We start from the raw sequence: 111416 nt of genomic DNA, 5'->3' as shown, positions 1-111416 counted from the left end.
CCACACTCCCACGGGTCCCACCCACCGTTCGTCCTCAACTCGGGCTTGATCACCAACGCCAGCGGCGGAACCACACACCTGGTCACCGACGTGCTGGGCTACTTCGCCTGACCCCCCCAACCATGGCTTTCAAGGCAGTCCCTAGGCGGGGACGGCGGGGGTGGCCAGCGCGCCGCGCAGCCGCTCCAAGTGCTCCGGCGGCGACTCCAGCAGGGGCAGCCGCACGGCGGGGTGGTCGATCACGCCGAGTTCGGCCAGCGCTGCCTTCGCCATGATCGCCCCGGACGAGGTGCGCATCAGCGCCGCCACGAGCGGGATCAGGTCGTTGTGCAGCGAGCGGGCGGCGGTGAGGTCGTGCGCGCGCACCGCGGCGATCAGCGCGGCCGTCCGCTCGGCGGACACGTTGCCGACCACGCTGACGACCCCGGTGGCGCCGCAGGCCAGGTACGGCAGGTTCAGCTCGTCGATGCCGCAGTAGTACGCCAGGCCCGTCTCCGCCATCACCGACGTCGCCTCGAACAGGTCGCCCTTGGCGTCCTTGACGGCCAGCACGCGCGGGTGCCCGGCCAGCTCGACCAGCGTCGCCCGCGCCATGGCCAGGCCGGTCCTGGCGGGCACGTCGTAGAGCATCACCGGCAGCGCCGTGGCGTCCGCGACCGCCAGGCAGTGCGCGACGACACCCGCCTGGGTCGGCCGGGAGTAGTACGGGCACACCAGCAGCACCGCGTCCGCGCCCGCCGCCTCGGCCGCCCGGGCCCGCCGGACGCTCGTCGCCGTGTCGTAGCTGCCGACGCCCGCGGTGACCCGCGCCCGCCCGGCCACCCCGGTCACGACCGCGCGCAGAAGGCGGGTCGTCTCCTCGTCGGTCAGCGTGGGCGCCTCGCCGGTCGTGCCCGCGACGACGACGCCGTCGCAGCCGGTGGCCAGCAGGTGCTCGACCAGGGCGTCGATCCCGGCCTCGTCCAGCGCGCCGTCGGGGAGCATGGGCGTCACCATGGCCACGAGGTTGGTGCCGAAGAGCTGCGCAGCGGTCATGCACCCGATCTTCGAGGCCGCGACTGCCCCGGTCCAGCGATGCTTTCTTCGCGATACCGGACAGCGCTGCTTCACGGTCGGGCGGTTACCCTGCCCTGGTGATCGAGGTGGGCGCGCTGCGGGCGCTGCGAGCGGTGGCCGCGCTGGGCACGCTGGCCCGCGCCGCCGATGAGCTGGGGTTCACCGCCTCGGCGGTCTCCCAGCAGATCAAGCGGTTGGAGCGGCAGGTGGGCGTGCCCGTGCTCGCCCCTGCCGGGCGCGGCGTGGTGCTCACCCCCGCGGGCCGGGCCATCGTCGACGCGGCCCCCGAGGTGTTCCAGGCGCTGGAGCGCTGCGCGGAGGCCGCGCAGTCGGCGTCCACCGGGCTGCCGCGCGGGGTGCTGCGCGTCGTCGCCTTCTCCACCGGCATCCGCGGGCTGCTCGCCCCGGCGGTGGCGCGGCTGGCCGAGCGCCACCCCGACCTGCGCGTGGACATCACCGAGCAGGACCCCGACCAGGCGCTGCACAGCGTCGACGCGGGCACCGCCGACCTCGCCCTGGTGCACGACGCCGACGGCCTCCCGGTCGCCGTGGCGCCCACCTCGACCCGGCGCCACGTGCACACCGACACCGGCGACGTGGTGGTGCGCCACGACCACCCCCTCGCCCACCTCGACCGCCCGCTCACCGGCGCCGACCTGGCGGGCCACGCGTGGGTCACCAGCCCGCCGGGCACCGTGTGCCACCAGTGGTTCCGCCGGTTGTTCGCCGACGCGCCGCAGGCCCCGGACGTGCGCCACCTGATCGACGACTTCGCCACCCAGCTGTCCCTGGTGGACTCCGGCCAGGTCATCGCGCTCATCCCGCGCCTGGCCCGCCCGCCGCTGCACGACGGCCTGCGCGCGCGCCCGCTGAGCCGCCCGCCCCGGCGCGAGGTGCACGCCGCCTGGCGCCGCAGTGCCGACGCCAGCCCCGCCATCCGTGCCGTCCTGGCCGCCCTCGCCGAAGCTTGAGGACTGCTGGGCCACCCATCGTGGCTGGTCACGCCCAGCGGTGAGCCGCGATGGCAGCGAAATGGCACCACGTGTGCCACCAAGGCTTGTTGTGGTGCCACGTGTGTGCCATAGTGGTGCCATGGACCTGACGACGTACGTGAGCACCCTCGGCCGCGAGTTCGCCACCCTCGCCGAGGCCGGTGGCGACGAGGCCCGCGAGCTGGTCGAGCGCCTCACCGGGTCGCTCGAGTCCGCGATCCGGATGACCCTGCTGGAGGCGCTGTCGGCCGCGGCGGACGAGATCACCCGGGACCTGGCGCCGGGGTCGGTGGAGCTGCGCCTGCGCGGGCGCGACCCCGGCTTCGTCGTCACCCCGGCCGCGCCCGCGCCGTTCGACGCGGCGGAGGAGCACCCCTGGCCCGCCGTCGAGGCGGACGAGGTCGCGCCGATCCCCGAGGACGGGCCCGCCGCGCGCATCAACGTGCGGCTGCCCGAGCAGCTCAAGGCCGCCGTCGAGGAGGCGGCGGCCAAGGAGGGCCGCTCGGTCAACGCCTGGTTGGTGCGGGCCGCGGTCACCGCCCTGCAACGCCCCGAACCGCGCCCTGAGCCGCGCGCCGCCAAGCGCTCCCGCCAGCGCCTCACCGGCTGGGTCCGCTAGGCCGTGTTCCACACATCCCGCCACCGGCCCCCGCGTCCCCACCCGGCACCGTCCCCCACCTGACGCCACGGCCGCCTGTCCCGCCCGAGGCAAGCAGGCACAACGACGAACAACCTGACGCCGCGCCTCCGGGGGAAACAGGCCCCAGCAGGGACCGCGTCCGGCCGCACAGGCGGCCACCACACCACACCGCACCGCGCGCCCGCCGCGCGGCTCCCACCCGTGCCCGCGACCAGCGGCGACGGGGGTCCACCACCAGAGGGGAACAGCCATGCCCACGTTCGACACACCCGACCCGATCACCCTCGACCTCGAACTGGGGGTCGGTGACGTGCTCATCACCGCGGGCGACCGCGCCGACACCACCGTCGAGGTCCGCCCGAGCGACGCCGCCGAGGAGTCCGACGTGGACGCCGCGCGCCGCGTCCGGGTCGACCTCGCGGGCGGGGTGCTGCGGGTCAGCGGCCCCAAGATCCGCGCGTTCGACTTCTCCCGCAAGAGCCGCTCGGTGGAGGTGGTGGTGGAGCTGCCCAGCGGGTCCACCGTCGCCGCCGAGGCGCAGATGGCCAACATCCGCGCCACCGGGCGCCTCGGGCAGTGCCGGGTCAAGACGTCCATGGGCAACGTCGCGCTGGAGCGCACCGGCGCCCTGCGCCTGGACACGTCCACCGGGCACGTCACCGTCGGCGCCGTCGCGGGCGACGCCGAGGTCGCCACCGGTTCCGGCGCGGTCCGCATCGGCTCGGTCGACGGCGCGGTCGTGGTGCGCAACTCCAACGGCGGCACCGAGATCGGCACCGCGGCGGGCGACGTGCGGGTGCGCTCGGCCAACGGCGACATCCGCGTCGAGCGGGCGCGCGCCGCCGTGGACGCCAAGTCCTCCAACGGCTCGGTGCGCGTGGCGGAGGTCGCCCGCGGCTCGGTGGTGCTGGAGACGGCGATGGGCGACCTGGAGGTCGGCATCGCCGCGGGCACCGCCGCCTGGCTCCAGGTCGACACCGGGTTCGGCCAGGTGCGCAACCTCATGGACGACGCGGACCGGCCCGCGGCGTCCGACGAGACCGTCGAGGTGCGCGGGCGCACCTCCTACGGCGACATCACCATCCGCCGCGCCTGACCCCACCCGGACCCGAGGAGGGCCCCGTGACCACCAGCCAGACCCCCGCCGCCATCGCCGTGAGCGGGTTGCGCAAGTCCTACGGCGAGCAGGTCGTGCTCGACGGCGTCGACCTGACCGTCCCCCAGGGCACGGTGTTCTCCCTGCTCGGCGCCAACGGCGCGGGCAAGACCACCACCGTGCGCATCCTGTCCACGCTCGCCCGCGCCGACGGCGGCACCGCCCGCGTCGCCGGGCACGACGTGGCCGCCGAGCCCGACGCGGTGCGCGGCGCCATCGGCGTCACCGGCCAGTTCTCCGCGGTGGACACCCTGCTCACCGGCGAGGAGAACCTGTTGCTCGTGGCCGACCTGCTGCACTTGCCGAAGGCGCGCGGGCGGGCCAAGGCGGCCGAGCTGCTGCGCCGGTTCGACCTCACCGACGCCGCGGCCAAGCCCGCCGCCACCTACTCCGGCGGCATGCGCCGCAGGCTCGACCTCGCCATGACCCTCGTCGGGGACCCGCAGGTGATCTTCCTCGACGAGCCGACGACCGGCCTGGACCCGCGCAGCAGGCGCACCGCGTGGGCCACCGTCCGCGAACTCGTCGCCGACGGCGTGACCGTCTTCCTCACCACGCAGTACCTCGACGAGGCCGACGAGCTGGCCGACCGCATCGCCGTCCTCGACCGCGGCCGGGTGGTGGCCGAGGGCACCGCCGCCGAGCTCAAGCGCCGCATCCCCGGCGGGCACGTCCGGCTGCGCCTGGCCGACCAGGCCGCGGTGGACGCCGCGCTGGCCGCGCTGGGCGACGCCGCGCCCGACCGCGACGCGCTCACCCTGCGCGTGCCCAGCGACGGCGGCCTGCGCTCGCTCAAGGCCCTCGTCGACCGCCTCGACGACCGCGCCATCGCGGTGGCGGAGCTGTCCGTGCACACCCCCGACCTCGACGACGTCTTCCTGGCCCTCACCGACACCGAAGGGGTGGCCTCCCGATGAGCACCCTCGCCCCCGCGGCGCCGCTCGCCCGGCAGCCGCGCCCCCGCCCGCTGCGCGACTCCGCCACGATGCTGCGCCGCAACCTCAAGCGCATGCTGCGCTACCCGTCCATGACGATCACGCTGGTCGCGATGCCGGTGGTGTTCCTGCTGCTGTTCGTCTACGTCTTCGGCGGCGCGCTGGGCGCGGGCATCGCCGGTCAGGCGGGTGGTCGCGCCGAGTACGCCAACTACGTCGCGCCCGCGATCATCCTCATGACGATCACCTCCACCGTCCAGGGCACCGCCATCTCGGTCGCGATGGACATGGCCGAGGGCATCATCACCCGGTTCCGCACCATGCGCATCGCCCGCGCGTCGGTGCTCACCGGGCACGTGCTGGGCAGCGTCGTGCAGGCGGTGATCAGCCTGGCGTTCGTCATCGGCGTCGCGCTGCTGGTCGGCTTCCGGCCCGCCGCGGGACCCCTCGGGTGGCTGGCGGTGGTCGGCTTCCTGCTCGCGGTGACCTTCGCGCTGGTGTGGCTGGCGGTCGCGCTGGGGCAGGTCAGCGACAGCGTCGAGACGGCGAGCAACCTGCCGATGCCGCTGGTGCTGCTGCCGTTCCTGGGCAGCGGGTTCGTCCCCACCGACTCCATGCCCACCGCCCTGCGCTGGTTCGCCGAGAACCAGCCGTTCACCCCGATCATCGAGACCCTGCGCGCGCTGCTCGCGGGCACGCCCGCGGGCCCGCGGGGCTGGGTCGCCCTGGGGTGGTGCGCCGTGATCGCCCTCGGCGGCTACCTGTGGTCCAAGCGCCTCTACGCCCGCGAGTCCACCCGATGACGGCCCGGCGCTGACCGGACCGACCGACGCTGACCAGACCGAGGGGGAACCACACCATGCCGAACACGGGGACGACCGTCCTCCCAGGACTGCCGCTGGCCCGGCCCGCGGCCACCCGTTCGACCCGCCCGCCGAGCTGGCCGCAATCCGCGAGCGGCACCCGCTGGTGCGCATGGCCTACCCGGACGGGCACGTGGGCTGGCTGGTCACCGGCCATGCCCAGGCCCGCGCCGTGCTGGCCGACCCGCGCTTCAGCTCCCGCTACGAACTGCTGCACTTCCCGCTGCCCGGCTTCGAGGAGCTGGGCGCGCTGCCCCCCGCCCCGGTGGGGGACATGAGCGGGGTGGACGCGCCCGAGCACACCCGGTACCGCAGGCTGCTGGCGGGCAAGTTCACCGTCCGGCGGATGCGCCTGCTCACCGAGCGCACCGAGCGGATCGCCGCCGACCACCTCGACGCCCTGCGCCGCGGCGGCCCGACCGCCGACCTGGTCCGCGACTACGCCCAGCCCGTGCCCGCGGTCGTCATCTGCGAACTGCTCGGCGTCCCCTACGCCGACCGCGACTCCTTCGCGGGCCACGCGGTGACGGTCACCGACGTGGAGGCCCCGCTGGCCGACCGGGGCGCGGCGTACACGGCCCTGCAGGAGTACGTGGCGGGGCTCGTGCGGACCAAGCGCGCCGCGCCCACCGACGACGTGCTCAGCGACCTCACCGGCACCGACCTCACCGACGAGGAGTTGGCGGGCGTCGGCACCTTCCTGCTCGGGGCCGGGCTCGACACCACGGCGAACATGATCGCCCTGGGCACCTTCGCCCTGCTGCGCCACCCCGACCAGCTCGACGTCCTGCGCACCGACCCGTCCTCGGTGGACAGCGCGGTCGAGGAGTTGATGCGGTACCTGAGCATCCCGCACACCGGCGTCCGCTCGGCGCTGGTGGACGTCGAACTGGACGGGCGGCTCATCGCGGCGGGGGAGACGGTCACCCTCTCGCTCCAGGCCGCCAACCGCGACCCGCTGCGCTTCCCCGACCCCGACGCGCTCGACCTGCGCCGCAACGCCGCCGGGCACCTGTCGTTCGGCCACGGCGCGCACCAGTGCCTCGGCCAGCAGCTCGCCAGGGTGGAGATGCGGGTCGCCTTCCCCGCCCTGCTGCGCGGCTTGCCGTCCCTGCGCCTGGCCGTCCCCGCCGAGGACGTCCCGCTGCGCCCGGACCACCAGGGCATCCACGGCGTGCGGCGGCTCCCGGTCTCCTGGGACGAGCCGTGATCGGACCGCCGCCGCGCCCACCCGCGGACTCGGGCGGCGGGATCGCGAAGCACCACCTACTGTGACTGAGGTCACGGTTGGGGGCGCGTGACGAAGGCTCCGCCCGGGGGTCCTAACGGGGTCACAGGACGACCGATCAACGAGGAGACCGGGCATGGTGGCCGGCGCGGTGGGTCTGGACGACGCGCAGGAGGCCGGTGGGACCGGCGAGCTGGACGACGTGACGCTCGTCAGCCGGGCCCGCGACGGCGACGCGCACGCCTACGAGCAGCTGGTGCTGCGCCACCAGGGGCCGATCTTCCGGCTGGCCGTGCGGATGCTGGGCTCGCGCGCCGACGCCGAGGACGTCACCCAGGAGGTGTTCGTGGGCGTGTGGCAGCGGCTGGGGCAGCTGCGCGACGACGCCGCGTTCACCGGGTGGCTCTACCGGGCCGCCACCAACCGGTGCCTCAACACCCTGCGCTCCCGCAGGCCCGTCGCCGACGACGAGGCCGACCAGCTGCCCGACCGCGGACCGGTGGGCAAGCCGGAGCGGGAGGCCGAGACCAGCGCGCAACTGGCCGCGCTGCGCTCGGCGCTGCGGGGGCTCACCCCGCAGCAGCGGGCCTGCTGGCTGCTGCGGGAGGTGCACGGTCGCTCCTACGAGGAGATCGCGCGCGCGTTGGGCGTCACCAGCGCCACCGTGCGCGGACGGATCGCGCGGGCACGCGCACAACTGGCTGAGGTGATGTCGCCATGGCGATGAACGCGAGCACGCGGGGCCACCCCCTGCCCTGCGGTCGGGACCTGGAGGGGGTGTGGGAGCACCTCGACGCCCCCGACGGGCACGAGCGGGGCTGCCCGGACTGCCGGGCGGCGCGGGCGGACCTGCTGGTCCTGCGCACCGCCACCGCCGAACTGGTCGAGGAGGACCTGCGCCCACCGCCCGGGCTCACCGGGCGGATCATGGGCGCGGTGCGCGCCGACCTGCGTCGCCGGGACCTGGTGGCGCTGCCCGCCACCGCCCCGGACACCGCTCGGATCAGCACCCGGGCCGCAGCGGCGGTGCTGCGCTCGGCGGTCGACGCCGTCGACGGCGTCCGCGCCCGGCACTGCGGGGTGGCCGAGCGCGCGGACGGCGTCGTCGAGGTCGACCTGCACGTGGCGGTGTCGCCCGGGCACCTCTCACCCGCCGCGCTCGACGCGGCGCGCGACCGGGTGGTGGCCGCCGCCGGCGCGCGCATCGGCTGGGCAGCGGTCAAGCTTGACCTGACCGTGGTGGACCTGCTCGACCCCTGAGCGGGAGCGGGGCCGCCACCGCGACCCCTGTGGAGGAGAACGCGTGTTGACCGTGCGAGTTCCGCGGCGGGGCGCCGCTGACCCCCGGTGCTCCTGGTCGGTGGCGACCCCCGTGGTGGCCGCGGTGGCCGCCGACGCGGCCGCCGGGGTCGCGGGGGTGGCCCGGCTGGAGACCGGCGTGGTGGGCCTGATCGGGTCGGCGGTGCACCAGACCCGGCAGCGGCTGGCGGGCACCACGCCCGCCGACGTCGACGGCGTGCGGGTGCGCGTCGAGCCCGGGGCCGCTGGCGCCCCAGTGAACCCCGCAGACCCCGCGGACCCCGAGGACGCCGTGGGCGCTGGGGATGCTGAAGACCGCGAGGACGTCGTGGACGTGGAGGTCGACATCGCCCTCGACGGGTTCGACCAGGCGGCCGCGGTGACGAGCGCGGTGCGGCGCGCGGTGCGCGACCGGGTGGCCGCGGCCACCGGTATCCGGCTCCGCAGCGTGTGCGTCACCGTCCTCGACGTCTCCGTCGACGACGCGGTCGCCGGGGGCCGGGCGTGACCCCGCGGACGGAGGCCGTCGACGCCGTCCTGGCCGCCCTCGACCTCGTCGACGGCGTGCGCCCCGCCGCCCCGGTGGCTCCCGGCCTGCTGCCGTGGGACGTCAACGCCCTCGCCGTCGACCTGCTCGACGACACCGCCGTGGTGCACCTGGTCGCGCTCAGCTTCCCCCTCGCCCCCGTGCTCGACTCCGCCTCGGCGGCGGTCCGCGCGGCCCTGGCGGGCACCCGGTGGGGTGCCGCGGAGGTCCGGCTCGTCGTGACCGGTGTGGACGCCGCGGCGTTCACGGGCACCGCGCCCCGTCGAGACCTGGATCACCCGATCGGGTCGTGACATCCCCCCTCCCGCCGTGTCTTACCGGTGTGGGCGCAGCGGCGCCCGGAACCGAGGACGGACCGGAGGACGAGATGACCACCGCCACCAAGCAGTCCACTGAGGACAAGGCCGGGCAGGCCGGGGGCACCGGCGCGCTGGTGACCGAGCACGGCACCACCACCGTTGCCGACACCGTCGTGCAGAAGATCGCGGGCCTGGCCGCCCGCGAGGTGGCGGGCGTGCACGCGCTCGGCGGCGGCGCGGCCCGCGCGTTCAACGCGCTGCGCGAGCGCATCCCCGGCGCGACGGCCTCGGCCGGGCAGGGCGTGTCGGTGGAGGTCGGGGAGAAGCAGGCCGCGGTGGACCTGCAGCTGCTGGTCGAGTACGGCGTCTCCATCGCCGACCTCGCCCGCTCGGTGCGCCGCAACGTCATCACCGCCATCGAGCGGATGACCGGCCTGGAGGTCGTCGAGGTGAACATCAACGTCACCGACATCCACCTGCCCGAGGACGACTCCGACGAGCAGCCCCAGCCCGCCCGCGTCCAGTAGCACCCCCACCCACTGACCCCCATCCACCACGCCCCCGTGGTGCGCCGCGACCCGCCCGCCCCGCGCGGCGGGCGCGGCGGCACCGCCCGAGGAGGACACCGCCATGACCACAACCCAAACCGGTCTGCTGACCGGGCTGCTGCTCGGCCTGGCCGCCGCGTTCGGCGGCTTCGGCGCCTTCGTCGTCGTGCTCGTGCTGGGTGCGCTCGGCCTGCTCGCGGGCCGCGTGCTCGACGGCAAGCTCGACCTGGCCCAGCTCGTCGGCCGCGACCGGGGGTAGGGCCGTGGGCACCGCACCCGCGGCGGCGCGCCAGGCGCCGGAGGACCGCGGCCGCACCACCATCTCCGACCGCGTGGCCGAGCGCGTCGCCGCCGCGGCGCTGACCGAGGTCGACGGCGTCGGCGGGGTCGCCAAGCGCGTGCTCGGTGTCGCCCTCTCCGGCGACACCGCTGACCGGGCCGCCCGCGTCGACGCCACCGTCAGCGGCGACCGCACCACCCTGGAGGTGCACCTGTCCGTGGACTACCCGACCCCGGTGGCCACCACCACCCGCAAGGCGCGCGAACACCTCGTCGAGCGGGTGGGGGAGCTGACCGGGCTGGCCGTGGACCGCGTGGACATCACCGTGACCGCCCTGCGCCCCGACGCCTCGGAGCGGAAGAGGAGAGTGCGATGAAGCGCCGCCCCCGCCGCAGCACCCCGGCCGTCCTGGTCGCCCTTGTGCTGCTGGCCGCCAGCGTGCTGGTGGGCGTGAGCGCCGTGCAGCAGCTGCTGGGCGAGCCCACCTGGATCAGCTACGACAGCGCCGCCCGCGCGCTGAACGGCCTGCGGTGGAACGACACCGCCGTGCTGATCGCCGCGGGGGCGGTCGGCCTGGTCGGCGCGGTGCTGCTGCTCAGCGCCGTCACGCCCGGCCGCCCCACCGTGCTGCCCCTCGCGGAGGGCGCGGGCGGCATCGACTCGGGGGTGTCGCGGCGCAGCTACCGCAGCACCCTGCGCCGGGCCGCGGCGTCCGTGGACGGCGTCACCGGCGCCGCGGTGTCGGTGACGGCGCGCGCGGTCAAGGCCGTCGTGACCACCAACCGCGTCGACACCACCGGCCTGTCCGAGGCCGTCCGCGCGGCCGTGCAGGACCGGGTCGACGCGATCGGCCCGCAGCGGCCGCCGACGGTGAAGATCAAGGTCAAGGCACCGAGGAGCACCCCATGACCAGCCTCAACCGGCCCGCCCGGCTCAACCGCGTGCTGCTGCTCATGACCGGCCTGGTGATGCTGGCCGCGACCGCGTTCGTCACCGGCGTGTGCCTGCAGATCGTCACCGCGGTGGCCCCGGGCTCGGCGCTCGTGCCCGGCACGCAGCTGCCGCCGCCCTGGGTGCTCTACGTCGTGGCGGGTGCCGCCGTCGTCGTGGCCGGGCTGGCCGCCCGTTGGCTGCTGGCCCAGCTCGCCCGTGCCCCCAAGTCGACCACCTGGCACTTCGGGGACGACACCGGGCAGACCTCGCTGGACCCGGGCGCGGCCGTGGCGCCGCTGCTCGACGAGGTGAAGGACCTGCCCGGCGTCGCCGACGCCCGGGGAACCCTCGCGGGCAAGCAGGGCAGCCCGACCCTGGCCCTGGTGATCACCGCGGACCAGGAGGGCAACCCCACCGAGATCCGCAGGCACCTCGCGGAGACGGCCCTGCCGCGGTTGCGCCAGGCCCTCGACATCGCGGACCTGCCCACCACCGTCGAGTTCCGCTTCGCCGCCCGCGCGCCGGAGCGGGTGCGCTGACCCCGAGGCGCTCGGCGTGCCTCAGTGGTAGTCGGCGTAGAGGGCGGGCAGGAACGAGGCCAGGTGGTTCATCTCCCGGCCGCAGTGCTCCATCAGGCTGCGCCCGAACTCGGCGGTGAACGGCAGCGGCTGGGCCAAGGCGGGGCCCTCGCCCCGGTTGTGCGCGGCGAGGGCCGCCAGGGCGTCCACCGAGGTCAGGCCCGGGATGTTGAGGTAGAACCGCGAGCGCATCTCCGCCCCGCCCGCCACCGGGCGCACCTGGTGGGCGAGGTAGCCCAGGGCGATCGGCAGCTGCGCGCTGGCGACCCGCCCGTAGACGACGGTGGTGGTGTCCGAGGTGCGCAGCCCGGCGCCCGCGGGGTCGAGGAAGCTGATCGCGAGCTGTTCGAGCTGACCGCCGATGAACTCGTCGACGTAGCTGGTGTTGCCGATGTAGCGCTGCCGGTCGGTGAGCCCGGGTGCGGTGGTGGTGTCGCGCAGCAGCCCGGCGTAGGCGTGGGCGTCGGGGTGCCACAGGCGGTAGCGGGCGGACTCGCCGGAGTGCCAGCCGAACCACCAGTCCCACATCGCCGCGGTCACCCCCGGCATCCGCGTCAGCGCCGCCGCCCACACCGTCCGCCCGTCCGGCAGGGTCCCGTACCCGGTCTCCACCGGCGAGTGGTCGGCGCGGTTGAGGTCGGCGGCCAGCCGGTCGAAGGTGGGGATGCGGTCGCTCGGGACGGGGTCGCCGAAGTAGGCGTCAACCACCTGCTGCTGGGCGGGCAGGGTCGAGGACCGCATGTACTTGGCGTAGGGCTTCGCCAGGTCGGCGGGCTTGTACCCCAGGTACCGCGGCTCGTCGAGGTCGATGGTCGAGGGCAACCCGCCCGCCCGGGCCGTGGGCGCCGCCTCGGCGCCGCCCACCGCGGAGGTCACCCCCACCGCCGTCCCCGCCCCCGCGGCCAGCGCCCCCGCGGAGGAGGCGCGCAGCAGGGTCCGTCGGGAGATCGCCATGCCGACCCCATTCCTCTACATCTGTAGTGACGTGGGTGGTCAGCGTCGCTCGGACCGCTGCCGATGTCAAGCAGGCCCTAGGATCGGCGGGTGGCCGGACGACCCAATGCCGAGCGCCGGGCGGCGATCGGGGACGCGACGCTGCGGGTGCTGGCCCGCGGTGGCGGGCGGGCGCTCACCCACCGGGCGGTGGACGCCGAGGCGGGCCTGGCCGCCGGGTCGGTGTCCTACTACGCGCGCAGCAGGCAGGCGCTCGTGGGCATCGCGGTGGAGGCGCTGTTCGCGCAGGACGCGGCGGTGGCGGAGTCCGCGCTGCGGCGGGCCGTGGTGCCCGACGCGCCCGCGACCGCGCGGCGGGTCGCGGCGGACCTGGCCGAGTTCGTGGGCGTCATGACCGCGCCGGAGCACCGCTACCGCGTCGTCGCGCGGTACGAGCTGCTCGCGGAGGCGGCGCGTGAGGACGGTTTGGCGGCGCAGTTCCGCGTGCAGCGCAACGCCTTCGTCGAGTTCGCGCGGCAGGTCCTCGCGCGCTTGGGCGCGCCGGACGACGACACGGCGTGTGACGTGCTGGTCACGACCCTCGACGGCCTGCTCCACCGGCAGGTGCTCGCCGCCGCGGAACCCCTGCCGCCGCGGGCGGTCGAGGAGGCGCTGCGGCGGGCGCTGGCTGCTTGGTCCTGAGTGTCCGGCCGGTCCTCAAGGGACACAGCGTGGGCCGGGTCCGTGCGGACCCGGCCCACGCGTGCGCGTCGACCGCTACTTCTTGATGGTCAGGTCGATGTCGATGGTGTTGCCGGAGCTGGCGACGAAGGGCCCGATGAAGGCGCCCAGCGGGCCGCAGTCGGCGGTCTGGGCGAGGTTGTAGGTGCCCGCGACCTTGCCGCCCTTGAGCACGTCGAAGGTGCCGGTGGACTTGAGCTTGATCGCGGTGGGGGTGGGCGACTTGCAGGTGTCGCCCTGGTAGATCGGGATGCCGAAGAGCTTGATGCTGGTCAGCACCACGTCCAGCTTGCCGTCGAAGGTGATCGAGCCGGTGGTCACCGTGCCGGAGGCCTGGCCGACGGGCTTGAAGGCGATGCTCGACTCGACCGGCAGGAAGCCCAGGACCTTGAACTGGCCGCTGGTGTCGTCCAGCGCGAGGTCACCGGTGTAGGTGCCCTTGGCCAGGTCGGCCACGGCGTTGAACGAGCCGCCGAGGGCCACCGTGCCGTTGAGCGACTTGAGCACCGAGGTGCCCTTGATCGCGTAGTTCACCTTCACCCCGTTGCTCGGCGGGGTCGTGGGCGGCGTGGTGGGCGGGGTCGTCGGGGGAGTCGTGGGCGGCGTGGTCGGGGGAGTGGTCGGCGGGGTGGTGGGGGGAGTCGTGGGCGGGGTGGTGGGGGGCGTGCTGCCACCGCCGCTGGTGATGGTGAAGGTGTGCAGGGTGGTGTTCTGCCCCGGCGCCAGGGTGCAGGCGGAGTCGAAGGTGCCCAGGCCGGTCTCGGCGCCGTCGGCCGTGCGCGGGGTCAGCGCGAGCGTCAGGTTGCCCACGTCGATCTTGGCCTGGCCGGGCTGGGAGAAGGTCAGCGACGGCGCCGAGCCCTCGGCGGGCACGTCGAACGCGCCGGAGGCGGGCACCGGCGTCTTGGCCACGGTGATCGGCACGTTCACCGGCAGCGTCAGGCCGGGCGCGGTGACGGTGGAGGCCGCCTTCGCGGTGCCCTCCACGGTGGTCGCGCCCACCAGGGTCAGGCCCTGGGTGGCGGTCTCCGGCACGGTGGTGATCGCCTTGATCTTGATGGCGCCACTGGCCTGGCCCACCGCGATGGACTTCGGCAGGTCGGTGGAGATCACCGTCTTGATCTGCTGGTTGCCGATCAGGGGGAACGGGCAGCTGTAGTCCAGGGTGAGCGAGACCGGCTCGGCCGAGCTGCTGCCGCCGCCCGCCAGCAGGCCCGCGGCCACCAGGCCCGCCGCGGCGGCCGCGGTGATGCCCGCGACGACTGTGTTGCGAGGTTTCACGGTATTCCCTTTCAGGGCACAATGCGCAGAGGAATTGTCGACAACCTGGCTCGAACTGCTCGCCACCGCTTGTCGGCTCGGCCAGTCAACACTTTTCCGGCACCCCGCACAACAGCACTACCTGCGGTTTCCTGAATTTGTCAGCATCCGATACCGGGATTTTCCGGCGTTCCTCACGGGTCAACGAGCGCGGCCGCGCTCACCCGCCCGCGGCGACCCACGCGGCCACCTGGGCGCGGGTGCGCACGCCGAGCTTCGCGCGCACGTTCGCCACGTGCGCCTCGGCCGTGCGCGGCGCGATGACCAGCCGCGCGGCGATCTCCCGGTCGGTCAGCCCCTGCGCGACCAGCCCCGCGACCTCCGCCTCGCGCGCGGTGAGCCCCACCGCCGGACCGCGCGCCGGGGCCTGGGCGGACTCGCCCAGCGCGAACGCCACCGCGGCGTCGATGCCCGTGGCCAGCCCCGCGGCGAACTCCTCACCCGCGGCCTGCGCGCCGATGGCCTCGATCACCGCGGCGGTGTCGCGCTGCTTGTGCCCGGCGAAGGCGGTGTTGTCGGTGAGCGCCGTGCCCAGCGCGCGGGCCGCCGCGGTGGCGGCGCCGAGCAGGCGCGCGGCCCGCCGGTGCTCGCCCAGGTGGGTCGCGGCGCCCGCGAGCGTGGTCAGCGTCAGGGTGACCACGGTGCGCCCGTCGACCCGGCGTTGCAGGCGCATGACCTCAAGCCCGGCCTCCCGCGCCGCCGCGGGCTCGCCCGCCAGGTACTCCAGCGCGCTGAGCGCCCACAGCGCCCACGCCCGCCAGCACACCTCGCCGATGGCCTGGCACTGGGCGATCGCCCCCACCAGCACCTGTCTGCCCGCCGCCGGGTCGCCCGCGCGCGCCAGGGCGAGCCCGAGGGTGCAGGTCGCCCAGACCTGCCCGCCGCGGTCGCCCGCCGCTCCCAGCGCGTCCACCGCCTCCTGGAACAGCAGGGCGGCGCGCTCGTCGTCGGCGTCGACCAGCGCCAGGTAGCCGCGGGTCAGCGTGCGGTACGCCGAGGCCAGCGGGTCGGTGTCGGGGACGGCGTCGAGGGCCGCGCGGCAGGCGTCCCGGTCGCCCTGCATGAACGCCAGGAACCCCAGCAGCCACAGCGCCCGGCCCCGGGCCGGGGCGTCCGGCGGGGCGGCCGCGAGCAGCCTGCCCAGCCACAGCCTGCCCTCGGCGGTGAGGCCGTGGGCCATCCAGAACTCCTTGGCCGCCGCCGCCACCCGCAGCCCCTCGGCGGCCTCGGCCGGGTCGCCCGCGCAGAAGTCCAGCGCCCGCCGCAGGTCGGCGTGCGCGCGGCGCACCCGGCGGATCCAGTCGACCTGCCCGGGGCCGAACCACCCGGCGGCGAAGCCGTCCACCAGCGCCGCCACCCGGTCGCGGTGGCGGGCGCGCACCGCGGCCTCGCCGCCGGAGCCGCGCAGCCGCTGCTCGCCGTGCTGGCGCACCATCTCCAGCATCCGGTAGCGCACCAGGCCGCGGTGCTCCTCGCGCTGGAGCACCGACTTGTCGATCAGCCCGGTGACCGCGTCGAGCACGTCGGCCGCGGCCAGCCCGCCGCCCGCGCACACCTGCTCGGCGGCGTCGAGGTCGAACGCGCCGGGGAACACCGACGCGCGCGCCCACAGCAGCCGCTCGCCGGGGGTGCACAGGTCGTGGCTCCACTCGATGAGCGCGTGGATGGTCGAGTGCCGCGCGGGCCCCACCGCCCGACCCCGGTCGAGCAGGCTGAACCGGTCCGCGAGCCGGTCGGCCAGCTGCCCCACCGACAGCGACCGCAACCGCACCGCCGCCAGCTCCACCGCCAGCGGCAGCCCGTCGAGCGCCGCGCACAGCCGCACCACGTCCTCGGCGTTGCGCTCGGTGACGGCGAAACCGGGCACCACCGCGGTGGCCCGGTCCACCAGCAGCCGCACCACCGGGGCCGCCGCCAGCTCCGCGAGCGGGGTGCCCGGGGCGGGAACCGGCAGTGGGGCCAGCGGCACCAGCCACTCACCGGGGACACCCAGCGACTGCCTGCTCGTGGCCAGCACCCGCACGCCGGGGCAGCCCGCGATGAGCGCCGAGACCAGCTCGGCGCACGCGTCGACGAGGTGCTCGCAGTTGTCCAGGACGATCAGCGCGGTCCGCTGCCCGAGGTGGTCGACCAGCATGTCCACCGGGGTGCGCGTGGTCTGGTCGCCCAGCCCCAGCCGCTCCGCCAGCGCGGCGGCGACCAGCTCCGGCTCGCGCAGCTCGGCCAGCGCCACGGCCACCGCGTCCGGGGCCACCGCGGCCGCCAACCGGGTCTTGCCGACCCCGCCGGGGCCGGTGATCGTGACCAGCGGGTGCGCGCCCAGCAGCGCGACCACCTCCGCCGCCTGCGCGGAGCGGCCGACGAAGCTGGTCACGCTGACCGGGATCGACGCACCCACACGGGGGATTATGGTCCCCCGGGCCGCCGAGCGCGGGTGCGGCCGGTCAGCGGCGGTGCCGAAGCCGCGCGCGCACGGCCAGCTCCAGCTCGAACCGGCGACGGGGATCCTCCAGCCGGTCGCCGAACAGCTCGGTGAGCCGGGTGAGCCGGTAGCGCACGGTCTGCTGGTGCACCCCCAACCGGTCGGCCATCTCCGCGACCCGCCCCCGGGTGGCGAACCACTGGTCGAGCGTGGCCAGGTACCGGTTGCGCTGGTAGGCGCGCAGCGGTGCGAGCGGGGCCAGCAGGTCCTCGGCCAGCGCCTCGATCAGGAACTCGTCGGTGAACAGCGCCAGCGGCAGCAGGTGGTCCTCGCAGTCGAGCACCGGGTCCTGCGGCAACCTGCCCCGCGCGACCAGGTCCAGGGCCCGCACCGCGGTCCGCAGGCCCCGGGCGGCGTGCCCGGTCGCCACCGCGGGGCTGATGGCCGCCCGCCAGCCCGGCAGCGCCGCGGCGAGCGCGGCCCGGTGGCAGCGGGTCGCGGGCACGACCGCGCACGGGTGCGGGCCGTCGAGGTCGAGCAGCGCCTCGGGCCCGAGGTCGGCGTGCCCGCGCCGGTCCTCGTCCGGGACCCGGCGCAGCGCCACCACCCGGACCTGCTCGGGCACCTCCCACCCCGCCTCCGCCGCGACCTCGGCCACCTGGGCCCGGCCCGCGGGTGGGTCGGCGAGCAGCAGGCCCATCAGCCGCTGCCTGGCCACGGCCCGCGACACCGCGGGCGACCCGCACTCACCCGCCGCGGCCAGGTAGGTGAACAGCACCTCGGTGGCGCGCAGGACGTCCTCGGCCGGGGCGCCCCCGCGCTGGGCGACCTCGGTCGCCACCCGCCACGCCACCCGGGCCCCCACCCGGTAGGCGCGGGCGGTGTCGTCGCCGTCCGGCAGCGTGGCCCAGCGGGCCCGGAACAGGGCGGACCACTCCTCGGCGTCCCACTCGTCGGGGTGCGCGATGGCCTGCACGCACCCGGCGACGGCCGTGCGCACGACCTCCACGAGCGGGTCGAGCAGCGCCGGGGCGGGGGTCCCCGGCCGCAGCGCCTCGACCACCTCCGCCCGCAGCGCCGCCTGCCGGTCGAGGATGGCGGTCATCGGCGGCTCCGTCCGTCGCGGGGTGTTTTCCGCAACGGTGCTGCACGAATGCCGGAATGCCCATCCGGGGAATTACGGATATCGCCGCGGGAACGGGTACCTACGTAGTCCGTGTAGTCCGTGTAGTCCGCGCATCAGCGCCCGAGGGTCGAGAAGAAGTGCTCCAGGGAATGCCCGTCCGACGGCACGGCGTCGACGGTGACGCGTGCCCGGCCGAATGCGGAGATGACGTCGTCCGGGGTGAACCGGTGCCGCCACCGCTCGACTCGCCCCAGGCACCGGCTGCTCGTCAGGGTCGCCACCACGTCCCCGTCCGCCACCAGGTCGACCGCGCCCAGGTCGTCGCGGACCAGGACCGCCATCGCGGCCTCCACCGCGCCGCGCGCCAGCGGTGCGGACACGACGAGCCGGGCCCGGCAGCGCCGCCGCTGGTCGTCGCTCCACCCCCGCGTCCACACCGCCGCCCCGTACAGCTCCCGGACCGCGGGGTCGACGTCCGCGGGCAGGCGCACCCGCAGGTCGCCGGAGGTCTGGGCGAGCAGGGAGTGGGTGGTGCGGACGACGTCGGCGCCGGGGGCCAGGTCGACCAGCACGTCGGGCAGGTCGGCGGGCAACGGGGCGCCCCTGGTCAGCGGCTCGGGGATCAGCGCGGCCAACCGCAGGGTCTGCGCGTCGAGCGAGTCGCCCGCCGCGCTGCGCCCGGCCCAGTCCGGGCCGTCGTGCCAGGCCACCGCCGCGCTCTCCCGCACCAGCACGGCCCCGCGGTTCCACGCGCGGTAGGCCAGGTCCCAGTCCTCGCCGCCGTAGCCGACGAACCGCTCGTCGAACCCGCCCAGCTCGGTGAACAGCGCGGCCCGGCAGGCCAGCACGGCGCTGATCACGAACCGGAAGCTGCGCCCGTCGGCGTCGAGCAGGTCGCGCGAGCCCGCGTACGCCTCGGCCAACCACCGCGGCGGCGGCAGGCGGCGGGCCGTGCGCGGGTCGGCGTCCACGGCGACACCGGAGAAGTCGGCGTGCTCGCGCCTGCCGACCGCCAGCGCGTCCGGGCAGCGGGCGACCGTGCGCACCAGCGCGGCGAGGAAACCCGGTTCCGGCACGGTGTCCGCGTCCAGGAACACCAGCACCTCGCCGGTGGTGTGCCGGGCCCCGAGGTTGCGCGCCGCCGCCGCGCGGAAGCCCAGGTCCTCCTGGCGCACGACGCGGATGTCGAGCCCGCAGCGCGGGGGCCGCGGGGGAGTGGCCGAGCCGTCGTCGGCGATCACCACCTCCAGCGGTGCCAGCGTCTGCCGGGCCAAGGCGGAACACGTCCGCTCCAGTTCGGCTTGCTGTTCGTAGTGGACGATCACCACGCTGACCGTCGGCACCGGTTCGGGGTAGGGCTCCAGCAGGTCCCAGCGGTTGTGCGGGACGAAGACGTCGGTCAGCACCCGTCGACCACCGACTGGTACAGCTCCACGTGCCGCTTGCCCACGTCCTCCCAGCGGGGCGGAGACGCCGTCCGAGTGTGCGCGCCGTCCCGCAGCGCCCGCGAGAGCAGGTGGTCCAGCGCGTCCCGGTCGTCGGCCTCGTAGAGGTGCACCGCCCGGGGGTTGCGCTCGACGACCTCGCGGGAGAACTCGTTGGCCGCCACCAAGGGCCTGCGGCTGCCCGCCAACCAGCTCATCAGCGACCCGCTCGCGCTCACCTGCCGGGCGGGGACGAGCGGGGCCGTCACCGCGGCCAGCGCCGTGGACATCTCCGCCTCGCCCAGCGGACCCGTCACGGTGAACCGGACACCCAGGCTGCCCGCCAGCCCGTGCAGCTTGACCACCAGGTCGCGGTGGTCGCGCGTGGCCGAGCCCAGCGCGACCACCCGCGGCCGCGTCGGTTGCCGCGCCGCGGCCCTGATCGCCTCCTCGTGCCCCTTGCCCGGGTAGATGAACCCGGCGACACCCACCGACGGCTCCGCGAACAGCGCGGGCGGCGGGCTCGGCGGAGCGGACCTGGGCAGCGGCAACGGGATCACGTGCGGGCGCTCACCCGTCAGCGCCTCGACCTTGTCCGCCTCGTGCCGCGCCGACACCACCACGGTGACACCGCTGGTCAGCACCCGGCGGTACGCCGCGGAGCGACGCGAGTCCCTGGCCGGGTCGGGATCGTTGCCGGGGAGGTCGTGCACGGTGAGCACGACGGGCTCGGGCACGTCGGCCAACCACTGCGTGAACGCGTCCGCCGCGGCGGAGGCATCCCCCGGGTAGAGGCTGTCGGAGAACTGGACGTGCACCACGTCCGGGTCCGAGGCCGCGATGCGCACGCCCTCGTCGGCCAGCAGCCGGGCCAGGTGCCGCGCGTGCCGGGCGACCCCGTGGTGGGCAGGCCCGGGGCAGTGCATGCGGACCCTCATCCGGCACGGCCCGCCAGTCCGAGCACCGCGCCCGTCGAGGCGATCACGTCCCGGTACACCCGCTCGTGCGTCGCGGCGACGATGTCGCGCTGCCGCAGTCGATCCGCCGCCGTCGCCCGCCAGCGGGGTGGGCTCTCCCACGCCGAGCGCAGCGCCGAGCGGACCGAGTCCGCGTCACCGGGTGCCGCGTCCCACCGGTAGACGAGGCAGGGCGCCTGCTGCGCGTAGTGGCCGCACGAAGGCACGAGCGCTGTCGTCCCCAGGTCGTAGCACGCCTCCAACCAGCCCGAGTGCGTGCCGAACCGGTACGGCAGCACCGACACGTCCAGCGCCGACAGGTACTCCCACAGCTCGTCGTCGCTGAACCTCGGGTGCACGCGCAGGTCGACGTCCTGGCCCGCCAGCGCGCGGGCCACGGCACGACCTTGCGGGTCGTCGTGCGCGTCGACGCGGATCGTCACGCCGGGCAGGTCGCGGGCCGCGCCCCGCAGCTGCTCGACCACGCCCAGCGGATCGGAGTTGGCGCGCAAGCTCTTGGCGTGCACGCCGACGACGAAGCCCGAGTGCGCGCGCCTGGGCTTGTCCAGCCACGGCACCGGCACCACGTGCGGGTGCGGGACGACGACCGCCGCGCGCCCCCAACGCGACGCGATCTCCGCCGCCGCCCCGGGGGTCAGGGTCATCACCGCGGCCGCGGCCGGGACGAGCACGTCCAGCGCCGCCGAGTGGGCGCGCTGGTCGGTGAAGTGCGGGTTGTGCAGGTCGTGCACGGTCATCACCAGCGGACGGCGCACCGAGCGCAGCGCGGCCACCAGCGCCGCCAACCCCTCCGGCGAGCTGTCGTCGAAGCCGAAGTGGACGTGCAGCACGTCGAAGTCGTCCGCGTGGGCCAGCACCCACTCCGGGCGCAGCATCCCCGGCGGCCACCACTGCCCCGGCGCGGCGCCCGGCACCGGCACGTCGGCCAGCCTGCGCACCGAACCGCCCCCTGTGGCGGGCGACAGGTGGTGCACGTACGGGTGGTCGCCGGGCACGGAGGCGACGCGCAGCGGTCGGGCACTGGTGGGCACGAGCCGCGAGTCCCCCGAGCGCGCCCCCGGCAAACCCGAACCCGGCGAAGTGACCGGACAGGGTGGACGATGGCCCCGTGGACCCGGGACGACGAGCGCACTACGGCGACTTCTACCAGTATGGCGACTTCTACCAGCACGAGCGCACCGGCGAACCGGTCGGCGTCGTCTACGGCAACTGCCAGGCGGAGTCGGTGCGCGTCGCGCTGTCGACCTCACCGACGTTCCCGGTGCGGCTGGTGCGGATCCCCCCGGTGCACGAGCTGACCGCGGACGACCTGCCGCACCTGACCTCCCTGCTGCGCGACGCGGTGGTGCTCGCGGCCCAACCGGTGCGCGACGACTACCGCGACCTGCCGCTGGGCACCGCCCAGGTCAGCGCCCTGCTGCCGCCGGGAGCACGGGTCGTGCGCTGGCCGGTCGTCCGCCACCACGGCCTGCACCCGTTCAACGCCATCGTCCGCCACCCCTCCGACCGCTCGCTGGACCCGCCCTTGGTGCCATACCACGACGTGCGCACCCTCGCCGAGGCCGCGGGGCTGGACTGGAAACCGGACCTGAGCCCCCGCAACCTGCGGCGGGTCGCCCGGCAGTCGGTGGACGACCTGGCCGCGCGGGAAACCGCCGCCGGGGTGGACGTGCGCGTGTCCGACCTGCTGCTGCCCGCCGGTGCGGCGGCCGCGCACACGATCAACCACCCGGGAAACGAGATCCTCGTCGCACTCGCGCTGCGCCTGCAGGAAGCCCTCGGCGTGCCAACGGATGCGCGCGATCCCGGTCGCACGCTGCTCGACAGCGTGCACGCACCGCTGCTGCCCGAGGTGGTCGACGCGCTCGACCTCGACGCGCCGCCGCGCGCGCACTGGCTTGTCGGGGGCCGGGAACTCGACGACGAGGTGGTCCGGCGCGCCCAGCTCGACTGGTACCGCGAGCACCCGCTGTGGGTCGAGGCGGGCACGGCCCGGCTGGCGCAGCGGTTGCGCCTGCTCGCCGCGGTGCGCTGAAGATCAATTTGTGGGGGCGCCCCCGCGGGCAGAAGATGGGCCGGGATCGTCAAGAAGCGGCGGTACCACCCTGTCGCCGCCGCGCGCCCCGGGTCCCGCAGCTCCAGCGCGGAGGGGAGCGCAGGCAGTCGGCACAGGGCCATCACCTTCCCCTCACCGGAGAGCGATGATCCCCCTTGCCCCTGCGCCGAACCAGGACCGCGACGACCAGCGCCACCGCACCGGCGAGCGCGCCCGCAGACCGCTGCGGTTGGCGCTGATCGCCTCACTGCGCTACGCCATCCGCCAACCCTTCGCGGGCGGGTTGGAGGCGCACACCTGGCAACTGGCAACGGGATTGGCCGCGCGGGGGCACGAGGTGCACGTGTACGCGGGCGCGGGGTCCGACCCCCGGCTGGACGTGCGCGGGGTGCGCCCGCTCCCACCGCTGTCGGAGTCGGCCCGCCAGGACGTCAGCATGCCCGCCGACCACTTCCTCGCCGAGCACCACTCCTACCTCCAGCTCATGCTCGGCCTGGCCGCTGACACCACCTACGACCTGGTGCACAACAACTCCTTGCACTACTTGCCCGTCGCGATGGCGGACGCGTTGCCCGCCCCCGTGCTCACGACCCTGCACACCCCGCCGACGCCCTGGCTGGAGTCCGCTCTGGACATCAACCGCACCAGTGGGCAGCACTTCGCCGCCGTCAGCGACCACACCGCGCGCATGTGGGAGCACTGCGTGCCCGCCCCGCACGTCATCCGCAACGGCGTCGACCTCTCGCTGTGGCGCCCGGGACCCGGCGGCGGGCCACCGGTGTGGTCGGGCCGGGTCGTTCCGGAGAAGGGCCCGGTGCCCGCGATCCTGGCGGCGCGGGCGGCGGGCACCGGCCTGCGGCTGGTGGGCCCCTGCCCCGACCGCGACTACTTCCGCACCGAGGTCGAACCGCTGCTCGGCGGCGCCGTCGAGTACGTCGGCCACCTCGACCACACCGCGCTCGCCGCCCTCGTCGGCTCGGCGTCGGTGGCCGTGGTGACCCCGTGCTGGGACGAGCCCTACGGGCTGGTCGTGGCCGAGGCGCTGGCCTGCGGCACCCCCGTCGCCGGGTTCGCCCGCGGCGCGCTGCCCGAGATCGTCGACGACACCTGCGGCGTGCTCGTCGAACCCGGCGACGTCAGCGGGCTCGCGGACGCGATCCGCGCCGCCGCCCGCCTCGACCGCGGCGCCGTGCGCCTGCGCGCGGAGACGACCTGCGCCGTGGAGCGCATGGTCGACGGCTACGAGGGGCTGTACCGGTCGGTGGTGTCGTGATCGCCTACTACGCCCACCACCACGGCAGCGGGCACCGGCACCGCGCGACCGCCATCGCCCGCTGCGCAGGCGTGCCCGTCATCGGGCTCTCCAGCGGCCCCGAGCCGCAGGACTGGCCGGGCGCGTGGGTCGCGCTGCCCGACGACGCGGCGGACGTCGACCCCGCGCGCGACGACGTCACCGCCCGCGGGCACCTGCACTGGGTACCGGTGGACAACCCGGGGCACCGCGCCCGCATGCACGCCATCGGCTCCGTGCTGGCCTCCGGCGAGGTGGCGCTGCTCGTCAGCGACGTCTCGGTCGAGGTGTCGCTGCTGGCCCGGTTGCACGGCGTCCCGGTCGTCGCCGTGGCGCAGCCGGGCGACCGCCGCGACCCGGCGCACCTGCTCGGCTACGGGATCGCCTCGGCGCTGCTGGCGCCCTGGCCGCGCAGGTCCGCGCCGGGCTGGCCGCGCGACTGGCAGGACAAGGCCCTGCACGTCGGCGGGTTCTCCCGGTTCGACGGCCGGCCGCGCACGGCCCCGTCGGGTGGGCGCAGCGTGCTGCTGCTGTGGGGGTCCGGCGGCATCGACGTCGACCCGGACGGCATCCGTGCGGCGGCCGCTGCCACGCCCGGGTGGCGGTGGCGGGTCGCGGGCCCGCGGGTGCCCGCCACCGAGGGCGACCCGGCGAACCTGACGTGGCTCGGGTGGGTGGCCGACCCGTGGCGCGAACTGGTCGACGCCGCCGTGGTCGTGACCCACGCGGGTCAGAACGCGGTCGCGGAGGTCGCCGCGGCCCGGCGCCCCGCCGTCGTCATCCCCCAGCGCAGGCCGTTCGACGAGCAGCACGCCACCGCGGGCGCGCTGGCCGCCGCCCGCCTGTGCGCCGTCGCGCCCGCGTGGCCCGCCGCCGCGGACTGGGCGGGCGCGCTCGACGAGGCCGAGCGCGTGGGCGGCGACGGCTGGTCGGCCTGGTCGGACGGGCAGGGCGCCCAGCGCGCCGCCGCCGAGCTCACCGCCCTGGCCCGCCGGTGACGCCGCGCACCGCCGTCGTGACCATCACCCACGGGCGCCACGACCACCTGCGCAACCAGTGCCTCGGCCTGGCGCTCGACCCGCCCGACCAGCACGTCGTCGTGCTGATGGGCGACGACCCCGAACCCGACCTGCCGCGGTCGGGACCGCGCACCCTGGTGCGGGTGCCCGCGGTCCCCGACACCGGGCTGCCGCTGGCGGCCGCGCGCAACCTCGGCGCGCGCACGGCCCTCGACGCGGGCGCCGACGTGCTCGTCTTCCTCGACGTCGACTGCGTCCCGGGCGCCGACCTCACCACCCGCTACCGCACCGCCGTCGCCGGGCTGGCCGAACCGGCGCTGGTGTGCGGACCCGTCACCTACCTGCCGCCGCCCCCGCCGGGCGGCTACCCCGTGACCCGGCTCGCCGGGTGGACCGACCCGCACCCCGCCCGCCCCGCGCCCCCGGACGGGCAGGTGGTGGCGGAGCAGCGGTGGGAGTTGTTCTGGTCGCTGTCCTTCGCGCTCAGCGCGGACACCTGGTGGCGCGTGGGCGGGTTCAGCGAGCTGTACACCGGCTACGGCGCCGAGGACACCGACTTCGCGCTCTCCGCGCACGCCGTGGACGTCCGCCTGCTGTGGTTGGGCGGCGCCCACGCCTACCACCAGCACCACCCGCCCACGCGGCACCGACCCGGCGTGGTCGAGCAGATGGTGCGCAACGCCCACACCTTCCACAGCCGCTGGCACCGGTGGCCGATGGTCGGCTGGTTCGAGGACCTGGCCGCCCGCCGGGTCGTCGACTTCGACCCGGCGGCGGGCACGCTGCGCGTCCGCCGCTGACCCCGCCGGGATTCACTGGATCGTGCGATACCGCCCCGGGCCTGTCGCGACCGGCCCGGCGTCGTGTTCGCGCCCGCCCCTCACTCGGGCACATCCCATGACGGCGAAGCAGTCATCTGGCGAATCCGCTGCGCCCTGTGGTTCCCTTGTCCGCAGTGGGTGCTGGTGGTGGTTCCGGTTGGGGCGCAACCACCACCCTCCGATGATCACAGTGGACGGTTAACGGCCCGCCCTCGGGCACCGATGCCCGCAGTGCTCGCACGAGGCCGACGCGAAGGGACCCGCGTGACGACCAACCAGGACGACCCCGCGGCGGACCCGGACCCCGCCGCGGTCGAGCGGGCCGCCGCCGTCGCCGTCCTCTACGCCGAGCACCGCCGCAGCGTCCACCGCTACCTGCGCTCCCGCGTCCGCGACGACGGCCTGGCCGACGACCTGGCCAGCGAGGTGTTCGTGCGCGCCCTGCGCCGCCGGACCGCGGTCCCGCCCGCGGACGAGGCCCTGCCGTGGCTGTTCACCATCGCCAAGAACCTCGTCGTCGACCACTACCGGTCCGCCAGGCACCGCCGCGAGGTCACCACCGCCGCCTTCGACGACGTGGTGGGCGATGCCGCGGGCCCGGAGCAGCAGCTGCTGCGCCGCGATGCCCGGGACTCCCTGCTGCGCTGGGTCGCGGGCCTGGGGGCCGAGCAGCGCCGGTGCGTGGAGATGCGGTTCCTGCTGGGCATGTCCGTCGACGAGACCGCCGCCGCGATGTGCCGCGGCACCGGGGCGGTGAAGTCGTTGCAGAGCCGAGCGCTGGTCAGCCTGGCGCGGTTGTCCAGGCTGGACGAACGCGGTTGAGCGCCGCGCGGGCGGGGCACCCCGACCCCATGGCCCATAGCGCAGACACCCGCAAGGCAGACACCCAGAAGATCGACGACCTGCTCTCCGACGTGCGGATCGGCATGCTCGCCACCACCGGGCCGGACGGGGCCGTGGTCAGCAGGCCCATGGCCCACCAGGAGTCCGACGGGGCGACCGTGTGGTTCTTCGCCCACCGCGCCTCGCGCAAGGTCGAGCACGTGCTGCGCGAGCCGTCGGTGCTGCTCACCTACTCCGCCACCGGCACCTGGCTGTCGCTGCGCGGGCGCGCCTCGGTGGTCTCCGACGCCGACCGCCTGCGCGAGCTGTGGACCACCGCGGCGGAGGCGTGGCTGCCCGAGGGCCCGGACTCCCCGGAGTCGGTGCTGCTGCGCGTCGACCTGGAGAGCGCGGAGTACTGGGACACCCCGGGCAGCAAGATCGCCACCACGATCGCCTACGCCAAGTCCAAGCTCACCGGCGAGCGCCCCGACCTCGGCGAGCACGACAAGGTCGACCTGACCTGACCCGGGTGGGGTGGGGGCCAGGCCCCCACCCCACCACCGGTCAGACCGCTGGGCCGACGGGCGTCAGCGGGTTGCCCGCCGGGATGGAACCGCAGGTCGACGGCGCCTGCTTGCCCGCGAACCGGTCGTTGAGCCAGGGCAGCGAATCCAGCACCCACGGCGCGACCCCGCCGACGTGGCTCAGCAGGTCGAATTGCTTGTACTGCACCCGCGTGCCCGCCGCGCAGTACTGCCGGGCCAGGGTGCGCACGTCACCGGTCACCATCACGCCGTCGCCGGCGCCGATGCCCGGCTTCAGCCCCGAGGTGCCCTCCAGGAAGCCCGCCGCGCCCTGCGCGATGTAGAGCGGCACGGTGGGGGAGGGGCGCTGGCCGAGGTTCAGCTTGTTCACCAGGTCCACGTAGACCGGGACGCTGGTGGGGTCGGCGTACTCGGGCTTGACCAGGTCGCGCCACGTCAGACCCGGGTAGGCCAGCAGGATGTTCGCCAACGACTGGTCCGCCATCTTCGCGAACACCGCGCGCCCGCGGTCGTTGAGGTAGGGGTCGATGTCCACCCCGTACCCGCGCGCCGCCCCGATGACCGCCGCCGCGAGCACCCCGGCCCACACCGTCGAGCCGCTGACGTAGTCGAGGTTGCGCGCCGGGTTCACCAGCAGACCGCCCTCGGCGACACCGACGAGGCGCTGGTTCACCTCCGGGGCGTAGGACGGGGCGAGCGCGGCGGCCCAGTTGCTGCCGATCGCGCCACCGGAGTAGCCGAGCAGGCCCACCCGGGTGGTGGCGTCGAGCCCGGTGCCGGGGGCGGTGGCCGACGCGCGGATCGAGTCCAGCGTGGTGGTGCCGTACACCGGGCCCGTGGCGAAGTCCGCCGTCGGACCCTCGGTGTCGGGCACCAGGACGGTGTAGCCCTGGGCCAGCAGCGGCACCAGCAGCGCGGTCTCGACGTTGACCAGCACCCCGCCGGGGAAGCGCTGGTCGCCCGCGATCACCCGCGACGGGCTGTCCGCCGGGCTGAGCGAGTCGTAGGCCGACTGGTAGGAGACGGCCTTGGCCTTCGCGGGCCGCTGGGGCGGCAGCACGATGGAGGTGGCGTTGGCGATCGCCCGCCCGCGCGCGTCGGTGGTCCGGTAGAGCACCTGCACGACCTTGACCGGCAGCGCGAGCCCGAACAGGTGGTAGTCGATGGTCCGCGACTTGAGCACCGTGCCCGGGGCCAGGTCGCCCAGCGGTCGCGGACCGGAGTAGGAGAAGAAGGAATCCGCGGCGTGCGCGGCCGGGGCCACCACCCCGCCCAGCAGCACCAGGGAGAGGACCGCCGCCAGGGCTGCCCGCAACTGCCTGCGTTTCATGGTTCACCTCGTTGTGAAAGGACGCGGGGTGTTCCCGTGCGAGCAGTCTGCTACCGCGGTCGGGGTTGCGTTAGGCACCAGGACAACACGCGGGCCCGGGATTTGGTCCCGGGAGGACAAACCTCAGCTCCGGCTCAACCGCGACCGCAGCGCGGCCTCCAGCTCCCACCGCAGTTCGGGGTCGTCGAGGTCGTCGCCGAACAGCTCCTCCAGCCTGCGCATGCGATAGCGGATCGTCTGCGGGTGCACGTTGAGCAACCGCCCAGCGGCCGCGGTGTTGCCCCCGCACTGCAACCACGCCAGCAGCGTCTGGGCCAGGCGCAGGCCCGCCGCGTCGTCCACCGCGTCCAGCGGGGTCAGCCGGACGCGCTCGATCGCTTCGGACAGCTCGGGATCGCGCAGCACCATCAGCGCGGCCAGGTTGTCCTCCACCCGCGCGCAGTCCGCGTCAGCGACGCCCGCGCGCATCAACCGCGCCAGGTCGCGGGCTTGGCGCAGCGAGGCCGACGCCCGCTCCGGCGCCACGGCCGACCCCACGGCCACCCGCCACGACGGCACCAGGTGGCGGGTCAACCGCTCCAGGCGGGCGCCCGGGTCCGGCACCACGAGGAGCGCCTCGGACCGCAGCGCCCGCACCAGCACGTCGTCGGGCAACCCCACCGGGGCGTCCCCGGCGCTCGGGCCGCGCGGGGTCAGGTGCACCGCGACGAGGGCGGTCGGCACCCGCCACCCGGCCTCGGCCGCCGCCTCCGCCAGCTCCACCGGGGTCGGCGCGCGGTGCAGCAGCAGGTCCACCAGCCGGTCGCGCGCGGGGTTGCCCACCGGGCCCGCCGTCGCGCTGTGGAAGCCCTCGGCCAGGGCGTCGGTGATGTCGCCGTGGCTCATCAGCAGGGCCTCGGCCAACCGGCCCAGGTCGTCGCCGTCGGCGCCGGTGCGCGCGGCCACCGCGCGCAGCGCCGCCCGCGCGGAGCGGCGCATGGTCAACCGCAGGGTGCGCAGGTCCCACGACTCCAGCGCCGCCCGGCGCCCCGACTCGCGCAGCGCCGCCAGCGCCCGCTGCCGGGCCGCGCGGTCGCCCGCCGTGGCGAGCAGCAGCTCGACCCGCTGGCTCAGCTCGGTCTGCAACCGCCCGTCCGGCCGCTCGCGGGGGGAGTGCACCGGCGTCACCACCTCGGTCTCGGTGGCAGCGCGGGGCCCGGGACCGCTGCCGACCACTTGTAAGGTAGCGGCGGCCCGGTCAAGTGACAATGCTGTTTTCAGATCAGGCGGCTGTGGTCGGGGCAAGCGCGAGGAGGAGCCGTGGGCGGATCGACCGGTGGCGCGACCGGGCGCACCTACCGCAGCCGGTCCGCCGCCGAGCGCAGCGCCGACCGCAGGGAGCGGCTGCTCGCCGCCGCGCTGGAGCTGTTCGGCACCCGCGGCCGCGCCGCGACCTCCGTCAGCGACCTGTGCGAGCACGCGGGCCTGTCCAGCAGGCAGCTCTACCAGGAGTTCGCCAACCGCGAGGCCCTGCTGTTCGCCCTCTACGACCGCATCAACGACGAGGCCGCCCGCGCGGTGGCCGCCGAGCTGGCCGGGTCCGCCGCCGACCCCGCCCCGCAGCGCATCAGGGCCGCCATCACCGCCTACCTGCGCAGCACCGCCGCCGACACCCGCCGGGCCCGCGTGGCGTTCCTGGAGGTCGTCGGCGTCAGCGACGAGGTCGAGCGGGAGCGGCGGGAGCGGCGGTTGCGCTGGGCCAGGATGCTCTCGGTGGAGGTCGCCGCCGTCATCGAGTCGGGCGCGCTGCCGCCGCAGGACCCGATGCCGATGCTGGTCGCGTTCATCGGCGCGCTCAACGGCCTGGCGCACGAGTGGTGCCTGGACGACCACCGGCAACCGGTCGAGGACGTGGCCGAGACCCTGGTGCGGCTGCTCGTCGGCGGGCTCACCGCGCCGCCGGTTCCGCGTGGACCGGCTCCCGTGCGGCCGCCACAGTGAGCTTGGTCTGCCTGTCCAAGGCGGGATCGCCGAAGGAATCCAGACGGCGAACGTCGCCATCGACCCCAGCACCAGCATTGCCAATCACCCCAACAGCATTACTCCCCCTGACCGCGCTGGAAACACGACGGTAACGCGTGTCGCGCTGACCACTTCGGACCGCGCTCGGCTCGCCTTTTCCTGGCCCGGTCGAGACCTGGTCGAGCGGGGGTCGTTGCCCGGTGGTGATCGACTCGAAGGATTCCCCCCGGGGTGGTGGGTGTGGACAGTCGCGTGACGCGGTTGCCGGTGATCGCGGCGCCCGGCACACGACGGTGGCGTTGTCCACTGGGTGATGCCCCTGTGGATGGGCGTTTGCAGGGATTCGGGCGTGCGGCTTTACTCGGTCCCGTCAGGCGCCACCTGGGCGCGAACCGTTGCGGGAGTGGGAAGAATGGTCACCAGCATGCTGCGCCGCGCCACCGCGGTCGTGTGCCTCGTCCTCGCCGCGGCCGCGGTGGTCGCCGGGTCGTCCGCCGCGCAGACGACCGGGCCACCCGTCCTCGCGTGGGCGGCCTGCCCGGGTGACGCCGCGCCCGAGGCCCAGTGCGCCACCCTCACCGTGCCACTGGACCACGCCCACCCCGGCGGGGCCACGATCGACCTCGCGCTGGCGCGGATCCCGGCCACCGATCCGAGCAGGCGCATCGGGTCGGTGGTGCTGAACTTCGGCGGACCGGGTGCCTCCGGCGTCGACGGGATCGCCTACGGGCCCTCGCTGTCGGACAGCCCCGAGCTGGGCGTGCTGCACGAGCGGTTCGACCTGGTGAGCTTCGACCCGCGCGGCATCGGGCGCAGCGCGCCCGTCCGCTGCCCCTCGCCGCTGCGCGACCCGGCGGTCAGCACCTTCCCCTCGACCCCGGCCGAGTACGCCGCGCTGACGCGGGTCAACACCGCGGCGGGGGAGCGGTGCCGGGCCGCGACCGGGCCGGTCATCGACCACGTCGACACCGCCTCCGTCGTCGCCGACGTCGAGCGGATCCGGGCCGCGCTCGGGGAGCGGCGCATCTCCTGGGTCGGCATGTCCTACGGCACCGAGATCGGCCAGCGCTACGCCGAGGCCTACCCCCACCGGGTGCGGGCGATGGTGCTCGACGGCCTGTTCGACCACAGCCGCTCCACCCACCAGGCCGCCCTCGACGAGGCCCGCGCCACCGAGGACGCCCTGCACCGCTTCGCGTCCTGGTGCACCGCCGACCCCGGCTGCGCCCTGCACGGCCAGGACGTCGTCGCCCGCTACGACGCCGTCCTGGCCGCCGCCGAGCGCGGCGAACTCGTCGCCCCCGAACTCGGCAGGCCCCTCACCGCCGTCGAGGCCGCGGAAGGCGTCTTCGGCCACCTCATCGCCCGCTACGCCTGGACCGACCTGGGCACCGCGCTGGCCACCGCCGACGCCTCAGCCCTGGCCACCCACGCCGCCTCCCTCGACCAGGGCTACCCCGCCTACCGCACCGTCGGCTGCCACGACTTTCCCCCGGACCTGCGCGGCTGGACCGACCTCGCCGCCCGGGCCGCGGAAGTCCGCCTGGCCGCCCCCCACACCTGGCGCCACACCGAGTTCTGGGACTGGACCAGCGGCTGCGCGGGCTGGCCCATCCCACCCCAGAACCCGCCCCACCCCCTGCGCGTCACCGGCGCCCCGCCCATCCTCCTGCTGAGCACCACCCACGACGCCTCCACGCCCCTGGTGTGGGCCCAGTCGGTCCAGCGCGCGATCGAGGGCAGCCGGTTGCTCGTCGCGGACCAGGACGGCCACACCACCGTCCTCCACTCCTCCTGCGCCCGCACCGCCATCGCCGCCTACCTCACCGAAGGAGCCCTCCCCGCCCCAGGCGCCACCTGCCCCTCGGAAGGCTGACCAACCCCACGCCCACCGCCCTGCCCCCGGGTGCGCGTCGACGACGCGCGCTCGGGTTCAGTGGTCGTCGTAGTGGTCGTCGTGGGTGGCGTGGCGGTGGCCGTCGTGGATGTAGTCCACGTGGTCGCCGTGCGGGACCGCGACGTGGCCGCACCCCTCGCCGTGCGTGTGGTCGGCGTGCTCGTGCGGGGTGTGCTCGGCCGCCTCGCACTCGTCCCAGTGACCGTCGTGCCCGCGGTGCAGGTGCCCGTCGTGGGAGTAGTCCACGTGGTCGCCGTGCGGGACCGCGACGTGGCCGCACCCCTCGCCGTGGTGGTGGGCGTGGGCCGGGTGCTCGGTGTGGGCGGTGGTCATCGCCGTGCTCCTTCGCTGTGATCAGTCAACGCATAAAAACATGGCGATGTATTCATCGCAAACCGAGGAGGCGATGTCACCGCAGGTCACGGCGGGTGTGCAATGGGTGGGCGAAGGGTGCTCGGTGGGTGCGCGCAGGCCGTTTGAGGTCAGTCCGCGACCTGCTGGCGCACCAACTCGGCAAGCGATCTGGCCAACGGGCCATCGGCGATCCGATAGGTGACCACCCGCCCCGAACGACTGGCCGTCACCAACCCCGCAGAGCGCAGCACTCCGAGGTGGTGCGACGTCAACGGCTGGGAGATGCCCAAGTCCGCGACCAACTCCGACACCGTGGCAGCCCCCCGGGCCAAACGCCGCAACACCTCGATCCGCACCGGCGACCCCGCGGCCCGCAACGCCTCGGCCACGTCCTGCGCCGCGGAGTTGATCATGACTTACCAAAGCATCGCGATGTGCGCATGTCAACGGCTGGAGGTGTTCGCCGCCAACCCCGAGGGGATCTTCCACCGCTGGCAGACCAGCGGCACACCTGCTCCGCCTGGACGCCGACGGGTGGGGCGGGATGGGCGACCCCGCTGGCGACCCGTTCCCGACGTGGAACCTCCTGCCCCCGCCCGCCCGGGTGGTCTTCCGGGACGCTCGGTGCCGACGACGCCCTGTAGTTGCGCGGCAGGTCCCGGACGCTTTCGCAGGCGTTGATCGCCCAGCCGTGCTACCGAACCAGCAAGCCGGCGAGGGCGACCAACGCCCGCCACGTGATCCGCGCCGTCCTTGACGAGACCTGCGGTCAGCGGCCCTGCGCAGCGTCCGGGCCGTGAGCAGGCTCAGAGGATCCGGTGGTGGACCTCACCGATGCCGTCCAGGGTGAGGGTGAGGTCGTCGCCCGGGGAGAGCCAGTGGCCGGTCTCCATGCCGCTGCCGCCGGGGAGGGTGCCGGTGGCGATCAGCTCGCCGGGGTGGAGGTGTTCGTCGCGGGACAGGTGGGCGAGGACTTCCCCCGGTGACCACCGCATGCCCGCGCTCGACACCCGGCTGACGGTCTCGCCGTTGATCCGGACCGAGCCGGTGAGGCCGTCGACGCGGGGCAGCACCTCCTCGGCGGTGACGGCGGTCTCGGACATCGAGTTGGCGAAGTGCTTGGCCTTCTGCGGGCCGAACAGGCTCGTCATCTCCGCCCGCTGGACGTCGCGCGCGGAGAAGTCGTTGACCAGGACGAACGCGCCGATGGCCGCCTCGGCCTCCGCCGCGGTGGCGTTGTGCAGGGGCCGGGCGAGCACGAAGCCGAGCTCCAGCTCGAAGTCCAGCGCCGTCGAGTAGGACGGGGTGGCCACCGGGGTCCCGGAAGGCACGAACGCCAGGTGGTTGGCCATGTAGTACACCGGCTGCCGGTAGAACAGCGGGCGCGGCTTGAAGGCGGGGAAGGGCCTGCGCGTGACCTTCTCCACCACCGAGGTGAGCCGGTGCACGCCGGGGTGGAAGCGGCGCAGGAGCCCGCGCGAGGCGTCGATGTTGTGCTGCTCGTAGAGCATCGCGTCGCGGAAGGACAGCGGCTGGAACGGCAGCAGCGCCGTGCCCTGCGACTCCGCGCGGCTCATCCAGCCGGGGGCGAAGGGTTCGCCGCCGAGCGGTGTGGCGTCGTCGTGCGGCACCCACTCGCCGTCGTCGAACCGGTGCAGCGCGGGCCCCTGGGGCGTGGGGAGCCTGCGCAGCTTCACGGCGCTGTCCGCGGGGGGACGTGGGTGGTGAGGAACCGGAGCTGGTCCGCCACGACCGCCTCGAAGGGCTCGCCGGTGTAGATGTCGAAGTGCCCGGCGGGGTAGCGGATCACCTCACCCCGCGGTGCCTTGGCCGCGTGGCGGAGGGTGGCGCGGGGCGGGGCGACGGTGTCGCCGTCGCACACCGAGAACAGGATCGGGCAGCGGACGCGGCTCGCGGCGCGGCCCGGCCTGTGCAGGGGGATCTCCAGGGCGACCCGGGCGGGCACCTCGTCGGGGTACTCGTCCTCGGTGAGGTCGGAGGCCTTGAGCAGCTCGTGGATGCCGTCGAGCGCGTCGGGCGCGTTCATCAGCGCGACCTCGCCGGGGCGCCCGGCCACCTTGACCCGCACCGGCGGGCGGCGCAGCAGCCGCGCGAGGTGGTCCGCGAAGGCCGCGAACCCCACGCGCACCGTGGCCAGCGGCGAGATGGTGCGCGCCGAGGCGAAGCCGTCGGTGAACGGGCACTGGGCGATCGCCGCCACCACGTCGGCGTCCTCGGCGGCGGTGGTGATCGCGTGCCCACCCGCGAACGAGGTCCCCCACACCACCACCCGGTCGCCGTCGACCTCGGGCAGCGAGCGGGCGAAGGCGACCGCGGCGTGCCAGTCCTCGCGCTGGCGGCGGATGCTCAACAGCTCGCGCGGCTGGCCCTCGCTGTCGCCGAAGTGCCGGTAGTCGAAGACGAGGCAGGCGTAGCCCGCGGCCTGGAACCGCTCGGCGAACGCCGCGAGCCGCAGCGCCTTGACGCCCCCGAGCCCGTGCGCCATCACCACCACCGGCGGCGCGCCCGCGTCGGGGGCGGGGGTGGGGGTGGGCAGGTAGAGCCAGGCGTGGCAGCGGTCGGCGCCGGAGGTGAAGCGCACGTCGCTGCGCGGGGGAGCGTCGCTCATCGGTGACCCTTCTTGATTGCTGTTCAAGAGGAGGTTGGCGGCATCCGGAACACCTGTCAAGATGGGGTGTGCCCCGAAACCGCGTGCTTGTGCCGAAGGAACAAAAACGGGATGAGCTGCTGGTGGCAGCCGCACTGTTGTTGGTGCGCGACGGCTACGAGGCGACCTCGATGAGCAAGCTGGCACAGCACGCCGGTGTGGCCCCGAACACCCTCTACTGGTACTTCCAGGACAAGGACGACCTGCTCGTCGCGGTGGCCGACCGCTACCTGCACACCCTGCTGGCGGAGCTGGGGACGGTCACGGCCGAGCCGCTGGCCGAGCAGTTCCACTGGCTCGTCGACCGCCTGCGCCCGGTCAAGCACCTCGTCGCCACGGTGCACAACCGCCTCGCCGTCTCCCCGGTCATCGACGAGTGGCACACCGGCTTCCACCGCACCCTGGAGCAGGTCTTCGCCGCCAACCTGCCGCACCCCATCCCCGCCGACCGCCGCGTCGCCGAGGTCGCCGCCGCCACCTTCACCCTTGAGGGCGCCATCACCCACGCCGTCGACGCCGACACCACCCGCGGCCTCTGCGCCATCGCCGCGGACCGCCTCATGACCGCCGCCACCGCGCACGGGTAGGCCGTGACCGGTCCGAGGGGCCTGCCCGGCGCCTCACTCCGGCAGGCTCGCGCGCGCCCAGTCGGCGAAGCTGGTGAGCGGGATGCCGAGCGCCCGCGCGAACTCCGGCAGGGCCGGTTGCCCCTGCCGGTTCATCCACTCGTGCGAGGCCCCCATGCCGGGCATCCCGGCCGCCAACGCCTCCGCCTCGGTCATCTCCGGCGCGCGCAGCGGGGTGCCCAGCGCCTCCGACAGCACCTCCGCGATCCGGGACATGGGCAGCCGGTCCGACGCCAGTTCCAGTTCGACGCCGTGGAAGCGGTCCGGGTCGAGCAGCGCCGCGGCCGCGGCGGCCCCGATGTCCGCGGTGGCCACGAGGGCGACCTGGGTCGAGGGCTTCAGCACGCTCACGATCCCGCCCTCGACCCCGCGCGGGAACAGGAAGCCCATGGCGGGGCGGAAGTTGTCCATGAAGAACGCGGGCTTGATGATCGTCCAGCGGTCGAAGCCCGCGGCGCGCACGCGGTCCTGGATCTCGGCCTTGGCGTTCAGCGACGGCGCGACCGGGGACGTGCGCCCCCAGTCCCAGGCGGGGGAGTCGGCGTGCTGGCCCGCCCCGGACACCGACGTGTGCACGAACCGGGTGACGCCCGCGGCCCCGGCGCCCGCGATGAGGGTGCTCGCCTGCGCCACCTCGGCGTCGAAGTCGAACCGGCCGTCGGCGAAGGGCGCCATCTGCACCGAGAACACCGCCGCGGCGCCGCGCGCGGCCCTGGTCACCGAGTCGAGGTCGAGCAGGTCGCCGGGCACGACCTCGACGCCGAGGTCGCGCAGCGGCCCGGCCTTGGCCTGGTCGCGGACGAGGGCGCGCACGGGGGCGCCCGCGGCCAGCAGGGCGCGGGCGACCGCGCCGCCCTGCCTGCCGGTGGCGCCGGTGACGAGCACGGGAGCGGGGGGCATGGTTCCTCCGGGGAGCTAAGTGGCGGGGTCCGCCGTTTTGCTGTCCGGTACGATATGGCGGACCCCGCCACTTGGCAAGGAGGGAGGTCCGGCCATCGCCGACCGCCTGCGCGCCGACGCCCGGCGCAACCACGCGCTGATCCTCGCCGTCGCGGAGGACGAGGTCGCCCGGCGCGGCGCCGAGGCCTCCCTGGAGCAGATCGCCCGCACCGCGGGCGTCGGCTCCGCGACCGTGCGCCGCCACTTCCCGACCCGCCACGCCCTGCTGGAAGCCGTGTCGGGCAAGCGCATCGCGGCCCTGTGCGCCCGCGCGGCGGACCTCGCCGCCCACGACGACAGCCGGGCCGCCCTGATGGAGTGGCTGTCGGAGGTCGTCACCTACTGCGTCACCGCCCGCGGCCTCGCCGTCGCCCTCGCGTACCGGGAGTCCGACCCGCTGGGAGACAACACCTGCGCGGCCACGCTCGCCCAAGCGGGCACGCCGTTGCTGGAGCGCGCGGTGGCCGACGGGGGAGTGGCTGGCGGCGTGAGCGTGCTCGACCTGATCGCCTTGGCCGTCGGGGTGACGCTGGCGACCGAGCACGGGCCCGACCCGCTGCCGCGCGCGCATCGGCTGTTCGAGATCGCCATGGCGGGCGTGGGTGGACCTGCCCCCGTCTGAGCTGCCCCCGCCTGACCTGGTCGAGATCGCGTCCCGCCACGGCTGCTCGGGGCTCGTGCCCGTGGGCAGCGGCTTGGAGTTCGCTGTCTTCCGCGCCACGGCCGCCGACGGGTCGGGGGTCGTCCTGCGCACCCCGGTCGGCGGGCGTTTCCAGGGCAACGCCAACGATCCCGTCGTCGACACCCGCGCCCTGCTGCGGTGGGAAAACGCGGTCACGAAGCACGTCGCGGGTTTCGGGATCCCGGTGGCGACCCCGCGCGCGCTCGTGCTGGGTGACCGCGACGTGCTGATCAGCGACTACCTCCCGGACGACGGCACCGGCGCCGGCCAGGCCGGGCTGGGCGCGCTCCTGCGCCGCTTGCACGACATCCCGCCGCCCACCGCGGCACCGCCGCACCCGGCGAAGATGTCTACAGTGGACTTCCTGGTGCGGCGGATCACGCAGCGCTGGGCCGGGCTGCGCGCCATCGTGCCCGACCTGCCCGCCGCGCCCGCCGTTCCGGCGCTGCGCGCGACCCTCGCCGGTGCCCGTGTGACCAGCCTCGTCCACCTCGACGTCCGCGCCGCCAACCTCCGCTGCGTCGGCGGCACCGTCCGCGGTCTGCTGGACTGGTCGAACGCCCTCATCTCCGAACCGCTGCTGGAACTGGCGAGGGTGGCCGAGTTCGCCCTCCTGCCCGCCAACGGCATCGACTTCCACCGCGTCCTCGCCGCCTACGGCACCCCTGAACCGACCGGCGCTCGTTACTGGCTCTACCGGTTGGACGCCGCGCTGATGCTCGCCCTCGTCTTCACGTCCGAGGCCCCCGACCCCGTCGCGGGCGCCCGCGCCGTCGACCGCCTCGTGGACGTCCGGGCGCGCTTGCTCCGCCACTGGGACAGGTGACCGACCGGGCGGCGGTCACCGCTCGCGCAGGCGTCGGCGGACGTCGAGGCCGGCCAGGACCGCGGCGGCCTTGTCCGGGGAGAGCAGGCGCAGACCCATGAAGTTGTCGCCCGGGTTGAAGCCCGGCAGCGCCCACACCTGCTCGTAGGGGATCCGGGTGTGCCGCAGGGCGCGGAAGCTGTAGACGTTGCTCCACAGGCACCGCGTCGGGTCGGGGCGCCACAGGCGGCGGGCGAACTCGTGGTTGCGGAAGCAGTGCCCGACCTCCCCGATGGCCAGGACGTGCTTCTGCCCGGTGAGCAGCACGACGTCCCCGGCGGTCAACAGGTCCGCCCGCTTGTCGTGCTTGTCCGAGGCTCCCCAGAACCACGCCGACCCCGCGGGGTGCTGCTCGTCGAGCGCCGCGCGCTGCTGCTCGGTCAGCGCGCCCGCGAGGCGTGGCGCGTGGAAGTCCACGCAGGTGTCGAGGGTGTCCGCCCAGTGCCTGCGTGCGTGCCGGTTCCCGAACGACGGCTGGATGACCACCCGAGCCCCGTCCACACCCGCTGCCGAGATCGGCACACCCACTCCTCCCCGAACCAGGCAAGCCTAGTCCGGCCGCGCGCCCTTCCTCTCGCCTGATCCCTTGAAGGGAGACCACCCCTTCGCCACGACGACCCCGACGGACACGGCGGTCACCAACCCCGCGACGACGGGCGACAGCGCCCTGCTGAACCCCAGCAACCCCAGGGTGACGTTGATCGCCACCCCGACCAACGCGACGACGACGAGCACCCACCAACCGGTTCGACGGGACATCGTGGTGACCCCCAGTAGTCAACCGCGCTGACATCCCGTCCATCATGCCCGCGCCTGCCGCCTCACGCAGTCCCGGCAGGGGCCTCACGTTCGCGGGGTCGGGGCCGATGAGGTTCACGACGGCTGCCCGCGACGGGTGGCGCTGAGCACGGAGAGGGACACCGGTGGAACCCGACTTCTGGTTCGACTCCTGGCGCGAGGGCGGCACCAAGACCAGCTTCCACCTGCCCAAGGTGCACCCGCACGCGCGGTGGCTGGCCGAGACCGGCCTGCTCCGCGACGCGCGGGTGCTGGTGCCGCTGTGCGGCAAGAGCGTCGACCTGCTGTTCTTCGCCGAGCACGCCCGCGAGGTGGTCGGGGTGGAGCTGGTGGCGGACGCCGTCGACCAGTTCTTCAGCGAGAACGGGCTGGACCCCGTGCGGGAGGCGCCCGGGGTGCTGCGCGCGGGCAACGTCGTGATGCGCAACCAGGACCTGTTCGAGCTGACCGCCGAGGAGGTCGGGCAGGCGGACGTGGTGTTCGACCGGGCGTCGCTGATCGCGTTCCCCGCGGACATGCGGGAGCGCTACGTCGAGTCCGTCGCGCGCCTGCTGCGGCCGGGGGCGGCGTGGTTCCTCAACACCCTGGAGTACGCGCCGCTGCTGCCCACGCCGCCGTTCTCCGTGGGGCTGGCCGAGGTGCGCGAGCGGTTCGGCGCGTCCTTCGCCGTCGAGCAGGTGTTCGCCGAGCCGAAGCCGGAGCACCGGATGGTGGAGAAGTTCGGGCTGACCTCCTTCCAGGAGAACGGCTACCTGCTGCGCCACCAACCCCAGGACGCCTGGGTCGTGCCCGAGTTGGACCGCGTCAGCGCATAGGGCGTGGTCACCCGGTGTTGCGGGCGCGGGCCTGCTCGGTGACCGGGGTGAAGAGGTTGACCAGTGCGCCGTCGGGGTCGCGGAAGAGCAGGGAGCGGTTGCCCCACGGCATCGTCGTGGGGTGCTGCACCACGTCGGTCAGCAGGCCCTGGGCGCTGAGGCGGGCGTGCTCCCTGTCGACGTCGTCGACGAGGAATTCGAGGATGGCGCTGCGGTTGCTCGCGGGGGTCGCGGCGCCCGCGCCGAACAGGGCGACGGTGGCGGTGGCGCCGATGGCCAGGGTGCAGGAGGGCAGCAGCAGCTCGGCGAACTGGTCGGTGAGCCAGCGGGCGCCGGTGCCGGTGACCTGCTCGTAGAAGGTGACGAGCCGGGTGGGGTCGTCGGTGATGACGCGGATCGAGGCGAAGCGCACGGTGGGGCCTTCCCGGGTGGTCGTACGGGGTCACCGGAGACGCTAGGGGCGATACCGGGCAGGTTCCGCCCGGTATGGGAGCGTGCACCCGTGACCCGACCCACCGCCCGGGTGCTGGCCCTGCTGGCGATCCTGCAGAACGGCGGCACCCGCACCGTCGCCGACCTCGCCCGGCGCCTGGAGGTCGACGAGCGCACGGTGCGCCGCTACGTCGAGCACCTGGTGGACCTCGACGTCCCGGTCCGGTCGGTGCGCGGGCGCCACGGCGGGTACCGGTTGGCGCCGGGGTACCGGATGCCCCCGCTGATGCTGACCGACGACGAGGCCCTGGCCGTGCTGCTCGGGCTGGTCGCGAGCCGTCGCGCCGGGCTGCTCAGCACGTCGGCGTCGGCGGCCGAGGGGGCGGCGGCCAAGGTGCGGCGGGTGCTGCCCGAAGCGCTCGGTGCCCGGCTCGACGCGCTGCTGGAGGTCGCCGCCTTCACCGCGCCCGCCCGCCCGGGCCTCACCGCCGAGACCGAGGTGCTGCTCACCCTGGCCCGGGCCGCGCGCGACCGGCACCCCGTGGCGCTGACCTACACCGCGGGGCACGGTCGCACCAGCGAACGGGTGGTGCACCCCTACGGCGTGGTCGCCCACTCCGGGCGCTGGTACGTCACCGGCCACGACTCCGCCAGCTCCGACCTGCGCACCTTCCGCGTCGACCGGATCAGCGCGGTCCAGGTGCGCGCCGGGGCCTTCACCGCGCCCGAGGACTTCGACGCCGGTGAGCACCTGGTCTCCGCCCTCGCCGCCGCGCCCCACCGGCACCGCGTGGTCGTGCGCGTCAACGCGACCCCGGAGCGGGTCCGGGCGGTGTTCCCGCCCACCGTCGCCACCCTGGAGCCCGTGACAGGCGAGGGGTCGTGGCTGCGCGCCCGGTTCCAGGTGGAGAGCCTGGACTGGGTGCCCGCCGCCCTGGCCGCGCTCGACCGCCCGTTCGCCGTCGAGGAGCCCGCCGAGCTGCGCGACCGCGTGCGCGGGTTCGCCGCCCGGCTCACCGCGTGGGCGGGGGAGGGTTAGTCGGGCGGGAATCAAACGGCGGGCCCGGGCGCTTGCACGGGTGTGAAGAAGATTGGTTTCCTCTCGTTCGGGCACTGGTCGCCGGAAGGGCACTCCGGGACCCGGTCGGCCGCCGACTTCCTGCACCAGTCGATCGACCTCGCGGTCGCGGCCGAGGAGCTGGGCGTCGACGGGGCCTACTTCCGGGTGCACCACTTCGCCCGCCAGGCCGGGAGCCCGTTCCCGCTGCTGTCGGCGATCGGGGCGCGCACCTCGACCATCGAGCTGGGCACCGGCGTGATCGACATGCGCTACGAGAACCCGCTGTACATGGCCGAGGAGGCCGGGGCGGCGGACCTCATCTCCGGCGGCCGGTTGCAGCTGGGCATCAGCCGGGGGTCACCCGAGCAGGTCATCGACGGGTGGCGCTACTTCGGCTACGCCCCCGCCGAGGGCCAGACCGACGCCGACATGGCCCGCGCGCACGCCGAGGTGTTCCTCAAGGTGATCGAGGGCGAGGGGTTCGCCGAGCCCAACCCGCGCCCGATGTTCGCCAACCCGCCCGGCCTGCTGCGCGTCGAGCCGCACTCCGAGGGCCTGCGCGAGCGGATCTGGTGGGGGTCGAGCTCCAACGCCACCGGGGTGTGGGCGGCCGAGCTGGGCATGAACCTGCAGAGCTCCACGCTGAAGACCGACGAGTCCGGCGAGCCGCTGCACGTCCAGCAGCGCAAGCAGATCGAGGCCTACCGCGAGGCGTGGAAGGCGGCCGGGCACGCCCGCGAGCCGCGCGTGTCGGTCAGCCGGAGCATCTTCCCGATCACCACCGACCTCGACCGCGCCTACTTCGGCCGCGACCGCCACTCCCGCGACCAGGTCGGCATGATCGACGAGAGCACCCGGGCCATCTTCGGCCGCTCCTACGCGGGCGAGCCGGAGGAGCTGGTGCGCGCGCTCAAGGAGGACGAGGCGGTCGAGGCCGCGGACACGCTGCTGCTGACCATCCCCAACCAGCTCGGCGTGGAGTACAACGCGCACGTGCTGGCCGACGTCCTCACCCACGTCGCCCCGGCCCTCGGCTGGCGCTGACGACCACGACGCCGTGGCGGACCTCGCCACGGCGTCGCCGCGCCCGGGTCCGCCGAAATGCGGTGGCCCGCGCCTGCCCCGGTGGCTACGGTCGGCTCCTGACCGCCGGAGGGGAGGTGCGCGGGATGGCTTGCGTGCTGCGCGCGCTGTGCGTCGACGCCCATGACCCCGCGGGTCTTGCCCGGTTCTGGGCAGCGCTGCTCGGGTGGGAGACCACCGGGCGCGGTGAGCTGACCCCCACCGACGACACCGGGTTCGGCCTGCGGTTCACCCGGGCGCGTGACCCCAAGGCCACCAAGAACCGCATGCACTTCGACCTCACCAGCGCCACCCCGGACGACCAGCGGGCCACGGTCGAGAAGGCGATCGCGCTCGGCGGTGGGCACGTCGACATCGGCCAGCGCCCGGACGAGCAGCACGTGGTGCTCGCGGACCCCGAGGGCAACGAGTTCTGCGTCATCGAGGCGGGCAACCAGTTCCTCGCCGACTGCGGCCCCGTGGGCGCGCTCGCCTGCGACGGCACCCGCGCGGTCGGCCTGTTCTGGCAGGCCGCGCTGGACTGGCCGCTGGTGTGGGACCAGGGCGAGGAGACCGCCATCCGCTCCCCGCGCGGCGGCACCAAGATCACCTGGGGTGGCCCGCCGCTGGACCCCCGGGTGGGCCGCGACCGGGTCCGCTTCGACCTCGCCCCGCTCGACACCGACCTCCCCACCGAACTCGCCCGGCTCGTCGCCCTCGGCGCCACCGCCCGCACCGAGGAGGCGGGCGCCGCCACCCTGGTGGACCCGGACGGCAACGAGTTCCACCTGCGCTGAGCCCGGCGACCGCCGGGAGCGGTCAGAGGAACTGGGCGGCCAGGCGCGGGTAGCGGCGGCGCATCTCGGGCTCGTCGTCGAAGTCCCACTCCTCGCCCAGGTCCGGGTCCGGCAGGGGTTCGGTGAAGGTGATGTGGTCGCCGGTGCGATCCTCGTGGACGGTGTCGGCGGCGCCCAGGAGTGCTTCGTCCTCCATCCAGTCCTCGGGATCTCCGGCGTCCCCCGAGCCCGCGACGAGGTCGGCCAGGGAATCGGGGTCGGCCACGACGCGGTGGAAGGCGTCCTCGCCGCGGCCGACCAGCCAGGCGCGGAAGTAGTCGAAGCTGTCGTCCGAGCAGCCGCCCATCGCCACGTACGCCGCGCCCCAGACCTCCCAGGTGTAGGCGCGGGCGGCGACGCGGTGGTAGGTCTGCTCGAAGGAGACCAGGTCCGCGGTGCCCACGTCCCGCAGCACCACTTCCAAGGCCTCCCCGACCTCGTCGGGATCGGACTGCCGGGCGCGGTCGACCAGCGACCAGAAGGTGTTCTCGTCCACACCGGAACCGTAGCGGCGCCCACCGACAGGAACCGCTGTCATGGCTCGGGCAGCAGGCGCGCCTGCCCGGTGGTCGTCCACTCCAGCATCAGCAGGGTCGCGTCGTCCTGGAGTTTGCCGTGCTGGTGGTCGAGGACGGCGCGCATGACGCGGCGCAGTGTCTCCGGCGCGGGCAGGCCCGCGCGCTCGTGGTGCTCGATCAGCTCCGCGAGCCGGTCGAGGCCGAACTCGACGCCGTGCGGGTCGCGGGCCTCGGTGACGCCGTCGGTGTAGAACAGCACCCGGTCGCCGGGTTCGAGCCGGGTGGTGCTCGTGCTGGTCGGGGGACCCGAGGGCGGGCCCATCCCGAGCGGGGTCCGGCCGCCGCCCTCCAGCATGCGCACCACCCGGCCGTCGCGCACCACCGCGGGCGGCGGGTGCCCGGCGCTGAGGTGTTCCAGCTCCCCGGTCTCCAGGTCCAACCGGGCCAGGAACGCGGTGGCGAACGGCATCAGCGCGCCCTGGCGGTGCCCGGCGATGTTCCTGTCGGCCAGGTCCGCCGCGGCGAGCAGGCCCGCCCCCGAGCGGCGGGCGTTGCGGGTGGCGGCCAGCGCGATCGAGGTGGTCAGCCCGGCGGGCAGGTCGTGGCCCATCGCGTCGAACACCGCGACGTAGGCGTGGTCGTCGTCGACGGCGTAGTCGTAGCCGTCACCGCCCACCTGGTCGTAGGGCTCCATCAGCGCGGCGACCACGGCCCGGTCGCAGGCGAACACCGCGGGCGGCAGCAACTGCCACAGCAGCTCGGAGGCCACCGACAGCGGCTTCGCGCGCCGCACCCGGTGGAACCGGTCGCCGTAGTGCTGCTTGCTCACCACCAGGTGCGCGATGAGGCTGGCCAGCGTCCAGCCGTGCCTGCGCACGTCCGGGTCCGCCGGGTCGGTCCCCGCGGGCAGGGCCACCCGCGCCACCCCCAGCCGCTCGGTGCCGTCGAGCACGGGCACCCACAGCGCGGCCCGGTCGCCGTCGCGCACCGCGGTGATCTCGACCCGGGTGAAGGCGTGCCCGCCGGGGGAGCCCTCCGCGTCCAGCGGTGCCCCGCCCAGGTCGCGCACCGGTCGCAGTTCGCGCTGCCCCAGGTCGGTCAGGTAGACCTCGACGGCCACCCCCAGCGACGCTGCGGCGTCGTCGACCAGCGCGACCACCTGCTCCGGGGTCGCCAGGTGCGCGCGGTCCAGCGCCTCGGAGAAGACCGCCTGCCACGAGGGCCGCTCAGCGCTCATCCCTGGAGCCTAGAGGCACCCGGCGCACCCGCGCGCCGGCGACGCGCGCCCGCGCGGGTGCGGGCCCGATCCCCCTTCCGGGCGGGGGATCGGGCCCGCGCCTGCCGCTGCCCGGGGTGGTCCGGACCGGCTAGCGGTTGTCGCCCTTGAGGTCGATGGAGATGGTGTTGTCCTTGCCGACGACGAGCAGGTTGATGATCTCGGTGTCGACGAAGCAGTCCGCGAAGCGGGGCAGCTTGTAGGTGCCGGTCAGGGTGCCGCCGGTGCTGGGGTTGAAGCCCGCCCCGGACTTGAGCGCGATGGTGACCGGCTCGGTGGTCTTGCAGTTCTGCAGGGGGATGCCGATGTCGAAGTGGCCGACCTCGGTGATCTGCACCTGGAACTGACCGCTGACGTCCACGACACCGGCCTTGATGGTGCCGGTGAGCGGGGTGGTGGGGGTGACCTTCACCTTCGCGTGGGTGTCGAGGAAGCCGCCGAGCAGGAACTTCGTCCTGCTCTCGGGCAGGTCCACCGACCCGGTGATGGCGCCCTGCTGCAGGTCGCCCTCGACCGTGGCGGTGCCCGGCCCGAGCGGCAGCGTGGCCCCCAGGCCGGTCAGGGCGGTGGACCCCGTGGCGGCGTAGCTCAGCCGCACGGTCGCCGCGGTGGACGGGGCGGCGGTGGCGAACAGCGCCCCGACGGCGGCCGCTCCGGCGACGGCGACGACGGCCGCCCGCTTGTTCCGAGCACGCATTCGTGAAACTCCTTCTCCTTGGGAACATCGGTGTTCCTAGAGCTGGAGCGAAGCACGCGCGGGGCGTTCCGGGCAATTGTCCGGCGCGAACTTGTCCGAACGGGAAATGTGCGTGAGGGGCGGCTGTCGAAGGGTGACAACGGGCTGATCGCCCCTCGCCCGCGCGGTCGGCACCTGACGGGAGGCGGCGTGACCGGTCCCTGCGGCACCTCGTCCCGGGGGGTGTCCGTCCTCACACCTGGTGCGGCTGTGGTGGAGGATTCCCCGTCTGGTCGGCGGATCCGCGCCCGGTCGGCGCGGGTGATCGCCAACAGGGTGATGTCGAATCTTCAACTGTTCTGCCGGTCGTCCGTCCAGTGGGGATTCGCCGCGGGACCGCCCGTCCCGCAGGCACCCACCACGCAGGCGGTTCTCGCCGTCCGCCCTCGGGAACCGCGGTCTGGGAACGCTTGCACCCGGGGTCGTGCACCGCGCAGAATTGTCACCGACAACTCGGATACCGGTGGTAGGTGCGCCATGCGTGATGAAGTCGTGGCAGTGGGTACCAGGCTCGTGGTGGGCGTCACCGGTGATGTGGACATGGCGACCGCACCCCGCTGGCGGGCCGTGCTGCTCGGGGCGGTGGACCGGATCGGGGAGCCGATCGGCGCCCCCGCGGTGTCGCTGACCCGCGGCCGCGACCCCCTGCGCGCCGACCCCGCCGACGGCGTGCTGTGGCCGTGGCGGCGGATCACCTCCCTGGTGGTGGACCTGACCGGGGCGGGCTTCTTCGGCGTCGCCGGGGTGAACCTGCTGCTGGCGGTGCGCTCGGCGGCGGTGGAGGCGGGCGGCTGGGCGCTGGTGGTGGCGCCCGCGGGCGGGTCGGCGCGGCGGGCCATCGACGCCTGCGGTGCCGTCGAGCGCGTGCTCGCCCTGCCCGACCTCGACGCCGCGCTGGACCAGTTCGACCGCGCGCGCTGACCGGGCCTAGGACAGGCCCCGGGGCGGGCGCGCGGGTCAGGACGGGCGCAGCATCCGCACGGCCAGGTTGGCGTAGCTGTCGGCCAGGTCGGCGGGGCCGTAGTCGTCGGTCGGCACGAACCAGTAGGGCGCCCGGACCCCCATGCTGGCGATCGCCGCGGCGGTGACCACCGCGTCGGTCGGGGCGAACAGGCCCGCCGCCACCCCCCTGGCCCCGGCCCCGGTGGCCATGACCTCCGAGCGCCGCCGCAGCTCCAGCGCCTCCGCCGCCAGTTCGGGGGACAGGTGGTGCATCTCGTCGTTGGTGACGATCGCCAGCAGCGGGTGCGTCACGTGCGTCAGCACGTGCGTCCTGGTCAGCTCGCGCACCTGCGCCACCGGGTCGTCCGGGTCGCACGCGGACAGGGTCCGCTCGAACGCGGCGTGCAGGTCGCGGTGCCCGATCAGCACGAGCCGGGCGAGGATGTGCTCCTTGGACGGGAAGTGCTCGTAGATGCTCGGGGCCCGGATGCCCACCGCCGCCGCGATCTGCCGGGTGCTGGTGGCCGGGTAGCCCTGGTGGGCGAACAGCCGCAGCGACTCCAGCAGGATGCGCAGCTCGGTGCCGGTGCCGTTGCCCGGGGGCAGCACGGGCTCCACCGCGCGGACCCTGGCCAGCGCGGTGAAGTCCCGCGAGCGCCCGTCAGCCCCCGGCGAGGGCGTTGCGGTCGACCTCGGTCCACCCCGGGGAGGTGCAGAGCCCGCACGGGGTGGTGAACTCGGCCGCGGCTTGCTGGTCACCCGACAAGTTGTACCGGAACCACGCCGTGATGACGCCGCGGAAGCCCCCGCCGTCGGGCAGCGGGGTGAAGTGGTCGGCCCCGGCCAGTTCCGCGTAGACCGCCGGGACCTGCGTCGTCCGCGCGTAGAGGGGCTTCACCAGCAGGTCCGGGTTGACGATGGTGTCCTCCGAGCCCGCCAGGTACAGCGCGGGCCCGTGCAGCTTCGCCGGGTCGGCCAGCGGGCCCGGCTCCAGCGCCACGGTGGTGTCCACCAGCGGGTCGGCGCCCGCGACGATGGCCCCGGCGCCGCCCTGGGAGTGCCCCGCCGCGCCCACGTGCTCGATGTCGACGTGGCCGTAGTAGGCGCTGCCGCGCCGGGAGTCCTCCGCGCGCAGCCACGCCGCGCCCGCCAGCATCTCGAGCCCGGAGTTCGACATCGGGGTGTTGGCCGCGGCGACGATGAACCCGTGCGAGGCCAGGTGCCGCAGCAGGCCGGTGTAGACGCCGGGGATCCCGCCGGTGCCGTTGCCCCAGATGATGACCGGGTGCCTGCCCTGCATGCGCGCGGGCCGGTAGACGGTGGTGACCAGGCCGATCTCGACGGTCACGGCGTAGGGGCCGGGGGCCGACCACGACGGGGCGACCGCCTGGGCCGGGGGTGTGGTGGCGACCAGGGCCGCGGCCATCGTCGCGGTGGCCAGCAGCAGGGCGCGGAGTTTCATCGGTGAAATCCTCCCTAACACTCGTTAGGCTGACGAGCATGGGGGCTGGTGGGGCGGATGTCAACCGATCGGGAGGCCATGTGGGCACCATCGACCAGGAGCGGGTCGCCGCGGAGCTGGAGCTGCTGCGGCGGCTGGGGCCGCGGCTGAGCGGGTCGGCCGAGCACGCCGCGCTCGTCGAGCACATCGCCGCCGACCTGCGCGGCGCCGGGCTGGTGGTGGCCGAGGACCGGCACCGGTTCACCCGCTGGGACCCGCCCGCCGCGCCGCGGCTCACCGCTGGCGGGCGCGCCGTGCCCATCGCCTCGGTGTTCCCGTACTCGGGCGCGGGCCGGGTGCGCGGGCCGCTCGTGCGGGTGCGGCGCGGGCGCTGGTCGGCGGCGCGCGACGCGATCGCCGTGGTGCACGTGCGCAACCGCGAGCTGCCCTTGGACGCCATCGTGCCGGTGTGGAAGGGCAGCGCCCCCTGGGGCGCGCTGGCCCACCCGCTCATCGCCGCGACCCTGGCCGGGTTGGGCCTGGGCCGCGCCAAGCGCGCGGGCGTGCGGGGGGTGGTGTTCGTGTGGAAGGGGCTCACAGAGGACGCGGCGCGTGGCCAGTACGTGCCGTTCACCCTGCCCTACCAGGACATCCCCGCCGTGTTCGTCACCGAGGACGTCGCCGGTGACGGCGAGCTGGACGTGCCCGCCGACCTGGTGGACGCGGAGATGAAGACGGTGTGGACGGTCGTCGAGGGCACCAGCGCGCCGCGGGAGACCGTGCTCGTGGTGACGCACACCGACGGCACGAACGAGGTGGAGGAGAACGGGCACATCGCGATGCTGGCCATGGCGCGCGACCTGGTGCGCACCCCGCCCCGCCGCACCGTCGTGCTCGCCTTCGTCGCCGGGCACCTGCGCATCCCGGCGGTGAGCGACCACGGCCAGGCCGCGAGCCGGTGGCTGGCCGACCACCCCGAGCTGTGGCGCGGCCGCGCGGTCGCCGGGCTCGGCGTCGAGCACCTCGGCGCGGTGGCCCCCGACCTGCTCTACGCCTCCACCGCCGCGATGCGCGACCTGGTCGCCGCGCACTGGAGCGGCACGACCCCGCTGCGGGTGTCCAAGCCGGGCCCGCTCATCCAGTTCGGCGAGGGCGAACCCCTGCACCAGGCGGGGATCCCGACCATCTCCCTGGTCAGCTCCCCGGTGGGGCTGCTGTCCACCGAGCCGCAACCGGTCGACCTCGACCTGCTGCACCGCCACGTCGACAGCTTCCGCGCCCTGCTGCGCCGCTGCGACGAGGCCGACGACCTCGGCGTCGTCGAACCGGCCGGTGCGTGGGACAAGGCCAAGGCGGTGGGCCGCATCGCGGTGAAGCTCCCGGGAGCCCTGCGGTGATCGCCGCGTTGTCAGCGCGCGGCGGGCTGTCCGGCGAGCGGTCCTGAATGGACGACGGTGTCCTGGTGCGGGCGGGCGGGCGCTCACGGGGGTGAGTGCCCCCGCCCGCTCGACGCGAACGCGGGTGCGCGTCGGCGCCACGACGCCTTCCCGGTGCCGCGCGGCCCGCATACCGTCCCGATCACCGATCCCGCTTGGCCTAGTCGAGGGAGTTCACGTGCGCAGTGTTGCGAAGAGAACCGGGATGGCGCTCGCCGCCGTGGCCACCGCGGGGGCGGTCGCGTTCCTGGGGCCCCAGGCGATCGCGGGGCAGACCGCCACCCCCGCCGCGGTCCAGGTCAGCTCGACGGTCAAGGGCCCGGACCCCACCGAGGAGTCGGTGCGCGCCCAACGCGGCCCCTTCGCCGTCAAGCAGGTCGCCGTGGCGGCCAAGGCGGGGCGCGGGTTCAACAAGGGCACGATCTACTACCCCGACGACACCTCCCAGGGCACCTTCGGCGCCGTCGCGGTGATCCCCGGCTTCCTGGAGAACCAGAGCGCGATCTCCTGGTACGGCCCCACCCTGGCCTCGCACGGGTTCGTCGTGATCACCCTGCAGCCCAACGCCGTGACCGACTTCCCCGAGCCCCGGTCCGACCAGCTGCTCGCCGCGGTGCGGTGGGTCGCGACGCAGTCCCCGGTCAAGGACCGCGTCGACCCCGCGCGCCTGGCGGTGATGGGGCACTCCATGGGTGGTGGCGGCACGCTGATCGCCGCGTCGAAGGACCCCTCGCTCAAGGCGGCGATCCCGCTCGCGCCGTGGAGCCTCTACGCCGACTTCTCCGACGTCACCGTGCCGACGATGATCATCGGTGCGGACCGGGACGCGATCGCGCCGGTGGCCAACCACGCCGACCCGATGTACGCCTCGCTCAAGGCCAAGCCGGACGAGGCCTACCTCAAGCTCAAGGGCGCCGACCACTTCACCACCAACCGCTACACCGCCACCACCACCCGGTTCACCGTGTCGTGGCTCAAGCGCTACGTCGACGGCGACAGCCGCTACAGCGCGTTCCTGTGCCCGACCCCGCAGCCGGACGGCACCTTCGTCCGCTTCCAGCTGACCTGCCCGGTGTGAACGCGCCGCTGAGCGCCGCGCGGGCCGAGGTGGTCCGCGCGGCGCTCGACGCGGTGGGGCCGCTGCCCAGGGCGGCGGCCACGACCGCGGCCGTGCTCGCCGAGGCGGGGTTCGCCGCGGTCGTGCAGCCGGGCGCGGCGCAGGACTCCGGGTGGCGGCGGCTCGCGGCGGGCTTCGGCATGGCCGAGCGCCGGGCGGGGCGCCCCGTCGACGACGTGCACGTGGTGGTGGGCCGGGCCGCGCGCGCCGGGTGGCACCGCCTCACCGCGCTGGCGGCGGCGTCCGGGACCCCACCCGAGGACCTGCTGCCGATGGCCGACCGGGTGTTCGAGTTCACCGAGGCCCTGCTGCGGGCGATCACCGCGGGCCACGTCCTGAGCGCCGACCGGGTCAGCGAGCGCGCCGCACTGCTGCGCGACTTGGCGCACGGCGTGCCCGCCGGCGACATGCCGCGGCGCGCCGCCGCCGCGGGCTGGTCGCTGCCGGACCGGGTCGTCGCCGTCGTCCCGGCGCACCCGGTCTACGTCGACGCCGGGGACCTCGACGAGCGCGTGCTGGTGGACACGACGCGCCCCTGCTCCTGCGCGCTGCTCCCGCCGGAGGCCGTCGCGGCGGCGGTCACCGCGCTCGCGGCCGGCGCGCCGGTTGGCGTCGGCCTGCCCGTGCCCGTCCACCTGGCGCACCGCTCGGCGCACTACGCCAGGCAGGTGGTCGAGCTCGCGCGCGCCGCGGGCAGCCCGCCGCCGGTCGTGCACGCCGCTGACCACCTGGGCGCGCTCGTGGCCAGGTCCGACCGCGACCTGGCGCGGCTGGTGCTCCGCGAGGACCTGGGGCCGCTCGCGGCGCAGTCGCCCGCGCGCAGGGACCGGCTGGTGCGGACCCTCGCGGCGTGGCTGGACCTGCACGGTGACGTCCGCGCGGTCGCCGACCACCTCGACCTGCACACCGAGACCGTCCGCAGCAGGCTCCGCCACCTCGACGGGCTCGTCGGCCCCGCCGCCCGCTCCCCGGACACCGCACTGGTCTGGCGCCTGGCCCTCAACAGCGGGCTGGTCGACGGGCGCTGAGTCACCGGCCCCCGGCGTCCCCGCGCGAGAGGGCGCGCAGCCGCAGGGCCATCTCCACCGCCAGGCGGGAGTCCGGGTCCTTGAGCTGGTCGCCCAGCACCTCGTCGAGCCTGCGCAGCCGGGTGCGCGCGGTCTGCGGGTGGATGCCCAGCCGCTCGGCCACCTCCGGCGCCGTCCGCCCCCACGAGCCCAGCAGCGCGTCCAGCGTCTCCACCATGCGCAGCGCGCTCGACCCGCCCAGGGCGTCCACGCGCGCGAGCACCGACCCCGCCAGCAGCCCGCCCAGCGCCGGGGCCGTGACCAGCAGGACGTCGGCCAGGTGCTCCTCGGCCAGCACGACCTCGTGGCCGCGCGCCTCGATCGCGCCCTCGCGCACCAGGCGGGCCACCGACCGCGCGCACGCCAGCGACAACCACCCCTGGTCGAGCGGCACCGCGGGCCCGACCACGGCCGAGCGGTCGCGGACCGCGTCGACGAGCACGTCCGGGGCGGCGATCAGCACGTGGTCGTGCCCCTGGGCCACCACCAGCACGCCGGGGTGGTCCACCGCCCGGGCGACGACGGCGCAGGCGAGCCTGCGCGGCAGCGGCCAGCGGGCGGCGGCCGCCGCGGCCGGGCTCGGGGCGGGGGCGTGCCGGTCGAGCAGCTGCTCGCCCAGGGCCCGGCGCGCGGCCGCCTGCCGGTCCGGCTCGTCGCGGTCGCGCTCCTGGGCGTAGCCCTCCGCCGACGCCCCGGCCAGCGCGTCGATGTGCACCAGCACGGCCTCGCCCAGCACGACCACGGCGTCGGCGGGCAGGTCGGACTCCCGCGCCAGGGTGGTGTAGGCCCGGCACGCCACCCGCGCGCCCACCCGGTAGGCGGCCTGCAGGCTGTCGAGGACGCGGCCGTTGCGGTACTCGGCGCGCCCGAGCCCGGCGAAGAACGGGTCCGGTGGCACCAGGGCCGGGTGCGGGCTCGACACCAGGTCGGCGAACTGGTGCAGCGCCCGGGTGCACGCGACGACCAGGTCGCGGCCCAGGGGCGAGCCCAGCGGCTGGCGGTAGTCGGGGACCTCGCGGCGCACCGCGTCCACCATCTCGGCGGCGATCCGGTCGACGCGCCCGCGCAGCTCCACCGCGAACCGGACGGGGATGCTGTCCCAGATCGTCCGGCCGGCCTGCACGTCCACCCGCACGGCGGCACCTCCCTAACGGTCGTTAGGTGACGGTCGCAGCCGCCGCCCCGGGTGTCAAGCCGCCCGCGGGCCGGGCAGGATGGTGGCCCCGAGGGGGAGTGCGACGCCGGAGGAGGTCGACGTGGAGGGTGAGGCCCTGCACCGGTGCGCGCGGTCCCGCGCAGAGCAGTTGCCCGCGGCGGTGGCCGAGCAGCCGTTCGGCCCCGGCTCGCAGGTCTACAAGGTCAAAGGCAAGGTGTTCGTCCTGCTGACCGAGCTGGCGGGCAGGCCGATCGTCAACGTCAAGTGCGCTCCCGAGGACGGCGTGGCCCTGCGCGGCGCCCACGCGGACATCGTCCCGGGCTACCACATGAACAAGCGCCACTGGATCACCCTCAACCCGGGCGGCACGCTCACGGAGGACCTAGTGGAAGACCTGGTGACCGACTCCTACCTGCTGGTGGTCCGCACGTTGCCGAAGGCCCAGCGCCCGATCGACCCCGACGCCGAGCAGTCCTACTCCCGCTGACGGGTCCGCGAGGGAAATTTGCACTGCGTCTAAACTTGCACGGAGTCCAAGTTCGACCTACGCTTGTGCCGTGGTCGACGGCGAACGGGACGGGCTGCGCGAGCGGAAGAAGAGGCGGACCTGGCACGCCATCAGGGACGCCGCCATCCGCCTGATCGACGAACGCGGGTTCGACGCGGTGAGCGTGGACGAGATCGCCGCGGCGGCCGGGGTCTCGCGCAGCACGCTGTTCAACTACTTCGCGAGCAAGGAAGCGGTCGTCCTCGACCCGGACCCGGACGAGCCCGAGGTGTGGCGCGCCCTCATGCGCGCCCGACCCGCGGGCGAACCGCTGTGGGACGCGCTGCGCGCCGTGCAGCTCGGGTACCTGGAAGCCGTGGGCGACCGGCTCCCGGTGCAGAAGCGGCTCAAGGCGTCCTCGCCCAAGCTCGCGGAGTCCACCCGGGAGCTGAGCGAGCAGTTCGCCGGGGAGCTGCTCGACTTCGCCGTCAGCCGCGTCCCCGACGGCGTGGAAGCCCTGCTGACGTACAACGTCGTCCGCGCGACCGTCGGCACGGCGTACTCGACGTGGTCGATCGACGACGGCATCGACCGGCTGCTGGAGATCGCCCGGGACTGCTTCGACCGCGCCGGGCGCGGTTTCGCCCCCGACTGACCACAACGGACACCGACCACAACGGACACATCAGCACACCACCCAGCGCCGCGAATCCGCGGCGCGGTAAGGACACGCCCCCATGAGCAAGACGTGGTTCATCACCGGCACCTCCCGGGGCTTCGGCCGCAGCTGGACCAAGGCCGCGCTGGAGCGCGGCGACAAGGTGGCCGCCACCGCGCGCGACACCGACTCCCTCAAGGATCTCGCGGAGCAGTTCGGCGACGCCCTGCTGCCGATCGCCCTCGACGTCACCGACCGCGACGCCGCCTTCGCCGCCGTGCAGCGGGCGCACGAGCACTTCGGCCGCCTCGACGTGGTGGTCAACAACGCGGGCTACGGGCACTTCGGCTTCATCGAGGAGCTGACCGAGGCCGAGGTCCGCGCGCAGCTGGAGACCAACGTCCTGGGCGCGCTGTGGGTGACCCAGGCCGCCATCCCGCTGTTGCGCGAGCAGGGCTCGGGGCACGTCGTGCAGATCTCCAGCATCGGCGGGGTCGGCGCCTTCGCGGGCCTGGGCGCCTACCACGCCTCGAAGTGGGCGCTGGAGGGCTTCTCCGAGGCGTTGTCGCACGAGGTCGCGCCGTTCGGCGTCAAGGTCACCCTGGTCGAGCCGGGCGGCTACGCGACCGACTGGAGCACCGACTCCGCCGTGCACTCCGAGCCGAACCCGGCGTACCAGCAGCTGCGCGAAGCCCGCGCCGCCCAGCGCGGGTCCTACGTGACGCCGGGTCCCGACGCCACGGTCGCCGCCGTGTTCGCCGCCGTCGACGCGGAGAACCCGCCGCTGCGGCTGCTGCTGTCCGGTCGCGCCTACGACATCGCCCAGAACCTCTATGCCGAGCGCTTGAAGACCTGGGCCGAGTGGGAGGACGCCACCCGCTCCGCCGACCACGGCTGAACGACCCCCTCCGGGCGGTCGGGGGTGCGCCCCCGGCCGCCCGAACCCGTCTTCTACCAGCGCAGTTGCACGTAGAACGTAATTACGTAATAGTGGACTCGTGGACGACGACGTGCAGCGGCGGCTCGACGACCTCGCCGAGCGCATCGCCCGGTTGGAGGGCGGTGGGCAAGCCCGTCCCGCCGCCCCCGCGCTGGACCCCGAGGTGTTTTGGGCGCTCAACGGCCTGCGGGAGCGGGTCACCGACCCCGCGGGTGCCGTGCTGTTCACGGGCGCGGTGCGGCTGCCCACCGGGGAGCACTACGAGTGGCAGCAGGGCGCCTCGACCGGTGGGCTCCTCGGCCTGGACTGGGCGTCGGCCGCCGAGGTCTTCGGCGCGCTGGGGCACCCGGTCCGGCTGCGCCTGCTCCGCGCGGTGCTGGGCGGCACCGGGACCACCGCCGCCCTACAGGAACTGGACGACGTGGGCACCACCGGGCAGCTGTACCACCACCTGAAACCGCTGGTGGCGGCTGGGTGGTTGCAGAACGCCGGGCGCGGGCGCTACCGCGTGCCGGGCGACCGGGTCGTCCCGCTGCTGGCCGTGCTCGCCGCCGCGCTCCCGCCGTCCGCGGACTGAGGTCGACACCATGGGCACCCACGCCAAAGGGATCGCCACCGAGGGAATCAACACCGAGGGAATCCACACCGAGGGAGGGGCACGATGACCAGCCGACGAACCGTCCTCAAGACCGCCCTGGGCGGTGCCGCACTGGCACTGCTGCCGACACCGGCCGCGGCCCAGGGCAGCAAGCTTCCCGCGATCGTCGCAGACCACCTGCGGCGGTTGGCCGACGCGGGCGCGCCCGGGGCCGTCATCGGCGCCATCGGCCGCGGCGGGCAGCACATCGCCGGTATCGGCAGCCTCGGGCCGCAGGACAAGCGCACGCCCGACGCGCGGACGGTGTTCCAGATCGGTTCCGTCACCAAGACCTTCACCGCGCTGCTGCTCGCCCGTGCCGTGCAGGGGGGTCGGGTGGCGCTCGACGCGCCGCTCCAGCGCTACCTCCCGCCCGACCTCGTCCTGCCGCGCGCGGACATCACGGTCGAGCAGGCGGCGACGCACAGTTCCGGCCTGCCCGCCCTGCCCCCCAACCTCGCCACCGCGCCGGGGTTCGACCCGGCCAACCCGTACGCCCACTACACGCGGCAGGACCTCGCCGCGGGCCTGCCCGCCACCGTGCCGGTTTCCGAGCCCGGAACGTCTTACCTGTACTCCAACCTGGCCATGGGCCTGCTGGGGCAAGCGCTGTCCAACGTGTACCGCGCGGACTACCCGACCGCCGTGCAGCGCCACATCACCCACCCGCTCGGCCTCCGGGACATCACGACCACGCTCACCCGCGACCAGTCCGGGCGCAAGGCCACCGGCCACGACGGGACGGGCAAGCCCGTTCCCGACTGGGAGATCCCCACCCTCGCCGGAGCGGGCGCGCTCTACGGCACAGCTCAGGACGTGCTGCGCTACCTGCGCGACCACCTCGACGCCACCCCGGGTTCGCTGCGCCCGGCCCTGCGCCTGGTGCAGCAGCCCCGGTTCAGCCCGCCCGAGATCCCCGGCCTGCGGCTCGGGCTCGCCTGGCACCTGCTGCCGCTGCCCACCACCGGCAACACGATGGTGTGGCACAACGGCGAGACCGGCGGGTTCCGCAGCTTCGCCGGGTTCAGCCCGTCCACGCGCACCGCTGTGGTCGTCCTGGCGAGCGGGACCGGGGTCGACACCGACAGCGCGGGCTCGGGTCTGCTGGACACCCTCGACCGCGCGTAGCCGGACCCCGCTCGCCTCGACGAACACCCTCCACAATGGCCGGTCGGGTCGATCGCGCCGCGCGAATAGTCGGTATTGTCCAGAAGTCGGGCAGGCAACAGGGGTGTGAGCGCGCTCGCGGTCCAGTGGGTGGGACGGCGAGGTGAATCGTGGGAGGCGCGCTGGTGGCCGGATAGCATCCCTCGTCGCGGGGCGTCGGGTGGAGCGGGCCGCGGCCGGGGCAGGGCCGTGGTCCGCGCTTCGGTGAGGGGGGAGCGATGCGCTTGCTGCTGGTGGACGCCGATCCCACCGCCGCGGGGGCCGTGGCGGGCGGCCTGCGCGACCGGGGTTTCGCCGTCGAGCTGGCAGGCACCGGCGCCGCGCTGCTCGACGGCCCGGTGCGCGCCGACCTGGTGCTGCTCGGGTTGGACCTGCCCGACCTCGACGGCCTGGAGGTGTGCCGCAGGCTGCGGGCCCGCAGCCGGGTGCCGGTGATCGCGCTGTCCGCGCGGGACTCCGAGCTCGACCGGGTGCTGGGCTTCCAGGCCGGGCTCGACGACTACGTGGGCACGCCGGTGCCGGTGGCCGAGCTGGTCGCGCGCATCCACGCGGTGATGCGGCGGGTGCGCGGCGCGCCCGCCGAGGAGCCCGCGCCCCCGGCCGAGGTCGTCGTGCGCGGCGACCTGCGGGTCAACACCCGGGCCAGGGAGGTGCACCTCGGCGATCGGCGGATAGCGCTTACGCCGAAGGAATTCGACCTGCTCGCCCTCTTGGCGGCCGAACCGGGAACGGTGTTCACCCGGGGCCGGATCATGGCCGAGGTCTGGGACGATTCCAGCGGCCAGTCCACCAGGACAATCGACACCCACGTCGGTGCGCTGCGCGCGAAATTGGGTGCCCGGTCATGGGTCGTCACCGTCCACGGAACCGGTTTCAAGCTGGGCCGCGCTTAGGTTTTGCACCAATTTCGGACTTGTCTGCAATCATTTTGGGAGCGGTTGATGCCCGCGCGCCCGTCCGCCACGATCGACCCGATCGCGGCGCTGCGGTCACCCCCTTGTTCGACGGTGGCTGGAGGACGGATGGCGAGGGTGCTGGTGGCCGACGGCGACGCGGTCGAGGCGCTGGTGGTGGCGGGCGCGCTGCGCAGGCACGGCTACGAGGTCGAGGTGGTCTCCTGCGCCGTCGACGCCGTCGCCCGCGGCACCGAGGCCGACCTGGTGGTGCTCGACCTGCGCTTACCCGGGGCGCCCGGGCTGGACGTGTGCGCGGCGCTGCACGCGGTGGGGCCGGTGCCGGTGATCGGCACCGCGCCCCGCGACTGCGGCATCGACCTGGTCACCGGTCTGCGCGCGGGCCTGGACGCCTACCTGGTGCGACCGGTGGGGGTGCGCGAGCTGGTGGCGCGCGCCGACGCCATCCTGCGCCGCACCCTCGACGGCGGGCAGGGCTGGGACGTGATCTCCTGCGGCCCGCTGCGCATCGACCCGCGCACCCGCGAGGTCTTCCGCTGCACCGAGCTGGTGCCGCTGACCCGCAAGGAGTTCGACCTGCTGCGGCTGCTGGCCGCCGAGCCCGGCGAGGTCTTCGCCCGCCGCGACATCATGGCCAGGGTGTGGGGCGATGAGTGGGCGCGCTCCGACCGCACCATCGACACGCACGTCAGCAGCATCCGCGGCAAGGTCGGCGACCCCGCGGTGATCGCCACCGTGCGCGGCGTCGGATTCCGCCTGGGATACCCGGCCGGGGTCGGCGCGCGCGCCTCCGCAGGCTCTTGAAGTTCTCTGACACAGACTTGCCGCAATCTTGGAATGGGCGCCGTTGACCCCGGGTGGGTGCCTCGGTTGAATAGATAGCAGAGCGCGCCGCGGTAATCGGTCCGGCATTTGGAGCCGGGAATCGACCGATCCGCGTGGAATGCGCGGCGAACACCCCACCGAGCACGCCGGAGGAAACATGGCGTTCATTTCCGCGGCCGACGACCGCCTGACGGTGCTGAACCTGTTCGGCGCCACGTCGCAGGCGGCCCAGCAGCGGCTGCTGACCACGATGACCGGGATCATCGACTCCGCCGACTTCCCCGGCTGGATCTCCTCGACGCTGTTCGGCGGGGTCGGCGGCCCCGGCACCGCGAACTACATCCAGTGGCGCAGCGCCGAGGACCTGCAGAACCGCTACCACGGCGAGAAGTTCCAGAAGGAGATCGTCCCGCTGTTCGACGAGCTGGCCACCCAGGTCCGGCTCATCCAGACGGAGGTGGTCTACACCAGGACGCACCCGTCGGTGGGCGCCATCGAGATCGGCCCGCAGAACGACACCCTGACCGTCATCGCGGTGATGGGCGTGCAGCAGCAGGACCAGGCCGAGCTGGTGGACCTGTTCTCCCAGGACGACGAGTGGCTGGAGGGGTTCCCGGGGTTCCGCTCCAACAGCATCCTGCGCGCCACCGACGGCTCCGCGGTCGTCAACTTCGCGCAGTGGGAGAGCGAGGCCGCCTACGACCACTTCCACACCCTGCCCGAGGTCGAGCGCCCCGAGGGCGTGCGCCGGATGCGCGAGCGCGCCCGCTCCCTGCTGACCTCGCACGACTACAACACCTACCGGCCCGTGCACACGCGGTCGGCCGAGCCCGCACCCGCGCAGCCGTGAGCCGCCCGGTCATCGTGGTGGGCGCGGGCCCGGTGGGCCTGCTGCTCGCGGGCGAGCTGCGCCTCGGCGGCGCCGACGTGCTCGTGCTGGAGCGCGCGCCGCGACCCAGCGGCGAGTCGCGCGGGCTGGGCTTCACCGCCCGCGCCGCGGAGGTGTTCGCCCAGCGCGGGCTGCTGCGCCGCTTCGGCGACGTGGAGACCAGCCCGCAGGGGCACTTCGGCGGCATCCCCATGGACTACAGCGTCCTGGAGGGGTCGCACTTCGGCGTGCGCGGCATCCCGCAGGACCGCACGGAACGGCTGCTGGAGCGGTGGGCGGTCGAGCTGGGCGCCCGGGTGCTGCGCGGGCACGAGGTCGTCGGCCTGCACCAGGACGCCGACGGCGTGGTCGCCGCCGTGGCCGGGCCGGACGGCCGGGTGGAGTTCGAGGGCTCCCACCTCGTCGCCGCCGACGGCGGTCGCAGCACCGTGCGCGGCCTCGCCGGGTTCGACTTCCCCGGCACCCCGGCCAGCCGGGAGATGTACCTGGCCGACGTCGTGGGCCGGGGCATCAAGCCCCGGTTCATCGGGGAGCGGGTGCCCGGCGGCATGGTCATGTCCGCGCCGCTGGGCGGGGGAGTGGACCGCATCATCGTCTGCGAGCGCGGCACCCCGCACCGGGAGCGGCGCACCGCCCCCGGGTGGTCGGAGGTCGCCGACGCCTGGCAGCGGCTGACCGGGGAGAGCCTGCACGACGCCGAGGTCCGCTGGGTCAGCGCCTTCACCGACGCCACCCGGCAGGTCACCGAGTACCGGCGCGGGCGCGTGCTCATCGCGGGCGACGCCGCGCACACCCACCTGCCCGCGGGCGGGCAGGGCCTGAGCCTGGGCGTGCAGGACGCGGCCAACCTGGGCTGGAAGCTCGCCGCGGTGGTGCGCGGCTGGGCCCCGCCGGACCTGCTCGACACCTACCACGCCGAGCGGCACCCGGTGGGCGCGCGCGTGCTGCGCAACACCCGGGCCCAGGGCCACCTCTACCTCAGCGGTGAGGAGGTCGAGCCGCTGCGGTCGGTGGTGGCCGAGCTGATCGAGATCCCCGAGGTCGGCAGGCACCTGTCCGGCATGGTCAGTGGCCTGGACGTGCGCTACGACGTCGGCCCCGGCGACCACCCGCTGCTGGGCCGCCGGTTGCCCGGGGCCGACCTGCCCACCGCCCGCGGCCTGGCCACCGGGGTGCCCGCGGGCGCCGTCGCGGGCTGGGCGGACCGGGTCGACCACCGCCCCGGCGGCCCGCCGCTGCTGGTGCGCCCCGACGGCTACGTGGCCTGGGCCGGGGACGGCGCCGCCGACGGCCTGGACACCGCGTTGCGCCGCTGGTTCGGCGCGCCCGCCCCCACCCCCGCCGCCGCACCCACCGAGACCGAGAGGCAACCAGCGTGAGCTACAGCACCCTGATCGTGGCCAGGATGGACCCCGGCTCGCACGCCGAGGTGGCCGAGCTGTTCGACGAGTTCGACCGCAGCGAGCTGCCGCAGCTGATGGGCACCCGCAGGCGCGAGCTGTTCCACTACCGCGGCCTGTACTTCCACCTCCAGGACTTCGACGGCGAGCACGGCAGCGACGCCATCCAGCAGACCCGCGAGCACCCGCGGTTCGTGCGGATCTCCGACGACCTCAAGCCGTTCATCGAGGCCTACGACCCGGTCACCTGGCGCTCGCCCAAGGACGCCATGGCGACCCGCTTCTACCACTGGGAGGACAAGTGAGCCGCCGGGTGGTGATCACCGGGGTCGGCGTCATCGCCCCCGGCGGCAACGGCACCAAGGCGTTCTGGGACCTGCTCACGGCCGGGCGCACCGCCACCCGGGGCATCAGCTTCTTCGACCCGGCGCCGTTCCGCTCCCGGGTGGCGGCCGAGGCCGACTTCGACCCCGAACTGGCCGGGCTGACCCCGCAGGAGATCCGGCGGATGGACCGGGCCGCGCAGTTCGCCGTGGTCGCCGCCCGCGAGGCCGTCGCCGACAGCGGCCTGGCCTTCGACGACCTCGACCCGGGCAGGCTGGGCGTCACCATCGGCACCGCCGTGGGCGCCACCACCGGCCTGGAGCAGGAGTACCGGGTCGTCAGCGACGACGGGCGCCTGCACGAGGTCGACCACCGCTACGGCGCCCCGCACCTGTACAACTTCCTGGTCCCCAGCTCCTTCGCCACCGAGGTGGCGTGGGCGGTGGGCGCCGAGGGCCCGGCCTCGGTGGTCTCGGCCGGGTGCACGTCCGGGTTGGACTCCCTCGGCTACGCCGCCGAACTGGTGCGCGAGGGCGCGGTCGACGTCGTGGTCGCCGGGGCCACCGACGCGCCGATCTCCCCGATCACCCTGGCCTGCTTCGACGCGATCAAGGCCACCACCCCGCGCAACGACGACCCCGAGCACGCCTCCCGGCCCTTCGACGCCACCCGCAACGGGTTCGTCCTGGGTGAGGGCGCCGCGGTGTTCGTCCTGGAGGACCTGGAGCGGGCCCGCGCCCGCGGTGCGCGCGTCTACGCCGAGGTCGCCGGGTTCGCCTCGCGCTGCAACGCCTACCACATGACCGGGCTGCGCCCCGACGGCGCCGAGATGGCCGAGGCCATCACCCGCGCGCTCGACGAGGCCCGGCTCGACCCCACCGAGGTCGACTACGTCAACGCGCACGGCTCGGGCACCAAGCAGAACGACCGGCACGAGACCGCCGCCTTCAAGCTCTCGCTCGGGCACCACGCCCACGACGTACCGGTCAGCTCCATCAAATCGATGATCGGCCACTCCCTCGGCGCCATCGGCTCGCTGGAGGTCGCCGCGTCGGTCCTGGCCATCCAGCACGACGTGGTGCCGCCCACGGCGAACCTGCACACCCCCGACCCCGAGTGCGACCTGGACTACGTGCCGCTGACCGCCCGGGAGTGGCCGGTGCGCACGGTGCTCAGCGTCGGCAGCGGCTTCGGCGGCTTCCAGAGCGCGATCGTGCTGCGGGACCCGTCGTGAGCGCGCGCGCCGTCATCACCGGCATCGGGGTCGTGGCGCCCACCGGGCTGGGCACCGAGGCGGTCTGGCAGGCCGCGCTCGCGGGCAAGGACGCCATCGGCCCGGTGCGCCGGTTCGACGCGGGCGGCTACCCGGCCACCCTCGCCGGGGAGGTGCCCGACTTCGTCGCCGAGGACCACCTGGAGAACCGGCTGCTCCCGCAGACCGACTACATGACCCGCTTCGCCCTCGTCGCCGCCGACTGGGCGCTGGCCGACGCGGGCATCACCCCGCGGCAGCTGCCCGCCTTCGACATGGGAGTGGTCACCGCGAGCTCCGCGGGCGGGTTCGAGTTCGGCCAGCGCGAGCTGCAGAACCTGTGGAGCCGGGGCAGCCAGTACGTCAGCGCCTACCAGTCCTTCGCCTGGTTCTACGCCGTCAACACCGGGCAGATCTCCATCCGCAACGGGCTCAAGGGCCCCAGCGGGGTCGTCGTCACCGACCAGGCGGGCGGCCTCGACGCCCTCGGCCAGGCCCGCCGCCACCTGCGCAGGGGCAGCAAGCTCATCGTTTCCGGCGGGGTCGACGGCTCGATCTGCCCCTGGGGCTGGGTGGCGCAGCTGGCAGGCGGGCGGCTCACCACCGCCGAGGACCCCGCCACCGCGTACCTGCCCTTCGACGCCCGCGCCGACGGGCACGTGGCGGGCGAGGGCGGGGCGATCCTCATCGTCGAGGACGCCGCCACCGAGCGCAGGCCCTACGGCGAGCTGGCGGGCTACGCCGCGACCTTCGACCCCCGCCCGGGCAGCGACCGCGGCCCCGCGCTCGGCCGGGCGATCACCGGCGCCCTCGACGACGCGGGCGTGCGCCCCGACCAGGTCGACGTCGTGTTCGCCGACGCCGCCGGGGTCCCCGAGCTCGACCGGGTGGAGTCCGACGCGCTCGCCGCGGTGTTCGGCCCCGCCGGGGTGCCGGTCACCGCGCCCAAGACCACCACCGGCCGGTTGTACGCCGGTGCCGCGCCGGTGGACGTGGCCTACGCGCTGCTGTCCATCCGCGACGGCCTGATCCCGCCCACCACCCGGGTCGAGCCCGACCCGGCGCACCGGCTCGACCTCGTCACCGACCAACCCCGCGAGGCCGCGGTCCGCACCGCCCTCGTCCTCGCCCGCGGCCACGGCGGCTTCAACTCCGCCGTCGTCGTGCGGGCACCGTCCCACTAGGAGGAACCCGTGACCACCACCGAGACCACCGCCCAGCCGACCACCGGCGCGCTCTCGCTCGACGACCTCAAGCGCGTGCTCGTCGAGAGCGCGGGCGTGCAGGCGGGCGTCGACCTCGACGCCGACATCCTCGACACCCCCTTCGACGACCTGGGCTACGACTCGCTGGCCCTGCTGGAGGCGGTGGCCCGCATCACCCGCGAGCACCGCATCACCTTCGACGACGACGCCGCCGCCACCTCCCGGACCCCGCGGGAGTTCCTGGCGCTGGTCAACGCGGGCTGACCGGGACAGGAGGAGCACACGTGACCGGCACGCAGGACACCGCCAAGACCGCCATCGTCACCGGTGCCACCAGCGGCATCGGCCTGGCCACCGCCGAGCTGCTGGCGGCCAGGGGCCACCGCGTCTTCATCAACGCGCGCAACGCCGACAACGTCGCGCTGACCGTCAAGCAGCTGCGCGACAAGGGCTACGAGGTCGACGGCACCACCGCCGACGTCGGCTCGCCCGAGCAGGTGCGCTCGCTGGTCACCAGCGCGGTCGACCGCTACGGCACCATCGACATCCTGGTCAACAACGCGGGCCGCAGCGGTGGCGGGGTCACCGCCGACATCGCCGACGACCTGTGGTTCGACGTGATCAACACCAACCTCAACAGCGTCTTCCTCACCACCCGCGACGTGCTCTCGGTCGGCGGGATGCGGGACAAGGGCTGGGGGCGGATCATCAACGTCGCCTCGACCGCGGGCAAGCAGGGCGTGGTGCTCGGCGCGCCCTACTCCGCGTCCAAGCACGGCGTCGTGGGCTTCACCAAGGCGCTGGGCAACGAGCTGGCCAAGACCGGCATCACCGTCAACGCCGTGTGCCCCGGCTACGTCGAGACGCCGATGGCGCAGCGGGTCCGCCAGGGCTACGCCGCGGCGTGGGACACCACCGAGGGCGACATCCTCACCCGCTTCGAGGCCAAGATCCCGCTGGGCCGCTACGCCACCGCCGAGGAGGTCGCGGGCCTCATCGGCTACCTGGCCAGCGACGTCGCGGGCTCCATCGCCGCGCAGGCGCTCAACGTCTGCGGCGGGCTCGGCAACTTCTGACCCACCCACCCCGCACCCCCGCCCCGAGGAGAGCCATGCCCACCGAGCGCGCCGTCGAGCACGAGATCACCGTCGCCGCCCCCGCCAAGGCGGTCTACCAGCTCGTCGCCGACGTGCAGAACTGGCCGCAGCTGTTCACCCCCACCGTGCACGTCGAGCACCTGGCCCGCGACGAGCGCTCCGAGCGCATCCGGCTCTGGGCCACCGCCAACGGCACCGCCAAGACCTGGACCTCGCGCCGCGAGCTCGACCCCGCCGGGCTGCGCGTCGACTTCCGCCAGGAGGTGTCCCAGCCGCCGGTGGGCGGCATGGGCGGGGCGTGGGTGGTGGAGCCGCTGACCGAGGAGACCTCCCGGGTGCGGCTGCTGCACGACTACCGCGCCGCCACCGACGACCCCGCCGACCTGGAGTGGATCGACGAGGCCGTCGACCGCAACAGCCGGGTCGAGCTGGCCGCGCTGAAGGAGAACGCCGAGGCCGCGGGTGACCTGGTGTTCAGCTTCGAGGACGCCGTCGACGTCGACGGCCGCGCCGAGGACGTGTTCGACTTCATCAACCAGGCGCAGCTGTGGCAGGAGCGGCTGCCGCACGTGGCGCGGGTGCGGTTCACCGAGGACACCCCGGGGTTGCAGGTGCTGGCGATGGACACCCTGACCAAGGACGGCTCCACCCACACCACCGAGTCCATCCGGGTGGCGCTGCCCCCGCGCAAGATCGTCTACAAGCAGACGGCGCTGCCCGCCCTGCTGTCCCTGCACACCGGGCACTGGCTGTTCGAGGACCGCCCCGGTGGGGGCGTCACCGCCACCTCCCGGCACACCGTGCGCATCAACGAGGACAACATCACCGCCGTGCTGGGTGAGGGCAAGGGCGTCGACGAGGCCAGGGCGTTCATCCGCAACGCCCTGGGCACCAACAGCCTGGCCACCCTGGGCCACGCCAAGAAGCACGCCGAGGGCCGCTGAGGTGACCGACGTCCTGGTGGTGGGCGCGGGCCCGGTCGGGCTGCTGCTGGCGGGGGAGCTGGCCGGTGCCGGGGTGGGGGCGACCGTGGTCGACCGGCTCACCGAGCCCATGACCGAGTCCCGCGCCTCCCAGCTGTCCACCCGCTCCGCCGAGCTGCTGGCCGAGCGCGGCCTGCGCGACCTGCTCGCCGAGGCGGTGCCCGAGCCGCGGTCGCACTTCGCCGGGCTCGGGTTCGACCTGTCCGGTGTGGACAGCCCGCTGGCCGGGAACTGGAAGGTCGCCCAGCACCGCACCGAGGCCGCGCTCACCCGCTGGGCGCTCGACCGCGGCGCCCGGCTGCTGCGCGGGCACCAGCTGGTCGGCCTCACCCAGCACGACGACCACGTGCTCGCGCGGTTCGCGGGCCGGGACCCGCTGCGCGCGGAGTACCTGGTCGGCGCCGACGGGCAGGACAGCGCGGTGCGCGGGCTGGCGGGGTTCGACTACGACCTGGTCCCCGCCACCCGCGAGCTGCTGCGCGCCGACGTCACCGGGATCACCGTGCCCGACCGCCGGTTCGAGCGGCTGCCCGGCGGCCTCGCCGTGGCCGCCACCCGCGGCGGGGTGACCCGGGTGATGGTGCACGCCCACGACCGCGGGGTCACCGGCGGTCGACCCGACTTCGCGGAGGTGGCGCGCACCTGGGCTCGGGTCACCGGGGAGGACATCTCCGGCGGCACCCCGCTGTGGGTCGACGCCTTCGACAACGCCCGCGGGCACGCCCGCCGGTACCGGCGCGGGCGGGTGTTCCTGGCGGGCGACGCCGCCCACCGGCACCTGCCCATCGGCGGCCAGGCGCTCAACACCGGCCTGGCCGACGCGGTCAGCCTGGGCCGCGCGCTGGGCCCCGGCGGCTCGCTCGACGGCTACCACGACGAACGCCACCCCGCCGGGGCCGAGGTCCTGCGCTGGGTGGCGGCGCAGGAGGACCTGCTGCTCGGCGGGCCCGAGGTCGAGCCGGTGCGCTCGGTGCTGGCCGAGCTGGTCGCCCTCCCGCAGGTCCAAACCCACCTCGCCACCCGATTCAGCGGTGTTAGGAGCAGCGCATGACCACCCCTCCGCAGATCCCGATCCCCGCCCGCATCCTCCAGCTGGCCACGGCCGGCTGGATGTCCGCGGCGGTGAGCGCCGCGGCCTCGCTGGGCGTCGCCGACGCCCTCGCGGCGGGCCCGCGCCGGGTCGACGACCTCGCCGAGGAGATCGGCGCGCACGCCCCCACCCTGTACCGGCTGCTGCGGGCGTGCGCGGACTTCGACCTGTTCACCGAGCACGACGACCAGGTCTTCGCCCTCACCGAGCTCGGGGACGCCCTGCGCGCCGACAGCCCGCTGTCGATGCGCGGGTTCGCCCAGTGGGTCGGGGACCCGGCCGACCGCTACAGCTGGTCCGGGCTGGCCGACTCGGTGCGCACCGGCCGCTCGGCGTTCGAGGCGGTGCACGGCCAGGACGTGTGGGAGTACATGGCCACCCACACCGACACCGCCGCGGTGTTCAACAACGCCATGACCGGCGCGTCCAACCAGATGATCAAGCCGGTCGTCGCCGCCTACGACTTCAGCGCCTTCGGCACGGTGGTCGACGTCGGCGGCGGGCACGGCGCGCTGCTGGCCGAGGTGCTGCGCCGCAACCCCGGCGTGCGCGGGGTGCTCTACGACCAGCCCGAGGTCGTCGCGGGGGTGTCGCACCCGGACGTGGCCGACCGGTTCACCACCGCGGGCGGGTCCTTCTTCGACAGCGTGCCCGGCGGCGGCGACGCCTACCTGCTGTCCAACGTCATCCACGACTGGGACGACGAGAAGTCCACCAGGATCCTGTCCAACGTGCGCGCCGCGATGAACCCCGGCGCCCGGGTGCTGCTGGCCGAGGTCATCATGCCGGGCAAGGCCGAGCCTGCCCCCACGGTGAAGCTGATGGACCTGAACATGCTGGTGCTCTGCGACGGCAAGCAGCGCACCGAGGCGGAGTTCGCGGACCTGTTCGCGGCCTCGGGGCTGGCGCTCTCGCGCATCGTGCCCACCGGGTTCTGCAGCGTGGTGGAGGCGGTGCGGGCATGAGCTCCCTGGAGGGCAAGGTCGCGATCGTCACCGGCGGCGCCGGGGGCATCGGCGCCGCCACCGTCGCGGCGCTGGCGGAGGCGGGTGCGCGCGTCGTCGTCGCCGACGTCGCCGAGGACGCGGTGGGGGAGGTGGTCGACACCCTGACCGCGCAGGGGCACAAGGTGGCCGGGCGCGTGGTGGACGTGTCCTCCGAGGACAGCGTCCGCTCGCTGGTCCGGTTCACCGTGGACACCTTCGGCGGCGTCGACGTGGTGGACAACAACGCCGCGCTCGTCTCGGCCATCAAGAAGGACCGCGACGTGGTGGCCATGCCCGTCGAGCTGTGGGACGAGGTCATGGCGGTGAACCTGCGCGGGCCGATGCTGCTGGCCAAGCACACCGTGCCCGTCCTCATCGAGCGCGGTGGCGGCTCCATCATCAACATCGCCAGCGGGCAGGGCCTGTCCGGCGACCGGACGATGGTGGCCTACGGCAGCTCCAAGGGCGGGCTGATCGCGCTCACCCGGTTCATCGCCGCCGCCTACGGCGAGCACGGCATCCGGTGCAACACCCTGGCGCCCGGCCTCGTCAAGACCCCGGCGCTGGACGCGGACATGCCCCCGTTCGTGCAGGACAAGATCAAGGAGCACAACCTCATCCCGCGCCTGGGCACCCCCGCCGACGTGGCGGCGTTCGTGGTGTTCCTGGCCTCGGACGCGGCGGGCTTCGTCACCGGGCAGACCATCTCGGTCGACGGCGGGTTCCTGTCCCACCTGCCCACGCTGGCCAAGCTCGCGCCCCCCGGCGCGGACGCGGGCAACGTCGCGGACCGCACCTGAGGACCGTCCACACGGGCCGCTGGGGCCTGCCCGGGGGTCTCGCCCCGGGCAGGCCCCAGCGGTGCCCCCCGGGGCGGTCAGCGGCGCGGCAGGTAGCCGTGCAGGAAGGTGTGCACCCCGGCGCGGGCGATGCGGTCGATCTCCGACTCCAGCGCGGTCGCGCTGAACTCCGCCCGGCTGATCGTGGTGTCGGTCACCAGCGCCATGAACTGCTGCGCGGCCAGTTCCGGGTCCGCCACCGCGATCGCCCCGCGCTCGGCCAGCGTCGCCATCCTGGCCGCCAGCGCCCGCCGCGCCCGGTGCGGGCCCGCCTCCTGCCAGCTGCGCACGACCTCCGGGGGGAACCGGTCGGCCTCCCCGCGCAACCTGCGCACGATGCGGAAGTGGTCGTCGAAGTCCTGGCTGGGCCGCACCCACTCCTTCGCCAGCGCCACCAGCGCGGCCTCCAGGTCCTCGACCGGGCCGCCGAGGTGCCGCTCGATCAGCGCCTCCCTGGTCACCGCCACCCGCGTCGAGCTCTCCATGAGCACCGTGATGAACAGCTGCTCCTTGTTCTCGAAGTGGTTGTAGATGGTGCGGGTGGACGCGCCCGCCTCCGCGGCGATCATCTCGATGCTCGCGCTGAGGTAGCCCACCCGGCCGAACACGGTCAGCGCGCCCGCCAGGATCGAGCGGCGCTTGCGGGCCACGCGCGGTTCGACGACCTTCTGCGCTGTCAAGTCCGCTCCCATCCTCCGAGAACCCGGCCCGGTGGTGGCCGCTGAGTGCAATGCACGTTGTACTTTACCCTCAGAACCGGCCCCGTGCCGAGATCCCCACCCCGCACCCCCCACGTGAGGTCCGCCATGTCCACCCCCCGAACGCTCGGGACCGCAGTAGCCCTCCTCGCCGTCACCGCCACCGCCGCCTGCGCCTCCGGTGCCGCGACGACCGGGGGCGGCGCGCTGACCATCGCGACCCCCGCGGACCCGACCTGCCTCGACCCGCAGCAGACCGGCCAACTGGTGTCGCTGGACATCTCCCGGTCCCTGGTGGACACCCTGACCGACCAGGACCCCAAGACCGGCAAGGTCGTGCCCTGGCTGGCCGAGTCGTTCACCGCCCTCGACGGCGGCAAGCGCTTCCAGTTCACCCTGCGCGCGGGCGCCACCTTCTCCGACGGGTCCCCGGTGGACTCCGAGTCGGTCAAGGCCACCTACGACAACCTGGTGAAGCTGCCCGCCAACGGCGCCCCCGCCTACATCCGCGGCTACACCGGCACCACCATCACCGACGCGCGCACGTTCACCATCGGCTTCGACAAGCCCAACGCGCAGTTCCTGCAGGCCACCTCCGGCGCGGGCCTGGGCATCCTGTCCAAGGCCACCGCCGCCAAGCCGCTGGCCGACCGCTGCCGCGGTGACTTTGTCGGCTCCGGGCCGTTCGTACTCGACCACTACACCGCCAACCAGGAAGTCGTCATCAAGAAGCGGCCCGACTACGCCTGGCCGTCCTCGCTGGCGACCACGAAGGGCGCGGCCCACCTCGACCAGGTGAAGTTCGTCTTCGTCCCGGAGAACGGCGCCCGCTCCACCGCGCTGCGCTCGGGGCAGGTGCAGGTCGCCACGCAGGTCCAGCCCACCGACCAGGACTCCTTCTCCAGCGGCGGCTTCCGGCTGCTGTCCGCGCCGTCGCCGGGTGTGGTCGCCCCGCTGTCGCTCAACCACAAGGGCGCCTTGGCCGACGAGCGGGTCCGCAAGGCGCTGCTGATCGGCATCAACCGCGAGGAACTGGTCTCCACGGTCCTCGGCTCCCGCGCCAAGCCCGCCACGAGCGTGCTGTCCTCGTCCACCCCGTTCTACCAGCCGACGACCCAGATCAAGTTCGACCAGGCGGGCGCGGAGCGGCTGCTCGACGAGGCCGGGTGGGTCAAGGGCGCCGACGGCGTCCGCGTCAAGGACGGGGCGCGGTTGACCCTGAACTGGCTCATCCCCGCGCCCATGCCCGCGGCCAACGAGCAGGTGCAGGCCCAGCTGAAGAAGATCGGCGTGGAGCTCCAGCTCAACGCGGTGCCGCCCGCCAAGTACGTCGAGCAGCAGAGCGCGGGCAACTTCGACATCACCGCCGTCGCGGTCTCCCGGGCCGACCCGGACGTGCTGCGCAACCTGTTCTACAGCAAGGGTCAGAACCTCTGGCACCTGCCCGCCAGCCAGCTCGACACCTACCTGGAGCAGCAGCTGTCCGCCGCCACCGCCGCCGAGCGGCAGACCGCAGTCACCAACGCCGTGAATTGGATCCTCGACCACGCCGACACGGTGCCGCTCTACGAGGGCTCGCTCGTCAGCGCGGTCTCGGACAAGGTCACCGACCTCGCGTTCGACGCCTCGCTGCGGCTGAACCTGCACGAGGCGGAACTGGGGTGACGACGTGCTGACCTACCTCGCCGGACGGGTGGCCCAGGCGCTGTTCGTGGTGTGGGCCGCGTTCACCACCACCTTCATCGCCGTCCGCCTGCTGCCGGGCGACCCGGTGGCGCTCATGCTCAACGGCCGCGGTGACGGCGAGTCCGCCTCCCCGGCGGAGGTCGCCAGGGTGAGCGCGGAGCTGGGCTTCGACCGCCCGGTCCTGGACCAGTACCTCGGCGCGCTGGTCGAGGCGCTGCACGGCGACTTCGGCCGCTCCATCCAGACCGGGCAGCCGGTGTCGGCGATGATCTCCGCCGCGCTGCCCGGAACCCTGCGCCTGGGCGCCGCCGCGCTCGTGCTGGCCCTGCTGGCCGGGACGGCGCTGGCGGTGGCGGCCAACCACGTGCGCAGCCCGCTGGGGCGCCAGGTGCTGCGCTCGGTGCCCTCGATCGCGGTGTCGATGCCCTCGTTCTGGGTGGGGCTGATGCTGATCCAGGTGTTCTCGCTCGACCTGGGCCTGCTGCCCTCGCTGGGCGACGACGGGTTCGCGAGCCTGGTGCTGCCCGCGTGCACCCTGGCCATCCCGGGCACGGCGCTGGTGGGGCAGGTGCTCAGCAAGAGCCTGCACGCCACCCTGCACGAGCCGTACGCCGACACCGCCCGCGCCGTCGGCGCGAGCCGGTTGCGGGTGCTGCTCGGGCACGGGCTGCGCAACGCCGCCATCCCGGCGGTGACGGTGTTCGGGCTGCTCACCGGGTCGGTGATCGGCGGGTCGGTGCTGGTGGAGACGGTGTTCGCCCGCCCGGGCATGGGCCGCGACATCTTCTTCGCCGTCAGCACCCAGGACCTGCCGGTGGTGCAGGGGGTGGTCGTGGTCGCCTCGCTGGCCTTCGTGGTGGTCAACCTCGCGGTCGACCTGCTCTACCCCGTGCTCGACCCGCGCATCAGGTCCACCGGCCGGGCGGCGGTGGCGCGGTGAGGCGACCCGGTTCCCTGCTCTCGGCCGCGGTGCTGCTGCTTGTGCTGGGCTGGGCGCTGGCCCCCGGCCTGTTCAGCGGGCAGGACCCGGTGGCCGGGGTGGCCGCGCAGAAGTTCCTCCCGCCCAGCTGGGAGCACCTGTTCGGCACCGACCACCTCGGCCGCGACGTCTACGCCAGGGTGGTGGCGGGCGCGGCGCTCTCGCTCAAGGCCGCCGTGCTCGCCATCGCCCTGGCCGTGGTCGTCGGTGCCCTGCTCGGCCTGGTGGCCGGGTACTTCGGCGGCTGGCTCGACGCGGTGGTCATGCGCGTGCTGGAGGTGGCGCTGGCCATCCCGCCGGTGCTGCTGTCGCTGCTGGTGATCAGCGCGCTGGGGTTCGGCACGGTCAACGTGGCGGTGGCGGTCGGCATCACCAGCGTCGCCGCCTTCGCCAGGGTCATGCGCTCGGAGGTGGTCCGCGTGCGCACCGCGGTCTACGTCGAGGCGGCGGTGATGTGCGGTGCGCGCTGGTGGCAGGTGCTGCCCCGGTACGTGCTGCCCGCGGCCGCGGGCCCGGTGCTGGCGCTGGCGGCGCTGGACTTCGGCATCGTCGTGCTCGGCGTGTCCTCGCTGAGCTTCCTCGGCTACGGCCAGCCCCCGCCCGCCCCGGAGTGGGGCGCGCTCGTCTCCGACGGGCGCGACTACCTGGGCCTGGCCTGGTGGCTGACCGCCCTGCCCGGCATCACGGTGATGGTCGTGGTGCTGGCCGCCAACCGGATCTCCCGGGTCCTCGAACGCGAACGGAGCCGCGCGTGACCCTGCTGCGGATCGAGGGGCTGAGCGTCGCCTACGGCGACCACGTGGCCGTGGAGGGGCTGGACCTGGAGTTGGAGCGCGGCCGGGTGACGGCCGTGGTCGGGGAGTCCGGGTCGGGCAAGTCGACGATGGCGCACGCGGTGATCGGGCTGCTGCCCGGCACCGGGCGGGTGCTCGGCGGCAGCATCCGGCTCGACGGCGAGGAGCTGGTCGGGCTGCCGGAGAAGGCGTGGCGGTCGGTGCGCGGGCGCCGGATCGGGTTCGTGCCGCAGGACCCGGGTGTCGCCCTGGACCCCACGAAGCCGGTCGGCCGCCAGGTCGGCGAGGTGCTCAGGGTGCACGGGCTGCCCGGCGGGCCCGCCAGGGTGGTCGAGCTGCTGGAGGCGGCGGGCCTGCCGGAGGCGGGCTCGCGGGCCAAGCAGTACCCGCACGAGCTCTCCGGCGGCATGCGCCAGCGGGTGCTCATCGCCATGGCCACCGCGGCGCGCCCCGCCCTGCTCGTGGCCGACGAGCCGACCTCGGCGCTCGACGTCACCGTGCAGCGGCGCATCCTCGACCACCTGGAGCACCTGGCCGACACCACCGGCACCGCGATCCTGCTGGTCACCCACGACCTCGCCGTCGCGGGCGACCGCGCCCACGACACGGTGGTGATGTCGCGGGGCAGGGTCGTGGAGTCCGGTCCGACGGAGCGGGTGCTGCGCGACCCGGCCGACGCCTACACCCGGCAGCTGCTGGCCGACAACCTGTCCACGTCCCGGCCCGCGCCGCGCCCGCCGGTGGAGGACGGCCGGGAGGTGCTGCTGGAGGTCCGGGAGCTGACCAAGGTGTTCCCCGTGCGCGGCAGCGGCCTGCGCAAGCGGCACCGCACCGCCGTGGACTCGGTGAGCTTCCACGTCCGCCGCGGCGAGACCTTGGGCGTGGTGGGGGAGTCGGGGTCGGGCAAGACCACCACCGCCCGGCTCGTGCTCGGCCTGGAGCGGGCGACCTCGGGCAGCGTGCGCCTGGGCGGCACCGAGATCACCACCGCGGGCCGCGCCGAGCTGCGCCAGCTGCACCGGCGGGTGCAGCTGGTCTACCAGAACCCGTACGCGTCGCTGAACCCGCGCTTCACCGTCCGGCAGATCCTCACCGAGCCGCTGCGCAACTTCGGCGTCACCGACGGGCCCACCGTCGCGCACCTGCTCGACAGCGTCGCCCTGCCCGCGGGCACCGCCGACCGCAAGGCGGGCGAGCTGTCGGGCGGGCAGCGGCAGCGCGTGGCGATCGCCCGCGCGCTGTCGCTGGACCCGGAGCTGGTGGTGTGCGACGAGCCGGTGTCCGCGCTCGACGTCACGGTGCAGGCGCAGATCCTCGACCTGCTCGTGCGGTTGCAGCGCGAGCGCGGTCTGTCCTACCTGTTCATCTCCCACGACCTCGCGGTGGTGCGCCACGTCAGCGACCGCGTCGCGGTGATGCGCCGCGGCGAGGTCGTCGAGACCGGGCCCACCGAGGACGTGTTCACCGCCGCCCGGCACCCCTACACCCGCAGCCTGCTGGACGCCATTCCCGGCCTCACGGAGGAAGAAGCATCATGGACCTAGGGCTGATCACCTTCGGCAGCCTGCTGCCGGACCCGCGCACCGGCGCCACCCCCACCCAGCGCGACCGCCTGCGCGAGGTGGTGGACGCCGCCAAGGAGGCCGAGGACCTCGGCTTCGCCTGGTACACCGTGGGCGAGCACCACTTCCGCGACCGCGACACCATCCCGCACCCGGCGGTGGTGCTGGCCGCGATCGCCGAGACCACCACCACGATCCGGCTCGCCACCGGCACCACCCTGGTCGCCAACCGCGACCCGGTGCTGCTGGCCGAGGACTACGCGCTGGTCGACCAGCTCTCCGGCGGGCGCCTGGAGGTCATCGCGGGCGGGTCGTTCTTCCCGGAGCCGTGGGTGGTGTTCGACCAGGCCCAGGAGACCAAGGGCGCGCGCAAGCGGGAGAACCTGGAGCTGCTGATCCGGCTCTGGACCGAGGAGAGCGTCACCTGGCGCGGGCAGTTCCGCCCGCCGCTGCACGAGGTGCTCGTGCAGCCCCGGCTGCTGCAACCGCGCCCACCGCTGTGGATCAGCGGCGGCACCAACCCCGACTCCATCGCGCTCGCGGTCGACCACGGCCTGCCGATGGTGTTCGGCACCACCGCGCGCGAGCCCGCGGCGTTCGTGCCGTACTTCGACGCCTACCGCACCCAGTGGCGCGAGCGGCGCCCCGACGAACCGGGCACCCTCGGCGGGGCCAGCCACGCGTTCGTCGCCGAGACCTCCCAGCGGGCGCGCGAGCTGTGGTCGACCTACATCGCCAGCTACCTCAGCGCCCGGCCCGGCGGCGCACCGGACATCGAGGAGCACATCGGCCCCAACGGGCCCGCCCTGTGCGGCAGCCCGGCCGAGGTCGTCGACAAGCTCGGCCACCTCCAGCAGCTGTGGGGCCACGAGCTGCACCTGCTGTCGGTGGACATCGGCGGCGTGCCCGCGGCCGAGGTGCGCGCGGCCACCGAGCTGATCGCGGACCAGGTGCTCCCGCAGGTGCGCCGCAGCGAGGTGACCACCGTTGCCTGAGGCGGCCACCGGCGACCCGCTCGCGGACGTGCTGGCCGAGGACGTCCGGGTCCTGGCGGCGGGCCGCACCCTGGGCATCTTCACCACGCTCATGCCCGGCGGCCAGCCGCAGACCAGCGCGGTGTGGCCGCACGCCGACGAGCGCCACATCCTCGTCGGCACCAACGACTCCCGGCAGAAGTACCGCAACGTCGCCCGCGACCCGCGGGTGAACATCCTGCTGCTCGACCCGGACAACAGCCGCCGCTACATCGAGGTCCGCGGCCGGGTGGTGCAGGTGGTGCGCGGCGAGGAGGCCCTCGCCCTGGCCCGCACCACCTTCACCAAGTGGACCGGCAGCCCGCAGGTCCGCCAGGCCGAGGGCGAGCGCGTGCTGCTGCGCGTGCGCGCCGAGCACATCCACCGCAAGGAGTGACATGACCGGACCACTGGTCGACGCCGACTGGCTCGGCGCGCACCTTGACGAGGTCGTGGTGGTCGACGTGCGCTGGTACCTCGACGGCCGCAGCGGCCGCGCGGCGCACGAGTCCGGCCACCTGCCCGGCGCGGTCTGGGCCGATGTCGACACCGACCTGTCCGCCCCGCCGACCCCCGGGGGTGGGCGGCACCCGCTGCCCACCCCGGAGGGCTTCGCGGACCGGCTCGGGCGGCTCGGCATCGCCGACGACGCCGTCGTGGTGGCCTACGACGACAGCGGCGGCGCCTACGCCGCCCGGCTGGTCTGGCTGCTGCGCCTGCTGGGGCAGCGGGCGCACCTGCTCGACGGCGGCATCCAGGCCTGGCCGGGCGAGCTGGAGACGGGCGCCACCACCAGGGAACCGGTGACCCGCACCGCCGTCGAGTGGCCTGCGGGAGCCTTCCGCACGGCAGACACCGTGCGGGACAGCGAGGTGCTGCTGGACGCGCGCGCCCACGACCGCTACACCGGCCAGAACGTGCTGCCCAGCGACGTGCGCTCCGGGCACATCCCCGGCGCGCGCAGCGCCTTCTGGGGCGACAACCTCAACGGCGACGGCACCTTAGCCCCCGTCGAGCGGCTGCGCGCGCACTACGCGGCACTCGGGGTGGTGCCGGGCGCGGACGTGGCCGTGTACTGCGGCAGCGGGGTGACCGCGTGCCACGACCTGCTGGCCCTGGAGCGGATCGGCGTGCGCGCGTCGCTGTACCCGGGCAGCTGGTCGGCGTGGTCGGCCGACACCACCCGCCCGATCGCCACCGGCGACGGGCACTCCGAGGAAGAGCAGGCACGGGCATGACCGACCGCACGACGGGGGACCAGGCATGAGCGACAACGACGACCAGAACGACGACCAGAACGACGAGCAGGGCGTGCGCTTCGGCGCGGGCGGGGTGCTGCGCGGCGCCGACCCGGCGCGGCTGCTGGACCTGGCGCAGAGCGCGGACGAGCTGGGCTTCGACCTGTTCAGCCTCAGCGACCACCTGCACACCGAGCAGCCGACGCTGGAGCCGTGGACGGCACTGAGCTGGCTGGCGGCCAAGACCACCCGCATCCGCCTGGGCACCAACGTGCTCGGGCTGCCCTACCGGGCGCCCGCGGTGCTGGCCAAGTCGGCGGAGACCTTCGACCGCCTCTCCGGGGGCAGGTTGGTGATCGGCCTGGGCGCGGGCGGCTACGACCACGAGTTCGAGGCGTTCGGGCTCACCGTGCGCACGCCCGGGGCGAAGATCACCGCCCAGCGCGAGGCGATCCGGATCCTGCGCGAGCTGTGGGCGGGCGGACCGGTGGACTTCACCGGCGAGCAGTTCCAGGTGTCCGGGGCGCGCATCGACCCGCTGCCGGAGCACCGGATCCCGATCTGGCTGGGCTCCTACGGGCCGCGCGCGCTGAAGCTGACCGGGCAGGTCGCCGACGGCTGGCTGCCCTCGTTCGGGCGGATCGACCTGGCGCAGGCGGTGGCCATGCGCGAGGTCGTGCGCGCCGCCGCGGTCGAGGCGGGCCGCGACCCGGACTCGATCACCTGCGCGGCCAACTTCACCACCCGGGTCGACCCGGGGCAGGTCTCCCGGCCGGGGTTGGTGACCGGCAGCGTGGACGAGGTGGTGCGCCAGGTCGTGGAGGTCGTGCGCGCCGGGTTCACCTTCCTCCAGCTCGCACCGCAGAGCGTGGCCGAGCAGGAGGTGCTGGCGCGCGAGGTCTTCCCGGCGGTGCGCGCCGAGGTCGGCTAGGGCCTGTCCTCAAAGCCTGCTCTGTGAGAGTCGTGATCAGATCGGACGCAGGCGGTGCCCGGACGAGGGACCTCGTACTGGATGTACTCGGTCCCTCGGCCGGTGCCGCCTGCGTTCGATCTGGCGCGGCTATCGCTGGGCGAGGCTTTGAGGGCAGGCCCTAGGGCAGGCCCTGGTCCGGAGAACGGGGTGCGGCGGTCGTGCCGCCGCGCCCCGGCACCGGGGCCGCGGGGGCCGGGTCAGACCGCGTGCCCGGCCCGTTCGGCGTCGTCGGCGGTGACCACGCGCAGCATCAGCGCCAGCAGGGTGTCCCGCTCCTGCTCGCTGAGCACCGCCAGGCACTCCTCCTGCGACCGCCGCGCCCGCACCGCCAGCTCCCGGCACAGCGCCCGGCCCCGCTCGGTGAGGGTGACCCGCTGCCTGCGCCGGTCGGCCGGGTCGCGCTCGCGCTCGACCAGCCCGCGCGCCTCCACCAGGTCGAGGTAGCCGACGAGGTGGCTGCGGTTGAGGTCGAGGCGGTCGGCCAGGTCGTGCTGGGCCAGCGGGCCGAAGTCGGCCAACCCGGAGAGCACCGCGAAGTGCGGCAGCCGCAGGTCGTGCTCGGCCAGGGCGTCCACCAGCGCGCGGCGGGCGATGCGGGCCAGGTGCCCGGCCACGTAGGAGGGCAGGGCCAGCAGCGACGGCGGTCGGGTCCCGGGGTGGTCCATGCGGCGATCCTACGCGGTGGACGACATGGTGTCGTCATGTAATGATATCGGTGCGACACGATTTCTGGACCCACCCCCGAGGAGCGGACCCATGACCACCCAGGAGCGCGCGGTGGCGGCACCGTTCGCCGCCCTGCTCATCGCCGTGCTGTCGTTCTCCCTGCTCCAGACCATGCCCGTGCCCGCGCTGCCGACGTTGCAGCAGGCGTTCGGCGCGTCCACGACCTCGGTGTCCTGGGTGCTCAGCGCCTTCCTGCTCACCGCGTCGGTGGCGACGGGGCTGCTCGGGCGGCTGGGCGACATGTTCGGCAAGCGGCGGGTGCTGATCGCCAGCCTCACCGTCACCGCGCTGGGCACCCTGCTGGCCGCGCTGGCGCCCTCGCTGGGCGTGCTCATCGCCGCCCGGGCGGTGCAGGGCGTCGGCGCGGCCACCTTCCCGCTGGCCTTCGGGCTGGCCAGGGAGCAGTTCCCGCGCGAGCGGGTGCCGGTGGCGATCGGCTGGATCAGCTCCACCTTCGGCATCGGCTTCGGCGTGGGGCTGGTGGTGCCCGGGCTCATCGTCGACGCCCTGGACTGGCGCTGGGTCTTCTGGCTCATGCTGCTGGTCACGGTCGTCGGCATCGCCGCGGTGGCGCTGTTCATCCGCGAGTCGCCGGTGACCTCGCCCGCCCGGGTCGACTGGGTGGGGGCGCTGCTGCTCTCCGCCGGGCTGGTCGCGCTGTTGCTGGCGATCAGCAACGGCCGGGTGTGGGGCTGGGCGTCGCCGCCGGTGCTGGGCCTGTTCGCCGCGGCCGTGGCGCTGCTGGTGGTGTTCGGGGTGGTCGAGCGGCGCACCGCCGCCCCGCTGGTGGACATCGGGCTGCTGCGCATCCCCGCGGTGCTGACCTCCAACGCCACCGCGCTGATCATCGGCCTGGGCATGTACGGCGCCTTCACCCTGGTGCCGCTGCTGGTGCAGACCCCGCCCTCGGCCGGGTACGGCTTCGGCGCCTCGGTCACCGGCGCGGGGCTGTTCATCATCCCGATGGCGGTCGCCATGCTCGTCGCCAGCCCACTGGCCGGGCGGCTGGGCGCGGCCGTGGGCTTCAAGCTGCCGCTGGTGCTGGCCTGCGTGATCGGCGGGCTCGGGTTCCTGCTGTTCGCCACCGCCCACGACACCCCGTGGACGATCTACCTGGCCAACGGGGTGCTCGGCATCGGTGTGGGGTTCGCCTTCGCGTCCCTGGCCAACCTCGTCGTCAGCGCCGTCGACCCGCGCCAGACCGGGGAGGCCACCGGGATCAACACGATCATGCGGACGATCGGCGGCACCTTCGGCGCCCAGATCGCCTCGACGATCGTCACCGCGAACACCATCCCGGGCACCCGGACCCCCGCCGAGTCCGGCTACACCACCGCGTTCACCCTCTCCACGATCGCCATGGGCGTCGCCGTCCTGGCCGCCCTCGCCGGACCCGGCACCCTGCGCAGGCCCGCGCCCGCGCCGCTGGAACGGGTGGCCGGATGACCCTGGGTGAGCTGGCCGCGGTGCCCACCCCCGACCCGGGGGTGCGGCTGAGCCGGGAGCGGCTGTGGGACGAGGGCACCCGCCCCCGCGCGCCCCACGACCCCGGCGGCCGCGGCTACACCCCCCGCCAGCAGGCCGCGGGGCGGCGGCTGATCGAGGTGCACGACCTCATCCGGGCCGAGCTGGCGCAGCTGCGCGGGCTGCTGGCCGACCTGGAGTCCGGGGTCCTCGGCGCCGCCGCGGCCCGCGACCGCCTGCACACCCTGGTGCTGCGCCGGGCGGGCACGCCCACCGGCGGGTACTGCCAGGCGTTCTGCAGGCTCGTCGTGCTGCACCACCACCGCGAGGACACCGACGTCTTCCCGGGCCTGCGCCGGTTCGACCCCCGCCTCGGCGCGGTGGTCGACCGGCTGGAGGCCGAGCACACCGCGCTGCACGGCCTGGTCGACCGCATCGACCGGGTGCTCGTCGAGCAGCCGCTGGACCCGGCCCGGCTGCGCGCCGCGGTCGACCTGCTGACCGACGCGCTGCTGTCCCACCTGTCCTACGAAGAACACGAACTGGTCGAGCCGCTGGCTCGCCTGTGGGGTTGAGGAGACCATGACCAAGATCGTTGTCGTCGGTGGCGGCTACGGCGGGGCGACCGCCGCGAAGGCCCTGGACGAGTTCGCCGACGTCGTGCTCGTCGAGCCGCGCGAGGCGTTCGTGCACAACGTCGCCATCCTGCGGGTGCTGGTGGACCCGGACTGGCCCGGCAGGCTGTTCTTCCCCTACGACCGGCTGCTCACCCGCGGCGAGGTCGTGCGCGACCGGGCCGCGCACGTCGACGCGGGCGGGGTCACCCTGGCCTCGGGCGGGCGGGTCGACGCCGACTACGTCGTGCTGGCCACCGGCTCGGGCTACCCGTTCCCGGCCAAGGTCGACGAGCACGACACCGCCGCTGCCGAGGCCCGCCTGCGGGCGGCGCACACCGCCCTGGCGGGCGCCACCGAGGTCGTGCTGCTGGGCGCGGGCCCGGCCGGGCTGGAGCTGGCGGGCGAGATCAAGCACGTGTGGCCGGACAAGGGCGTCACCCTGGTCGACCCCGCCGCCGACGTGCTGGGCGCCACCGACCTGCCCGACGAGCTGCGCGCCGAGATCCGCAAGCAGCTCGACGCGCTGGGCGTGCGGCTGGTGCTCGGCTCCGCCTTGGCCGAGGAGCCGCCCACCGAGCCGGGGGAGCCCGGCGCCTTCACCGCGCGCACCACCTCGGGCGAGGAGGTCACCGGCGACCTCTGGTACCGCCTCTACGGCGTGGTGCCCACCACGGGCTACCTCGACGGCGACCTCGCCGCCGCCCGCGACGCCCGCGGCCACCTCAGCGTGGACCCGCACCTGCGCGTCACCGGGCAGTCGACGGTGTTCGCCATCGGTGACGTCACCGACATCCCCGAGGCGAAGATGGCCAAGTCCGCGGAGCAGCACGCGGGCGTCGTCGCCCGCAACATCCGGGCGCTGGCGACCGGGGAGGGCGAGCTGGTCGAGTACACCGCGGCCCCGCCCGGCATCGCGCTGCCGCTGGGCCCGACCGGCGGCGCCTCCTACGCCGCGTCGGTGGGCGTGCTCGGCGCCGAGCAGACCGCGCAGATCAAGGGCGCGGGCCTGCGCGTCGACGCGTACGTCGAGCTGCTGAACCTGGACCGGTGAGCGCGCTCGTCGTGGGCGCGGGCCCGACCGGGCTGCTGCTGGCGGGCGACCTCGCCGCCGCGGGCGTCCCGGTCACCGTGCTCGACAAGCGGCCCGAGGGCCTGAGCAACCTCTCCCGCGCCTTCGGCGTCCACGCCCGCACCCTGGAGCTGCTCGACGCGCGCGGCCTCGCCGACGAGCTGGTCGCCCGCGGCCAGGTCATCGGTGAGCTGCGGCTGTTCGGCTCGCTGCCGTTCGACATCACCTCGCTGGACTCCCGCTACGCCTTCCTGCTGGTCACCCCGCAGTACGAGGTGGAGCGGCTGCTGCTGCGCCGCGCCCGGGACCTCGGTGTCGAGTTGCACCACGGCACCGAGGTCACCGCGGTCGAGCAGGACGGCGCCGGGGTCACCGCGGTGACCCCGGCGGGGGAGTTCCGCGCGGACTACCTGGTGGGCGCGGACGGCGTGCGCAGCGCCGTCCGCGCCGCGGTGGGGGTGCCGTTCCCCGGGCACGCGGTCATCAAGTCGGTGGTGCTGGCCGACGTGCGCCTGCGCGCGGAACCGGACGTCGTCGTCCGCGTGCACGGCATCGGGGACGCCTTCGGCTTCATCGCCCCGTTCGGCGACGGCTGGTGGCGCATCGGCGGCTGGGACCGGCGCAACCGCGACGTCCCCGACGACGCCCCGGTGGAGTTCGAGGAGCTGCGCTCGATCACCGAGCGGGCCTTCGGCTCGGACTACGGCATGCACTCGCCCCGCTGGCTCGGCCGCTTCCACAGCGACGAGCGCCAAGCCCCCCGCTACCGCGTCGACCGCGTCCTGCTCGCGGGCGACGCCGCCCACCAGCACTCGCCCGCGGGCGGGCAGGGCATGAACACCGGCCTGCAGGACGCGGCCAACCTCAGCTGGAAGCTGGCCGCGGTGGTCAAGGGCTGGTCACCCCCGTCGCTGCTCGACACCTACCACGCCGAACGCCACCCGGTCGGCGCGAAGGTGCTGCGCAGCAGCGGGTTGAACCTGCGCCTGGCCATGGCCAAGAACCCCGCCGAGGTCGCCCTGCGCGCGGTGCGCTCGTTCGTCGTCAAGCACGTGCGCCCGGTCAGCCGCGCGGCGATCGGGGAGATCACCGGCGTCGGCTACGCGTACCCGGCGCCGCGCGGGTCGCACAAGCTCGTGGGCAGGAGGGTCCCCGACCAGGACCTGTCCACGGGCAGGCTCTACGAACTGCTGCGCGCGGGCAAGCACGTGCTCGTGCTGCCCGCCGGGGTGGAGGTGGCGGTGCCGCAGGACCGCGTGGTCACCGCGCACTGGCGCGACCCGCGCCCCGATGCGCTGCTCGTCCGCCCGGACGGCTACGCCGCGTGGGCAGCCGATGCGGCGGGGGCATCGGCGGTCGGCGCAGCGGTGGTCGACGCGGTCGGCACGTGACGCGGGGGCCGTTCCGACCTGCGTCGGAACGGCCCCCGTGCGGGCGCCCCTCCCCGGTGCGATCATGGAACCGCTACCGGCAGCCGGTCGACTACTGGGGGTCCACCTTGCCTTCTGCTCGTGCGCGCACCGCGTTCTCCGTCGGCGCCGTGGTGCTCGCGGCCGCGCTCGGAGCCGCGACCGGCGTGCTGGACCTACCCGTGATCTGGGCGTACGCGGTGATGGGCGTGATCATCGTCGTGGGCGTCGGAGTGGGGCTGCGCAAGGGGTGGTACAAGCCGCAGGAACAGGTGAGCCTGCGCTTGACCCAGGCGTTCCGGCACCCCCGCGACCCCGGCCGCATGTCGATCGCCATCGTGGGTGCCCTCGCCTTCCTGAGCCTCACCGCGCACGTGGTCCTGCGCCTGTTCGGCATGTCGGTGTTCTGGTTGAGCGCCGCGGGCATCCTGCTGTTCCTGGTCTTCCTCGTCGCCTACTTCGGCGAGGTCCGGCGGGTTTCCAAGGCCGCCCGCGCCCGTGAGGGCACCAACCCCACAGCGCCGGAGTAGCGGCCCGCCGTCACGGGTGCGGTGGGGGTCCCGCGAGAGCGGCCAACCGCTCGACCACGGCCGACAGCGGCTCACGGGTGTCGATCACCACGCTCGCCGAGGCGCGCAGCAGCGGCTCGACCTCCGCCGTGTCCGCCGCGATGCGCGCTCGTTCGCCGTCGCCCTTCCCGAACCCGTTGTCGGTGCGCCGGGCGACGCGGTCCAGCAGCACCGGCAGGGGAGCGGTCAGCAGGACGACGTGGTCGAACCGGGGGTAGAACCGCCCTTGGTTGCGCACGGTGCCCGCGACGATCAGCGGTTCCCCCGACTGTTCGTGAGCACGCAGCAGCGCCTCCATCTCCTCTTCCCGCCACACCCGCTCGCGTCCGGGGACGTCCTCGATCCACTCGCCGTAGTCGGTGTCCACCACGCGGTACCCCCGTGCGCCCAAAGCGTTGAGGGCGCTCGACTTCCCTGCGCCTGACATGCCGGTGACCAGGATCCGCGCCATCCGCGCAGGGTAGTCCGACCGCGAGCTGGTTCCGAGTTGTCGACGAACGGGGAAATGAGTGCCAATAGGATCCGCGGCGCCTGGCGGGGGTCGGTGGGACTCCTGCCGAGACCTGACCTGGATGGCGCCGTGAGCTACTACCCGCCCTACCCGCCCGGCGGGTTCGCACCCCCAGCTCGCCCGAGGCCGAGTGGGGCGACCGCGTACACGACAGCCGCGTTGGCACTGCTCCTGTCCCTGGGAGCGGCGTGGGGTTCGTACACCACCTTCGCCGCGTCGGCGGCGTGCTATGGGTCGTGCAGGCGGAACGTGGCCCTGCTGCACACCCTGCCGTTGGCCTGCGGGGTGCTGCTGGCGGTGTCGGCGCTGCTGCTGGTGCTCGGCGCCGTGCTGATCTTCGTCCAGAAGGTGCCGGGAGCCGTGCTGACCGGGCTCGGGGCGCTGCTGCCGCTGGTGCCGGTCGTGCTGTTCTTCGCGATCGCGGACATCCGCGACTACGTCATCGAGTTCGGCTTGGACCTGCCGATCATCGTCATCGGGGCGTTCGCCTTGGCGACGTTCACCCTGTCGGTGCTCTCGCCCACCCTCGCCTTCCTGCGCTACCGGCCCCCCGCTTTCCCACCCCCGCCGGGGTACGGGCCGCGGTAGGCGCGTCGGCCGAAAGGACGCGGACGCGGAGTCCACGCGGCGAGATCGGAACATTTCCAGGTAAACCCCGCACGGCGGCAAAGATTGTTCGGGAAAAGGACGCATAAGAATCCGGAGCACGGGCACCCGATCCGCAGAACCCACTCCGCGCACGCACACCGAGAAGGCGACCGCAGGGCCTCCGGGCACTGACCACGCACTTGTCGGTGGTGGGTGGCGCGCGACAGGTGCTATCGAGGAGGAGCCAGTGAACCACCCAACGCACACCGTCACCGGCCAGGACGGCCGCTCGACCGACGGGGCGGGCGGGGTGACCGACCGGGCCGCCGACGCGGCGTCCTCGGTCGCGGAGTCCGGTGCCCAGGTCGCGAGCACGGCCAAGGACAAGGCCGCCGACGTCCTGGCCGAGACCAAGGGGCAGGCGGCGAACCTCGCGGGTGACGTGCAGCAGCGGTTGGCCGAGGAGGCCAGGACGCAGACCGGCCGCGCGGGTGAGCTGCTGCGCGGGTGGGCCGACGACCTCAGCGCGATGGCGGAGCGGTCCGAACAGGACTCCCCGGCGCGCACCGCGGTGCTCCAGCTGTCGCAGCACGGCAAGCAGTTCGCCGACCGGCTCAGCGGTGACCACCCCGAGGAAGTGCTGCAGGACGTGCGGGCCTTCGCCCGGCGCAGGCCCGCGGCGTTCCTGCTCGGGTCGGCCCTCGCCGGGTTCGCCGTCGGCAGGCTCGCCAAGGGCCTGAGCGCGGCGGGCACCGGCAGCTCCAACGGCGACGGCCCCGCGGGCGGGTCCACCCCGGCCGGTGGCCAGTGGACGTCCACCGCCCCGGAGGTCCCGGCGCCCGCGCCGCCCGCGGGCCAGGTGACCCCGGCGCCCCAGCCCCCGGTGACGGCGCCGGTGTACGAGCCCGCCGCGGTCCCCGGTGGCGTGCCGCAGCCGGGCCTGCCCCACACCGAGGGCGAGCGGAGGCTGCCGTGACCGACCCGCGCACCGATGCCCACGAGCGGGCGCCCGGCGCCGAGCCCAGCCTCGGCGAGATCGTCACCCAGATCACCTCGGACCTCAACCGGTTGCTGCGCCAGGAGATCGAGCTGGCGCGGGTGGAGCTGACCGCCGAGGCGCGCAAGGCGGGCAAGGCCGCCGGGATGCTCGGCGGCGCCGGGTTCGCCGGGTACATGGTGGCGGTGCTGGCCAGCCTGGCCGTGGCCTACGGCCTGTCCAACGTGATCGACCTGGGCTGGGCGACGGCGCTGGTGGCCCTGGTCTGGGCCATCGCCGGGGCGGTGCTGTTCCTGAGGGGCCGCACGGCCATGCGCCAGGTCTCGCCCAAGCCGGAGAAGACGATCGAGACGCTCAAGGAGGACGCGGAATGGGCGCGACACCCGACCAGCTGAGGCACGAGATCGAGCGGACCAGGGCCGACCTGACCGGTGACGTCGACCGCCTGGTCGACCGCACCAGCCCCAGCCGCATCGTCGACCGGCGCGTCGAGCGCGCTCGCGGCGGACTGCGCAAGGTGAAGGACAAGGTGATGGGTGTGGCCGACGACCTGACCCCCAGCGGCGGGGGATCCGGCGCCGTGGACGCGGTGCGCGAGCAGTCCCGCTCGGTGGCCGAGTCCACCCAGCAGGTCGCCCACCAGACCACCGACGCGGTGCGGCGCCAGACCCAGGGCAGCCCCCTGGCCGCGGGCCTCATCGCCTTCGGCGCAGGCCTGCTCACCGCGTCGCTCATCCCGACCTCCCAGGCCGAGAAGCGCGTCGCCGCCCAGGTCCGCGACCAGGCCGGGGACCTCGTCGAGCCGGTGCGCCACGCCGCGACCGAGGCCGCCGCGAACGTCGGCGGCGACCTGCGCGAGTCGGCCCAGCACGCGGCCGAGCAGGTCAAGCAGACCGCGGTGGACGCGGCCCAGGAGGTCAAGGACAGCGCCCAATCCGGCGCGCAGGACGCCAAGGAAGGCGTCCGGCACGCGGCCAGCGGCAGCTGACCACCGGGAAGCCCCGGCTGCGCGGAACCCCCGGTTCGCACAGCCGGGGCTTCCGCGCGCCCGCCGCTGGGTGGGCGCAGCGCGGCCACGCTCCACCTCGCCTACGTCGTCCCGCGACGTGTAGTCCAGGGTGGAGGGTCGTCCCACAACCAGGTGACATGGCCGTGTCGCAGGGGAATCCTGTCGTGGGGTGCTCCTAGCGTTGCCTTGACTTCGTTGTCGAGGAGGAGGATTCCCGATGGTTTCTGTTCTGCGCTGGGTCGGTACCGCTGTCTCCGCGGTCGCGGTACCGCTGCTGGCGGCGAGCCCGGCGCTGGCCGACGTCACCCCACCGGTCTCGGTCGACGCCGACCACCACGTCAACTTCGGCGGTGGCATCAACGCGGCCAACAACTGGAACTTCACCGCCGCGTCGGTCTGCTTCCAGGAACTCGCCGTGGTCCCCGTCGGCGGCGCCTGGAACGGCGTCCAGACCAACCACTGCGTCAACGGCAACGTCCTCGACCACAGCGGCCAGTAGCGCCCCACCGTCTTTGGTGCCCCCACGCACCGACGACGGTGTGGTCGCACCCGCAGTTCAGCGCGTGATGGTCCGCACGAACTCCGCCGGGTCGCCGGTGCGGGGGCGGTCGCTGACCTGGCCGTCGCCCAGTTCGACCACCCGCCACGCGCCGTCCTCGCGCTGGGCGAGGTCGACGGTGGCGAAGGGCAGGGCGAGACCGGCCACCAGGGGGGTGAGCGCGGCCAGGTCCGGGCCCGGCTCGTGCCGGTCGTCGGGGGTGTCGGGGTGGGGGCCGACCAGGCGGCACTCGCCGCCCACCCACCAGGTGCGCACCTCGGCGGAGGTGAACCGCTCGAAGCGGCGCAGCACGAAGCCGCCGGTGAAGTCGTCGTCGCGCAGTTCGCGGAAGCGGGTTGCCACCGCCCACGCGCCCTCCACATCGGTCACGTCGGGGACGTAGGCGGCTTCGTGCCAGTAGTGCTTCATCGACTTGGTGTAGTCCCGCAGCACCGCTGCTCCGGAGCCCAACGCCGCCAGGGCGCGCTCGAACGCCTCCCGCGCGTCCCCCTCGGTCCATACCGACTCCGGCGTGACCTCCTCCAGCGCCGAGTACCACCCAGGCAGCTCATGCGCCTGCTTGTACTGCTCCGCGGTCGTGCGCAGGATGACACCGCGGTGCCGCAGCGCCTCGTCGAACGCCGCGTACCGCTCGCTGCGCAGCATCCACCCCCGGTAGACGGCCTCGCCCTCCCCGCGGACCCGCCGCACACCGTCGTCGGCGCCACCGCCGCGCTGCAACGCGTCGTGGTCGACGTGGGCGACCTCCAGCCCGGCGTCGCGAGCGGCCTCGGCCTCGGCGGCGAAGTGCTCGTCGACCCGGCGGGGGTTCAGGACGTCGCAGGGCAGCAGGATCATCACCCCGGCATGGTGCCCGACCCGCGCCCACCAGCGGCGCAGGCCCGGCCGTGTCACCCGGGGAAATTGAGCACGATGTACTCGTACTCCCCGCCGTCGACCACGTCGTCGTGGTCGTTGTCGCGCCAGGCCACGACGTAGAGGTCCCTGTGCAGTTCGGTCAGCGGCACGAGGGATGCCTCCGACACCTCGTACACCCCGGTGGGGAACTGGGTCAGCGTGGTGTCCTGGGGCAGGTCGATCCGCGAGTAGTAGACGCTCGCCTTGCGGTTGCCGATGTCGCCCGCGCGCTGGCCCCCGATGGCGTTGAAGAGCCCGTCGTGGGAGACGTAGAGCGTCGCGCTGCCCTGCTCGCTGTCGACGTGCCCCTTCCCGGGCAGGAACGCCGCCCCGTCGACCGGCGCGTTCGTGTCGGCGCCCTCGACGACGTGGAACCCGCTGTCGTCCTCCCGCACGTCCAGCGCGAGCAGGTCCTCCTCGGCCAGTTCCGGGAACCGCACCTCGAACGGCCCGGAGCCCAGGTCCACCGTCACCCGCGGCACCAGCCCCTCCGCGCCCACGCTGGTGTCGTGCAACACCGCCGCCTTGTCGCCCTGCCAGAACGACAACCCCAAGTCCGGCGTGCGGCGCAGGTCCGAGACGGCCGCCTCGTCCGGCGACGCGGGGATCGCGACGATCGCCACCACCAGCGCCGCCACCGCCACCGCGGCGCTGAACGCGGCCACGACCCCGTTCATCGACAACCACCACGCCGCGCTCACCCACGGCCGCGGCCCAGGAGGCCCTTTGCGCTGCTTCACCACACCGCCTCGCACATCTGCCGAGTCCCCGAACCGCCGCACATCCCACCAGCCCGCCCACACCCGCACGGACGGTTCCGCGATCATCACCCGATCAGCGCAACTGGCCCCGGTGACGTGACCGGGGAACCCGCGTGCGGAGCCTCAGCGCCACCGCAAGCAGCGGACCCACCGCCAGCAGGACGGCCAGGGCGGCGTAGCCGAAGGCCAGCGCGGAGACGGTCGCGACGCCGGCCACGAGCAGGGGCCCGCCCGCGTCCCCCAGTTCCCGGCCCAGCTCAGCGGACCCCATCGTCTGCCCCATGCGCTCCTCGGGGGTCGCGGCGGCCAGCGCGGCGAAGCCCAGCGGCGTGATCAACCCCGTGCCCACCCCGATGAGCGCGGCAGCCACCAGGACGCCCACCACCCCGGGCACCACCGCGGCACCCACCCCGGCGGCGGTGACCCCCAACCCCACCAGCAACCCGGTGCGCGTGGACAGCCTGCCCGCGTCCAGCGCGCGGCCCGCCCGCGGTTGCACGGCCGCGGCCGCGGCGGCCAGGACCGAGACCGCCGCGCCGGTGGCGATCGTGCCGAGACCGGCCGCGGCCCCCGAGACGGGGAGGAAACCCACGCCCACGGACAGCGCGGCCGTCGCCGCGGCGAGCGCCGCCGTTGGCACGAGGAACGAGCGGTCAGCCAACCGACGCGCGAGGTCCGCCACCGTCTGCCGCTTGCGCGGCAACGGCGGCACCCCCGGGACAGCGGCAGCGGCCCACACCGCGACGCCCGCCGCGCACAACGCCATCACGGTGAACAACAACCGCAACCCGCCCGCCCACACCAACACGCCCCCGAGCAACGGCCCCAACGTGTAGCCGATCGACTTGTGGAACCCGTACCCGCCGAAGGCGCTCCCGCGCTGGGCCGCCGGGCTGAGCCGCGCGACCATCGCCGAAGCGGACGGCGAGAAGGCCGACGCCGCCGCACCTTGCCCCAACCGCGCCGCCCACAGCCACCCGGGGCTGTCCGCGACGGCGTACAACGCGGACGCCGCGGCGAAGGCGGCGAGCCCACCCAGCAGCACCGGCTTGGCCCCCACCCGGTCGGCCAGGCTGCCGAACACCGGTTTGAGCAGCACCTCGGCGCCGTCGTACAGGGCGAGCAGCCCGCCGAGCACCAGCAGCGAGGTCACCGCCCCCTCGGCGGACCCGCCCAGGTTCGCCGCGATCCCGTGCGCCCCGAACGCGGTCGTGAACCCCGCCGCGTACAGCGGCCACATGCCCCGCCCCGCCCCACCCGCCACGACCCGCCCTCCCCGCTCGACCGCCCCGACCATCCCACCAACGATCGGCCGCCCGCACCAGGGAGCGCGTGGCCCGGCACCGCGCCGGGCCACGCGCTCAGGCGCTCAGAGGCGGGTGACGGTCAGGGTGAACGTCGCCGTGCCGGTCTTGCCGTCGCTGGACGTGGCCTTGACGGTGATGGGGTAGGTGCCCGTCGGGGTCTGGCCGCTGGTGATGACGGTGATGTTGCTCGACGCGCCCTGGGCGATGGTGGTGGGCTGGAACCACACCTGGGTGCCGGTGGGGGCGCCGGTCTGCGACAGGGTGAGGGAGCCGGTGCCCCCGGTGGCGGTCAGGGTGGTGGTGAGGATCCCGCCCTGCCAGGTCGAGCCGGAGGCGGGGCTCAGGGTGACCCGGACGTCCGGGGTGGGGGTGCTGCCCTCGACGGTGAGGGAGACCGTGGTGGTGGCCGTCTTGCCGCTCTGGTCGGTGCCGACGACGGTGACGGTGGAGGTGCCGGAGGGGGCCGACGCGCTCGCCGTGAAGGTCAGCTTGGCGTTGGCGCCCGCGGTGATGCTGGCGGGCTGGAACGCGGCCTGCACACCGGTCGGCAGGCCGGTGGCCGAGAGCGCCAGGGTGCCGGACCCGGTGCTGGTGATGGTCGTGGACGTGGACGCGCCCGCGGCCACCTTGGCCGTGGCGGGGGAGGCGCCGAGGGTGAAGTCACCGGGCTGCGGGGTGCCGCCGCCGGTGGTGGTGAGGGTGAACCTGCCCGTGGCGGTGGCGCCGGAGGCGGTCTTGGCGGTGACGGTGATCTCCGAGGTGCCGTTGGTGGCGGTGGTGGCCACGTCGAAGGTCAGCTTCGCGGAGCCGCCGGTGGTGACGGACGTGGGTTGCAGCACCGCCTTGACCCCCGCGGGCAGGCCCGAGGCGGTCAGCGTCGCGGACTCGGGGCCACCGGGGCCCGCGGTGGTGTTCACCGCCACCGACAGCGAGCGGCCCGCGGCCACCGACCCGCTGGCGGGGGCGACGGCGACGCCGAGCTCACCCGCGGGCGGCTCCTGGCTGCCGACCTCCTGGCGCACCCAGTCGCCCATGTCGTTGGTGAGCCTGCCGTAGATGCTGTACCAGCGGAAGTCCGAGCGGCTCCAGGACGCGACCCCCACGATCGTGCCGCCGATGACCAGCGGGCCGCCGGAGTCGCCGGGCAGGATCGTGGTGCTGCCGTCGCCGTAGCCCGCGCAGATCATGGTCGCGGGGGAGAAGCCCGCGCCCACCCCGGTGCAGCGGCTCGCGCCGTCCACGATGGGCAGGGTCGCCTTGTCCAGGGTGACGTCCTTGGCCGCGTCGTCGACGTCCTTCTTGCCGTAGCCGTAGCCCACGCCGCTCTTGCCCGGGGTGGCCAGGCCGCTGTCGGCGGAGGTGGCGACCTTGGGGTAGGCGGCGCCGCCCTTGAGCCGGATGTCGCGGTCGACGGTCACCACCGCCACGTCGTAGCCCTGGTCGAAGTTGACGTACTTCGGGTGCTTCTTGTACTCCACCACGGACGCGGCGAACCCGGACCCGGCGCCGCCCTGGTAGGCGGCGAGGTCGTCGAGGCCGTAGACGAACTTCTTCTCCCCGGCGATGTCGGCGCAGTGCGCGGCGATGAGGATCTTGCGGGGGGCGACGACGGTGCCGGTGCAGGTCTGGCCCTCCGGGCGGGTGCCGCCTGCCCGGATCCCCGCGATGATGCCGGGGAACTCGTCGACGGTGGCGTTCTGGCCGTTGTAGAACGACGGCCGCGCGTCGCCGCTGCGGGTGGGGGTGGTGTCACCCTCGAAGGTGGCGGCGCGGGCGTTGGGCGCCGCGGTGGCCGCGGGGGCGAGGGGGACGCTCACCGCCGCCGAGGCCAGCAGGAGGGCGAGGACGCCCCCGGCGCGTGCGAGGTGTCTCATGGTGGTTCCTCTCGGGTGGTGCTGTCGGGGGCTGGTCAGAAGGTGAGGGACCAGGCGTCGATGACGCCGGTGTCGAAGCGGTAGACGTCGGTGGCGCGCAGCCGCCAGGTGCCCGCGCGGGTCTCGGCGGAGGCGTCCACGGTGAAGGTCTGGTGGATGCCGGTGGCCGCGCCGATGCCGCCGGGCTGGTGCAGCGCGAAGGCGCGCCCGGACGGTCCGACGAGCTCGACCCGCAGGTCGGCGGTGTAGGTGTGGGCGATGTCGACCTGCACCTTCGTGGTCGCGGTGGCGTTGCCGGTGCAGCCGGACAGCGGGATGTCGGAGGTGACCGCGGTCCCGGCGTCGGGGATGGCGACGTCGGCGGTGGTGCTGCCGCCGTCGCAGCCGGGGGTGGGCGACCCGGTGGCGAAGGCGGTGTTGAGCAGCTTGTTCGGCGAGCCGGAGCCGGGGTTGGTGACCTTGCCGGAGCTCGCCCCGCCGACGAGGGCGTCGCGCACCTGCTGCGGGCCCGCACCGGTGTTGGCGGAGAGGTAGAGGGCGGCGGTGCCGGTGACGTGCGGGGCCGCCATGGACGTGCCGGACATGGTCACCCCGCCGGTGCCGGACAGCCCCACCGAGGTGATGCCGTCGCCGGGGGCGAACAGGTCCGAGCACGTGCCGTAGTTGGAGAAGGAGGCGCGGGCGTCGTTGCGGCTGGTGGCGTTGACGGTGATGACGTCGGCGATGTTCGCCGGGCCGGTGGCGCACGCGTCGGCGGAGCTGTTGCCCGACGCCGCGACGAACTGCACGCCCGAGCGCAGCAGGCCCGCGATGGCGTCGTCACCGATGTCGGCGTTGTCGAAGGTCCACGAGGCGTTGACCACCGCGGGCTTCACCGCGTTGCGGGTGACCCACTCGACCGCCTGCACGCCCGCGGAGTCGGGGCCGTTCTGCGTGCAGTTCGTGCCGAGCATGCGCACCGAGACCAGCTTGGCCTTCTTCGCCACGCCCCAGGTCTTCGACCCGATCGTGCCCGCGACGTGGGTGCCGTGCCCGGTGCAGTCGCTGCCGTTCTGGCCGTCGCCGATGAAGTCCGCGCCGACGGTGGCGCGGTCCTCGAACTCCGCCTGGGTGGTCTTGACGCCGGTGTCGGTGACGTAGACGGTGACGTTGCCCGCCGCGCCGGAGGGGTAGCTGTAGCGGGAGTCCAGCGGCAGGTCCGCCTGGTCGACGCGGTCCAGGCCCCACGTGGCCCCGGTCTGCACGTCGGCGGCGCGGGCGGTGCCGTCCTGGTACACCCGCTTGACGAACGGGTCGGCCGCCAGGGCGCGGGCCTCCCCGTCGGTGAGGTCCTTGGCGATGAAGCCCTGCATGGACGCGGTGAGCACCGCGCTCGCGGTACCCCCGTACTTCGCGGCCAGCGACGTCGCCTGCGACTGCACGGCGGACGCCGTCGCGAGCGGCTTGAGGGTGACGACGAAGCTGCCCGGCACCGGGTGGCGCGCGGGGACGAAGTCGGCGGCCGGTGCTGCGGCGGCCTGCGGCGCCGTCACCAGCGCGGCGGCGAGGGCGACCAGGGTCACCAGGGGCGGCAGGGATTTCACGGTTCGTCCTCCCGGGACGGTGGCGGGCGGCCCCGCCCCGGCGAGGTCAGCGGGGCGGGGCCGGTCGGGGTGGGGGCTGCTCGCGAATACGATTGGCCTTGCGGCGGGGGCGTTCAATCCGGGTATCGTTAGGTAGCCGTACGCAGAAAACGTTCCGCCCGCGCATTCCCATTTTCCCAGTGCTTTCCCGGTTCCCGGTGGGGAAGCGGATCGAGGAGGGCTGGTGGCCGTGCCCCCGACCGACCAGCGCGGGCGCGCGGGCAGGCTCGTCGGCCGGGCGGGGGAGCGGGCCGCGCTGCTGGCCGCGCTGGACCCCAGCCCCGCGGTGGTGCTGCTGGAGGGCGAGGCCGGGATCGGCAAGAGCAGGCTGGTCGCGGAGGTGCTGGCCGCGGGCTCGCCCGCCGCGCTGCCCCTGGTGGGCGTGTGCGCGCAGGTGGGGGAGCCGTTCCCGTACGGCGCGGTGCTGGAGTCGTTGCGCGACACCGGGCCCGCGCTCGCGCGGTGCGGGCCGCTCAACCCGGTGACGGGGGCGCTCGCCCCGCTGCTGCCGGAGATCGCCGCGCACCTGCCCCCGCCGCCACCGCCCACCGGGGACGCCCGCGCCGACCGGCACCGGGTGTTCCGCGGGGTGCGCGCACTGCTCGCCGCGCTGGGCGAGGTGCTCCTGGTGATCGAGGACCTGCAGTGGGCCGACGACGGAACCCGCGCCCTGGTGCGGTTCCTCCTCGGCGACCCGCCACCGGGCCTGCGCGTGCTGCTGTCGTACCGGCGCGAGCACGCGCGCTCCTGCCCGCCGCTGGGAACCGGTTTCCGCCCTGCTCCAGGGATGGCGAGCGCGCACATCCCCGTGCCCCCGCTCGACGTGGACGACACGCGCGCGCTCACCGAGTCGGTGCTCGGCGGTGCCGCGGTGTCGGCCGCGTTCGCCGCGAAGCTGCACGAGCGCACGGCCGGGATCCCGTTCGTCATCGAGGAGACCCTGCGCGCGCTGCGCGACCCGCACGGCGCCGTGCACGCCGACAGCGACGCCGCCCACCGGTTGCTCGACGCCGCCGGGGTGCCCCTGCTGCTGCGCGACGGGATGGCCGAGCGGCTGGCCCGACTGCCGGTCACCGCGGCCCGCCTGGCGCACGCCGCCGCCGTCCTGGGCGTGCCCGCGCCTGCCGAGCTGCTGGGCACGCTCGCGGGCGTGCCGGACCCCCGGCTGGGCGAGGCGGTGTCGCACGCCCTCGACGGCGGTGTCCTGTGCGAGGTGGGCGCGGGCCGCTACGGCTTCCGGCACGCCCTGGCGCGCGCCGCCGCCTACGACACCCTCCCCGCACCGGACCGCGTCCACCTGCACACCCGGGCGATCACGATGCTCTCCGCCGTCGACCCGCCCCCGCTGGTGCAGCTGGCCGAGCACAGCGAGCGGGCGGGCCTCGACGAGCAGTGGCTGCACTACGCCGAGGCCGCCGCCGACCGGGCCATCGAGCTCAGCGACGCCCCCGTCGCCACCGCCCTGCTCCAGCGCCTGCTGCGCGCCCCCGCGCTGCCCGCCGAGCACGTCGACCGGCTCGCGCTCAAGCTCGGCACCGTCGCCTTCCTCGGCCTCGACCAGCGCGCGCCCGTCGAGCTGCTGGAGCGGCTGCTCGACAACGCGCGGCTGTCCGCCGCCGCCCGCGGCGAGGTGCGGCTGTACCTGGGGCTGCTCCTGCTGCGCGCCGACGGCGGCCTGCCCGCCGCGCGCGCCCAGACCGAGCGCGCCGTGGCCGAGGTGGCCGCGACCCGGCCCGACCTGGCCGCGCGCGGCATCGCCGTGCTCGCCCAGCCCTACCACGGCACCGTGCCGCTGGCCCAGGTGCGGCCGTGGATCGACCGGACCGAGCGGATCCGGGCGGCCACCACCGACCGCGAGCAGTGGCTGTGGCTCACCGCCAACCAGCTCGGGGCCAGGGCGCACCTGGGCGAGGTGGCGGTGCTGGCCGAGCTCGACCGGCTGCCCGACTCCGGCGCCACCACCGGCGAGCAGCGCCAGATCGCCCGCTGCCGGTGCAACGCCGCCGACGCCGCCGCCTACACCGGGCACCTGCGCGTCGCCGACGACCTGCTGCGCCCCGGGCTGTCCTCGGCCACCGACGCGGGCGCGGCGTTCGTGGCCTCGACCGCCCTGGCCACCCGGGCCCGCCTGGACTGGCTCACCGGCGCCTGGGCGGGGCTGGCCGAGCGCACCGCCGACCAGTTCGACGAGTACGCCGACCTGTTCCCGGTGGCCAGCGAGTTCGCCCTCGTCCTGGGCTGCCTCGCCGCCGCCCGGGGCGCGTGGGCCGAGGCCGCCGGGTGGTTCGACCGCACCGGCGCGCACACCCCGCGCACGGCGATCGCGCAGGTCGCGGTGGCGGGCTGCGCGGGGTTGGCCAGGGTGGCCCTGCACCAGGCCGACCCGGTCCGGGCCGCGGCCATCGCCGGGGCCGGGGTCGCCGTGCTGCGCACCAAGGGCATCTGGTCGTGGTCGGGGGAGATCGCCACCACCGCCGTCGCGGCGCTGCTGGAGACCGGCGGCCCGGCCGCCGACCTGGTGGCCGAGATCGGCGACGGCCTGGCGGGCCGCGACACCCCGCTGGCCGACGCCGCCCTGGCCGAGTGCCGGGGGCGCCTCGCCGAGCACGACGGCGACGTGGGCGGCGCCGTGGCGCACTACCGCGAGGCCGAGCGGCGCTACGCCGAACTGCCCGCCCCCTACCTCGCCGCCCTGGCCGCCGAACGGGCCGCCCTGTGCCTGCTCCCCACCGACCACGACGCCGCCACCGCCCTGCTGCGCGAGCGGGCCGGGGTCCTCGACGCGCTCGGCGCCACCCACGACGCCGCCCGCTTCCGCCACCACCTGCGCGTCACCGGGACCGGCGCCCTCCCCGGCCGGGGCAGGCGCGGCTACGGCAACGAGCTGTCCCCGCGCGAACTGGACGTGGCGGGCCTGCTGGCCGCCGGGCGCACCAACCGGGAGATCGCGGAGGTGCTGTTCCTCTCGCCCCGCACCGTCGAGCAGCATGTGGCCCGGGTGCTGCGCAAACTCGGGCTGCGCTCGCGCTGGGAAGTGTCCGAAGTCGACCTCGCGGGGGGCGGTCCGGCGCACCGGTGACCCCGGGGAGTGGTTTCCAGCCCCCCGGGCACGGGTACCAGGGGGCATGGGCGCACCGACGGCAGCTGTCAGCCCGTCGACCGCCGAAGCGGCGCGGCGAGGATCGCACCCGCCACCCGCGGGGCACCGCCGCGGCCACCACCCGACACCCGCGACCGAGGAGTCGACATCAAAGCACTGACCTGGCAGGGCAACGCGAACGTCGAGGTCACCGAGGTCCCCGACCCGCGGATCGAGCATCCCACCGACGCCGTCATCAAGGTGACCTCCACCGCCATCTGCGGCTCCGACCTGCACCTCTACGGGGTGCTGGGCCCGTACCTGTCCCCGGGCGACGTGCTCGGCCACGAGGCGATGGGCATCGTCGAGGAGGTCGGGCCCGAGGCCGCGGGCCACCTGTCGGTGGGGGACCGCGTGGTGGTGCCGTTCAACATCTCCTGCGGGCACTGCTGGATGTGCGGCCGCGGGCTGTTCGCCCAGTGCGAGACCACCCAGGTGCGCGCGGAGGGCAAGGGCGCCACCCTGTTCGGCTACACGTCCCTGTACGGGTCCGTCCCAGGTGGACAGGCGGAGTACCTGCGCGTCCCGCAGGCGCAGTTCGGGCCGATCAAGATCCCCGACGGCACCCCGGACGAGCAGTTCCTGTTCCTGTCGGACATCCTGCCGACGGCGTGGCAGGCGGTCCGCTACGCCGACGTCCCGCCTGGTGGTTCGGTCGCCGTGCTGGGCCTCGGACCGGTCGGGCAGTTCGCCGTCCGCATCGCCAAGCACCTCGGCGCGGGCCGGGTCATCGGTGTCGACCGCGTCCCCGAGCGCTTGGCCCTCGCCGCCCGCTACGGCGCCGAGACGGTGAACCTCGACGAGGTCGACGACGTCGCCGCCACCCTGATCGACCTGGTGGACGGTCGCGGCCCGGACGCCACGATCGATGCGGTCGGCATGGAGGCGCACGGTGGTCGGCTGGTGGCCTTGGCGCAGCGCGCGACCGGGCTGCTCCCGGACGCGATCGCGCAGAAGGTGACCGACAAGCTCGCCGTTGACCGGCTCGACGCCCTGCACGCCGCGATCAAGGGCGTGCGGCGCGGCGGCACCGTGTCGGTGTCCGGTGTGTACGGTGGCGAGGTCGACGCGATGCCGATGATGGAGATGTTCGACCGCGGCATCCAGCTGCGCATGGGCCAAGCGCACGTGCGCCGGTGGACCGACGAGATCCTGCCGCTGGTGCTCGACCCCGCCGACCCGCTCGGCACCCTCGACCTGACCACCCACCACCTGCCGCTCAGCGACGCGGCGTGGGGCTACGAGATGTTCCGCGAGAAGCGTGACGGCTGCGTCAAGGTGGTGCTGAACCCGTGACCGGCCGGGTCGTGCTCGTCGTCGGGGCCAGCAGCGGCATCGGGCTGGCCTCCGCGACGGCCTTCGCCGCCCGCGGCGACCACCTCGTCCTCGTCTCCCGCAGCGCCGACGCCCTCGCCGCGGCGGCGACGGCGTGCCGGGCTGCCGGTCCGGGTGAGGTGGACGTCATCGCGGACGACATCGCGGACCCGGCCGCGGCCAAGCGCATCGTCTCGCGCGTCCTCGACCGCCACCACCGCGTGGACGTCGTCGTGCACACCGCCACCGTGATGGGTTACGGCACGGTGGAGGAGATGCCCGCCGACGTGTTCACCACGATCGTGGACACGGCCGTGCACGGGACCCTGCACCTCGCCAGGGCGGTGCTCCCGGTCATGCGCCGCAACCGCAAGGGCACGTTCATCGGCGTGAACTCCCTGCTCGGCTCCGTCACCGTCCCCCGGATGGGCGCCTACGCCACCGCCAAGTGGGGCCAGCGCGCCGTGCTGCGCACCCTCCAGCAGGAGACCCGCGACGCCCCCGGCGTCAACGTCTGCATCGTCAGCCCCGGCAGCATCAACACCCCGATCTACTACCAGGCCGCGAACTACACCGGTCGCGGCGCACGCCCCCCGTGGCCCGTCCTCGCCCCGGAACGCGTCGCCGCCGCCGTCGTCCGACTGGCCGACCACCCGCGCGGCAACGTCTCGGTGCCGGTCGGCCCGGGCAACCCGCTGATCATCACCGGTTTCCGGCTGCTGCCGTTCCTCTACGACCGCATCGTGGCACCGCTGTTCCGCCTGGCCGCGCTGACCAGCGACCGGGAGCAGCCCTCCACGGGCAACGTGAACAAGCCCGTCCCCGCCGAGGAACGCGTCCACGGCCGCTGGCCCGAACCCGCCCCCGGCTCCGACCCCGCGCGCCAAGGCACGCGAGGGGAGCAGGGGCTCCAGGACTAGCCGGGGCGCTGTCAGCGCTCGCGGCGAGCCGGGGTGACCTCACCCGGCAGGGCGAGCTGGAAGGCCGCGTACACCAGGACCATGCCCGCGACCACGGCGACGCCCGCCTGGCTCAGCACCAGCCCGAGCACCACCAGCAGCGCGCCGAGACCGACCATGACCAGAACGCTCTTCTGCACGTCGAAACACCCCTCGTGACCCAGACCCCGACGGTCTGCCCGTGGTGTATCGCCGCAGACCCACCCGGCGTCACACCCCGGCCCCCGGGAGCCGCCTGCGCCACCTCCACCGCACGTCACGCAGCGTGCGAGGCAAAGCCCACCGCAACCCGATCGAGGCGACACGTTCACCGGTCCGCCCGCGATCTACCGCAGACGAGAGCCGCTGAGCGGCCCACGTCCGGGTACGAGGAGGGCTTGTCATGGCGGGCTTCGGGCGCAAGCTGTGGGTGTCGGTCCGGGAGTGGTTCGACAAGCAGGCCGAGCACTGCACCAGCGTCTTCCTGCCCGACCCGGGCGGGCAGCCGGTCCGGCCCAACGAGGGCTACCTGCGGGTCTTCTTCGCGGAGGGGTTCCTGGAGAAGGCCCGGTCATGGGGCTCGGACCGGTACCCGGCGTTGCACGGGGGAGTGTCGCTGACGCTGCTCGGCGGCACCCCCGCGTTCACCACCCTGGCCCGGCCGCCGGAGAAGTGGGACGTCCCCGGCGCGCAGCTGGACTTCCCGATGACCACCCTGCTGCCCTACACCGGGGGCGTCGTGGAGGTCGAGGCCGCGCTGTACGAGGCCGCGAGCGGCGGCCCGCTCTCCACCGCTGTCGGCCTGGTCGGCAGCCTGTCCTCGCTGATGGGCCCACCCCTGTCGGTCGCCGCGTCCATCGCGGACAAGGTGTCCGACGGCCTGGACGCGGTGATGGCGGCGACGGGCGACGAACCGGTGCTGGGCCTGCACGCCTCGTTCACCTCCGAGGGGACCAACGTGCTGCGCCCCGGCCACCACGTGCTGATCGCCGCACCCCAGCACGAGCTGCGGGGCACACCCGCCATCGAGTCCGGCAGGCTCGTCCTGCGCCGCGGCGACCACACCGACCGGCTCACCGGCACCGACTACCTCGTCATCCGCGTGGAGTGCCAGGTCGAACGCGACGACTGGCGCTTCCCCGCCCTCGACGACCTCATCCGCGACGCCGGTGAGGCCTACCTGCGCGGCCAGGCCGACGTCTTCGCCGAGCGCCGCACCCAAGCCCTCGTGGCCGCCTGGACCAGCGCCGACCTGGTGGCCGCCGACCGCAAGCGGGTCGCCCTCCTGATCAAGGACGAACTCGACTCCCTCGACGTGCTCCGCCCCGCCGCCCGCCGTGTCCCCACCCTCGCCGACGCCACCCTCCCCGCCCGCGACGACACCCGCGTCCGCGACCTCTCCCTGGCAGACCTGCTGAGCTGAGCCACCGACCGTTCGGACGCCGGAGCACACGCCGGCGACCCATCGACCGAGATCAGGTCCGGGCTGCGGCGCCGCTGAACCCCGCGGGCCGCTGCTCGCCGCGGTGGGGCACGGAGACCACCACCTTCCCCACACCCGTCCGCGCCCGGAAGTGCGCCACCGCGTCGTTCGCCTGGTCGAAGGGGAAGACCCGGTCGATCACCGGGCGGAGCCGGTGCGCGCTGATCGCCCGGTTCATCCGCTCGAAGTCCGCCCGGTTGCCGACGGTGGTGGTCCGCAGGGTGGCGGCGCGGGCCAGGAACGCCGTCAGGTCCATCCCGCCGCCCGCCGCGAGGTTGCCCACCAGCGCGATGCGACCGCCCATGGCCAGCGCCGCGATCGATTGGGCGATGGACCGCCCCCCGCCGCCCATCTCCACCACGAGGTCGACGCCGCCGGTGAGGTCGCGCGCCTGGGCAGGGGTGTCGACGACCTCCGCGCCGAGCGCGAGCAGCTGGTCGGCCTTGTGCGGGCTCGACGTCGTGATCAGCACCCGCGCACCCGCGAGCCGGGCGAACTGGCAGGCGAACAGGGACACCCCGCCCGACCCCTGCAGCAGCACCGTGTCGCCCGGGCCCGTCCCCGCCAGCGCCGACCACGCTGTCAACGCGGCGCACGGCAGGGTCGCGGCCTCCTCGAAGCTCAAGTGCTCGGGCACGGCGACGAGGTCGTGTTCCCCGACGACCACCTGCTCCGCGAGCCAGCCGTCGAGCTGCACGCCGTAGAGGGTGTCCCAGCCGGGCAAGGCGCCGTAGAGCCAACCCGGGTGGAACACGCCGACCACCCGATCGCCCACCTGCCACCTCGTCACCCCGGCGCCCACGGCCTCGACGACCCCGGCGCCGTCGGAGAGCGGCACCCGCCCCCGCGGCACCGGACGTGCGTACCTGCCCTCGACGATCGGCAGGTCACGGGCGTTGAGCGAGACGGCCCGGACGCGGACCAGGACGTCACCGGGCCCGGGTGCGGCCACCGGTCGCCGCGCCTCGACGAGCGGTCCGCCCCCGCCGCTGACCTGGAACACCCGGGTGTGCGCGATCGTTTCCACGGGCTCGACGGTAGGGCGCGTGGTGTGGACGTGCGGTACCTTCGCGTCCTGGATCTGCTGCCGATCGTCCAGGAGAGCAGCCGTGGTGGCACCGGTCGACGACCTGCTCGCGACGATGCGGATCGAGGACACCCGCTACACCCGCCTCGTCGCCGCGGCCCCGTGGGGCATCGCCTTCCCCGCCCGCGACGTCGCCCGCCTCGTGCTCGTGACCGGCGCCCCGTGCTGGCTGACCGGGCCCGCGGAGCCCCGGCGGGTGGCGGACGGTGACTGCTTGCTGGTGCGCGCGGGCGTCGGCTTCGCCCTGCGCGACGAGCACGACCGCCCACTGGTCGACTGCGACGACCTCCGCGGCCGCGTCGAGGTCGGCGGGGACGGGCCGCGCACCGAGGTCGCCTCGGCCCGCTTCACCTTCGACGCCGTGGCCGCGCGGACCCTGTTCGCGCTCCTGCCCCCGCTGGTCCGGCTCGACCTCGGCGCGGGCGAGGGCGCGCTGCTGCGCGCCACCTTCGACCTGCTCGCCAGGGAGACCCGGGCGGACGGGCTCGGCGCGGGCTTCGTCGCGGCCAGGCTGTCGGACGTGCTGTTCGTCCAGGCCCTGCGCGCGTGCTGCGCCGACGTGGGCAGCGGCACGATCGGCTGGCTCGCCGCCCTGCGCGATCCCCGGCTCGCCGCCGCCATCCGAGCTCTGCACGCCGACCTGGACCACCCCTGGACCGTGGAGTCGCTGGCCCGCGCCGCCGGGATGTCCCGCTCCGCCTTCGCCGCGGCGTTCCGCGAGAAGACCGGCGACACCCCGCTGGGCTATCTCACGACGTGGCGCACCTACCGGGCGAAGGTCCTGCTGCGCGACACTGCGCTGAGCGTGCAGGAGATCGCCGTGCGCGTCGGCTACCAGACCGGCACCGCCCTCACCCGGGCGTTCCTGCGCCGCGAGGGGATCGCGCCCGGTCAGTGGCGCGCCCGGTACCGGCGTCCGCGTGCCGTGGTGTGATGCCGCAGCGGCACCACGGGGGACGGGGGGAGTGGCCGTGGAACTCGATGCGGACCTCGCTGCGGTCGCGCGGGCGCACCAGGGCGTGATCGAGGCGGAGCTGAGGGCCAGCCGCCGCACGATCCTGCACCTGTTCCGGACCCGGCTGCGCGCCGACCCGACCACCCTGGGCGCACCGGAGTTCCTGGCGCTCGCGGACGCGCCGACCGTGCACGCCGCCATCGTCCTCGCCGCCCGGGCCGCTACCGGCGCCGCGTGCGCGCTGTTCCTGGTGGACGGGGACACGCAGGTGCCGCGCGTGGTGCGGACGCACGGCGTACTCCGCGCCGCCCGCCCGGCGCTCATCGCACTGGTGGCTGCCGAGGTCCCACGCCGGTGGGCCGACCTGCGCGACGGCGATCCTGTCCCGATCGGCGCTCCCGCCCCGGGCGACGACCCGGCAGGCGCGCGCTCGCGCCGGGCGCTCGGCGAGGCCGGGCTCGTGGACGGCCACCTCTACCCCCTGCGCGCCGCCGGCGACGTGTTGGGCGTGCTGACCACGCACTACCGCCGCCCCGGCCCGCACCCCCCGCAGGGCCTCTTGGTCCTGAGCGCCGAACGGGCCCTGGCCCGCTCCACCCCGGCCTCCCGCAGCGCAACCCCCACCACCGTCACCGTGCTCGGCCCGCTGGAGACGTCCCCGGCGGCAGCGCGTTCCGGCCGGTGGAAGCCCGCGGCCACCCGTTCGTGAGCGCCATCACCCATCAGAGCCCGTGACGAACCGCCGCCCCCCGGTGTCCTAGCTGGTGCACGGGGCTCGACCACGAGCGCCGCCGAGCAGGAGGAGACCGTCATGTCGTTGGGCGACAAGATCAGCAACAAGGCCGAGGACCTCGGCGGCAAGGCCAAGGAGGCCACCGGCAAGGTCACCGGCGACGAGAAGCTCCAGGCCGAGGGCAAGTCCGACCAGGCCAAGGCCGGCCTCAAGGACGCCATCGAGGACGTCAAGGACGCCGTGGGCGACGCCGTCGACAAGGTCAAGGACGTCCTGAAGAAGAAGTAGGCCACCGCGGGCCCGCGCGCCGTCCCCGGCGCGCGGGCCCGGTGCTTCACCGGTCGAGCGCGGTGCGGCCCAGGATGGCCGTCAGGTCGGCCGAGGCGGGCAGCGTGCCGTAGGCGTTGCCCCAGTCCCCGCCGAGGCGGGTGGCGCAGAAGGCGTCGGCCACGGGGGCGGGGGAGTAGCGCACCAGCAGCGACGCCTGGAGCGCCAGTGCCATCAGCTCCACCACCCGTCGCGCCCGGGTCTGGATGGCGTCGAGGTCGGACAGTTCGCGACCGATGCGGGCAACCGCCGCGTCCAGGTGGCGGTCGGCGCCCTGGGTGGTGGCGAGTTCGGTGAACAGCGCCTGCGCCGTCTCCGGCTCCTTGGCCAGGGCGCGCAGCACGTCGAGCGCGGCGACGTTGCCCGAGCCCTCCCAGATGGAGTTCAGCGGTGCCTCCCGGTAGAGGCGGGGCATGCCGGAGTCCTCGACATAACCGTTGCCGCCCAAGCACTCCAGGGCCTCGGCGGTGAAGCCGGGCGCGCGCTTGGTGACCCAGTACTTTCCGACCGCCACGCCGATGCGGCGCAGGGCGCGCTCACCCTCGTCACCGCGCACCGCGCGGTCGGCGGCGCCCGCCAGCCGCATCGTCAGGGTGGTCGCCGCCTCGGACTCCAGCGCCAGGTCGGCCAGCACGTTGCGCATGAGCGGCTGGTCGATGAGCAGCGCGCCGAACGCCTCGCGGTGGCGGGTGTGGTGCGCGGCCTCCACGAGCGCCTTGCGCATGAGGGTGGTCGAGCCCGCGATGCAGTCCAGGCGCGTGCAGTTGACCATCTCGATGATCGTGCGCACCCCGCGACCCTCGGGGCCGACCAGCCACGCCACGGTGCCGTCGAACTCCGGCTCCGAGGAGGCGTTGGACCGGTTGCCCAGCTTGTCCTTCAGCCGCTGCACCCGGAAGGTGTTGCGCGTGCCGTCGGGCAGCACCCGCGGCACCAGGAAGCACGACAGCCCGCCCGGCGCCTGGGCCAGCACCAGGAACACGTCGCACATCGGTGCCGAGGTGAACCACTTGTGCCCGCGCAGGGTGAACACGCCGTCCTCGCCGGTCGGCGTGGCGGTGGTCGAGTTGGCGCGCACGTCCGAGCCGCCCTGCTTCTCGGTCATGCCCATCCCCGCCAGCAGGCCGCGCTTGCCCGCGGGCGTGCGCAGCCCCGGGTCGTACACCCGGCTGGTCAGCCCCGGCTCGTACACCGCGGCCAGGTCGGGGGAGTGGCGCAGGGCGGGCACCGCCGCGTACGTCATCGCCGCGGGGCACCCGTGGCCGGCCTCGGTGTGCCCCCACACCTGCAGGGCCGCGTACCGGACCACGTGCGCGCCGGGTCGCTCGTCCGCCCAGGCCGACCCGAAGGTGCCCTCCGCGACCGCGACCCGCATGAGGTTGTGCCAGGCCGGGTGGAACTCCACCTCGTCGACCCGGTGGCCGTAGCGGTCGTGGGTGCGCAGCACGGGGTCGTTGACGTTGGCCTGCTCGGCCCACTCCTGCGCCTCCGGGGCCCCGGCCAGCGCGCCCAGCCGGTGCAGGTCGTCCTCGGCCCAGCCCGCGCCCTCGCGCCGCAGCCCGTCCAGCAGGGCGGGGTTGTCGGCGGCGTCGTAGGGGGCCAGCGGCGGCGGCTGGTTGACCACCTCGTGCGTCGCGTGCTGGGTCGGCGAGGGCAGCGTGGAGGTCATGCCCGCGATGTTACGTCCGCGCTGCGGCTGTGCCAAGAGTGTAATGTCGCTGGTGATGGAACCCGAGATCGCGCTGCGCCCGCTGACCGCCCGCTCGGTGGTGCTCAGCCTCCTGCTCGGCGCCGACCCGCCCGAGCTGCCCGGCCGCGACCTCGTGCGGATGGCGGGCCTGCTCGGCGTGGGCGAGTCGGCCCTGCGCGTGGCCCTCACCCGCATGGTCACCGCGGGCGACCTGCTCCGCGAGGACGGCCGCCACCGCCTCTCCGACCGCCTCGTGCGCCGCCAGCGCAGGCAGAACGACGCCCTGCACCCCGCCACCACCGCCTGGGACGACACCTGGCACTGCGTCGTCATCACCGCCACCGGTCGCACCCCCGCCGACCGCGCCGCCCTGCGCGCCCACCTCACCACCAGCCGCCTGGCCGAGCTCCGCGAGGGAGTCTGGCTGCGCCCCGCCAACCTCCCCCTCGACCTGCCCCCGAACCTCGCCCAGACCTTCCGCGCCCACCCGGACGCCGACCCGCACGCCCTCACCGCGACCCTCTGGGACCTGCCAGCCTGGTCAGCGACGGCCACCGCCCTCCACGACCTCCACAGCGCCGCCCCGACCGCCGCCGACCGCTTCACCACCGCCGCGGCCATCGTCCGCCACCTTGCCGCGGACCCGGTCCTCCCACCACCCCTGCGCCCCGCCGACTGGCCCGCCGACGACCTCCGCGCCGCATACGCGGCGTACCGCGACGAGCTGATCGCCCTGCGCAGTGCGGGCCAGGTCTCGACCGAAAAGGTGTAACTGTCCGAAGTGGTGCGCCGATACAGTGCCGAAAGCTTTCTGAGCTGGGGAGACGCTGTGCGGTTGAAGGTCCTCGCGGTGCTGGTCGGGCTGGTGGGCGCCCTGGCGACGGCTGTTCCGGTGGCCGCGGCGACCGTGCTGCCCACGGTGCAGGTGGGTGGAGTCGACTGCGCGGGCAACTACGCGGTCACCTTCAGCGGCAGCGGCACCGACCGCGCGTACGGGATCACCTTGGACTGGTCGAACGGCGTGGGCTTCGAGGGCGCCACCGTCCAACCCGGCAAGACGACCGTCCTGGGCACCTTCCCCGACGACCTCGAACCTGTGGCGCCAGGCACGACGCTCACCCTCTCCGTGGCCTTCACCGCGCCCGACGGCACGCGAACGGCGGCGGGCTCGTACCCGTTGACCCGCACGTGCGGCTACCAGGCGCTCACCCCGGCGCGCATCCTCGACACCCGTGCGGCGGGCGGCGCCATGGGCGCGGGCGCGACCAGGCGGCTGACCGTCACCGGGGTCGGCGGGGTTCCGGCGGCAGGCGTGGGTGCGGTGGTGGTGAACCTGACGGGCACGCAACCGACGGCAGGCACGTACGTCACCGCCTACCCGGCAGGGTCGGCGCGACCGGGGACCAGCAACCTCAACCTGGCACCCGGGCAGACCGCCCCGAACCTGGCGGTCGTCCGGGTGGGCGCCGGGGGTGCGCTCGACCTGTACAACAACGGCGGCTCGGTGCACCTCGTCGTCGACGTCGTGGGCTGGTTCCCCGAGGGCTCCGACTACACCGCCCTCACGCCCGCCCGCATCCTCGACACCCGCACGACCGGCGCTGTCCCCGCCGGGTCCTCAGTGGACGTCCAGGCCGTGGGGCGCGGTGGCGTGCCCGCCTCGGGTGTGGGCGCGGTCGTGGTGAACCTGACGGGCACCGAGCCGACCGCAGGCACGTACGTCACGGCCTACCCGACAGGGTCCATCCCACCCCTCGCGAGCAACCTCAACCTCGCGCCCGGGCAGACCGCGCCGAACCTCGCCGTGGTGAAGGTCGGTTCGGGCGGCCGGTTCTCGCTGTTCAACAACGCGGGCCGCACGCACGTCATCGCGGACGTGGTCGGCTGGTTCCCGATCGGCGCCGACTTCACCGGCATGACCCCCACCCGGCTGCTCGACACGCGCAGCAGCACGGGTGCGCTCGCCGGTGGGTCCACACTCGACTTCCAGGTGACCGGGCGCGGCGGTGTGCCCGCCTCGGGGGTGGGCGCGGTGGTGGTGAACCTGACCGGCACCGAACCCACCACAGGCACCTACGTCACCGCCTACCCGACGGGTGCCACGCGGCCCGTCGCCAGCAACCTGAACCTGGGCAGGGGAGAGGTCCGGCCCAACCTCGCCGTCGTCAAGGTCGGCGCCGGAGGCCGCATCACCCTGTTCAACAACGCGGGCTCGGTGCAGCTCGTCGCCGACGTGGTGGGCTGGTTCCCCGACCGCGTGCAGCCCCGCGGGTACGCCTGGGGCGCCAACGCCGCGGCCCAGGCGGGCACCGGCGAACGCTGCGTGACAGGACCGGACTGCGGCTCGACCTCCCCCACCCGCTCCGCCGTCCTCGCCGGTGCGACCCAGGTGGCCGCCGGTTCCGGGTCCACCTACGCCTTGGCATCGGACGGCACGGTGTGGGCCTGGGGCCGCAACTACAACGGCCAACTGGGCACCGGCTCCACCTGCGCGCAACCGGGATGCCGCGTCGACACCCCGACGCGGGTCACGGGCCTGACCGACGTCACCCAGATCGCCGCGGGCCACAGCACCGCTTTCGCCCTGCGCGCCGACGGCACGGTGTGGGCGTGGGGCTACAGCGGCGAGGGAGAACTGGGCAACGGCACCCTCTGCCCGTCCACCCGCGACTGCCGCTCCGCCCTCCCCGTCCAGGTGACCGGGCTCAGCGGCATCGCCCAGATCGTCTCCGGCTCCACCGAGGACGTGTCCGACGCGGGCCGCAGCACCAGCTTCGCCCTCACCGACGAGGGCGAGGTGTGGGCGTGGGGCGACAACGGCAGCGTCTGCAAGGGCTGCGACGCCACCCTGGGCACAGGCGCCCAGTGCGTCGAGTGGGACCCCAGCGCCTGCTACGCGCCCGTCCCCGTCAAGATCCCCGATTTCACCGCCACCACCCTGTCCACCCGCGGCGCCGCGACCCTGGCGCTGCGCGAGGACGGCACGGTGTGGGCCTGGGGCGTCGAGCACCCCGTCACCCCCCGCCGGTACCAGGGCCTGGGCAACATCGTCGACATCGCGCTCGGCCCGTCCAACGCCTACGCCATCAGCGCCGACGGCTCCCTGTGGGCCTGGGGCGACAACAGCTCCGGCGCCCTGGGCAACGGCACCAAGTGCAACGTCAGCTCCTTCATCGTCCAATGCTTCGACACCGCCCCTGCCAAGGTCCGCGGCCTCACCGACGTCACCGCGGTCTCCACCGGCGGCCTCTTCGGCTGGCAAACCCCCGGCGGCGGCCACACCTTCGCCACCCTCTCCGACGGCACCGTCTGGGCCTGGGGCGACAACCGACAGGGCCGTCTGGGCCTCGGCCTCACCCCCGCCGACTGCATCACCACCTACACCCTTGAGAACGCCTGCTACGTCCCCACTCCCACCCAGGTCCCGGGTCTTGCCCGCGTCACGAGCACCACAGCGGGCCTCACGACCGGCTACGCGCTCACAGAACACTCCTTCACCACGTTCTGATGCAGGACAACGCAAACGGACACCGCCGAGCCGCGCCGGTGCTCTCACAGGATCCCGGATTCGGTGCGAGCCGGTCAGAACCGGCGAAGAATTGGTGATGGCGAGCAACGACTGTTCGCTCATCGGCTTGCCACCAAAACGATCTAGGAAATGCGGACGGCCTGGGGTGAGGGCGGCGGTTCACCCGCTTCCGCATCGTCACACAGCGTTGTTGAGTGCTCATCGAGTGCTATATTCCGAGGGCGGCGGTCGGGGTGGTGGCTCTGTGGAGAGGGGGCGCTCCGATTGGCGACGTTCCGGCTGCTCGGTCCGCTGGAGGTGTGGCACGGTGGGCAGGTCGTGCCGGTGCGGGGGACCCGTCAGCAGATCGTCTTGTCGGTCCTGCTGCTCGGCGTGGGGCGGGTGGTGCCGAGCGATCGGCTGGCTACAGCGGTGTGGGACGACGACCCGCCGGTGACGGCGCGGTCCCAGATCCAGATCAGCATCTCCAAGCTGCGGCCGTTCCTCAGCGGGCTGGGTTTCCCGAACGCGATCGCGACCCGCGAGCCCGGGTACGCCTTGACGGTTCCCGGGGAGAGCATCGACGCGGTGGTGTTCAGCGAGTTGGTCGCGCAGGGGCGGGAGGCGGCTCGCTCACAAGACCCGGAGCGGGCGGTGCGCACGCTGCGGCAGGCGCTGGACCTGTGGCGGGGGGATGCGCTGGCCGGGTCGCGCAGCCGCGTGGTGCACGCGGCGGCGCTGCGGCTGGACGAGGACCGGTTATCGGTCATCGACGACTGCGTGGGGCTGGAACTGCGGCTGGGCAGGCATCGCCAGGTGGTCAGCGAGCTGCGCGACCTCATCGCCGCGCACCCGCTGCGGGAGTGCTTCTACACCCGGCTGATGGCGGCGCTCTACCTCGACGGCAGGCAAGCCGACGCACTGGAGGTGTACCGGCGGGCTCGGTACGTCCTGGTCGAGGAGAACGGGTTGACGCCCGGGGACTCGCTGCGCGCCATGGAGCACGCGGTGCTCACCGGCACCGTGGAGGTCGCGCCGCTACCTGTGGTCGCGCCCCAACCGGCGCCGGTCGAACCCGAACCCGACGTCGAAGCCAGGGAAGTGCCGAGGCAGCTCCCGCTGCGCAGCAGGGGTTTCGTGGGGCGGGAGGAGGCGCGGGAGCGGCTGCGCTCCGCGCTGCTCGGGCCGGGGGCCGGTGACGAACCCCTGGTGGTGACCGGGGCGGCGGGGGTGGGCAAGTCGGCGTTGGCGGTGGAGATGGCGCACGAGGTCACAGACCGCTTCCCGGACGGGCAGCTGTTCGCGCGGTTGCGCAGCGGCGACGCCCGCCCGGTGCCACCGGAGCAGGTGCTGGGGTACTTCCTGCGCGCGCTGGGCGTGCCCCCCGCGACCCTGCCCACCGACCGCGACTCGTTGGAGGGCCTCTACCGCAGCAAGCTGGCGGGAAAGCGGGTGCTGGTGCTCCTCGACGACGCCGCGAGCGCCGGGCAGGTGGAGCCGCTGCTGCCCGCGGCGGTCGGGGTGGCCACCGTGATCACCAGCCGGTACGCGCTGACCGGGCTGCCCAACGCGCGGCGGGTGGACCTGCTGCCGTTCGGCCCGGAGACCAGCGCCCTGCTGCTGGCGGAGATGGTGGGCGCCGAGCGCGTGGCGGCCGAGCCGGAGGCCGCGGCGGCGATCGCCGCGTCGTGCGCCCACCTGCCCTTGGCCCTGCAGATCGCCGCGGCGAAGCTGGCCACCCGCGGACACTGGCGTTTGGTGGACATGGCCACCCGGCTCGGTGACGAGCGCTGGCGGCTGGACGAGCTCTCGCTGCACGGCACCGGGGTGCGCGCCAGCATCTCCGTGTCGATCGAGGCGCTGGGGGCGCGGGAGCGGCGGTTGCTGCTGTTGCTGAGCGCGCTGGGTGCGGGGGACTTCGGTTCCTGGGTGTGCGGGCCGCTGCTCGACGAGGACGCCACGCACGCCGCCGGTGTGCTTGATGAGCTGGTGGACGCGCGGTTGGCGGAGGTGCACGCGGGGTCGGGGAGCAACACCCGCTACCGGCTGCACGACTTGGTCGGCGTCTTCGCCAGGGAGTTGCTGGCCGCCGAGCTCACCCCCGAGGAGCGGCGGGCCGCCCTGCACCGGCTGCTGCGCTGCTGGTGCTACCTGGCGGGGGAGGCGCACCGGCGCGAGTACGGCGGCGACTTCACCGCGCCGCGCACCGACGCCGAACCGTGGCCGCTGCCCGGTTGGCTGCTCGACGACCTGCTGGCCGAACCGGTGTCGTGGTTCGAGTCCGAGCACATCAACGCCCTCACCGCGGTGCGGTTGGCTGCGGACCTGGGCCACGTGGCGTTGTGCTGCGACCTGGCGGTCAGCCTGGTGACCCTGTTCGAGGCACGCGCGCTCCGCGAGGACTGGCGCGCCACGCACGAGGTGGCGCTGGAGAGCGCCCTTGCGCACGGCGATCGTCGGGCGGAGGCCAGGATCCGCTACTCGCGGGCAGCTCTGGCGCTGGTCGAGCAGCGCTTCGACGCCGCGGGCGCGGACCTGGCCGCGGCGCTGGCGTGGTTCACCGATGCCGATGACGCGCACGGCCGCGGCCTGGCTCGACGCGGCCTGGGCACCATCGACCGCATCCAGGGCAGGCGGGAGTCGGCCCGCGACCACTACGAGCGGGCCATCGCGGACCTGCGCCGCAGCGGCGACGAGGTGGGCGAGGCCCACGTGCTGA

117 protein-coding genes (2 of these 117 running past the window's edge) are annotated in these 111416 nt (G+C 74.4%); 82 read left to right on the top strand and 35 right to left on the bottom strand.

The window, feature by feature from the left end; translation table 11 throughout:
- A protein-coding gene (locus BJP25_RS12250) for a hypothetical protein (RefSeq protein WP_143219031.1) crosses the window boundary here: on the top strand, positions 1 to 111 show its 3' portion. Its footprint begins 1230 nt before the window's first position; the window shows 111 of its 1341 coding nt (coding positions 1231–1341); its start codon lies beyond the left edge, outside the window; the stop codon is at positions 109 to 111.
- Between the two features lie 30 nt (positions 112 to 141).
- Here the strand turns inward: BJP25_RS12250 and dapA are convergent, their stop codons facing one another.
- Entirely contained in the window at positions 142 to 1035 is an 894-nt protein-coding gene (gene dapA / locus BJP25_RS12245) for a 4-hydroxy-tetrahydrodipicolinate synthase (protein ID WP_075974990.1), read from the bottom strand.
- Positions 1036 to 1133: 98 nt separating this feature from the next.
- Between dapA and BJP25_RS12240 the strand changes: the two genes are divergently transcribed.
- From BJP25_RS12240 to BJP25_RS12175, 15 genes are all read left to right on the top strand, one after another.
- Complete coding sequence (locus tag BJP25_RS12240) at positions 1134 to 2027, top strand: LysR family transcriptional regulator (RefSeq protein WP_075974989.1); 894 nt, start codon at positions 1134 to 1136, stop codon at positions 2025 to 2027.
- Between the two features lie 121 nt (positions 2028 to 2148).
- On the top strand, positions 2149 to 2667 hold the full coding sequence (locus tag BJP25_RS12235) for a YlcI/YnfO family protein (RefSeq protein WP_075974988.1): 519 nt from the start codon (positions 2149 to 2151) through the stop codon (positions 2665 to 2667).
- Positions 2668 to 2938: 271 nt separating this feature from the next.
- Positions 2939 to 3784, top strand: a complete 846-nt coding sequence (locus BJP25_RS12230) for a DUF4097 family beta strand repeat-containing protein (protein ID WP_075974987.1) — start codon at positions 2939 to 2941, stop codon at positions 3782 to 3784.
- Between the two features lie 26 nt (positions 3785 to 3810).
- Positions 3811 to 4761, top strand: coding sequence for an ATP-binding cassette domain-containing protein (locus BJP25_RS12225; RefSeq protein WP_075974986.1), 951 nt, complete (start codon positions 3811 to 3813; stop codon positions 4759 to 4761).
- Positions 4758 to 5582, top strand: a complete 825-nt coding sequence (locus BJP25_RS12220) for an ABC transporter permease (RefSeq protein WP_075974985.1) — start codon at positions 4758 to 4760, stop codon at positions 5580 to 5582. Before BJP25_RS12225 ends, BJP25_RS12220 begins: the two co-directional genes overlap by 4 nt.
- Before the next feature lie 172 nt (positions 5583 to 5754).
- Positions 5755 to 6852 carry a cytochrome P450 gene (locus tag BJP25_RS12215; RefSeq protein WP_143219030.1) on the top strand — a complete coding sequence of 366 codons (1098 nt, stop codon included), beginning with the start codon at positions 5755 to 5757 and terminating at the stop codon, positions 6850 to 6852.
- Between the two features lie 154 nt (positions 6853 to 7006).
- Positions 7007 to 7597 (top strand): RNA polymerase sigma factor, encoded by a 591-nt coding sequence (locus BJP25_RS12210; RefSeq protein ID WP_075974984.1) that lies wholly within the window; start codon positions 7007 to 7009, stop codon positions 7595 to 7597.
- Positions 7588 to 8130 (top strand): hypothetical protein, encoded by a 543-nt coding sequence (locus BJP25_RS34125; RefSeq protein WP_075974983.1) that lies wholly within the window; start codon positions 7588 to 7590, stop codon positions 8128 to 8130. Before BJP25_RS12210 ends, BJP25_RS34125 begins: the two co-directional genes overlap by 10 nt.
- 46 nt (positions 8131 to 8176) lie before the next feature.
- Complete coding sequence (locus BJP25_RS12200) at positions 8177 to 8677, top strand: hypothetical protein (RefSeq protein WP_408607142.1); 501 nt, start codon at positions 8177 to 8179, stop codon at positions 8675 to 8677.
- On the top strand, positions 8674 to 9009 hold the full coding sequence (locus tag BJP25_RS12195) for a hypothetical protein (RefSeq protein WP_075974981.1): 336 nt from the start codon (positions 8674 to 8676) through the stop codon (positions 9007 to 9009). The genes BJP25_RS12200 and BJP25_RS12195 overlap by 4 nt, the downstream gene beginning before the upstream one ends.
- A 74-nt stretch (positions 9010 to 9083) precedes the next feature.
- Positions 9084 to 9542 carry an Asp23/Gls24 family envelope stress response protein gene (locus BJP25_RS12190; protein ID WP_075974980.1) on the top strand — a complete coding sequence of 153 codons (459 nt, stop codon included), beginning with the start codon at positions 9084 to 9086 and terminating at the stop codon, positions 9540 to 9542.
- A 103-nt stretch (positions 9543 to 9645) separates the two neighbouring features.
- Positions 9646 to 9822: a hypothetical protein gene (locus BJP25_RS34975; protein ID WP_198943450.1), complete on the top strand. Its 177-nt coding sequence runs from the start codon at positions 9646 to 9648 to the stop codon at positions 9820 to 9822.
- 4 nt (positions 9823 to 9826) lie between these two features.
- Positions 9827 to 10219 (top strand): Asp23/Gls24 family envelope stress response protein, encoded by a 393-nt coding sequence (locus tag BJP25_RS12185; RefSeq protein ID WP_075974979.1) that lies wholly within the window; start codon positions 9827 to 9829, stop codon positions 10217 to 10219.
- Entirely contained in the window at positions 10216 to 10752 is a 537-nt protein-coding gene (locus tag BJP25_RS12180) for a DUF6286 domain-containing protein (RefSeq protein ID WP_075974978.1), read from the top strand. The genes BJP25_RS12185 and BJP25_RS12180 overlap by 4 nt, the downstream gene beginning before the upstream one ends.
- Positions 10749 to 11315, top strand: coding sequence for a hypothetical protein (locus tag BJP25_RS12175; protein WP_075974977.1), 567 nt, complete (start codon positions 10749 to 10751; stop codon positions 11313 to 11315). Before BJP25_RS12180 ends, BJP25_RS12175 begins: the two co-directional genes overlap by 4 nt.
- Positions 11316 to 11336: 21 nt before the next feature.
- On the opposite strand, the gene BJP25_RS12170 is transcribed toward BJP25_RS12175, so the two are convergent.
- Entirely contained in the window at positions 11337 to 12308 is a 972-nt protein-coding gene (locus tag BJP25_RS12170) for a DAPG hydrolase family protein (protein ID WP_158075643.1), read from the bottom strand.
- A 90-nt stretch (positions 12309 to 12398) separates the two neighbouring features.
- Between BJP25_RS12170 and BJP25_RS12165 the strand changes: the two genes are divergently transcribed.
- Positions 12399 to 12989 (top strand): TetR/AcrR family transcriptional regulator, encoded by a 591-nt coding sequence (locus BJP25_RS12165; protein WP_075974976.1) that lies wholly within the window; start codon positions 12399 to 12401, stop codon positions 12987 to 12989.
- Between the two features lie 75 nt (positions 12990 to 13064).
- Here the strand turns inward: BJP25_RS12165 and BJP25_RS34970 are convergent, their stop codons facing one another.
- From BJP25_RS34970 to BJP25_RS12135, 6 genes are all read right to left on the bottom strand, one after another.
- Complete coding sequence (locus tag BJP25_RS34970) at positions 13065 to 14309, bottom strand: DUF6801 domain-containing protein (RefSeq protein ID WP_075974975.1); 1245 nt, start codon at positions 14307 to 14309, stop codon at positions 13065 to 13067.
- 199 nt (positions 14310 to 14508) lie between these two features.
- On the bottom strand, positions 14509 to 16746 hold the full coding sequence (locus BJP25_RS12155) for an ATP-binding protein (RefSeq protein ID WP_233158036.1): 2238 nt from the start codon (positions 16744 to 16746) through the stop codon (positions 14509 to 14511).
- A 46-nt stretch (positions 16747 to 16792) separates the two neighbouring features.
- Entirely contained in the window at positions 16793 to 17875 is a 1083-nt protein-coding gene (locus BJP25_RS12150; protein WP_075974973.1) for a helix-turn-helix domain-containing protein, read from the bottom strand.
- 134 nt (positions 17876 to 18009) lie between these two features.
- A complete protein-coding gene (locus BJP25_RS12145) occupies positions 18010 to 19302 on the bottom strand; it encodes a glycosyltransferase family 2 protein (RefSeq protein ID WP_075974972.1) in 1293 nt (430 codons plus the stop codon).
- On the bottom strand, positions 19296 to 20258 hold the full coding sequence (locus BJP25_RS12140) for a glycosyltransferase (protein ID WP_075974971.1): 963 nt from the start codon (positions 20256 to 20258) through the stop codon (positions 19296 to 19298). The genes BJP25_RS12145 and BJP25_RS12140 overlap by 7 nt, the downstream gene beginning before the upstream one ends.
- Positions 20255 to 21328 carry a glycosyltransferase family protein gene (locus BJP25_RS12135; RefSeq protein ID WP_143219027.1) on the bottom strand — a complete coding sequence of 358 codons (1074 nt, stop codon included), beginning with the start codon at positions 21326 to 21328 and terminating at the stop codon, positions 20255 to 20257. The genes BJP25_RS12140 and BJP25_RS12135 overlap by 4 nt, the downstream gene beginning before the upstream one ends.
- A gap of 77 nt (positions 21329 to 21405) precedes the next feature.
- Here BJP25_RS12135 and BJP25_RS12130 point away from each other — a divergent pair, with 77 nt between their 5' ends.
- The 6 genes from BJP25_RS12130 (at position 21406) to BJP25_RS12105 (ending at position 26833) form a co-directional block, all read left to right on the top strand.
- Positions 21406 to 22332: a WcbI family polysaccharide biosynthesis putative acetyltransferase gene (locus BJP25_RS12130; protein ID WP_198943449.1), complete on the top strand. Its 927-nt coding sequence runs from the start codon at positions 21406 to 21408 to the stop codon at positions 22330 to 22332.
- Positions 22333 to 22498: 166 nt separating this feature from the next.
- Positions 22499 to 23626, top strand: coding sequence for a glycosyltransferase (locus BJP25_RS12125; RefSeq protein WP_084793931.1), 1128 nt, complete (start codon positions 22499 to 22501; stop codon positions 23624 to 23626).
- A complete protein-coding gene (locus BJP25_RS12120) occupies positions 23623 to 24642 on the top strand; it encodes a glycosyltransferase (RefSeq protein ID WP_075974968.1) in 1020 nt (339 codons plus the stop codon). The genes BJP25_RS12125 and BJP25_RS12120 overlap by 4 nt, the downstream gene beginning before the upstream one ends.
- Positions 24639 to 25463 (top strand): glycosyltransferase family 2 protein, encoded by an 825-nt coding sequence (locus BJP25_RS12115; RefSeq protein WP_075974967.1) that lies wholly within the window; start codon positions 24639 to 24641, stop codon positions 25461 to 25463. Before BJP25_RS12120 ends, BJP25_RS12115 begins: the two co-directional genes overlap by 4 nt.
- Positions 25464 to 25748: 285 nt before the next feature.
- The gene (locus BJP25_RS12110) at positions 25749 to 26306 is read left to right on the top strand and encodes an RNA polymerase sigma factor (RefSeq protein WP_075974966.1); all 558 of its coding nucleotides are present in this window, start codon (positions 25749 to 25751) and stop codon (positions 26304 to 26306) included.
- A gap of 29 nt (positions 26307 to 26335) precedes the next feature.
- The gene (locus BJP25_RS12105) at positions 26336 to 26833 is read left to right on the top strand and encodes a pyridoxamine 5'-phosphate oxidase family protein (protein ID WP_075974965.1); all 498 of its coding nucleotides are present in this window, start codon (positions 26336 to 26338) and stop codon (positions 26831 to 26833) included.
- A gap of 40 nt (positions 26834 to 26873) precedes the next feature.
- On the opposite strand, the gene BJP25_RS12100 is transcribed toward BJP25_RS12105, so the two are convergent.
- Positions 26874 to 28184, bottom strand: coding sequence for a lipase family protein (locus BJP25_RS12100; protein WP_075974964.1), 1311 nt, complete (start codon positions 28182 to 28184; stop codon positions 26874 to 26876).
- A 123-nt stretch (positions 28185 to 28307) separates the two neighbouring features.
- Positions 28308 to 29342, bottom strand: a complete 1035-nt coding sequence (locus BJP25_RS12095; RefSeq protein WP_143219026.1) for a PucR family transcriptional regulator — start codon at positions 29340 to 29342, stop codon at positions 28308 to 28310.
- A gap of 141 nt (positions 29343 to 29483) precedes the next feature.
- Here BJP25_RS12095 and BJP25_RS12090 point away from each other — a divergent pair, with 141 nt between their 5' ends.
- Both BJP25_RS12090 and BJP25_RS12085 read left to right on the top strand, forming a co-directional pair.
- Positions 29484 to 30164, top strand: a complete 681-nt coding sequence (locus BJP25_RS12090) for a TetR/AcrR family transcriptional regulator (RefSeq protein ID WP_075974962.1) — start codon at positions 29484 to 29486, stop codon at positions 30162 to 30164.
- A 433-nt stretch (positions 30165 to 30597) separates the two neighbouring features.
- Positions 30598 to 32061, top strand: a complete 1464-nt coding sequence (locus BJP25_RS12085) for an alpha/beta hydrolase (protein WP_233158034.1) — start codon at positions 30598 to 30600, stop codon at positions 32059 to 32061.
- A 57-nt stretch (positions 32062 to 32118) separates the two neighbouring features.
- On the opposite strand, the gene BJP25_RS12080 is transcribed toward BJP25_RS12085, so the two are convergent.
- From BJP25_RS12080 to BJP25_RS12060, 4 genes are all read right to left on the bottom strand, one after another.
- Positions 32119 to 32415: a hypothetical protein gene (locus tag BJP25_RS12080; protein WP_075974961.1), complete on the bottom strand. Its 297-nt coding sequence runs from the start codon at positions 32413 to 32415 to the stop codon at positions 32119 to 32121.
- Between the two features lie 149 nt (positions 32416 to 32564).
- Complete coding sequence (locus BJP25_RS12075) at positions 32565 to 32849, bottom strand: ArsR/SmtB family transcription factor (protein ID WP_075974960.1); 285 nt, start codon at positions 32847 to 32849, stop codon at positions 32565 to 32567.
- Positions 32850 to 33242: 393 nt separating this feature from the next.
- A complete protein-coding gene (locus BJP25_RS12065) occupies positions 33243 to 34133 on the bottom strand; it encodes a fumarylacetoacetate hydrolase family protein (protein WP_075974959.1) in 891 nt (296 codons plus the stop codon).
- Entirely contained in the window at positions 34130 to 35065 is a 936-nt protein-coding gene (locus BJP25_RS12060) for an alpha/beta hydrolase (protein WP_075974958.1), read from the bottom strand. The genes BJP25_RS12065 and BJP25_RS12060 overlap by 4 nt, the downstream gene beginning before the upstream one ends.
- Before the next feature lie 122 nt (positions 35066 to 35187).
- Between BJP25_RS12060 and BJP25_RS12055 the strand changes: the two genes are divergently transcribed.
- Positions 35188 to 35691, top strand: coding sequence for a TetR/AcrR family transcriptional regulator (locus BJP25_RS12055; protein ID WP_158075642.1), 504 nt, complete (start codon positions 35188 to 35190; stop codon positions 35689 to 35691).
- Between the two features lie 33 nt (positions 35692 to 35724).
- On the opposite strand, the gene BJP25_RS12050 is transcribed toward BJP25_RS12055, so the two are convergent.
- Complete coding sequence (locus BJP25_RS12050; protein ID WP_075974957.1) at positions 35725 to 36630, bottom strand: NmrA family NAD(P)-binding protein; 906 nt, start codon at positions 36628 to 36630, stop codon at positions 35725 to 35727.
- Positions 36631 to 36667: 37 nt separating this feature from the next.
- On the opposite strand from BJP25_RS12050, the gene BJP25_RS12045 reads away from it, so the two are divergent.
- Positions 36668 to 37291 carry a TetR/AcrR family transcriptional regulator gene (locus BJP25_RS12045; RefSeq protein ID WP_332888631.1) on the top strand — a complete coding sequence of 208 codons (624 nt, stop codon included), beginning with the start codon at positions 36668 to 36670 and terminating at the stop codon, positions 37289 to 37291.
- A complete protein-coding gene (locus BJP25_RS12040) occupies positions 37272 to 38177 on the top strand; it encodes a phosphotransferase family protein (protein WP_075974956.1) in 906 nt (301 codons plus the stop codon). Before BJP25_RS12045 ends, BJP25_RS12040 begins: the two co-directional genes overlap by 20 nt.
- Before the next feature lie 15 nt (positions 38178 to 38192).
- On the opposite strand, the gene BJP25_RS12035 is transcribed toward BJP25_RS12040, so the two are convergent.
- Both BJP25_RS12035 and BJP25_RS12030 read right to left on the bottom strand, forming a co-directional pair.
- A complete protein-coding gene (locus BJP25_RS12035; protein ID WP_233158033.1) occupies positions 38193 to 38738 on the bottom strand; it encodes a hypothetical protein in 546 nt (181 codons plus the stop codon).
- Between the two features lie 27 nt (positions 38739 to 38765).
- The gene (locus tag BJP25_RS12030) at positions 38766 to 38975 is read right to left on the bottom strand and encodes a hypothetical protein (protein ID WP_143219025.1); all 210 of its coding nucleotides are present in this window, start codon (positions 38973 to 38975) and stop codon (positions 38766 to 38768) included.
- Positions 38976 to 39139: 164 nt separating this feature from the next.
- Here BJP25_RS12030 and BJP25_RS12025 point away from each other — a divergent pair, with 164 nt between their 5' ends.
- Positions 39140 to 39829, top strand: coding sequence for a class I SAM-dependent methyltransferase (locus tag BJP25_RS12025; RefSeq protein WP_075974953.1), 690 nt, complete (start codon positions 39140 to 39142; stop codon positions 39827 to 39829).
- A 7-nt stretch (positions 39830 to 39836) separates the two neighbouring features.
- On the opposite strand, the gene BJP25_RS12020 is transcribed toward BJP25_RS12025, so the two are convergent.
- Positions 39837 to 40241: a VOC family protein gene (locus tag BJP25_RS12020; protein ID WP_075974952.1), complete on the bottom strand. Its 405-nt coding sequence runs from the start codon at positions 40239 to 40241 to the stop codon at positions 39837 to 39839.
- A gap of 90 nt (positions 40242 to 40331) precedes the next feature.
- Between BJP25_RS12020 and BJP25_RS12015 the strand changes: the two genes are divergently transcribed.
- The 3 genes from BJP25_RS12015 (at position 40332) to BJP25_RS12005 (ending at position 43180) form a co-directional block, all read left to right on the top strand.
- Positions 40332 to 41300, top strand: a complete 969-nt coding sequence (locus tag BJP25_RS12015; RefSeq protein WP_198943448.1) for a helix-turn-helix transcriptional regulator — start codon at positions 40332 to 40334, stop codon at positions 41298 to 41300.
- A gap of 42 nt (positions 41301 to 41342) precedes the next feature.
- Positions 41343 to 42365, top strand: a complete 1023-nt coding sequence (locus BJP25_RS12010) for an LLM class flavin-dependent oxidoreductase (RefSeq protein WP_075974951.1) — start codon at positions 41343 to 41345, stop codon at positions 42363 to 42365.
- A gap of 125 nt (positions 42366 to 42490) precedes the next feature.
- Positions 42491 to 43180 (top strand): VOC family protein, encoded by a 690-nt coding sequence (locus BJP25_RS12005; protein ID WP_075974950.1) that lies wholly within the window; start codon positions 42491 to 42493, stop codon positions 43178 to 43180.
- Between the two features lie 22 nt (positions 43181 to 43202).
- Here BJP25_RS12005 and BJP25_RS12000 read toward each other — a convergent pair whose 3' ends face one another.
- The 3 genes from BJP25_RS12000 to BJP25_RS11990 form a co-directional block, all read right to left on the bottom strand.
- Positions 43203 to 43715 (bottom strand): DUF4240 domain-containing protein, encoded by a 513-nt coding sequence (locus BJP25_RS12000; protein WP_075974949.1) that lies wholly within the window; start codon positions 43713 to 43715, stop codon positions 43203 to 43205.
- Positions 43716 to 43753: 38 nt separating this feature from the next.
- Complete coding sequence (locus BJP25_RS11995; protein ID WP_075974948.1) at positions 43754 to 44974, bottom strand: PP2C family protein-serine/threonine phosphatase; 1221 nt, start codon at positions 44972 to 44974, stop codon at positions 43754 to 43756.
- 130 nt (positions 44975 to 45104) lie between these two features.
- Positions 45105 to 45710 carry a hypothetical protein gene (locus tag BJP25_RS11990; RefSeq protein ID WP_075974947.1) on the bottom strand — a complete coding sequence of 202 codons (606 nt, stop codon included), beginning with the start codon at positions 45708 to 45710 and terminating at the stop codon, positions 45105 to 45107.
- Between the two features lie 531 nt (positions 45711 to 46241).
- Here BJP25_RS11990 and BJP25_RS11985 point away from each other — a divergent pair.
- A complete protein-coding gene (locus tag BJP25_RS11985; protein WP_143219024.1) occupies positions 46242 to 46670 on the top strand; it encodes an STAS domain-containing protein in 429 nt (142 codons plus the stop codon).
- Between the two features lie 36 nt (positions 46671 to 46706).
- On the opposite strand, the gene BJP25_RS36185 is transcribed toward BJP25_RS11985, so the two are convergent.
- Positions 46707 to 47309, bottom strand: a complete 603-nt coding sequence (locus tag BJP25_RS36185) for a TetR/AcrR family transcriptional regulator (RefSeq protein WP_158075641.1) — start codon at positions 47307 to 47309, stop codon at positions 46707 to 46709.
- Between the two features lie 43 nt (positions 47310 to 47352).
- On the bottom strand, positions 47353 to 48153 hold the full coding sequence (locus BJP25_RS11975) for an alpha/beta hydrolase family protein (protein WP_075974945.1): 801 nt from the start codon (positions 48151 to 48153) through the stop codon (positions 47353 to 47355).
- Between the two features lie 80 nt (positions 48154 to 48233).
- Between BJP25_RS11975 and BJP25_RS11970 the strand changes: the two genes are divergently transcribed.
- The 3 genes from BJP25_RS11970 (at position 48234) to BJP25_RS11960 (ending at position 51713) form a co-directional block, all read left to right on the top strand.
- Complete coding sequence (locus BJP25_RS11970) at positions 48234 to 49529, top strand: hypothetical protein (RefSeq protein ID WP_075974944.1); 1296 nt, start codon at positions 48234 to 48236, stop codon at positions 49527 to 49529.
- A 244-nt stretch (positions 49530 to 49773) separates the two neighbouring features.
- Positions 49774 to 50646: an alpha/beta hydrolase family protein gene (locus BJP25_RS11965; RefSeq protein WP_075974943.1), complete on the top strand. Its 873-nt coding sequence runs from the start codon at positions 49774 to 49776 to the stop codon at positions 50644 to 50646.
- Positions 50643 to 51713: a PucR family transcriptional regulator gene (locus BJP25_RS11960; protein ID WP_075974942.1), complete on the top strand. Its 1071-nt coding sequence runs from the start codon at positions 50643 to 50645 to the stop codon at positions 51711 to 51713. Before BJP25_RS11965 ends, BJP25_RS11960 begins: the two co-directional genes overlap by 4 nt.
- 1 nt (position 51714) lies before the next feature.
- Here the strand turns inward: BJP25_RS11960 and BJP25_RS36180 are convergent, their stop codons facing one another.
- Complete coding sequence (locus BJP25_RS36180) at positions 51715 to 52881, bottom strand: helix-turn-helix domain-containing protein (RefSeq protein ID WP_143219023.1); 1167 nt, start codon at positions 52879 to 52881, stop codon at positions 51715 to 51717.
- 127 nt (positions 52882 to 53008) lie between these two features.
- On the opposite strand from BJP25_RS36180, the gene BJP25_RS11950 reads away from it, so the two are divergent.
- From BJP25_RS11950 to BJP25_RS11865, 18 genes are all read left to right on the top strand, one after another.
- On the top strand, positions 53009 to 53395 hold the full coding sequence (locus BJP25_RS11950; RefSeq protein ID WP_075974940.1) for an MmcQ/YjbR family DNA-binding protein: 387 nt from the start codon (positions 53009 to 53011) through the stop codon (positions 53393 to 53395).
- A 70-nt stretch (positions 53396 to 53465) separates the two neighbouring features.
- Positions 53466 to 54050 (top strand): TetR/AcrR family transcriptional regulator, encoded by a 585-nt coding sequence (locus BJP25_RS11945; protein ID WP_198943447.1) that lies wholly within the window; start codon positions 53466 to 53468, stop codon positions 54048 to 54050.
- An 82-nt stretch (positions 54051 to 54132) separates the two neighbouring features.
- Complete coding sequence (locus BJP25_RS11940) at positions 54133 to 54951, top strand: SDR family oxidoreductase (protein ID WP_075974939.1); 819 nt, start codon at positions 54133 to 54135, stop codon at positions 54949 to 54951.
- A 100-nt stretch (positions 54952 to 55051) separates the two neighbouring features.
- Positions 55052 to 55570 carry an ArsR/SmtB family transcription factor gene (locus tag BJP25_RS11935; protein WP_075974938.1) on the top strand — a complete coding sequence of 173 codons (519 nt, stop codon included), beginning with the start codon at positions 55052 to 55054 and terminating at the stop codon, positions 55568 to 55570.
- Between the two features lie 84 nt (positions 55571 to 55654).
- The gene (locus BJP25_RS11930; protein WP_075974937.1) at positions 55655 to 56758 is read left to right on the top strand and encodes a serine hydrolase domain-containing protein; all 1104 of its coding nucleotides are present in this window, start codon (positions 55655 to 55657) and stop codon (positions 56756 to 56758) included.
- A 257-nt stretch (positions 56759 to 57015) separates the two neighbouring features.
- Positions 57016 to 57690, top strand: a complete 675-nt coding sequence (locus tag BJP25_RS11925) for a response regulator transcription factor (protein WP_143219021.1) — start codon at positions 57016 to 57018, stop codon at positions 57688 to 57690.
- A 129-nt stretch (positions 57691 to 57819) separates the two neighbouring features.
- The gene (locus tag BJP25_RS11920) at positions 57820 to 58515 is read left to right on the top strand and encodes a response regulator transcription factor (protein WP_075974936.1); all 696 of its coding nucleotides are present in this window, start codon (positions 57820 to 57822) and stop codon (positions 58513 to 58515) included.
- Between the two features lie 178 nt (positions 58516 to 58693).
- Positions 58694 to 59386, top strand: coding sequence for an antibiotic biosynthesis monooxygenase family protein (locus BJP25_RS11915; RefSeq protein WP_075974935.1), 693 nt, complete (start codon positions 58694 to 58696; stop codon positions 59384 to 59386).
- Positions 59383 to 60804, top strand: coding sequence for an FAD-dependent monooxygenase (locus BJP25_RS11910; RefSeq protein WP_075974934.1), 1422 nt, complete (start codon positions 59383 to 59385; stop codon positions 60802 to 60804). The genes BJP25_RS11915 and BJP25_RS11910 overlap by 4 nt, the downstream gene beginning before the upstream one ends.
- Positions 60801 to 61130, top strand: a complete 330-nt coding sequence (locus BJP25_RS11905) for a TcmI family type II polyketide cyclase (protein ID WP_233158032.1) — start codon at positions 60801 to 60803, stop codon at positions 61128 to 61130. The genes BJP25_RS11910 and BJP25_RS11905 overlap by 4 nt, the downstream gene beginning before the upstream one ends.
- A complete protein-coding gene (locus BJP25_RS11900; protein ID WP_084793925.1) occupies positions 61127 to 62383 on the top strand; it encodes a beta-ketoacyl-[acyl-carrier-protein] synthase family protein in 1257 nt (418 codons plus the stop codon). Before BJP25_RS11905 ends, BJP25_RS11900 begins: the two co-directional genes overlap by 4 nt.
- Positions 62380 to 63585: a ketosynthase chain-length factor gene (locus BJP25_RS11895; protein ID WP_075974933.1), complete on the top strand. Its 1206-nt coding sequence runs from the start codon at positions 62380 to 62382 to the stop codon at positions 63583 to 63585. The genes BJP25_RS11900 and BJP25_RS11895 overlap by 4 nt, the downstream gene beginning before the upstream one ends.
- A gap of 9 nt (positions 63586 to 63594) precedes the next feature.
- Positions 63595 to 63870 carry an acyl carrier protein gene (locus tag BJP25_RS11890; RefSeq protein ID WP_075974932.1) on the top strand — a complete coding sequence of 92 codons (276 nt, stop codon included), beginning with the start codon at positions 63595 to 63597 and terminating at the stop codon, positions 63868 to 63870.
- A 20-nt stretch (positions 63871 to 63890) separates the two neighbouring features.
- Positions 63891 to 64682, top strand: a complete 792-nt coding sequence (locus tag BJP25_RS11885) for an SDR family NAD(P)-dependent oxidoreductase (protein ID WP_075974931.1) — start codon at positions 63891 to 63893, stop codon at positions 64680 to 64682.
- 35 nt (positions 64683 to 64717) lie between these two features.
- On the top strand, positions 64718 to 65647 hold the full coding sequence (locus BJP25_RS11880; protein ID WP_075974930.1) for an aromatase/cyclase: 930 nt from the start codon (positions 64718 to 64720) through the stop codon (positions 65645 to 65647).
- 1 nt (position 65648) lies between these two features.
- Positions 65649 to 66737 carry an FAD-dependent monooxygenase gene (locus BJP25_RS11875; protein ID WP_075974929.1) on the top strand — a complete coding sequence of 363 codons (1089 nt, stop codon included), beginning with the start codon at positions 65649 to 65651 and terminating at the stop codon, positions 66735 to 66737.
- Positions 66734 to 67741, top strand: coding sequence for a methyltransferase (locus BJP25_RS11870; protein ID WP_075974928.1), 1008 nt, complete (start codon positions 66734 to 66736; stop codon positions 67739 to 67741). Before BJP25_RS11875 ends, BJP25_RS11870 begins: the two co-directional genes overlap by 4 nt.
- On the top strand, positions 67738 to 68562 hold the full coding sequence (locus BJP25_RS11865; RefSeq protein ID WP_075974927.1) for an SDR family NAD(P)-dependent oxidoreductase: 825 nt from the start codon (positions 67738 to 67740) through the stop codon (positions 68560 to 68562). The genes BJP25_RS11870 and BJP25_RS11865 overlap by 4 nt, the downstream gene beginning before the upstream one ends.
- A gap of 77 nt (positions 68563 to 68639) precedes the next feature.
- Here the strand turns inward: BJP25_RS11865 and BJP25_RS11860 are convergent, their stop codons facing one another.
- Positions 68640 to 69281 (bottom strand): TetR/AcrR family transcriptional regulator, encoded by a 642-nt coding sequence (locus BJP25_RS11860; RefSeq protein WP_233158031.1) that lies wholly within the window; start codon positions 69279 to 69281, stop codon positions 68640 to 68642.
- Positions 69282 to 69407: 126 nt separating this feature from the next.
- On the opposite strand from BJP25_RS11860, the gene BJP25_RS11855 reads away from it, so the two are divergent.
- The 8 genes from BJP25_RS11855 to BJP25_RS11820 are packed head-to-tail and all read left to right on the top strand — an operon-like array spanning position 69408 to position 77502.
- Positions 69408 to 70964, top strand: a complete 1557-nt coding sequence (locus BJP25_RS11855) for an ABC transporter substrate-binding protein (RefSeq protein ID WP_075974925.1) — start codon at positions 69408 to 69410, stop codon at positions 70962 to 70964.
- Between the two features lie 4 nt (positions 70965 to 70968).
- The gene (locus BJP25_RS11850) at positions 70969 to 71925 is read left to right on the top strand and encodes an ABC transporter permease (protein ID WP_075974924.1); all 957 of its coding nucleotides are present in this window, start codon (positions 70969 to 70971) and stop codon (positions 71923 to 71925) included.
- Positions 71922 to 72719, top strand: a complete 798-nt coding sequence (locus tag BJP25_RS11845) for an ABC transporter permease (protein ID WP_084793924.1) — start codon at positions 71922 to 71924, stop codon at positions 72717 to 72719. The genes BJP25_RS11850 and BJP25_RS11845 overlap by 4 nt, the downstream gene beginning before the upstream one ends.
- Complete coding sequence (locus tag BJP25_RS11840; RefSeq protein ID WP_075974923.1) at positions 72716 to 74302, top strand: dipeptide ABC transporter ATP-binding protein; 1587 nt, start codon at positions 72716 to 72718, stop codon at positions 74300 to 74302. Before BJP25_RS11845 ends, BJP25_RS11840 begins: the two co-directional genes overlap by 4 nt.
- Positions 74293 to 75315 carry an LLM class flavin-dependent oxidoreductase gene (locus BJP25_RS11835; RefSeq protein WP_075974922.1) on the top strand — a complete coding sequence of 341 codons (1023 nt, stop codon included), beginning with the start codon at positions 74293 to 74295 and terminating at the stop codon, positions 75313 to 75315. Before BJP25_RS11840 ends, BJP25_RS11835 begins: the two co-directional genes overlap by 10 nt.
- A complete protein-coding gene (locus tag BJP25_RS11830) occupies positions 75308 to 75730 on the top strand; it encodes a TIGR03618 family F420-dependent PPOX class oxidoreductase (protein ID WP_084793923.1) in 423 nt (140 codons plus the stop codon). The genes BJP25_RS11835 and BJP25_RS11830 overlap by 8 nt, the downstream gene beginning before the upstream one ends.
- A 1-nt stretch (position 75731) precedes the next feature.
- Positions 75732 to 76571: a sulfurtransferase gene (locus BJP25_RS11825; RefSeq protein WP_075974921.1), complete on the top strand. Its 840-nt coding sequence runs from the start codon at positions 75732 to 75734 to the stop codon at positions 76569 to 76571.
- Between the two features lie 25 nt (positions 76572 to 76596).
- A complete protein-coding gene (locus BJP25_RS11820) occupies positions 76597 to 77502 on the top strand; it encodes an LLM class flavin-dependent oxidoreductase (RefSeq protein ID WP_075974920.1) in 906 nt (301 codons plus the stop codon).
- 239 nt (positions 77503 to 77741) lie between these two features.
- Here the strand turns inward: BJP25_RS11820 and BJP25_RS11815 are convergent, their stop codons facing one another.
- Positions 77742 to 78209 (bottom strand): MarR family winged helix-turn-helix transcriptional regulator, encoded by a 468-nt coding sequence (locus BJP25_RS11815; RefSeq protein ID WP_075974919.1) that lies wholly within the window; start codon positions 78207 to 78209, stop codon positions 77742 to 77744.
- A gap of 91 nt (positions 78210 to 78300) precedes the next feature.
- On the opposite strand from BJP25_RS11815, the gene BJP25_RS11810 reads away from it, so the two are divergent.
- The 5 genes from BJP25_RS11810 (at position 78301) to BJP25_RS11790 (ending at position 83359) form a co-directional block, all read left to right on the top strand.
- Positions 78301 to 79716 (top strand): MFS transporter, encoded by a 1416-nt coding sequence (locus BJP25_RS11810; RefSeq protein WP_075974918.1) that lies wholly within the window; start codon positions 78301 to 78303, stop codon positions 79714 to 79716.
- Positions 79713 to 80309 carry a hemerythrin domain-containing protein gene (locus BJP25_RS11805; protein ID WP_075974917.1) on the top strand — a complete coding sequence of 199 codons (597 nt, stop codon included), beginning with the start codon at positions 79713 to 79715 and terminating at the stop codon, positions 80307 to 80309. The genes BJP25_RS11810 and BJP25_RS11805 overlap by 4 nt, the downstream gene beginning before the upstream one ends.
- Before the next feature lie 7 nt (positions 80310 to 80316).
- Positions 80317 to 81402, top strand: coding sequence for an FAD-dependent oxidoreductase (locus BJP25_RS11800; RefSeq protein ID WP_075974916.1), 1086 nt, complete (start codon positions 80317 to 80319; stop codon positions 81400 to 81402).
- A complete protein-coding gene (locus BJP25_RS11795; RefSeq protein ID WP_075974915.1) occupies positions 81399 to 82811 on the top strand; it encodes an FAD-dependent oxidoreductase in 1413 nt (470 codons plus the stop codon). Before BJP25_RS11800 ends, BJP25_RS11795 begins: the two co-directional genes overlap by 4 nt.
- A gap of 107 nt (positions 82812 to 82918) precedes the next feature.
- Complete coding sequence (locus BJP25_RS11790) at positions 82919 to 83359, top strand: hypothetical protein (RefSeq protein WP_143219020.1); 441 nt, start codon at positions 82919 to 82921, stop codon at positions 83357 to 83359.
- A gap of 10 nt (positions 83360 to 83369) precedes the next feature.
- On the opposite strand, the gene BJP25_RS11785 is transcribed toward BJP25_RS11790, so the two are convergent.
- Positions 83370 to 83849: an AAA family ATPase gene (locus BJP25_RS11785; protein ID WP_075974913.1), complete on the bottom strand. Its 480-nt coding sequence runs from the start codon at positions 83847 to 83849 to the stop codon at positions 83370 to 83372.
- 219 nt (positions 83850 to 84068) lie between these two features.
- Between BJP25_RS11785 and BJP25_RS11780 the strand changes: the two genes are divergently transcribed.
- The 5 genes from BJP25_RS11780 (at position 84069) to BJP25_RS11760 (ending at position 87002) form a co-directional block, all read left to right on the top strand.
- Positions 84069 to 84497: a hypothetical protein gene (locus BJP25_RS11780; RefSeq protein WP_143219019.1), complete on the top strand. Its 429-nt coding sequence runs from the start codon at positions 84069 to 84071 to the stop codon at positions 84495 to 84497.
- 247 nt (positions 84498 to 84744) lie between these two features.
- Positions 84745 to 85473 (top strand): hypothetical protein, encoded by a 729-nt coding sequence (locus BJP25_RS11775; RefSeq protein ID WP_075974911.1) that lies wholly within the window; start codon positions 84745 to 84747, stop codon positions 85471 to 85473.
- Positions 85470 to 85889: a phage holin family protein gene (locus BJP25_RS11770; protein ID WP_075974910.1), complete on the top strand. Its 420-nt coding sequence runs from the start codon at positions 85470 to 85472 to the stop codon at positions 85887 to 85889. The genes BJP25_RS11775 and BJP25_RS11770 overlap by 4 nt, the downstream gene beginning before the upstream one ends.
- The gene (locus BJP25_RS11765; RefSeq protein ID WP_075974909.1) at positions 85865 to 86482 is read left to right on the top strand and encodes a DUF3618 domain-containing protein; all 618 of its coding nucleotides are present in this window, start codon (positions 85865 to 85867) and stop codon (positions 86480 to 86482) included. Before BJP25_RS11770 ends, BJP25_RS11765 begins: the two co-directional genes overlap by 25 nt.
- Positions 86483 to 86720: 238 nt before the next feature.
- On the top strand, positions 86721 to 87002 hold the full coding sequence (locus BJP25_RS11760) for a hypothetical protein (protein WP_075974908.1): 282 nt from the start codon (positions 86721 to 86723) through the stop codon (positions 87000 to 87002).
- 57 nt (positions 87003 to 87059) lie between these two features.
- On the opposite strand, the gene BJP25_RS11755 is transcribed toward BJP25_RS11760, so the two are convergent.
- The 5 genes from BJP25_RS11755 to BJP25_RS11735 form a co-directional block, all read right to left on the bottom strand.
- Positions 87060 to 87956: an ATP-grasp domain-containing protein gene (locus BJP25_RS11755; RefSeq protein ID WP_233158030.1), complete on the bottom strand. Its 897-nt coding sequence runs from the start codon at positions 87954 to 87956 to the stop codon at positions 87060 to 87062.
- A complete protein-coding gene (locus tag BJP25_RS34120) occupies positions 87953 to 88636 on the bottom strand; it encodes a hypothetical protein (RefSeq protein ID WP_075974906.1) in 684 nt (227 codons plus the stop codon). Before BJP25_RS34120 ends, BJP25_RS11755 begins: the two co-directional genes overlap by 4 nt.
- A gap of 157 nt (positions 88637 to 88793) precedes the next feature.
- Positions 88794 to 90017 carry an MFS transporter gene (locus BJP25_RS11745; protein WP_233158029.1) on the bottom strand — a complete coding sequence of 408 codons (1224 nt, stop codon included), beginning with the start codon at positions 90015 to 90017 and terminating at the stop codon, positions 88794 to 88796.
- 72 nt (positions 90018 to 90089) lie between these two features.
- A complete protein-coding gene (locus BJP25_RS11740; RefSeq protein WP_075974904.1) occupies positions 90090 to 91901 on the bottom strand; it encodes a trypsin-like serine protease in 1812 nt (603 codons plus the stop codon).
- A 35-nt stretch (positions 91902 to 91936) separates the two neighbouring features.
- Positions 91937 to 93484 carry a S8 family serine peptidase gene (locus BJP25_RS11735; protein ID WP_075974903.1) on the bottom strand — a complete coding sequence of 516 codons (1548 nt, stop codon included), beginning with the start codon at positions 93482 to 93484 and terminating at the stop codon, positions 91937 to 91939.
- 223 nt (positions 93485 to 93707) lie between these two features.
- Here BJP25_RS11735 and BJP25_RS11730 point away from each other — a divergent pair, with 223 nt between their 5' ends.
- The 3 genes from BJP25_RS11730 (at position 93708) to BJP25_RS11720 (ending at position 98896) form a co-directional block, all read left to right on the top strand.
- Positions 93708 to 96602, top strand: coding sequence for an ATP-binding protein (locus tag BJP25_RS11730; RefSeq protein WP_233158028.1), 2895 nt, complete (start codon positions 93708 to 93710; stop codon positions 96600 to 96602).
- Positions 96603 to 96770: 168 nt separating this feature from the next.
- On the top strand, positions 96771 to 97958 hold the full coding sequence (locus BJP25_RS11725) for a zinc-dependent alcohol dehydrogenase (RefSeq protein WP_075975079.1): 1188 nt from the start codon (positions 96771 to 96773) through the stop codon (positions 97956 to 97958).
- The gene (locus BJP25_RS11720; protein ID WP_075974902.1) at positions 97955 to 98896 is read left to right on the top strand and encodes an SDR family NAD(P)-dependent oxidoreductase; all 942 of its coding nucleotides are present in this window, start codon (positions 97955 to 97957) and stop codon (positions 98894 to 98896) included. Before BJP25_RS11725 ends, BJP25_RS11720 begins: the two co-directional genes overlap by 4 nt.
- An 11-nt stretch (positions 98897 to 98907) precedes the next feature.
- Here BJP25_RS11720 and BJP25_RS34115 read toward each other — a convergent pair whose 3' ends face one another.
- Positions 98908 to 99075, bottom strand: a complete 168-nt coding sequence (locus BJP25_RS34115; protein ID WP_158075640.1) for a hypothetical protein — start codon at positions 99073 to 99075, stop codon at positions 98908 to 98910.
- A 242-nt stretch (positions 99076 to 99317) separates the two neighbouring features.
- Here BJP25_RS34115 and BJP25_RS11715 point away from each other — a divergent pair, with 242 nt between their 5' ends.
- A complete protein-coding gene (locus BJP25_RS11715; protein WP_075974901.1) occupies positions 99318 to 100337 on the top strand; it encodes a hypothetical protein in 1020 nt (339 codons plus the stop codon).
- Between the two features lie 52 nt (positions 100338 to 100389).
- Here BJP25_RS11715 and BJP25_RS11710 read toward each other — a convergent pair whose 3' ends face one another.
- Positions 100390 to 101424 carry a zinc-dependent alcohol dehydrogenase family protein gene (locus tag BJP25_RS11710; protein WP_198943446.1) on the bottom strand — a complete coding sequence of 345 codons (1035 nt, stop codon included), beginning with the start codon at positions 101422 to 101424 and terminating at the stop codon, positions 100390 to 100392.
- Between the two features lie 82 nt (positions 101425 to 101506).
- Between BJP25_RS11710 and BJP25_RS11705 the strand changes: the two genes are divergently transcribed.
- The 3 genes from BJP25_RS11705 (at position 101507) to BJP25_RS11695 (ending at position 103460) form a co-directional block, all read left to right on the top strand.
- Positions 101507 to 102418: an AraC family transcriptional regulator gene (locus tag BJP25_RS11705; protein WP_084793920.1), complete on the top strand. Its 912-nt coding sequence runs from the start codon at positions 101507 to 101509 to the stop codon at positions 102416 to 102418.
- A 37-nt stretch (positions 102419 to 102455) separates the two neighbouring features.
- Positions 102456 to 103148, top strand: coding sequence for a hypothetical protein (locus tag BJP25_RS11700; protein WP_143219018.1), 693 nt, complete (start codon positions 102456 to 102458; stop codon positions 103146 to 103148).
- Positions 103149 to 103250: 102 nt separating this feature from the next.
- Positions 103251 to 103460, top strand: coding sequence for a CsbD family protein (locus BJP25_RS11695; RefSeq protein WP_075974899.1), 210 nt, complete (start codon positions 103251 to 103253; stop codon positions 103458 to 103460).
- A gap of 46 nt (positions 103461 to 103506) precedes the next feature.
- On the opposite strand, the gene BJP25_RS11690 is transcribed toward BJP25_RS11695, so the two are convergent.
- Positions 103507 to 105168, bottom strand: coding sequence for an acyl-CoA dehydrogenase family protein (locus tag BJP25_RS11690; protein ID WP_075974898.1), 1662 nt, complete (start codon positions 105166 to 105168; stop codon positions 103507 to 103509).
- 55 nt (positions 105169 to 105223) lie between these two features.
- On the opposite strand from BJP25_RS11690, the gene BJP25_RS11685 reads away from it, so the two are divergent.
- The 3 genes from BJP25_RS11685 to BJP25_RS11675 all read left to right on the top strand — a co-directional run.
- A complete protein-coding gene (locus BJP25_RS11685) occupies positions 105224 to 105961 on the top strand; it encodes a PaaX domain-containing protein, C- domain protein (RefSeq protein WP_198943445.1) in 738 nt (245 codons plus the stop codon).
- A 57-nt stretch (positions 105962 to 106018) separates the two neighbouring features.
- The gene (locus tag BJP25_RS11680) at positions 106019 to 108697 is read left to right on the top strand and encodes an RCC1 domain-containing protein (RefSeq protein WP_075974896.1); all 2679 of its coding nucleotides are present in this window, start codon (positions 106019 to 106021) and stop codon (positions 108695 to 108697) included.
- Between the two features lie 285 nt (positions 108698 to 108982).
- A protein-coding gene (locus BJP25_RS11675) for an AfsR/SARP family transcriptional regulator (RefSeq protein ID WP_075974895.1) crosses the window boundary here: on the top strand, positions 108983 to 111416 show its 5' portion. The gene runs 503 nt beyond the window's last position; 2434 of the gene's 2937 nt are visible here — the first part of the coding sequence; the start codon lies at positions 108983 to 108985; its stop codon lies off the right edge, out of view.

Source organism: Actinokineospora bangkokensis (genome assembly GCF_001940455.1).
GTDB classification, from domain to species: Bacteria; Actinomycetota; Actinomycetes; order Mycobacteriales; family Pseudonocardiaceae; genus Actinokineospora; species Actinokineospora bangkokensis.
This window is presented reverse-complemented; position numbering and strand designations above follow the sequence as displayed.

What these genes read in the sequence shown, in the direction of transcription:
- BJP25_RS12125 (WP_084793931.1), top strand. Translation starts at nt 22,499, where the DNA reads ATGATCCCCCTTGCCCCTGCGCCGAACCAGGACCGCGACGACCAGCGC.
- BJP25_RS11865 (WP_075974927.1), top strand. Translation starts at nt 67,738, where the DNA reads ATGAGCTCCCTGGAGGGCAAGGTCGCGATCGTCACCGGCGGCGCCGGG.
- BJP25_RS11785 (WP_075974913.1), bottom strand. Translation starts at nt 83,849, where the DNA reads ATGGCGCGGATCCTGGTCACCGGCATGTCAGGCGCAGGGAAGTCGAGC.
- BJP25_RS11995 (WP_075974948.1), bottom strand. Translation starts at nt 44,974, where the DNA reads ATGAGCGCTGAGCGGCCCTCGTGGCAGGCGGTCTTCTCCGAGGCGCTG.
- BJP25_RS12080 (WP_075974961.1), bottom strand. Translation starts at nt 32,415, where the DNA reads ATGACCACCGCCCACACCGAGCACCCGGCCCACGCCCACCACCACGGC.
- BJP25_RS12075 (WP_075974960.1), bottom strand. Translation starts at nt 32,849, where the DNA reads ATGATCAACTCCGCGGCGCAGGACGTGGCCGAGGCGTTGCGGGCCGCG.
- BJP25_RS11855 (WP_075974925.1), top strand. Translation starts at nt 69,408, where the DNA reads ATGTCCACCCCCCGAACGCTCGGGACCGCAGTAGCCCTCCTCGCCGTC.
- BJP25_RS12210 (WP_075974984.1), top strand. Translation starts at nt 7,007, where the DNA reads ATGGTGGCCGGCGCGGTGGGTCTGGACGACGCGCAGGAGGCCGGTGGG.
- dapA (WP_075974990.1), bottom strand. Translation starts at nt 1,035, where the DNA reads ATGACCGCTGCGCAGCTCTTCGGCACCAACCTCGTGGCCATGGTGACG.
- BJP25_RS34125 (WP_075974983.1), top strand. Translation starts at nt 7,588, where the DNA reads ATGGCGATGAACGCGAGCACGCGGGGCCACCCCCTGCCCTGCGGTCGG.
- BJP25_RS12220 (WP_075974985.1), top strand. Translation starts at nt 4,758, where the DNA reads ATGAGCACCCTCGCCCCCGCGGCGCCGCTCGCCCGGCAGCCGCGCCCC.
- BJP25_RS11820 (WP_075974920.1), top strand. Translation starts at nt 76,597, where the DNA reads ATGAGCGACAACGACGACCAGAACGACGACCAGAACGACGAGCAGGGC.
- BJP25_RS11940 (WP_075974939.1), top strand. Translation starts at nt 54,133, where the DNA reads ATGAGCAAGACGTGGTTCATCACCGGCACCTCCCGGGGCTTCGGCCGC.
- BJP25_RS11915 (WP_075974935.1), top strand. Translation starts at nt 58,694, where the DNA reads ATGGCGTTCATTTCCGCGGCCGACGACCGCCTGACGGTGCTGAACCTG.
- BJP25_RS11880 (WP_075974930.1), top strand. Translation starts at nt 64,718, where the DNA reads ATGCCCACCGAGCGCGCCGTCGAGCACGAGATCACCGTCGCCGCCCCC.
- BJP25_RS11805 (WP_075974917.1), top strand. Translation starts at nt 79,713, where the DNA reads ATGACCCTGGGTGAGCTGGCCGCGGTGCCCACCCCCGACCCGGGGGTG.
- BJP25_RS12215 (WP_143219030.1), top strand. Translation starts at nt 5,755, where the DNA reads ATGGCCTACCCGGACGGGCACGTGGGCTGGCTGGTCACCGGCCATGCC.
- BJP25_RS11835 (WP_075974922.1), top strand. Translation starts at nt 74,293, where the DNA reads ATGGACCTAGGGCTGATCACCTTCGGCAGCCTGCTGCCGGACCCGCGC.
- BJP25_RS11760 (WP_075974908.1), top strand. Translation starts at nt 86,721, where the DNA reads ATGGTTTCTGTTCTGCGCTGGGTCGGTACCGCTGTCTCCGCGGTCGCG.
- BJP25_RS11685 (WP_198943445.1), top strand. Translation starts at nt 105,224, where the DNA reads ATGGAACCCGAGATCGCGCTGCGCCCGCTGACCGCCCGCTCGGTGGTG.
- BJP25_RS12230 (WP_075974987.1), top strand. Translation starts at nt 2,939, where the DNA reads ATGCCCACGTTCGACACACCCGACCCGATCACCCTCGACCTCGAACTG.
- BJP25_RS12060 (WP_075974958.1), bottom strand. Translation starts at nt 35,065, where the DNA reads ATGAGCGACGCTCCCCCGCGCAGCGACGTGCGCTTCACCTCCGGCGCC.
- BJP25_RS11810 (WP_075974918.1), top strand. Translation starts at nt 78,301, where the DNA reads ATGACCACCCAGGAGCGCGCGGTGGCGGCACCGTTCGCCGCCCTGCTC.
- BJP25_RS34120 (WP_075974906.1), bottom strand. Translation starts at nt 88,636, where the DNA reads ATGAACGGGGTCGTGGCCGCGTTCAGCGCCGCGGTGGCGGTGGCGGCG.
- BJP25_RS11825 (WP_075974921.1), top strand. Translation starts at nt 75,732, where the DNA reads ATGACCGGACCACTGGTCGACGCCGACTGGCTCGGCGCGCACCTTGAC.
- BJP25_RS11965 (WP_075974943.1), top strand. Translation starts at nt 49,774, where the DNA reads ATGGCGCTCGCCGCCGTGGCCACCGCGGGGGCGGTCGCGTTCCTGGGG.
- BJP25_RS12150 (WP_075974973.1), bottom strand. Translation starts at nt 17,875, where the DNA reads ATGACCGCCATCCTCGACCGGCAGGCGGCGCTGCGGGCGGAGGTGGTC.
- BJP25_RS11690 (WP_075974898.1), bottom strand. Translation starts at nt 105,168, where the DNA reads ATGACCTCCACGCTGCCCTCGCCGACCCAGCACGCGACGCACGAGGTG.
- BJP25_RS12005 (WP_075974950.1), top strand. Translation starts at nt 42,491, where the DNA reads ATGGCTTGCGTGCTGCGCGCGCTGTGCGTCGACGCCCATGACCCCGCG.
- BJP25_RS11975 (WP_075974945.1), bottom strand. Translation starts at nt 48,153, where the DNA reads ATGAAACTCCGCGCCCTGCTGCTGGCCACCGCGACGATGGCCGCGGCC.
- BJP25_RS12085 (WP_233158034.1), top strand. Translation starts at nt 30,598, where the DNA reads ATGGTCACCAGCATGCTGCGCCGCGCCACCGCGGTCGTGTGCCTCGTC.
- BJP25_RS11740 (WP_075974904.1), bottom strand. Translation starts at nt 91,901, where the DNA reads ATGAGACACCTCGCACGCGCCGGGGGCGTCCTCGCCCTCCTGCTGGCC.
- BJP25_RS12180 (WP_075974978.1), top strand. Translation starts at nt 10,216, where the DNA reads ATGAAGCGCCGCCCCCGCCGCAGCACCCCGGCCGTCCTGGTCGCCCTT.
- BJP25_RS11745 (WP_233158029.1), bottom strand. Translation starts at nt 90,017, where the DNA reads ATGGTCGGGGCGGTCGAGCGGGGAGGGCGGGTCGTGGCGGGTGGGGCG.
- BJP25_RS11765 (WP_075974909.1), top strand. Translation starts at nt 85,865, where the DNA reads ATGGGCGCGACACCCGACCAGCTGAGGCACGAGATCGAGCGGACCAGG.
- BJP25_RS12105 (WP_075974965.1), top strand. Translation starts at nt 26,336, where the DNA reads ATGGCCCATAGCGCAGACACCCGCAAGGCAGACACCCAGAAGATCGAC.
- BJP25_RS11925 (WP_143219021.1), top strand. Translation starts at nt 57,016, where the DNA reads ATGCGCTTGCTGCTGGTGGACGCCGATCCCACCGCCGCGGGGGCCGTG.
- BJP25_RS12190 (WP_075974980.1), top strand. Translation starts at nt 9,084, where the DNA reads ATGACCACCGCCACCAAGCAGTCCACTGAGGACAAGGCCGGGCAGGCC.
- BJP25_RS11715 (WP_075974901.1), top strand. Translation starts at nt 99,318, where the DNA reads ATGGCGGGCTTCGGGCGCAAGCTGTGGGTGTCGGTCCGGGAGTGGTTC.
- BJP25_RS12175 (WP_075974977.1), top strand. Translation starts at nt 10,749, where the DNA reads ATGACCAGCCTCAACCGGCCCGCCCGGCTCAACCGCGTGCTGCTGCTC.
- BJP25_RS11920 (WP_075974936.1), top strand. Translation starts at nt 57,820, where the DNA reads ATGGCGAGGGTGCTGGTGGCCGACGGCGACGCGGTCGAGGCGCTGGTG.
- BJP25_RS12100 (WP_075974964.1), bottom strand. Translation starts at nt 28,184, where the DNA reads ATGAAACGCAGGCAGTTGCGGGCAGCCCTGGCGGCGGTCCTCTCCCTG.
- BJP25_RS12140 (WP_075974971.1), bottom strand. Translation starts at nt 20,258, where the DNA reads ATGAGGGTCCGCATGCACTGCCCCGGGCCTGCCCACCACGGGGTCGCC.
- BJP25_RS34975 (WP_198943450.1), top strand. Translation starts at nt 9,646, where the DNA reads ATGACCACAACCCAAACCGGTCTGCTGACCGGGCTGCTGCTCGGCCTG.
- BJP25_RS12170 (WP_158075643.1), bottom strand. Translation starts at nt 12,308, where the DNA reads ATGGCGATCTCCCGACGGACCCTGCTGCGCGCCTCCTCCGCGGGGGCG.
- BJP25_RS12235 (WP_075974988.1), top strand. Translation starts at nt 2,149, where the DNA reads ATGGACCTGACGACGTACGTGAGCACCCTCGGCCGCGAGTTCGCCACC.
- BJP25_RS11990 (WP_075974947.1), bottom strand. Translation starts at nt 45,710, where the DNA reads ATGCGTGCTCGGAACAAGCGGGCGGCCGTCGTCGCCGTCGCCGGAGCG.
- BJP25_RS11695 (WP_075974899.1), top strand. Translation starts at nt 103,251, where the DNA reads ATGTCGTTGGGCGACAAGATCAGCAACAAGGCCGAGGACCTCGGCGGC.
- BJP25_RS11815 (WP_075974919.1), bottom strand. Translation starts at nt 78,209, where the DNA reads ATGGACCACCCCGGGACCCGACCGCCGTCGCTGCTGGCCCTGCCCTCC.
- BJP25_RS11930 (WP_075974937.1), top strand. Translation starts at nt 55,655, where the DNA reads ATGACCAGCCGACGAACCGTCCTCAAGACCGCCCTGGGCGGTGCCGCA.
- BJP25_RS11800 (WP_075974916.1), top strand. Translation starts at nt 80,317, where the DNA reads ATGACCAAGATCGTTGTCGTCGGTGGCGGCTACGGCGGGGCGACCGCC.
- BJP25_RS11870 (WP_075974928.1), top strand. Translation starts at nt 66,734, where the DNA reads ATGACCACCCCTCCGCAGATCCCGATCCCCGCCCGCATCCTCCAGCTG.
- BJP25_RS12050 (WP_075974957.1), bottom strand. Translation starts at nt 36,630, where the DNA reads ATGCCCCCCGCTCCCGTGCTCGTCACCGGCGCCACCGGCAGGCAGGGC.
- BJP25_RS12030 (WP_143219025.1), bottom strand. Translation starts at nt 38,975, where the DNA reads ATGTCCCGTCGAACCGGTTGGTGGGTGCTCGTCGTCGTCGCGTTGGTC.